General features: G+C 55.1%; 108 protein-coding genes and 1 pseudogene (1 of these 109 only partly in view). 61 read left to right on the top strand and 48 right to left on the bottom strand.

The window, feature by feature from the left end; all coding sequences use genetic code 11:
- A protein-coding gene (locus ACRQ84_RS19535; RefSeq protein ID WP_483818293.1) for a PfkB family carbohydrate kinase crosses the window boundary here: on the top strand, window positions 1-147 show its final stretch. It extends 717 nt beyond the left edge of the window; 147 of the gene's 864 nt are visible here — the last part of the coding sequence; its start codon lies beyond the left edge, outside the window; the stop codon is at window positions 145-147.
- A gap of 222 nt (window positions 148-369) precedes the next feature.
- Here the strand turns inward: ACRQ84_RS19535 and ACRQ84_RS19540 are convergent, their stop codons facing one another.
- From ACRQ84_RS19540 to ACRQ84_RS19550, 3 genes are read right to left on the bottom strand one after another with little or no spacing between them, the layout of a single operon-like run.
- On the bottom strand, window positions 370-1,731 hold the full coding sequence (locus ACRQ84_RS19540; protein ID WP_483818294.1) for a heavy metal sensor histidine kinase: 1,362 nt from the start codon (window positions 1,729-1,731) through the stop codon (window positions 370-372).
- Complete coding sequence (locus tag ACRQ84_RS19545) at window positions 1,728-2,402, bottom strand: heavy metal response regulator transcription factor (RefSeq protein ID WP_483818295.1); 675 nt, start codon at window positions 2,400-2,402, stop codon at window positions 1,728-1,730. The genes ACRQ84_RS19540 and ACRQ84_RS19545 overlap by 4 nt, the downstream gene beginning before the upstream one ends.
- Window positions 2,403-2,425: 23 nt before the next feature.
- Entirely contained in the window at window positions 2,426-3,193 is a 768-nt protein-coding gene (locus ACRQ84_RS19550) for an alpha/beta hydrolase (RefSeq protein ID WP_483818296.1), read from the bottom strand.
- 256 nt (window positions 3,194-3,449) lie between these two features.
- Here ACRQ84_RS19550 and ACRQ84_RS19555 point away from each other — a divergent pair, with 256 nt between their 5' ends.
- On the top strand, window positions 3,450-4,220 hold the full coding sequence (locus ACRQ84_RS19555; protein WP_483818297.1) for an ABC transporter substrate-binding protein: 771 nt from the start codon (window positions 3,450-3,452) through the stop codon (window positions 4,218-4,220).
- 148 nt (window positions 4,221-4,368) lie between these two features.
- A complete protein-coding gene (locus tag ACRQ84_RS19560; protein ID WP_483818499.1) occupies window positions 4,369-5,439 on the top strand; it encodes a DUF2817 domain-containing protein in 1,071 nt (356 codons plus the stop codon).
- On the opposite strand, the gene ACRQ84_RS19565 is transcribed toward ACRQ84_RS19560, so the two are convergent.
- Window positions 5,434-6,204: a 2OG-Fe(II) oxygenase gene (locus ACRQ84_RS19565; RefSeq protein WP_064739884.1), complete on the bottom strand. Its 771-nt coding sequence runs from the start codon at window positions 6,202-6,204 to the stop codon at window positions 5,434-5,436. The two genes, ACRQ84_RS19560 and ACRQ84_RS19565, sit on opposite strands and share 6 nt — an antisense overlap.
- A 99-nt stretch (window positions 6,205-6,303) precedes the next feature.
- On the opposite strand from ACRQ84_RS19565, the gene ACRQ84_RS19570 reads away from it, so the two are divergent.
- The 4 genes from ACRQ84_RS19570 (at window position 6,304) to ACRQ84_RS19585 (ending at window position 10,029) form a co-directional block, all read left to right on the top strand.
- Complete coding sequence (locus tag ACRQ84_RS19570; protein ID WP_483818298.1) at window positions 6,304-7,203, top strand: LysR substrate-binding domain-containing protein; 900 nt, start codon at window positions 6,304-6,306, stop codon at window positions 7,201-7,203.
- A 206-nt stretch (window positions 7,204-7,409) separates the two neighbouring features.
- Window positions 7,410-8,708: an SLC13 family permease gene (locus ACRQ84_RS19575; protein WP_483818299.1), complete on the top strand. Its 1,299-nt coding sequence runs from the start codon at window positions 7,410-7,412 to the stop codon at window positions 8,706-8,708.
- A 21-nt stretch (window positions 8,709-8,729) separates the two neighbouring features.
- Window positions 8,730-9,587 carry a helix-turn-helix transcriptional regulator gene (locus tag ACRQ84_RS19580; RefSeq protein ID WP_483818300.1) on the top strand — a complete coding sequence of 286 codons (858 nt, stop codon included), beginning with the start codon at window positions 8,730-8,732 and terminating at the stop codon, window positions 9,585-9,587.
- Window positions 9,588-9,621: 34 nt separating this feature from the next.
- Window positions 9,622-10,029, top strand: coding sequence for a DUF2000 family protein (locus tag ACRQ84_RS19585; RefSeq protein WP_483818301.1), 408 nt, complete (start codon window positions 9,622-9,624; stop codon window positions 10,027-10,029).
- A 63-nt stretch (window positions 10,030-10,092) separates the two neighbouring features.
- Here ACRQ84_RS19585 and ACRQ84_RS19590 read toward each other — a convergent pair whose 3' ends face one another.
- A complete protein-coding gene (locus tag ACRQ84_RS19590) occupies window positions 10,093-11,421 on the bottom strand; it encodes an amidase (protein WP_483818302.1) in 1,329 nt (442 codons plus the stop codon).
- Between the two features lie 4 nt (window positions 11,422-11,425).
- Window positions 11,426-12,247, bottom strand: a complete 822-nt coding sequence (locus tag ACRQ84_RS19595) for an MBL fold metallo-hydrolase (protein ID WP_483818303.1) — start codon at window positions 12,245-12,247, stop codon at window positions 11,426-11,428.
- 81 nt (window positions 12,248-12,328) lie between these two features.
- On the opposite strand from ACRQ84_RS19595, the gene ACRQ84_RS19600 reads away from it, so the two are divergent.
- Window positions 12,329-13,267, top strand: a complete 939-nt coding sequence (locus tag ACRQ84_RS19600; protein ID WP_483818304.1) for a LysR family transcriptional regulator — start codon at window positions 12,329-12,331, stop codon at window positions 13,265-13,267.
- Between the two features lie 80 nt (window positions 13,268-13,347).
- Here the strand turns inward: ACRQ84_RS19600 and ACRQ84_RS19605 are convergent, their stop codons facing one another.
- The gene (locus ACRQ84_RS19605) at window positions 13,348-14,040 is read right to left on the bottom strand and encodes an SDR family NAD(P)-dependent oxidoreductase (RefSeq protein WP_483818305.1); all 693 of its coding nucleotides are present in this window, start codon (window positions 14,038-14,040) and stop codon (window positions 13,348-13,350) included.
- Window positions 14,041-14,174: 134 nt separating this feature from the next.
- On the opposite strand from ACRQ84_RS19605, the gene ACRQ84_RS19610 reads away from it, so the two are divergent.
- Complete coding sequence (locus ACRQ84_RS19610; protein WP_483818306.1) at window positions 14,175-15,080, top strand: LysR family transcriptional regulator; 906 nt, start codon at window positions 14,175-14,177, stop codon at window positions 15,078-15,080.
- A gap of 85 nt (window positions 15,081-15,165) precedes the next feature.
- Here the strand turns inward: ACRQ84_RS19610 and ACRQ84_RS19615 are convergent, their stop codons facing one another.
- The 4 genes from ACRQ84_RS19615 to ACRQ84_RS19630 are packed head-to-tail and all read right to left on the bottom strand — an operon-like array spanning window position 15,166 to window position 21,526.
- Complete coding sequence (locus tag ACRQ84_RS19615) at window positions 15,166-16,206, bottom strand: ABC transporter ATP-binding protein (protein WP_064739893.1); 1,041 nt, start codon at window positions 16,204-16,206, stop codon at window positions 15,166-15,168.
- 10 nt (window positions 16,207-16,216) lie between these two features.
- The gene (locus ACRQ84_RS19620; protein ID WP_483818307.1) at window positions 16,217-17,977 is read right to left on the bottom strand and encodes an ABC transporter permease subunit; all 1,761 of its coding nucleotides are present in this window, start codon (window positions 17,975-17,977) and stop codon (window positions 16,217-16,219) included.
- Window positions 17,978-18,020: 43 nt separating this feature from the next.
- Window positions 18,021-19,106: an ABC transporter substrate-binding protein gene (locus tag ACRQ84_RS19625; RefSeq protein WP_483818308.1), complete on the bottom strand. Its 1,086-nt coding sequence runs from the start codon at window positions 19,104-19,106 to the stop codon at window positions 18,021-18,023.
- A gap of 53 nt (window positions 19,107-19,159) precedes the next feature.
- Complete coding sequence (locus tag ACRQ84_RS19630) at window positions 19,160-21,526, bottom strand: glycoside hydrolase family 3 C-terminal domain-containing protein (RefSeq protein WP_483818309.1); 2,367 nt, start codon at window positions 21,524-21,526, stop codon at window positions 19,160-19,162.
- Window positions 21,527-21,930: 404 nt separating this feature from the next.
- Between ACRQ84_RS19630 and ACRQ84_RS19635 the strand changes: the two genes are divergently transcribed.
- From ACRQ84_RS19635 to argE, 5 genes are all read left to right on the top strand, one after another.
- Entirely contained in the window at window positions 21,931-22,851 is a 921-nt protein-coding gene (locus tag ACRQ84_RS19635) for a LysR family transcriptional regulator (protein WP_064739897.1), read from the top strand.
- Between the two features lie 217 nt (window positions 22,852-23,068).
- Window positions 23,069-24,328, top strand: coding sequence for a flavin-containing monooxygenase (locus ACRQ84_RS19640; protein ID WP_064739898.1), 1,260 nt, complete (start codon window positions 23,069-23,071; stop codon window positions 24,326-24,328).
- Window positions 24,329-24,343: 15 nt separating this feature from the next.
- Complete coding sequence (locus ACRQ84_RS19645; RefSeq protein WP_064739899.1) at window positions 24,344-24,766, top strand: RidA family protein; 423 nt, start codon at window positions 24,344-24,346, stop codon at window positions 24,764-24,766.
- Window positions 24,767-24,775: 9 nt separating this feature from the next.
- On the top strand, window positions 24,776-25,450 hold the full coding sequence (locus ACRQ84_RS19650) for a DUF1028 domain-containing protein (protein WP_064739900.1): 675 nt from the start codon (window positions 24,776-24,778) through the stop codon (window positions 25,448-25,450).
- The gene (gene argE / locus ACRQ84_RS19655; protein WP_483818310.1) at window positions 25,443-26,603 is read left to right on the top strand and encodes an acetylornithine deacetylase; all 1,161 of its coding nucleotides are present in this window, start codon (window positions 25,443-25,445) and stop codon (window positions 26,601-26,603) included. Before ACRQ84_RS19650 ends, argE begins: the two co-directional genes overlap by 8 nt.
- Here argE and ACRQ84_RS19660 read toward each other — a convergent pair.
- A complete protein-coding gene (locus ACRQ84_RS19660) occupies window positions 26,586-27,620 on the bottom strand; it encodes a LacI family DNA-binding transcriptional regulator (RefSeq protein ID WP_483818311.1) in 1,035 nt (344 codons plus the stop codon). The genes argE and ACRQ84_RS19660 overlap by 18 nt on opposite strands.
- A 216-nt stretch (window positions 27,621-27,836) precedes the next feature.
- Between ACRQ84_RS19660 and ACRQ84_RS19665 the strand changes: the two genes are divergently transcribed.
- The 4 genes from ACRQ84_RS19665 (at window position 27,837) to ACRQ84_RS19680 (ending at window position 33,082) form a co-directional block, all read left to right on the top strand.
- Window positions 27,837-28,865: an ABC transporter substrate-binding protein gene (locus ACRQ84_RS19665; protein ID WP_064739903.1), complete on the top strand. Its 1,029-nt coding sequence runs from the start codon at window positions 27,837-27,839 to the stop codon at window positions 28,863-28,865.
- 121 nt (window positions 28,866-28,986) lie between these two features.
- Window positions 28,987-31,209, top strand: coding sequence for an ABC transporter permease (locus ACRQ84_RS19670; protein ID WP_483818312.1), 2,223 nt, complete (start codon window positions 28,987-28,989; stop codon window positions 31,207-31,209).
- On the top strand, window positions 31,206-32,267 hold the full coding sequence (locus ACRQ84_RS19675) for an ABC transporter ATP-binding protein (RefSeq protein WP_008109395.1): 1,062 nt from the start codon (window positions 31,206-31,208) through the stop codon (window positions 32,265-32,267). The genes ACRQ84_RS19670 and ACRQ84_RS19675 overlap by 4 nt, the downstream gene beginning before the upstream one ends.
- A 14-nt stretch (window positions 32,268-32,281) precedes the next feature.
- A complete protein-coding gene (locus ACRQ84_RS19680) occupies window positions 32,282-33,082 on the top strand; it encodes an inositol monophosphatase family protein (protein WP_483818500.1) in 801 nt (266 codons plus the stop codon).
- A 142-nt stretch (window positions 33,083-33,224) separates the two neighbouring features.
- Here ACRQ84_RS19680 and ACRQ84_RS19685 read toward each other — a convergent pair whose 3' ends face one another.
- Window positions 33,225-33,863, bottom strand: coding sequence for a LysE family translocator (locus tag ACRQ84_RS19685; RefSeq protein WP_483818313.1), 639 nt, complete (start codon window positions 33,861-33,863; stop codon window positions 33,225-33,227).
- Window positions 33,864-34,188: 325 nt separating this feature from the next.
- On the opposite strand from ACRQ84_RS19685, the gene ACRQ84_RS19690 reads away from it, so the two are divergent.
- The 7 genes from ACRQ84_RS19690 (at window position 34,189) to ACRQ84_RS19720 (ending at window position 41,229) form a co-directional block, all read left to right on the top strand.
- Window positions 34,189-35,409: a lactonase family protein gene (locus ACRQ84_RS19690; protein WP_483818314.1), complete on the top strand. Its 1,221-nt coding sequence runs from the start codon at window positions 34,189-34,191 to the stop codon at window positions 35,407-35,409.
- A gap of 326 nt (window positions 35,410-35,735) precedes the next feature.
- Window positions 35,736-36,977: an urea ABC transporter substrate-binding protein gene (locus ACRQ84_RS19695; RefSeq protein ID WP_483818315.1), complete on the top strand. Its 1,242-nt coding sequence runs from the start codon at window positions 35,736-35,738 to the stop codon at window positions 36,975-36,977.
- Between the two features lie 11 nt (window positions 36,978-36,988).
- Window positions 36,989-37,858, top strand: a complete 870-nt coding sequence (locus tag ACRQ84_RS19700) for a branched-chain amino acid ABC transporter permease (protein WP_483818316.1) — start codon at window positions 36,989-36,991, stop codon at window positions 37,856-37,858.
- Entirely contained in the window at window positions 37,858-38,889 is a 1,032-nt protein-coding gene (locus ACRQ84_RS19705) for a branched-chain amino acid ABC transporter permease (RefSeq protein WP_483818317.1), read from the top strand. The genes ACRQ84_RS19700 and ACRQ84_RS19705 overlap by 1 nt, the downstream gene beginning before the upstream one ends.
- Entirely contained in the window at window positions 38,886-39,617 is a 732-nt protein-coding gene (locus ACRQ84_RS19710) for an ATP-binding cassette domain-containing protein (RefSeq protein ID WP_483818318.1), read from the top strand. Before ACRQ84_RS19705 ends, ACRQ84_RS19710 begins: the two co-directional genes overlap by 4 nt.
- Complete coding sequence (locus ACRQ84_RS19715) at window positions 39,610-40,314, top strand: ABC transporter ATP-binding protein (protein WP_064739911.1); 705 nt, start codon at window positions 39,610-39,612, stop codon at window positions 40,312-40,314. The genes ACRQ84_RS19710 and ACRQ84_RS19715 overlap by 8 nt, the downstream gene beginning before the upstream one ends.
- Window positions 40,315-40,647: 333 nt before the next feature.
- Window positions 40,648-41,229: an ANTAR domain-containing response regulator gene (locus ACRQ84_RS19720; protein ID WP_483818319.1), complete on the top strand. Its 582-nt coding sequence runs from the start codon at window positions 40,648-40,650 to the stop codon at window positions 41,227-41,229.
- On the opposite strand, the gene ACRQ84_RS19725 is transcribed toward ACRQ84_RS19720, so the two are convergent.
- Both ACRQ84_RS19725 and ACRQ84_RS19730 read right to left on the bottom strand, forming a co-directional pair.
- Window positions 41,224-42,168, bottom strand: coding sequence for a helix-turn-helix domain-containing protein (locus ACRQ84_RS19725; RefSeq protein WP_483818320.1), 945 nt, complete (start codon window positions 42,166-42,168; stop codon window positions 41,224-41,226). The genes ACRQ84_RS19720 and ACRQ84_RS19725 overlap by 6 nt on opposite strands.
- Window positions 42,169-42,284: 116 nt before the next feature.
- Entirely contained in the window at window positions 42,285-43,679 is a 1,395-nt protein-coding gene (locus tag ACRQ84_RS19730; RefSeq protein WP_483818321.1) for an amidase, read from the bottom strand.
- Window positions 43,680-43,948: 269 nt separating this feature from the next.
- Between ACRQ84_RS19730 and ACRQ84_RS19735 the strand changes: the two genes are divergently transcribed.
- The 7 genes from ACRQ84_RS19735 (at window position 43,949) to ACRQ84_RS19765 (ending at window position 52,108) form a co-directional block, all read left to right on the top strand.
- Window positions 43,949-45,373 (top strand): hypothetical protein, encoded by a 1,425-nt coding sequence (locus ACRQ84_RS19735; protein ID WP_483818322.1) that lies wholly within the window; start codon window positions 43,949-43,951, stop codon window positions 45,371-45,373.
- A 395-nt stretch (window positions 45,374-45,768) separates the two neighbouring features.
- Window positions 45,769-46,974, top strand: a complete 1,206-nt coding sequence (locus ACRQ84_RS19740; RefSeq protein WP_483818323.1) for an SfnB family sulfur acquisition oxidoreductase — start codon at window positions 45,769-45,771, stop codon at window positions 46,972-46,974.
- 9 nt (window positions 46,975-46,983) lie between these two features.
- Window positions 46,984-48,186, top strand: coding sequence for an SfnB family sulfur acquisition oxidoreductase (locus tag ACRQ84_RS19745; protein ID WP_483818324.1), 1,203 nt, complete (start codon window positions 46,984-46,986; stop codon window positions 48,184-48,186).
- Complete coding sequence (locus ACRQ84_RS19750; protein WP_483818325.1) at window positions 48,183-49,544, top strand: LLM class flavin-dependent oxidoreductase; 1,362 nt, start codon at window positions 48,183-48,185, stop codon at window positions 49,542-49,544. The genes ACRQ84_RS19745 and ACRQ84_RS19750 overlap by 4 nt, the downstream gene beginning before the upstream one ends.
- Before the next feature lie 20 nt (window positions 49,545-49,564).
- Window positions 49,565-50,371: a MetQ/NlpA family ABC transporter substrate-binding protein gene (locus ACRQ84_RS19755; RefSeq protein ID WP_064739919.1), complete on the top strand. Its 807-nt coding sequence runs from the start codon at window positions 49,565-49,567 to the stop codon at window positions 50,369-50,371.
- A 2-nt stretch (window positions 50,372-50,373) separates the two neighbouring features.
- Window positions 50,374-51,474: a methionine ABC transporter ATP-binding protein gene (locus ACRQ84_RS19760; RefSeq protein ID WP_483818326.1), complete on the top strand. Its 1,101-nt coding sequence runs from the start codon at window positions 50,374-50,376 to the stop codon at window positions 51,472-51,474.
- Window positions 51,458-52,108, top strand: a complete 651-nt coding sequence (locus ACRQ84_RS19765) for a methionine ABC transporter permease (protein WP_049851713.1) — start codon at window positions 51,458-51,460, stop codon at window positions 52,106-52,108. Before ACRQ84_RS19760 ends, ACRQ84_RS19765 begins: the two co-directional genes overlap by 17 nt.
- 86 nt (window positions 52,109-52,194) lie before the next feature.
- On the opposite strand, the gene ACRQ84_RS19770 is transcribed toward ACRQ84_RS19765, so the two are convergent.
- On the bottom strand, window positions 52,195-53,097 hold the full coding sequence (locus ACRQ84_RS19770; protein ID WP_064739922.1) for a LysR family transcriptional regulator: 903 nt from the start codon (window positions 53,095-53,097) through the stop codon (window positions 52,195-52,197).
- A 100-nt stretch (window positions 53,098-53,197) separates the two neighbouring features.
- Between ACRQ84_RS19770 and ACRQ84_RS19775 the strand changes: the two genes are divergently transcribed.
- Both ACRQ84_RS19775 and ACRQ84_RS19780 read left to right on the top strand, forming a co-directional pair.
- Window positions 53,198-54,265 (top strand): SDR family oxidoreductase, encoded by a 1,068-nt coding sequence (locus ACRQ84_RS19775; protein WP_483818327.1) that lies wholly within the window; start codon window positions 53,198-53,200, stop codon window positions 54,263-54,265.
- 379 nt (window positions 54,266-54,644) lie between these two features.
- Window positions 54,645-55,322 (top strand): MarC family NAAT transporter, encoded by a 678-nt coding sequence (locus tag ACRQ84_RS19780; protein WP_483818328.1) that lies wholly within the window; start codon window positions 54,645-54,647, stop codon window positions 55,320-55,322.
- A gap of 38 nt (window positions 55,323-55,360) precedes the next feature.
- Here ACRQ84_RS19780 and ACRQ84_RS19785 read toward each other — a convergent pair whose 3' ends face one another.
- A complete protein-coding gene (locus ACRQ84_RS19785; protein ID WP_483818329.1) occupies window positions 55,361-56,029 on the bottom strand; it encodes a DUF3313 domain-containing protein in 669 nt (222 codons plus the stop codon).
- A gap of 433 nt (window positions 56,030-56,462) precedes the next feature.
- Here ACRQ84_RS19785 and ACRQ84_RS19790 point away from each other — a divergent pair, with 433 nt between their 5' ends.
- Both ACRQ84_RS19790 and ACRQ84_RS19795 read left to right on the top strand, forming a co-directional pair.
- A complete protein-coding gene (locus tag ACRQ84_RS19790) occupies window positions 56,463-56,777 on the top strand; it encodes a DUF3302 domain-containing protein (protein ID WP_483818330.1) in 315 nt (104 codons plus the stop codon).
- 4 nt (window positions 56,778-56,781) lie between these two features.
- Window positions 56,782-57,918 carry an HlyD family secretion protein gene (locus ACRQ84_RS19795; protein WP_483818331.1) on the top strand — a complete coding sequence of 379 codons (1,137 nt, stop codon included), beginning with the start codon at window positions 56,782-56,784 and terminating at the stop codon, window positions 57,916-57,918.
- 124 nt (window positions 57,919-58,042) lie between these two features.
- Here ACRQ84_RS19795 and yahO read toward each other — a convergent pair whose 3' ends face one another.
- The 8 genes from yahO to ACRQ84_RS19835 all read right to left on the bottom strand — a co-directional run bounded on the left by yahO (window position 58,043) and on the right by ACRQ84_RS19835 (window position 64,306).
- Entirely contained in the window at window positions 58,043-58,312 is a 270-nt protein-coding gene (yahO, locus tag ACRQ84_RS19800; RefSeq protein WP_483818332.1) for a DUF1471 family periplasmic protein YahO, read from the bottom strand.
- A 162-nt stretch (window positions 58,313-58,474) separates the two neighbouring features.
- Window positions 58,475-59,104 (bottom strand): NrsF family protein, encoded by a 630-nt coding sequence (locus tag ACRQ84_RS19805; RefSeq protein ID WP_483818333.1) that lies wholly within the window; start codon window positions 59,102-59,104, stop codon window positions 58,475-58,477.
- Window positions 59,091-59,648 carry a sigma-70 family RNA polymerase sigma factor gene (locus tag ACRQ84_RS19810; protein WP_483818334.1) on the bottom strand — a complete coding sequence of 186 codons (558 nt, stop codon included), beginning with the start codon at window positions 59,646-59,648 and terminating at the stop codon, window positions 59,091-59,093. The genes ACRQ84_RS19805 and ACRQ84_RS19810 overlap by 14 nt, the downstream gene beginning before the upstream one ends.
- Before the next feature lie 17 nt (window positions 59,649-59,665).
- The gene (locus ACRQ84_RS19815) at window positions 59,666-60,898 is read right to left on the bottom strand and encodes a protein-disulfide reductase DsbD family protein (RefSeq protein ID WP_483818335.1); all 1,233 of its coding nucleotides are present in this window, start codon (window positions 60,896-60,898) and stop codon (window positions 59,666-59,668) included.
- A gap of 15 nt (window positions 60,899-60,913) precedes the next feature.
- On the bottom strand, window positions 60,914-61,480 hold the full coding sequence (locus ACRQ84_RS19820; RefSeq protein ID WP_064739928.1) for a peroxiredoxin: 567 nt from the start codon (window positions 61,478-61,480) through the stop codon (window positions 60,914-60,916).
- Window positions 61,481-61,572: 92 nt separating this feature from the next.
- The gene (locus ACRQ84_RS19825; RefSeq protein WP_483818501.1) at window positions 61,573-62,886 is read right to left on the bottom strand and encodes a type II toxin-antitoxin system HipA family toxin; all 1,314 of its coding nucleotides are present in this window, start codon (window positions 62,884-62,886) and stop codon (window positions 61,573-61,575) included.
- Window positions 62,880-63,119 (bottom strand): type II toxin-antitoxin system antitoxin HipB, encoded by a 240-nt coding sequence (hipB, locus tag ACRQ84_RS19830; protein ID WP_483818336.1) that lies wholly within the window; start codon window positions 63,117-63,119, stop codon window positions 62,880-62,882. The genes ACRQ84_RS19825 and hipB overlap by 7 nt, the downstream gene beginning before the upstream one ends.
- A 521-nt stretch (window positions 63,120-63,640) precedes the next feature.
- Window positions 63,641-64,306 carry a TetR/AcrR family transcriptional regulator gene (locus ACRQ84_RS19835; RefSeq protein WP_483818337.1) on the bottom strand — a complete coding sequence of 222 codons (666 nt, stop codon included), beginning with the start codon at window positions 64,304-64,306 and terminating at the stop codon, window positions 63,641-63,643.
- A gap of 79 nt (window positions 64,307-64,385) precedes the next feature.
- On the opposite strand from ACRQ84_RS19835, the gene ACRQ84_RS19840 reads away from it, so the two are divergent.
- Window positions 64,386-65,906: an MDR family MFS transporter gene (locus tag ACRQ84_RS19840; RefSeq protein ID WP_064739931.1), complete on the top strand. Its 1,521-nt coding sequence runs from the start codon at window positions 64,386-64,388 to the stop codon at window positions 65,904-65,906.
- Between the two features lie 5 nt (window positions 65,907-65,911).
- Here ACRQ84_RS19840 and ACRQ84_RS19845 read toward each other — a convergent pair whose 3' ends face one another.
- Both ACRQ84_RS19845 and ACRQ84_RS19850 read right to left on the bottom strand, forming a co-directional pair.
- Window positions 65,912-67,327, bottom strand: coding sequence for an amidohydrolase family protein (locus tag ACRQ84_RS19845; RefSeq protein WP_483818338.1), 1,416 nt, complete (start codon window positions 67,325-67,327; stop codon window positions 65,912-65,914).
- A gap of 7 nt (window positions 67,328-67,334) precedes the next feature.
- Window positions 67,335-68,297 (bottom strand): ABC transporter substrate-binding protein, encoded by a 963-nt coding sequence (locus tag ACRQ84_RS19850; protein ID WP_483818502.1) that lies wholly within the window; start codon window positions 68,295-68,297, stop codon window positions 67,335-67,337.
- A gap of 517 nt (window positions 68,298-68,814) precedes the next feature.
- Here ACRQ84_RS19850 and ACRQ84_RS19855 point away from each other — a divergent pair.
- Entirely contained in the window at window positions 68,815-69,792 is a 978-nt protein-coding gene (locus ACRQ84_RS19855) for an isopenicillin N synthase family dioxygenase (RefSeq protein ID WP_483818339.1), read from the top strand.
- Between the two features lie 239 nt (window positions 69,793-70,031).
- A complete protein-coding gene (locus ACRQ84_RS19860) occupies window positions 70,032-70,583 on the top strand; it encodes a C40 family peptidase (RefSeq protein ID WP_064739935.1) in 552 nt (183 codons plus the stop codon).
- A 36-nt stretch (window positions 70,584-70,619) separates the two neighbouring features.
- Here the strand turns inward: ACRQ84_RS19860 and fhuE are convergent, their stop codons facing one another.
- Window positions 70,620-72,773: a ferric-rhodotorulic acid/ferric-coprogen receptor FhuE gene (gene fhuE / locus ACRQ84_RS19865; RefSeq protein ID WP_483818340.1), complete on the bottom strand. Its 2,154-nt coding sequence runs from the start codon at window positions 72,771-72,773 to the stop codon at window positions 70,620-70,622.
- Between the two features lie 450 nt (window positions 72,774-73,223).
- On the opposite strand from fhuE, the gene ACRQ84_RS19870 reads away from it, so the two are divergent.
- From ACRQ84_RS19870 to ACRQ84_RS19890, 5 genes are all read left to right on the top strand, one after another.
- Complete coding sequence (locus ACRQ84_RS19870; protein ID WP_483818341.1) at window positions 73,224-74,312, top strand: YncE family protein; 1,089 nt, start codon at window positions 73,224-73,226, stop codon at window positions 74,310-74,312.
- 50 nt (window positions 74,313-74,362) lie between these two features.
- A complete protein-coding gene (locus ACRQ84_RS19875; RefSeq protein ID WP_483818342.1) occupies window positions 74,363-74,587 on the top strand; it encodes a hypothetical protein in 225 nt (74 codons plus the stop codon).
- Between the two features lie 153 nt (window positions 74,588-74,740).
- Window positions 74,741-74,956, top strand: a complete 216-nt coding sequence (locus ACRQ84_RS19880; protein ID WP_007890154.1) for a YdgH/BhsA/McbA-like domain containing protein — start codon at window positions 74,741-74,743, stop codon at window positions 74,954-74,956.
- A 195-nt stretch (window positions 74,957-75,151) separates the two neighbouring features.
- Window positions 75,152-75,367 (top strand): YdgH/BhsA/McbA-like domain containing protein, encoded by a 216-nt coding sequence (locus ACRQ84_RS19885; RefSeq protein ID WP_007890153.1) that lies wholly within the window; start codon window positions 75,152-75,154, stop codon window positions 75,365-75,367.
- Window positions 75,368-75,509: 142 nt separating this feature from the next.
- On the top strand, window positions 75,510-75,821 hold the full coding sequence (locus ACRQ84_RS19890) for a cupin domain-containing protein (RefSeq protein ID WP_064739938.1): 312 nt from the start codon (window positions 75,510-75,512) through the stop codon (window positions 75,819-75,821).
- On the opposite strand, the gene ACRQ84_RS19895 is transcribed toward ACRQ84_RS19890, so the two are convergent.
- On the bottom strand, window positions 75,818-76,567 hold the full coding sequence (locus ACRQ84_RS19895) for an IclR family transcriptional regulator (protein ID WP_483818343.1): 750 nt from the start codon (window positions 76,565-76,567) through the stop codon (window positions 75,818-75,820). The two genes, ACRQ84_RS19890 and ACRQ84_RS19895, sit on opposite strands and share 4 nt — an antisense overlap.
- Before the next feature lie 138 nt (window positions 76,568-76,705).
- Here ACRQ84_RS19895 and ACRQ84_RS19900 point away from each other — a divergent pair, with 138 nt between their 5' ends.
- On the top strand, window positions 76,706-77,839 hold the full coding sequence (locus ACRQ84_RS19900; RefSeq protein WP_483818344.1) for an MFS transporter: 1,134 nt from the start codon (window positions 76,706-76,708) through the stop codon (window positions 77,837-77,839).
- Between the two features lie 146 nt (window positions 77,840-77,985).
- On the opposite strand, the gene ACRQ84_RS19905 is transcribed toward ACRQ84_RS19900, so the two are convergent.
- On the bottom strand, window positions 77,986-78,675 hold the full coding sequence (locus tag ACRQ84_RS19905; RefSeq protein ID WP_483818345.1) for an N-acetylmannosamine-6-phosphate 2-epimerase: 690 nt from the start codon (window positions 78,673-78,675) through the stop codon (window positions 77,986-77,988).
- A complete protein-coding gene (locus ACRQ84_RS19910; RefSeq protein WP_483818346.1) occupies window positions 78,672-80,231 on the bottom strand; it encodes a PTS transporter subunit EIIC in 1,560 nt (519 codons plus the stop codon). The genes ACRQ84_RS19905 and ACRQ84_RS19910 overlap by 4 nt, the downstream gene beginning before the upstream one ends.
- 154 nt (window positions 80,232-80,385) lie before the next feature.
- Here ACRQ84_RS19910 and ACRQ84_RS19915 point away from each other — a divergent pair, with 154 nt between their 5' ends.
- A complete protein-coding gene (locus ACRQ84_RS19915; protein ID WP_483818347.1) occupies window positions 80,386-81,213 on the top strand; it encodes a MurR/RpiR family transcriptional regulator in 828 nt (275 codons plus the stop codon).
- Between the two features lie 115 nt (window positions 81,214-81,328).
- Here ACRQ84_RS19915 and ACRQ84_RS19920 read toward each other — a convergent pair whose 3' ends face one another.
- Together ACRQ84_RS19920 and ACRQ84_RS19925 are read right to left on the bottom strand one after the other, a co-directional pair.
- Entirely contained in the window at window positions 81,329-83,266 is a 1,938-nt protein-coding gene (locus ACRQ84_RS19920; RefSeq protein ID WP_483818348.1) for a MacB family efflux pump subunit, read from the bottom strand.
- Window positions 83,263-84,438, bottom strand: a complete 1,176-nt coding sequence (locus ACRQ84_RS19925; protein ID WP_483818349.1) for an efflux RND transporter periplasmic adaptor subunit — start codon at window positions 84,436-84,438, stop codon at window positions 83,263-83,265. Before ACRQ84_RS19925 ends, ACRQ84_RS19920 begins: the two co-directional genes overlap by 4 nt.
- Window positions 84,439-84,621: 183 nt before the next feature.
- Here ACRQ84_RS19925 and ACRQ84_RS19930 point away from each other — a divergent pair.
- Window positions 84,622-84,804, top strand: a pseudogene (locus tag ACRQ84_RS19930) (sigma factor-like helix-turn-helix DNA-binding protein); the annotation flags it as partial.
- Between the two features lie 199 nt (window positions 84,805-85,003).
- On the opposite strand, the gene ACRQ84_RS19935 reads toward ACRQ84_RS19930, so the two are convergent.
- On the bottom strand, window positions 85,004-86,704 hold the full coding sequence (locus tag ACRQ84_RS19935) for an ABC-F family ATP-binding cassette domain-containing protein (RefSeq protein ID WP_483818350.1): 1,701 nt from the start codon (window positions 86,702-86,704) through the stop codon (window positions 85,004-85,006).
- A 311-nt stretch (window positions 86,705-87,015) separates the two neighbouring features.
- A complete protein-coding gene (locus ACRQ84_RS19940) occupies window positions 87,016-87,702 on the bottom strand; it encodes a RipA family octameric membrane protein (RefSeq protein WP_483818503.1) in 687 nt (228 codons plus the stop codon).
- Window positions 87,703-87,880: 178 nt separating this feature from the next.
- Between ACRQ84_RS19940 and ACRQ84_RS19945 the strand changes: the two genes are divergently transcribed.
- The 4 genes from ACRQ84_RS19945 to ACRQ84_RS19960 all read left to right on the top strand — a co-directional run bounded on the left by ACRQ84_RS19945 (window position 87,881) and on the right by ACRQ84_RS19960 (window position 90,394).
- Window positions 87,881-88,234, top strand: a complete 354-nt coding sequence (locus ACRQ84_RS19945) for a DUF1428 domain-containing protein (protein WP_064739948.1) — start codon at window positions 87,881-87,883, stop codon at window positions 88,232-88,234.
- 152 nt (window positions 88,235-88,386) lie between these two features.
- Entirely contained in the window at window positions 88,387-89,031 is a 645-nt protein-coding gene (locus ACRQ84_RS19950; protein WP_483818351.1) for a LysE family translocator, read from the top strand.
- Between the two features lie 119 nt (window positions 89,032-89,150).
- Window positions 89,151-90,014 (top strand): substrate-binding domain-containing protein, encoded by an 864-nt coding sequence (locus ACRQ84_RS19955; RefSeq protein WP_483818352.1) that lies wholly within the window; start codon window positions 89,151-89,153, stop codon window positions 90,012-90,014.
- A 29-nt stretch (window positions 90,015-90,043) separates the two neighbouring features.
- Window positions 90,044-90,394 carry a DUF3147 family protein gene (locus ACRQ84_RS19960; protein ID WP_483818353.1) on the top strand — a complete coding sequence of 117 codons (351 nt, stop codon included), beginning with the start codon at window positions 90,044-90,046 and terminating at the stop codon, window positions 90,392-90,394.
- A gap of 46 nt (window positions 90,395-90,440) precedes the next feature.
- Here the strand turns inward: ACRQ84_RS19960 and ACRQ84_RS19965 are convergent, their stop codons facing one another.
- The 3 genes from ACRQ84_RS19965 to ycgZ form a co-directional block, all read right to left on the bottom strand.
- On the bottom strand, window positions 90,441-90,977 hold the full coding sequence (locus ACRQ84_RS19965; protein WP_483818354.1) for a cysteine hydrolase family protein: 537 nt from the start codon (window positions 90,975-90,977) through the stop codon (window positions 90,441-90,443).
- A 284-nt stretch (window positions 90,978-91,261) separates the two neighbouring features.
- A complete protein-coding gene (locus ACRQ84_RS19970; RefSeq protein WP_064739953.1) occupies window positions 91,262-91,552 on the bottom strand; it encodes a hypothetical protein in 291 nt (96 codons plus the stop codon).
- Between the two features lie 117 nt (window positions 91,553-91,669).
- Window positions 91,670-91,921 carry a regulatory protein YcgZ gene (ycgZ, locus tag ACRQ84_RS19975; RefSeq protein WP_064739954.1) on the bottom strand — a complete coding sequence of 84 codons (252 nt, stop codon included), beginning with the start codon at window positions 91,919-91,921 and terminating at the stop codon, window positions 91,670-91,672.
- A gap of 411 nt (window positions 91,922-92,332) precedes the next feature.
- On the opposite strand from ycgZ, the gene ACRQ84_RS19980 reads away from it, so the two are divergent.
- Window positions 92,333-93,535, top strand: a complete 1,203-nt coding sequence (locus ACRQ84_RS19980) for an FAD-dependent oxidoreductase (protein ID WP_483818355.1) — start codon at window positions 92,333-92,335, stop codon at window positions 93,533-93,535.
- A 158-nt stretch (window positions 93,536-93,693) separates the two neighbouring features.
- Here the strand turns inward: ACRQ84_RS19980 and yddG are convergent, their stop codons facing one another.
- Together yddG and ACRQ84_RS19990 are read right to left on the bottom strand one after the other, a co-directional pair.
- The gene (gene yddG, locus ACRQ84_RS19985; protein WP_483818356.1) at window positions 93,694-94,581 is read right to left on the bottom strand and encodes an aromatic amino acid DMT transporter YddG; all 888 of its coding nucleotides are present in this window, start codon (window positions 94,579-94,581) and stop codon (window positions 93,694-93,696) included.
- Between the two features lie 95 nt (window positions 94,582-94,676).
- Window positions 94,677-95,528, bottom strand: a complete 852-nt coding sequence (locus ACRQ84_RS19990) for a Vmh family MBL fold metallo-hydrolase (RefSeq protein ID WP_483818357.1) — start codon at window positions 95,526-95,528, stop codon at window positions 94,677-94,679.
- A gap of 122 nt (window positions 95,529-95,650) precedes the next feature.
- Between ACRQ84_RS19990 and ACRQ84_RS19995 the strand changes: the two genes are divergently transcribed.
- Window positions 95,651-96,529: a LysR family transcriptional regulator gene (locus ACRQ84_RS19995; protein ID WP_483818358.1), complete on the top strand. Its 879-nt coding sequence runs from the start codon at window positions 95,651-95,653 to the stop codon at window positions 96,527-96,529.
- Between the two features lie 120 nt (window positions 96,530-96,649).
- Here the strand turns inward: ACRQ84_RS19995 and ACRQ84_RS20000 are convergent, their stop codons facing one another.
- Entirely contained in the window at window positions 96,650-97,420 is a 771-nt protein-coding gene (locus ACRQ84_RS20000) for an AraC family transcriptional regulator (protein ID WP_483818359.1), read from the bottom strand.
- 117 nt (window positions 97,421-97,537) lie between these two features.
- Between ACRQ84_RS20000 and ACRQ84_RS20005 the strand changes: the two genes are divergently transcribed.
- Window positions 97,538-98,326 carry a sulfite exporter TauE/SafE family protein gene (locus ACRQ84_RS20005; RefSeq protein WP_483818360.1) on the top strand — a complete coding sequence of 263 codons (789 nt, stop codon included), beginning with the start codon at window positions 97,538-97,540 and terminating at the stop codon, window positions 98,324-98,326.
- Here ACRQ84_RS20005 and ACRQ84_RS20010 read toward each other — a convergent pair.
- From ACRQ84_RS20010 to ACRQ84_RS20020, 3 genes are all read right to left on the bottom strand, one after another.
- Window positions 98,313-99,044, bottom strand: coding sequence for a substrate-binding domain-containing protein (locus ACRQ84_RS20010; RefSeq protein ID WP_483818361.1), 732 nt, complete (start codon window positions 99,042-99,044; stop codon window positions 98,313-98,315). The genes ACRQ84_RS20005 and ACRQ84_RS20010 overlap by 14 nt on opposite strands.
- Complete coding sequence (locus tag ACRQ84_RS20015; protein WP_483818362.1) at window positions 99,013-100,083, bottom strand: ABC transporter substrate-binding protein; 1,071 nt, start codon at window positions 100,081-100,083, stop codon at window positions 99,013-99,015. The genes ACRQ84_RS20010 and ACRQ84_RS20015 overlap by 32 nt, the downstream gene beginning before the upstream one ends.
- 108 nt (window positions 100,084-100,191) lie before the next feature.
- Complete coding sequence (locus tag ACRQ84_RS20020; protein WP_483818363.1) at window positions 100,192-101,244, bottom strand: SDR family oxidoreductase; 1,053 nt, start codon at window positions 101,242-101,244, stop codon at window positions 100,192-100,194.
- A gap of 97 nt (window positions 101,245-101,341) precedes the next feature.
- On the opposite strand from ACRQ84_RS20020, the gene ACRQ84_RS20025 reads away from it, so the two are divergent.
- From ACRQ84_RS20025 to biuH, 4 genes are all read left to right on the top strand, one after another.
- On the top strand, window positions 101,342-102,241 hold the full coding sequence (locus ACRQ84_RS20025) for a LysR family transcriptional regulator (RefSeq protein WP_483818364.1): 900 nt from the start codon (window positions 101,342-101,344) through the stop codon (window positions 102,239-102,241).
- A 202-nt stretch (window positions 102,242-102,443) separates the two neighbouring features.
- Entirely contained in the window at window positions 102,444-103,892 is a 1,449-nt protein-coding gene (locus tag ACRQ84_RS20030) for an amidase (RefSeq protein ID WP_483818365.1), read from the top strand.
- On the top strand, window positions 103,885-105,195 hold the full coding sequence (locus ACRQ84_RS20035; RefSeq protein ID WP_483818366.1) for a purine-cytosine permease family protein: 1,311 nt from the start codon (window positions 103,885-103,887) through the stop codon (window positions 105,193-105,195). The genes ACRQ84_RS20030 and ACRQ84_RS20035 overlap by 8 nt, the downstream gene beginning before the upstream one ends.
- The gene (gene biuH / locus ACRQ84_RS20040) at window positions 105,188-105,895 is read left to right on the top strand and encodes a biuret amidohydrolase (RefSeq protein ID WP_064739967.1); all 708 of its coding nucleotides are present in this window, start codon (window positions 105,188-105,190) and stop codon (window positions 105,893-105,895) included. Before ACRQ84_RS20035 ends, biuH begins: the two co-directional genes overlap by 8 nt.
- Here biuH and ACRQ84_RS20045 read toward each other — a convergent pair.
- Window positions 105,892-106,794: an alpha/beta hydrolase gene (locus tag ACRQ84_RS20045; RefSeq protein ID WP_483818367.1), complete on the bottom strand. Its 903-nt coding sequence runs from the start codon at window positions 106,792-106,794 to the stop codon at window positions 105,892-105,894. The two genes, biuH and ACRQ84_RS20045, sit on opposite strands and share 4 nt — an antisense overlap.
- A gap of 288 nt (window positions 106,795-107,082) precedes the next feature.
- On the opposite strand from ACRQ84_RS20045, the gene vapB reads away from it, so the two are divergent.
- Both vapB and ACRQ84_RS20055 read left to right on the top strand, forming a co-directional pair.
- The gene (gene vapB, locus ACRQ84_RS20050) at window positions 107,083-107,310 is read left to right on the top strand and encodes a type II toxin-antitoxin system VapB family antitoxin (protein ID WP_483818368.1); all 228 of its coding nucleotides are present in this window, start codon (window positions 107,083-107,085) and stop codon (window positions 107,308-107,310) included.
- Window positions 107,310-107,723 carry a type II toxin-antitoxin system VapC family toxin gene (locus ACRQ84_RS20055; RefSeq protein WP_064739969.1) on the top strand — a complete coding sequence of 138 codons (414 nt, stop codon included), beginning with the start codon at window positions 107,310-107,312 and terminating at the stop codon, window positions 107,721-107,723. The genes vapB and ACRQ84_RS20055 overlap by 1 nt, the downstream gene beginning before the upstream one ends.
- A gap of 41 nt (window positions 107,724-107,764) precedes the next feature.
- Here ACRQ84_RS20055 and betA read toward each other — a convergent pair whose 3' ends face one another.
- From betA to betI, 3 genes are read right to left on the bottom strand one after another with little or no spacing between them, the layout of a single operon-like run.
- Complete coding sequence (gene betA, locus ACRQ84_RS20060) at window positions 107,765-109,444, bottom strand: choline dehydrogenase (RefSeq protein WP_064739970.1); 1,680 nt, start codon at window positions 109,442-109,444, stop codon at window positions 107,765-107,767.
- Between the two features lie 28 nt (window positions 109,445-109,472).
- Window positions 109,473-110,945: a betaine-aldehyde dehydrogenase gene (betB, locus tag ACRQ84_RS20065; RefSeq protein WP_483818369.1), complete on the bottom strand. Its 1,473-nt coding sequence runs from the start codon at window positions 110,943-110,945 to the stop codon at window positions 109,473-109,475.
- A gap of 13 nt (window positions 110,946-110,958) precedes the next feature.
- Window positions 110,959-111,552, bottom strand: coding sequence for a transcriptional regulator BetI (betI, locus tag ACRQ84_RS20070; RefSeq protein WP_008106889.1), 594 nt, complete (start codon window positions 111,550-111,552; stop codon window positions 110,959-110,961).
- A 256-nt stretch (window positions 111,553-111,808) separates the two neighbouring features.
- Between betI and ACRQ84_RS20075 the strand changes: the two genes are divergently transcribed.
- Window positions 111,809-113,839, top strand: coding sequence for a choline transporter (locus ACRQ84_RS20075; protein WP_064739972.1), 2,031 nt, complete (start codon window positions 111,809-111,811; stop codon window positions 113,837-113,839).
- Window positions 113,840-113,935 lie beyond the last annotated feature (96 nt).

Here is a 113,935-nt window from a genome sequence, read left to right on the forward strand (position 1 = left end):
GTCAAACTGGTGAGTACACATGGTGCGGGTGATTGCTTCGTGGGTGTGCTGAGCCAGTCGCTGTTGGCGGGCCTCAGTTTGGCGGACGCGGCGGAGAAAGCCAATCAAGCCGCCGCCGAACACGTTTCACGGCCGTTATCTTCTTAAGGTCTTTCTCGGGTATTCAGATTTTTTTCTGCCGGAGATACGATCAATTAATGCATTTGTTCTAATAACGATTTTACCGGAATACCTTAAGGAGCGCATTGTGAAGCACCTTAAGGTATCTGCGGGGCTGGCTGCGTTGTGCAACTGCCTCAGCATTAGGCCAATGCAACACGCTCTGCGCTTAAGTGATCGGCATTAGGCTGTGCATGACAACCGCGTAACCTACGGAAATCGCAGCGTAAAACGGTTCACGCCATTTTCGCTCTGTACCTCACAACATCCCTGATGCAGCCGCATAATGCTGCGCACAATGGACAATCCCAACCCGCTGCTGCCCTGATGACGCGACGCATCGGCGCGCCAGAAGCGATCAAAGATGCGCGCTTGCTGTGCAGCGCTCAGCGCCGGACCGTGGTTCTCCACCACCAATCTGCTGCCGTGATTGAAAATCCGCACGCTGGAGTGCGGTTCGCCGTAGCGCAGCGCGTTGGCGATCAGATTAGCCAGCGCGCGTTGCAGCAGTAGAGGATCGGCACGCAGTTCGCCGTGCAGCGCCATCTCCAGCCGCATCGACTGCTCCTCCGCCATGCCGTCGAAGTAATCCTTGAGTTTCTCACCGAGCTGCGCCAGATCGATGCGCTGGATATCCATTACCTGGCTGGCATCTTCAGCCTTCGCCAGAAACAGCATGTTATCGATCATCTTCGCCAGACGTTCCAGTTCTTCGTAATTGGATCCGAGCAGCGCCTGATATTCGCCCACGCTGCGCGTTTGGCTCAGCGCTACTTCGGTTTGGCCGATCAGGGTGTTAATCGGCGTGCGCAAATCGTGCGCCATATCAGCAGAAACCTGGCTCAACTGCTGATAGCCCATTTCAAGGCGACTCAGCATCTGATTAAAGGCGGCCACCAGCGGCTGCAGTTCGGCTACCGCCTGTTCAGGCATGCGGTCAGATAAATGACGCACATCTATGGCATCTGCCTGCGCGGCCAAATGACGTAGCGGTGTTAAACCGCGCCGCACCAGCCAGATGCTGATCGCCGCCACCAGCAATGCGGCCAGCGCGGTGGCGAGAATAATTTGATCGCGATAGCTGTTGAGGGTTTGCGTCCGGTCGCTCATCAGGCGGCCAGTGATGATCTCAATTTGGCCGTTGCCATCGCGTGTCGGCGTCAGCGCTGCCGCCGCAATAAACGGCGTGCCGTCTGCAGTGGCTTGATGATGCACCGACGACAATGCAAGCGGCTGATCGGCGGCAACCGGCGTAATCGCGGGGATCGGGCGCTGGCCGGGATTGACCACAATCAGCGGCGGCTGGCCGGGAAAACGCAGCACCAGCAGCGATTCGGTATTCCCAAGCATGTTGGCGAACAACCGCGGTTTTTGCTGAATTAGCGTAATCACATCTTCATCGCGCAGCAGCGTGCGGATCTGATCGATGCGTGTAAGCAGCGCCGCGTCATCGCGTACGCCAATCTGCATCGCCAGCGAGTGAAAGAGTGCGAGGCCGCTGAGGGAGAAGATGACGATCACCGTGGCGCTGAGCAGCAGTGACAGGCGCGCGGCGAGAGAACGGATTTTCATGATTCGGCTTCGCAGCGATAACCCACGCCGTGTACGGTATGAATCAGTGGCTGAGCAAATGGGCCATCAATTTTCTGCCGCAGGCGTTTCACCGCCACATCCACCACATTAGTGTCGCTATCGAAATTCATGTCCCAGACGCGTGAGGCAATCACGGTGCGCGTCAGCACTTCGCCGGGATGCAGCAGGAAGAGATGCAGCAGGTTGAACTCTTTGTTGGTGAGATCGATACGCTGACCCGCGCGCTCAACGCGCCGTTTCAGGATATCGAGCTGTAAATCGGCAAGCTGCAACAGGTCCGGCAACTTCTGCTGGCCGCCGCGTCGCAGCTGGGTGCGTACGCGCGCCAGCAATTCGGCGAACGAGAAGGGCTTGACCAGATAATCATCGGCACCCAGTTCCAGCCCTTTAATGCGATCCTCCAACGTGCCTTTAGCGGTGAGGAACATCACCGGCGTGTGGATCTGTTTATCCAGCGCCGCCATCACTTGCCAGCCGTCCATGCCGGGCATCATCACGTCGAGCAGAATCAAATCGTAATGATGCTCTTGCGCATAGAACAAACCATCCTGACCGTTTTCCGCTACATCAACGATGAATCCCGCTTCGGTCAGTCCTTTGCGCATGTAATCGCGCGCTTTGGCTTCATCTTCTATCACCAAAATTTTCATGCGCTTCTCCGCGGGAGTGGGCGTCAGGGCTGAGCGTGTAGCGCGGCTTGTTCGATCAACTTCGCGACATCGTCAGGATGCGATTGATACACCGAATGGCTGGCATCGGCAATTTCCACCGTGTGGCTGTGCGCGCGTTTGGCGTACATGCGTTCCAGATCGGGACTGATGATTTTGTCAGCTTTCGCCACCATGTACCAGCTAGGCTTGGTCTTCCACGCCGGGTCGGGAATGTTGGCGGTGAAGACGGCCGAGTTTGTCGGCATCTGTGCATGCGCTTCAAAATCGGCCTGCGCGGCGGGTAAATCGGCCGCGAAATCGCTGTGGTAATTTTCTGGCGCGATGGTCAGGTAACCGTCGCTGGACTTAGCAAACGGATGCGCGCTATTGGGAAATTTTTTGCCGTTGCTGGCTTCGGTTTCGCCGTTATCCAGCGCATGCGCCGCGATGTAAACCAACCCCGCGACTTTATTGTCGTTACCGGCTTCACTGATGATTGCGCCGCCGTAGCTGTGGCCGACCAGAATCACCGGACCCTGTTGCTGATCGATAATGCGGCGCGTCGCCGTCACATCTTCCGGAAAACCGGTCAGCGGCTCTTGTACCAGCGTCACCTTGTAGCCATCATGGGTTAAACGGTCATATACCGGTCGCCAGCCCGCACCGCCAACAAAAGCGCCATGTACCAGCACAATATTCTTAACCGGCTGCGCCTGAGCCTGGGCTGCGCCGCCTGCCAGTGTCAGCAGCATACCCGCGGCAAGGGTAAGTTTTTTCATTTTCAATTTCATCGTAATACGCCTGAATGAGTGGGTTGGTCTACAGGATATGAAATAGGCGCTGACATCAGCATGAGTGAGTAATGACAAAAGAGTGACAAGGGTGCTGATTAAGTATCTTTTACTTCCGCCGATAAAATCGCTTAACCCCTTCTGTTTAATAAGAATTTCCTCTACACAAAATCCACTATTTCAGTGGTGACAATGTGTTCACCATGTTATTAACTTTGCATGCCGTTGTGAATTTACCTGCCTGCTGGAGTTAACAATGAAGAAGAATCTGTCTTTCGCGATACTGCTTTCACTCACCGCGTTCAGCCATGTGGCGCTTGCCGAGCAAACTTTGCGTTTCGGCGTCGATCCGACGTTCCCGCCGTTTGAATCCAAAGCCAGCGACGGTTCGCTGCAGGGTTTTGATATCGATCTCGGCAATGCGATTTGTGTCCAGGCAAAAGTGAAGTGCCAATGGGTGCAGATCGGCTTTGATGGCAGCATTCCGGCGCTGCAGGCGAAGAAATTTGATGCGATCCTCTCGGCGATGTCGATGACGGAGAAACGGCGCGCGCAGGTAGCGTTCAGCGACATGCTCTACAACACGCCCAGTGCGTTGCTGACCCCGACAAACAGCACGTTAACGGCCGACCTCGCGACGCTGCACGGCAAAACCATTGGTGTGGCGCAGGGCACCATTCAGGAAACTTACGCGAAAACCAAATGGGCATCGCACGGCGTGAATGTGGTGTCGTACGCGAACCAGATGGAGGTTTATCCAGATTTGGCGGCAGGGCGTCTTGATGCCAGCGTAGCGAACGCGGTTTCCGCTGAGCAGGGCTTCCTGCAATCACCGGAAGGCAAAGGTTTCACGATTAAAGCCACATTGGTGGATAAACAGATCTTTGGCGACGGCGTGGGGATTGCCCTGCGTAAAGATGATGCAGCCAATCTAAAGCTGATCAACACCGCGCTAGCTGAACTGCACAGCGACGGCACCTACGATCAACTGGCGAAAAAGTATTTTAAATTTAAGGTCTATCCGTAAGTCTGCGGTGATCTATCCATTGAAGGCACAATCCGTAGCGGCGCGATTCATCGCGCTGTTTTGACGTTGCTCTGACTCACGCGCATGCCCGGAACAATGCGCGATAAATCGCGCCGCTACAAAGGGTGCGATTGAAGGAAATATCATGATTTTACTACCGCACTATACCAGCCAGCGCGCGCTTTTCATCGCCGCCGTGAACCGCCAAAACGGCACATTAACCTCCTATGCCCATCCGTTACCCGGACCGCAGGGTGAAGAACTCTCCACCGACGTAGCGGTGATCGGCGATCCGGCAGCGTCACGCGTGATGCTGGTGATCTCCGGCACGCACGGCGTGGAAGGCTATTACGGCTCCGATTGCCAGATTGCCTGGCTGGATACCTTCAACCTGACGGCGCTGCCTGCTGACACCGCCATTGTGCTGCTGCATCTGCTCAATCCGTGGGGCGCAGCGCATTTACGCCGCGTCAATGAAGACAACATCGATCTCAACCGCAATTTCATTGATTTCACCCAGCCAGCGCCAGCCAATCCCGCTTATGCCGCGTGGCATGGCATTTATCACGGCGATCGTGCCAGTGCCGATAAGCTGTTAGCCGAAACGCTGAACAGCACCGGTTGGCAGGCGGTAAAGCGCGTGGTGGAAGCGGGGCAATATCACGCGCCGGAGGGCTTCTTTTACGGCGGTCAGCAGCCAAGCTGGTCCTATCGCACGCTGGAAACCATCATCAGCCATCATTTGTCGCAGGCCAAAACCATCATCAGTTTCGATCTGCACACTGGCGCAGGCGCATGGGGACATCCGATGCTGCTGTCAATTGCCGAGCAGCGTTTTGCAGCGCATGACTGGGGCCAGGAGATTTACGCTGAGTGGCTGACGCTGTTGTTTACCGGCGCGGGACGCGACAGCGAAACCGGCGTGACCGCCACTGCCACCGGCTATGTGTCGCAATTCCTGTTGACCTCGCTAGCAGATACGCAGATTTTGCCGCTGGTGGTGGAGTGCGGCACTTATCCCGGCGAGGAGATGCATCGCCGCGTGCGCGACGATCACTGGCTGCATCTGCATGGCGATCCAGCCAGTGAATCAGGACAAGTCATTAAGCAGGAACTGGTGGAGGGATTCTGGCCTGCCGACGCTGACTGGCGCGCGCTGGTGGCTTTTCGCACCCAGCAAATCTTTGTGCGTGGCTGGCGAGCGCTGATCGATTTATAACCGCCCGTAAAATGTCATGCGGGCGGTTTCCGACAGCGCAATGCCCGGCTCCGTGTTATACGCCAGCACCGCCAGCATGCGGGTGATATCACCTTCGGTTGGCGTAACGCGATGCAATGAATTACGGCCACGGAACAGCACCAAATCTCCGGCATCGATCGCCAGCGCCTCAACTGATTGACGCTGATCCAGGACCGCGGCAACGCCGTCGAAATTCATCTCGCCGGCATCGGCATCGCGCAGATCTTTCACATACTGGAACACAGCACCCGCGCGCGGTTTCTGCACCAGCAGCGTGATGGCGAACGACGAGTTATCGAAGTGCCAGCCGAGTTCCTGCCCCGCGGGCGCGTAGTGCAGATTGATTGATGAGAGCGGATCGGCATACGGAAAGAGCGCTGCTTCTCCCAGCACATCGCACAGGAAGCTTTTGAACAGTTCATCGTTGTAGAGCTGACGCAGCGGTGAATCGGCGGCAATCACATCATCGGTGATGCAGCCTTTGGTGCTGATGACATCGCGATTGCGCGGATGATCGGCGTTGAAAGCCTCATCTTTTTTCATTAGATAAACGTTGTGTTTGCTGGCGGTGTGATACGCCAGATGGCGCTGCGCCGTACCTTCCGCAATGATGGCTTGCAGCGCAGCAGGCTGCAGGAACTGACGTAAAACCAACGCGCCGTGCTGATTAAGTTGTTCACGGCAGGTGCGGCGCCAGTCGGCATCGGCCAGCGGATGCAGATCGAAACGAATCAAGGCAGACATAGTTTCACTTCTCATGTGTTGCAGGTGTGTAATAACTGTAACGCGCTGATAAGGTACTACGTAACGATAAAAATTTAACACCTTGCTAAGGAAACCTTAATGCCTGCGCCATCACCGCGTTTGCCAAAAATCAGCGTCATCCATTCGTTTAAAGTGGCGGCGGAACTTGGCAGCCTGGCGAAAGCGGCTGCGCAGCTGGCGTTAACCCCCGCTGCGGTGAGTCAGCAAATTCGTCAGCTGGAAGGGCAGTTAGGCAGCACGCTGTTTGTGCGCACGCAAAGCGGCGTGATGCTGACGGAGATCGGCAAAGAGTATCTGCGCTATGTCACCGAAGCGTTCGACATTCTGCACCTCGGCCAGCAAAACCTGCGCCATGCGGCGTCAGCACCGAAGTTAACGCTCTATTCACTGCCGGCGCTGGCCTCAAAATGGCTGCTGCCCCATATTGCGCAGTGGCGTGAGCAGTGCGCAGATATCGATTTATCGCTGCACGGCACCCATACGCCGGTGGATTTCAACGCCACGCCCGCTGATTTTGTCATCTGTTTTGGTGACGATCGCTATCCGCAGCTGGATAAGCAGTTGCTGTTCCTCGATGAGGTGCTGCCGGTGGCCAGCCCGGCACTGCTACAACACTCTGCCGGGCAGAATGTGCTACAGCAAGCACCGCTAATCCACCTCGACTGGGGCAACGAAGGGCGCTTCTTGCCTGACTGGCGCAGCTGGTTTCAGGCGAAAGGGATCGACGAGCCACGGCCACAGCCGTCGTTCAGTTTCAATCTTACCTCGCTGGCGATTGATGCCGCCGTGGCAGGCACCGGTGTGCTGCTTGGTCAGCGTCGTTTGATTGCCAACGAACTGGCGCGCGGTGAGTTGGTGATTGTCGATCCGCTCAGCCTGCCGCTCAGTAAACCTTACTTCCTTGCCTGGCCGCAACGCTCGTTGAGCCAACCCGGTAGCGATGCGCTGATTCGCTGGCTTACGCAGTTGGCGAGTTAAAAAATTGTTAACAACTTCATCTTGCGGCGGAGGATTTTGCCGTAAACTGTTGCGCTTGCCGCTGTCTGCCTGGTGCGCATAAATGCGCACCCTACGAAAACCCAGCGCTGTCAACGTAGGGTCGCCATTCATGGTGACCGATTGACGCTTAACTGACGAGCATTACGCCATTCATGGCGACCAACATAGGGAAAGGGAGTTCATCAATGATCACCGATCACAATTTTTGGCTCACCGCGCTGGTGGTGGGGATCACCATTGTGCTGTGGGCCAGCGCGCGCTTGCCGGAATACGTTACCGCGCTGCTGTTCTTCGCGGCCGCCATGCTATTACAACTGGCACCGGCCGGCAGCGTGTTCAGCGGTTTTGCCTCGTCTGCGTTTTGGCTGGTGCTGAGTGGATTTGTGCTGGGCGCGGCGATCCGCAAAGTCGGCCTGGCACAGCGTTGGGCCAACTATGTGGTGGTGCCGTTAAGCCAAAGCTGGCCGCGCATGGTGGCGGGAACCGTGCTGCTCACCTATTTGCTGGCGTTTGTCATGCCCTCCAATATGGGGCGCATCGCGCTGCTGATGCCGGTGGTGCTGGCGATGGGGGAACGGGCGGGGATCAACGCGGGCAGCCGCGGCAGCATTGGCCTGGCGCTGGCGGTGGGTTTTGGCACCTTTCAGCTCTCCGCCAGCATTTTACCCGCTAACGTGCCGAATCTGGTTTTGAGCGGTGCAGCGGAGAGCGCCTATCAGCTGCATCTGCAATGGTTGCCGTGGTGGTTACTGCATATGCCGGTGGTGGGAATAGGTAAAGGCGTGCTGCTCATCGCTTGCCTGCTATGTTTGTTTCGTGCCCAACCGACGCCGATTCTTCAGCGCGATACCTTGCCAGCCCTCAGCCGCAGCGAATGGCGCTTAATTGGCCTGTTGGCGATCACCTTGCTGCTGTGGATGACCGACAGCGTGCACGGCCTGCCCGCCGCGTGGGTTGGGCTGGCCGCGGCTTGCGTCTGTTTGCTACCGCGCATCGGTTTCATCTCCGGCGAGGATTTTGCCAGCGGGGTAAATTTCCGCACCTGCATCTACATCGCTGGGATATTGGGTGTTGCCACGTTGGTGGTCGATTCTGGCCTGGGACGCGCCATCGCCAACGCGCTGCTCAGTGTGCTGCCGCTACACGATCATCCCTCATTCACTAATTTTGCGGTGTTGAATGGGCTGGTTTCGCTGATGAACTTCGTGCTCACCGCCAACGGCGTGCCGGCGCTGGTCACGCCAATGGCGCAAGAGCTGGCGCAGGCTTCCGGTTTTCCGCTGCTTAGCGTCATTATGTTGCAGGTGTTTGCTTACGCCACGCCGCTGTTGCCGTATCAGGCGTCGCCGGTGGTGGTGGCGATGGGGCTTGGCAATGTCCCGGCGAGAGCCGGTTTGCAGCTCTGTGCAATGATCTTCCTGTTCAGCGTGCTGCTGCTGTTGCCGCTGGATTATCTATGGTTCCGACTGCTAGGCTATGCCTGATACCTTTGTTTGAGAGTGCGTATGCCCGCTAATAACGATTGGGTTGATTTTCGTCGTGATGATGAGACCGGAATAGAAAGCGTCAACGCGCATTTTCGCGGCCACGCTTACGACCCGCACGATCACGACGAACTCTTGGTGGGCGTGACCCAGCAAGGATTACAACGTTTCAACTGCCATCGTTCGCTGCACACCAGCTCGCCGGGCCGGGCGATCCTGATTGAACCTGGCGCGGTTCACGATGGACATGCGCCGGACGCTGACGGTTTCACCTATGTGATGCTGTATCTGCCGCAGCGTTGGGTTGCGGAGATGATGCAGCATCGCGGTTTGGGTGATGTGTCGAATATTGAAGGGGCTTTTCGTCATACGCTCACCGACGATGCGCTGCTGGCCAGCGCCATTCAGCAAGCCTGGTTTGCCATGCATCAGGGCGAAGGACGACTGGCACGCGATCAGAGCCTCGATCATTTGCTCACCCTATTGTCGAGACATCTGGAGACTAAACCCAACCTGCAGCACAGCGAAGCAATGCGTCAGATGCAGCTGCTGCGCGATTATCTGCACGATTTTATGGCGCAGGATATTGGATTAGATGAACTTTCGCGTCTTTCCGGCATCGATCGTTTTCGTCTGACGCGGCAGTTCAAACAGACATTCGGCCAATCGCCGCATGCTTACCTGGTACGTTTGCGCTTACGCAGCGCGCGCACTTTGCTGGCGCAAGGTATTGAGCCGGTGCAGGTGGCGGCGCAGGTAGGATTTGCCGATCAAAGCCATTTGGGCCGCTGGTTTCAGCGCGCCTATCGCATGACGCCCGCGTCTTATCAACGTCAGTGCACAAACGTTCTATACGCTTCCCCGCCTGCTCTTAGATGATGAGGTTTTCGTTGTCATTGGAGAGTTGTTACAGATGTTTGATACCAAAATCGCCCTGATCGTACGTGATGATTTAGCCACCTGGCAGCGCCTGAATGTGGTGGCCTTCCTCGCCACCGGCGTGGCTTCTGCCGCGCCCGAGATGATGGGCGAACCCTATGTCGATGCCAAAGCGCGTCAGTACGGCAACATGGTGGGCCAGCCGATGCTGGTGTTTGCCGGTGACTTAGCCGGCTTGCAGCGTGCGCATCGTCAGGGACTGGAACGCGAGTTAACCATCATCCCATACGTGGAGGCGATGTTTTCTACCGGTCACGACGCGGCGAACCGCGAAGTGTTTATGGCGGAGGATGCCGATAATTTGAATCTGGTCGGCATCGCGCTGCGCGGCCCGAAGAAAGCGGTGGATAAGGCGATCAAGGGATTGGCGTTGCACGGTTAACGTTAGGGTCGCCATGAATGGCGCCCCTACGTTTATCGCGCTGGGTTTTCGTAAGGTGCGCATTTATGCGCACCTGATTTTATCCGCCGCGCTCAGCAATAAATCCTCCCGCCCGCGCAATGCCAGTAGCTCCAGCCCAATCGGCAAACCTTCGGCGCTAAATCCCGCCGGAATGCTGATCGCCGGTGCGCCGGTCACCGCAGAAACCAGCGCGTTGCTGCCTTGCTGCATGTCGCCATGCTTAACCGGCGCGTGACGTACCACCGGATAGGCCAGCACAGTGATCTGCTGCTGGTTGAAGAAGGCTTCCAGTTGCTGATAAAGATCGCGCTGTCGCTGCTGCACCACGCGATACGCATCGCTGTTGGTTCCCGCATGCTGCGCACGCGAGGTGAACACCGTTTCCAGTTGTGGATGATAGCGCTTTGAAGCCACCACCTCCGCCAGCGTGCGGCATTCGGCCTGGGGTTTGTCGGCCAGATACGTTGCCAGCGCTTCGGCAAACTCATAACCGATGATATTGGCGTCAGTTGCCCACGTTTCTAACTGCGGAAAACTAACATCTCGCGGCGCGAAATCCGCCAGCGCTGCGCGCACCGCCTGATTAATCTCGTCTTCATCGGTAGCAAAACCTTCCTGCCAGATGCCGATGAGCAGCGGCTCATCGCTCACAGCAAACTGTTGTCCACTCAAAATTTCAGAGGCTAACCGTAAATCCGCCGCTGACCGCACCAGCGGGCCGGGAATATCCTGAGTTGGCGACAGCGGCACAACGCCATCGGTACTGATTGCCCCGCGCGTCATGCGCAAGCCAAACAGACGATTAAACGCCGCCGGAATACGCACTGAACCGGCGGTATCGCTGCCAATCGCCAGCGGTACATAACCCGCCGCCACCGCCACGGCGGAGCCGCTACTTGATCCGCCCGGCGATCGGCCCTCAACCCACGCATTGTGGGTAAAACCGCTCAACGATGACGCGCCGGTGATGCCTGCGGCCAGCTCATGCATCGCGGTTTTACCGATAAAAATCGCACCTTCATTGCGCAGCTGTGTGACCAGTGGTGCATCTTGTTGGGCAATCACTTCACGCAGCAGCACCGAACCGGCGCTGGTTGGCCAGCCTTTGACTTCGATATTGTCTTTTATTAGCACCGGAATGCCTTCCAGTCGTCCCGCCACTTCGCCGCGCTGGCGACGCAGGTCACTGGCGTCCGCCGCCGCCAGGGCTTCGTCGGCAAACAGCCAGGTAATGGCGTTATAGCGAGGTTGATCGACCTCGGCAATGCGCTGCAGCGCGAAGGCGGCTAACTGGCGCGCGCTCACCGCCTGCTGGGTTAGCGCCTGCTGTAAATCAGTAATCGAAGCGGTGAGATAATCATGATATTGCATTAGGTTAAACCTCCAGCGGAATCCATTGCCCGTCGCGCGAGACGCGTCCACACGAGCTGCCAGTAAAGTGGGTGCTGAACCAGATTGCCTGATGTTGTACGCACCAGTCCATCACACGTTGACGCGACGCGACGGCAAGGACTTTATCTTCGCAAAACAGTGAGTTCCAGTGCGGATAGCGAAATTGAATCGGATTATGCATCACGTCACCGGCAAAGATGGCCGATTCACCGGCACTTTCCAGCACGATCGAAGCATGATCGTGGCTGTGGCCCGGCGAGGAGCGATAGCGCAGTACGCCAGCAAACAGAGGAGAATCCTGCACGTTGATGGCCTCAAGCTGGCCACGCTCAATCAGCGGCAGAATGCTGTCACGATAGAGCTCCTGCGCCGCCGGATTATTCTGGCAGTGCACCAGTTCCCGCGCCGAGCAGATATAGCGCGCATGGGGAAACATCGGCTGCCATTCACCGTCGCGCTGATGCGTGTTCCAGCCGACGTGATCGGTATGAATGTGCGTCATCAGTACCAGCGTCACTTCGGCCGGATCAACGCCTGCCCGCGCCAGATTTTCGGCATAGGGCGAATTCAGCTGATGAAACAGCGGCTTATTATCGCGGTTGCGGCCGTTACCGGTGGCAGTATCGATAATGATGGTGTGTTCGTCGCTGCGCACCACCCAGCTATGAATCGACATCTCTGCGGGCTGCTGAGCCATTTCATCACTCATTTCCGCGCGATGCGGCGTAAACAGTACGCCCATCGGGAAGGCGGCAGTTTGCTCGCTCACTTTGGTTATCAGGCAATCGCCGACACGAATCGTCATAGGATGCTCCTTATTGCTTAATTGCAGCGAAGAAGCCTTACTATACTGGCGCCATGATCATTGTTTAAATCGATTAAAATCATGCAAAGCATCAATGAAAATGATTTCTCCCGTATCGACCTTAATCTGCTGGTGGTGTTGCTGGTGATGTATGAAGTGCGCAGCGTCACCCAGGCGGCGAATCGTCTCTACCTCGGCCAACCGGCGGTAAGCGCGGCGTTAAAACGGCTGCGTGAGATGTTCGACGATCCGCTGTTTGTCCGCGCTTCAAACGGCATGACGCCTACGCCGCGTGCCGAACAGTTGGTGCAACAGTTCGCGCCGCTGATGCAGGATCTGCACCGCGTGATCTTCACCCAGCAACCCTTTAACGCTGCGCAGGATAGCTACAGTTTTCGCCTCGGCATGAGCGACTGGCTGGAACATTGGTTGATGCCGGATTTATTGGCGGAACTCGCCCGCGTGGCGCCAAAGATTGATGTGAAAGTGGTAGCGGCCGATCCCTGGCAGGCGATTCCGTTGATGGAGCAGCAGCAGGCGGACGTGGTGATCACCGTCGGCAATGAAACCAGTCGCGATCTCACGCGGGAGAAAATCCTGCGCGCCGGTTTCAGCACGGTGTGGCATCGCCAGCAAATCGCGCTCGATGCGCCGCTGACGTTGGCGCAGTTTATCCGTTATGAGCATGCGCTGGTGTCGTATCGCGGCGTGAGCGAAAGCGCGCTGGATCGTCAATTACAGCAGCAGGGTTTGACGCGATACGTGCGCTATGTCACGCCAAATTTTTCCTCGTTACCGCTGCTGTTGCAACGTCAGCCGTTGTTTGCCACGGTGCCGCAAGGTTTGATGGAATCCTGGCGTGAGCTGTATGACCTGAGCGCTGCGCCGGTGCCGGTCAGCATGCCGGATTATGAGGTTTCGCTGCTGTGGCACAACGCGCGCAGCGAAGATGCCGCCAACCGCTGGCTGCGGGACACGCTGCGCAGGTTGATGCAGCGTAAAACAACGCACCTACCGTAGCGGCGCAATTTATTGCGCGCCTTTTAAAACAGCGCGATAAATCGCGCCGCTACAAATAGCTGCATTGATGTGATGCGTAATCACCACGGCACCACGCGCCCTAAATAATCCAGATAATGAAGCCCGCGCCGCTCGGTGTAACGTTCCATGGTATTCAGCAGATTGGGAATGCTCTCCTCAATCGTCAGGCGCGCTTCCGGTCCACCCATATCGGTGCGCACCCAGCCTGGCGCCATCAGCAGCAGCGTGCGATCGTCGGCGCTACGCGCGGCGAAGCTGCGCATAAACATATTCAGTGCCGCTTTGCTGCCGCGATACACTTCGTAATGGCCATTAGTATTGTTGGTTAAACTGCCCTGGCCGGATGACATCACCGCAAGGGTGCCGCTGGCGGTGACACGATCTTTAAACGTCTCGAGCACCCGTAGCGGGCTCAGCGCGTTAGTCACCATCACGCGGGTAAACTCTTCGTTAGAAACATCGGCGATGGTTTCGCGATCATCATTTTTCACACCGGCGTTGACGAACAGCATATCGAATTGCCGATCCGCCAGCCGCGCATGCAGCGCCTTCAGCTGGTCAAGTTCAGTGATATCCACGCTCTCCACTGTCAGCTGTTGGGGAAAGCGGCGCGCCAACGGTTGCAGGTTAGCGGTCGAGTTCTCGCGTCCGGTGGCGACCACCTGATAACCGCGCTGCAGCATGGTTTCCGCCAGTGCTAATCCCAGGCCGCGCGACGCGCCAATCAGTAATACTCGCGTTGATTTGATCATTGTTCTCTCCTCGGTGTTAATACGATGAAAACAGTGTAGCGCCGGGTAACAGCAGGCGGAACGCGCAGCATCTGCATTGATAACCTGCAGCAAACGCCTTGTCTCATGACGTCGAATCAGCGAGGATAAACCGCATGAATGATGCCGATCTGAACCTGTTAATTGCCCTGGATGCGCTGCTGATTGAAGGCAGCGTGATTGGCGCTGCGCGTCGTCTGGGCCTGAGTGAATCCGCGATGAGTCGCACGCTCGGACGCTTACGCGCCACCACCGGTGATGCGCTATTAGTGCGTGCCGGACGCCAGATGGTGCTGACACCTTATGCCGACGCGATTCGGGAGCGCACCCATAATACGGTGCGCGAGGCGCGTGCGGTGTTAAGCCCGACTGCGCAATCGCTGGATCTGCACCAGTTAGAGCGTTGCTTCACCTTGCGCACCAATGAGGGATTCGTCGAAGCCTTTGGCAGCGCGTTGATCGCCGCCGTGGCTGAGCAAGCGCCGCATGCCTGGCTCAATTTTATGCCGAAGCCGGAGAAAAGCGCGCGCGAATTACGCGAAGGCTATATCGATCTGGAGATTGGTGTGCTGGGCAATATGGGACCGGAAATTCGCTTGCAGGCGCTTTTTCGCGATGGCTTTGTCGGCGTGGTGCGCGCCGGACATCCGCTATCTCACCAGCTGGATATCGCACAATTCGCGGCCTTTGGTCATATCGTGGCGTCACGTCGCGGTGAACTGGGTGGGCCGATTCATGATGCGCTGGTGCAGGCGGGATTGACCCGCAAGATCGCCGCGGTGGTGCCAGCATTTTCAACCGCCGTAGCGCTGGCACAGGATTCGGATTTCGTCGCGTTAGTGCCGCGTTCGGTGTATCTGCATCATCCGCTGATTAAAAACAGCCAGACGCTAGCGATGTTTGAACTGCCGTTCGCCACGCCAGACATGACAGTGTCACAACTGTGGCATCCCAGATGGGACAATGACGCCGCGCACCTTTGGCTGCGCGGCGTGGTGCGTGATGTGTGTGGTGGGGTTTAAATCGGTAATACAGATCGCGCGCACCGTAGCGGCGCAATTCATTGCGCGATAAATCGCGCCGCTACGGAATGTGCGATACGAGAATTTACGCCGTTAACAAACGCGCATTCGCCACATCCCAGTTCAGCGAAACCGTATCGCCAATCGCCCCCACCGACGCCTGGCTGCTGCGCACAATAAAACGTTCACCCTTATCCAGCGTCACCACCAGGCGCGTTTCCGAACCGGCATAAATGCGTTCGCTGATTTTACCGTGCACCAACGCATCGTCGGCTGCGCATAAACGAACGTGCTCAGGACGGATAACTAACGCACCTAGCCCCGCTAACGCGCTGGCTGCCGGCAGGGCAAAAAGGCCTTGCGGATTGACCAGCGTACCGTTGCGGACTTCCCCGCGCAGAATATTAGAGAGGCCAATAAATTCGGCAACAAAGGTCGATTGTGGCTGCTGGTAAATGTTTTCGGGTGTATCAATCTGCGCGATTTTGCCCTCGTTCATCAGGCAGATACGATCGGAGAGCGCCAGCGCCTCTTCCTGGTCGTGCGTCACGAAGATAATGGTTGCGCCGGATTCGCGGTGAATGCGTTTGATCTCCATCTGCATGCTTTCGCGCAGCTTACGATCCAGCGCACCCAGCGGTTCATCCATCAGAATCACGCTCGGCTGATACACCAGACAGCGCGCCAGCGCCACGCGCTGCTGCTGTCCACCTGACAAGGCGCGCGGAAAGCGTTTTGCCGCGTGCCCTAGTTCCACCATTTCCAGCGCCTCTTTAACTTTCCGTGCAATCTCGGCGGCGGGCAGGCGACGCATGCGCAGCGGGAAACCGACGTTCTCTTCCAGCGTCAGGTGCGGGAACAACGCATAGTTCTGAAACACCACGCCGATATCACGTTGATGTACCGGCGTATGCGTCTCGTCGCGGCCATCGATCAGCAGGCGGCCAGCCGTGGGATCGGTAAGGCCGCTGATGATCTGGAGCAGGGTGGTTTTACCTGAGCCGGAAGGCCCGAGCAGCGTTAACAGTTCCCCGCTATTAACCGCTAAATCCAGGTTTTGCAGCACCGTGGTTTGGCCATAGGTTTTGCCAATCTGCTCAGCCTGCAATTTAATTGTTGATGACATGGTTTTTTCCTTACAAGGCTTCAGCTTTACGGCGCGAACGCTCAGCCACAATAAATAACAGCGTCACGATGGTGAGGATAATCACCGAAGCGGCCGCTAGCGTGGGCGTCACGGACAGCAACACATCGTCCCACATCTGTTTTGGCAGCGTCTGTTTCACCCCGCCGCCGACAAACAGCGCTACCGTCAGCTCTTCAAACGAGTTAAGGAAGCCGAAGATAAAGGCGGCCACCATGCTGCCTTTGATCAGCGGCAGCGTGACGTCCCAAATCACCCGCAACCGGCTGGCACCAAGCGTGCCGGCGGCTTGATCGAGTCGCCAGTCGTAGTTCTTAAAGGTGGTGAGGATAATGATGAACACCACCGGAATCGCCATCACGGTGTGGCCCAGAATGATGCCGAGGTTCGAGCCCACCAATCCCAGCGTGGCAAACAGATAGAACAGCGCCACGGCGGTGACGATGTTGGGCACAATCATTGGCAACAGAAAGGTCATCACCACTACGCTGCCGCTCTTGCCCTGATGGCGTGCCAGACCAAAAGCCGCGGTGGTCGCGATAATTACCGCCAGCACGCCGGTGACCAGAGCAATGCCGAAGGAGCGCGCGGTAGCGCCGGTCCAGATCGGTGATTCCAGATAGGTTTCCATCCAGCGCAGCGAGAAGCCCGGCGGCGGGAATTGCAGGAAGCTGGAACTGCTAAACGCCATGGGAAGGAATGACACCACCGGCAGAATCAGCACGGCGATCACCAGTACGCTAAACAGCGTGAGCAGCCAGCCAAGACGCGGTTTACCAAAGAGACTCAGCAGGGATGCCAGTATGTCGCTAATGCGCGCCATAACCGCCACCAGCGCATAGCCAACGGCGCGGATGCGTGGGCTGCTGGCGTGGCCTTCGCCCCCGGCAATCGAAGACATACCAAATAGCTTGTCATAGCCGATGCACACCAGCAGCGTCACCACCAACAGCAGCATGGCGATGGCACCCGCCAGACGCCAGTTCAGCAGCTGCTGCACCTGGGTAATCAATAGCTGGCCGATCACCGAATCCTGCGGGCTGCCGAGCAGCGCAGGTGTGATAAAGAAGCCAAGCGAGCCAATGAAAATCAGCAAACAGGAGGCGATTAAACCGGGCATCGACAGCGGGAAAAAAATGCGCCAGAACGCCTGCGCACGCGAAGCGCCCAACGTGTGACTGGCGGGCATCAGGCGGCTGTCGATGCTGGTCATGGTCGGTAACATGGTGATGATCGCCAGCGGCAGCATGCTGTGCACCATGGCAAACACCACCACGCCACGGGTATACAGCACGTTGAGCGGTTGATCGGCTCCCAGCCCCATTAACATCTCGGACAAAATCCCGCGTCGTGACAGCAACACCATCCACGCGAAGTTTTTCAACAAGGCGCTGGTCCAGAACGGCAGCAAAATCAACCACATCAGGCGGCGGCGGGTGTTTTCGCTGAGCTGCGCCAGCCAGTAGGCGACGGGATAAGCGATCAGTAAGCAAGCCAGCGTGGTTTGCAGCGCGATAACAAAGGTATTGAGCGTCACTTTGACGTAAATACCGGCACCGAACATCTGGCTCCAGACATCCAGCGAGAAGTGGCCGTCGCTGTCCTGAAAACTCAACAGCATCAGTTTAAGGGTTGGCCAGGCTAGGAATACCGCTAAGAACAGCAGCCCCGGAGCCGTCAACCATAACGGATGCAGACGCCAGGTTTTACGCGCACGCTGTTTGTTGGCAGGCGATGTAGCAAATTCAGTCAAGAAGAAATCCTCCAGCGTAAGAGGGCCGCAGCCCTCTTGCGGATCAACTCATTACCCATTTTTCGAAGCGTTCGGTCAGAGCCAGCTGGTTTTCACCCCAGTAATCTGCGCCGAGCAGCGCCAGTTGCCCGATATGGTCTGGCGCGGTGGGCAGCAGCGTGGCTTTCTTCTTATCAATGAAGTCGTAGGCTTTGATGTTGGTAGGGCCGCAGGCCAGATCTTCGGTAAACAGCGACTGGCGTTTGGCATCCATACAGAACTGGATGAACTTGCGTGCGGCGTCGAGTTTTGGGCTGCCGTGCGGAATGGTCCAGCCGTCGATGTTGTACAGGCCCTGATCCCAGGCGATGGCGGCAGGCGTACCGGCATCAATCGCGGTTTGCGCGCGAGTGCTCCAGATACTCAGCATATCCAACTCGCCGCTTTGCAGCAGCTGCGTCGCCTGCGCGCCGCCGGTCCACCACACATCAATGCTCTTGCGGATTTTGTCGAGGCTGCGGAAGGCACGATCGACATCCAGCGGATAGAGATTTTTCGGGTCAACGCCATCGGCCATCAGCGCCACTTCCAGCGTACAAATGGGGCTGCGCCACAGACCGCGACGGCCTTTGAATTTCTCGGTGTTCCAGAAGTCGACCCAGTTTTTCGGTGCCTTATCGCCCGAGAAGGCATCCAGACGGTAACCGAGCGCCAGCGCGAAGATGCTGACGCCGCCAAACTGTTTGGTAATCGATCCCTTCACGTAGTTTTCCGGGTCCGCCACCTTCACATTGATGTCTTCCAGATACGGCTTGTTCAGCTTGTTAAGGCGCACCAGATGCTCGGGGTTGAGCAACGCCACATCAAACAGATAATTTTTGGTATCCACCATCATCTGGAATTGCGGCACCGGATCGGGGCCGAGCACGGTGTTAATAATCTTGATGCCGGTGGCTTGTTCAAACGGTTTGTAAAACGCTTTGCTGAAACCGGTGCCGTAAGGTCCGCCAACATCGGCGACGGTCAGCGTCGTGACCTCAGCGGCACGCGCCGGGCGTGAGATGATCATTGGCGCGACCGAAGCCACCGCAGCGGCACTGAAGCCCAGTTTCAACGCGTCACGGCGGGAGTAGCCTTTCTTTTTGTCCATTATTACCCTCTGCATAGCTTGTTGTTATTAGATGAATGCCTGGTGTTGGTGCCTTACTCTTTTTCTGCCTGAAGAATGGCGGCGTTCACATTAGTGATTAGCGTATCGATCGCCTGCTGATCGAAGCGTTGGCGAAAACGACGATCAAAGGTGGTGACGAAACCGACGAAGGAGTTGGTGCAGTGTTCCAGCAGGCGATCGGCATCCTGTTCAGAGATGACCAGTTGCTGCTGCAGGAAGGCATTAAAGTGGCTGCGTGCAATCGGGTTTTCCAAAATGAAAATCGGCTGCGTGTCGCGCGCGATCAGGCGATACCGCGCCACCTTATTGAGCGCCTTAACCTTTATTTGCAATGGCAGATCGCGGGAATGACCGCCAATGCACAGCGCAATGTCACCTTCCTCCAGAACCCACTGCTGGCGGCCCGTATCGTAATAGCGCAGGTCGTCCACCGGCAGCGTCAGGCTGATACGACGCTGTTCGCCCGGCTGCAATTCGGTTTTGCTGAAAGCCCGCAGATCCTGCAATGGACGCTTCTGGCGCGAATCGCAATAGCGGCTATACAGCTGGCTCACCTCTTTTCCGGCGCGGTGACCGGTGTTGGTGAGCGTGAAGCTGACGGCCAGCGTTTCGCCGGTTTTGAGGGTGTGGCGATCTACCGTGATATCGCTGTAGGCGAACGTGGTGTAGCTAAGGCCATAACCGAACGGGAACAGGGGCGCGAGCTGGCGCACGTCATACCAACGATAACCAACGAAAACGCCTTCGCTATACCGATGCTGGCCATTTTCGCCCGGATAGCTGTGCCAGCCGGGGATGTCCTGAATCTGCTGCGGGAAGGTGACGGTGAGTTTGCCGCTTGGGTTGACCACGCCAAACAACACATCGGCCAGTCCGCCGCCCATCGCTTGCCCGGCGTAGAAGGTTTCCACCACCGCCGCAACGTTTTCCAGCCACGGCATCACTACCGCGTCCGGGTTAGCCAGCACCACAATAACGTTGGGATTGACCGCCGCCAGCGCGGCAATCAGCGCATCCTGACCCGCCTGTAGATTCAGGGTGCGACGATCGGAACCTTCGCCGTCATAACCGTCTTCACTGTTGGCAAACACCACCACGCGATCGGCTTCACGCGCCGCCGCGCAGGCTTCATCTCGCAGCGTTTGCGCACTTTCAGCTTCGTTGGCATCGCCACGGCACCAGTTCAGCGTGATGCCGTTGGCGAGTTTTGCCATTTCATCCCACGGAATATCCACCTGAGTCGGCAGCGTAGTGGCGCAGCCGGAACCCTGAATCACCGGCGTTTTTGCGCCTTCACCCACCACTAACACGCGCTGGCAGCGCGCCGCATCAAGCGGCAACATTTGGTTGTCGTTCTTGAGCAGCACAATCGATTCGGCGACCATGCGGCGTGCTAATGCGTGATGCTCAGCGTGATCCACCACCGTGGCGCGCTTCTCACCGTGAATGGCGCGGTGCACCATCTCCATCACACGAACGGCGGAAATCTCGGCGTGTTCACGCGACACCTCACCGTGTTCAATCGCTGCCGCCAGCGCGGCTTTACGCGTTTCGCTTTCAGGCATGTCTAGGTCGTTACCGGCCAGCAGCGACTGCGGACGATCTTTGATGCCATGCCAGTCGGCGATCACCACGCCGTCGAATCCCCAGTCGTGGCGCAGAACATCCGTCAGCAGCCAGCTGTGCTCAGCGGTTTGCGTGCCGTTCAGACGGTTATAGGAGCTCATTACCGTCCACGGATTAGATTGCTTAATCGCACGCTCGAAGCCACGCAGGTAGATTTCACGTAGTGCGCGCTCATCAACAATCGAATTCATGCTGGTGCGTTCGATTTCGGAGTTGTTGCAAGCGAAATGCTTCAGCGAAGCGCCGACGTTCTGCTGCTGTAAGCCATTGATCACGCCGCTGGCGATTTCGCCGGAGATCAGCGGATCTTCAGAGTAGTATTCGTAACTGCGGCCACCGAGCGGGGTACGGCGAATGTTGATGCCCGGGCCGAGCAGCATATGCACACCCATTTGCTGGCACTCTCTGCCCAGCGCATCGCCCAGCGTTAGCGCCAGGTCATTGTCCCAGCTGCAGGCAAAGCTTGATCCATTGGGGAAGCAGGTGGCCGGTTTCATCGTGCCCCATGCGACTTCGACATCTTTAGCTCGCTGATTAACCACATTTAAAAAGCCTGCGAAGTCCTGCCCACCTTTTTCATCGCCGTCAATTTGCTGGATAGAGTAGCGCACGCCATAAGTGCCATCGGTCATCACCATCCGGGGAATGCCTAAACGTTCATTTGACTCTGTTTTCCACATGCCATGACCGCTGAGAATATCGCTCAGTTCGGCGGGCGACATGGCTTTTGCCAGAGAGAGAAATTCTCCGTTTTCGAACGGGTTTGCAGACATGAGTGTTATTCCGAAGTTAGAGGAGGGTGACCGCCTGTTATCAAGATGTCAGACACTATGGCGGCAGGATTAGGCGTGAGGCAATTATTAAATTTGTGGCCTTTAAATTAAAAAAAACTATCCAGCCAACACGACTGATTTATTTATTGCGGGTGGGTAATAAATTGCGCAGCGTTATTGTCTGTTGAATGAAAATATCCCGCACTTTTACTGTGCAGCGCCTGCTGCATATTGGCGCGGGGTGGATTATTTTGGTGCGTTAGCTTGGGCGAATAACGGATTAATTGAGGTGTTTATTGCAGCTTGCTTCACTAAAAGCTGGCATGTCGCTTGCTTTATTAAAATTGCTTAGCGTAAAACTCGCTAATCCATCCTTTAGACAATATTCTGTTAATGGCGCAATCATGACTCATTTTACCCTCAAGCAACTCAAATATTTCGTCACCGTCGTGGAAACGGAAAGTATCGCTGAGGCTTCGCGCCAGCTGCATATCGCGCAGCCTTCGATCTCGGTGGCAATCAAAAATCTTGAGGATGCCTTTGAGCAGCAACTGTTTATTCGCCATCACGCGCAGGGCGTTTCACTGACCTCCAGCGGCCGACGTTTTTATGAGAAAGCCAGCGAGTTATTGCGGCTTTCGCATGAGTTTGAGCAGAGCTCGCGGGCTGACAATGAACTGGTGTGCGGCACGGTGGCGGTCGGTTGCTTTGAATCTGCCGCACCGTTGTATATGCCTAAATTGATTGCCGGATTCAAAAAACTTTACCCGGAAATCAACATCCAGCTTTATGACGGAGAGCAGCATGAACTGACGCATGGTCTGCATCGTGGGCGTTTTGATGTGGCCTTTCTCTACGATTTAGAGCTGGATAACGTCATTAAAAAGGAGCCGCTGAATGCGCCGCACAAACCTTATGCGCTGCTACCCGCCGCGCATCCGCTGGCGAAAAAAAGTGCCGTCACCCTGCAAGAGTTGGCGCGTTTGCCCATGATTTTGCTCGATGTGGTGCCAAGCAAAAATTATTTCATCAGTATTTTTAAAGAGAATGGCTATCACCCGGAAGTGGCTTACAGTTCGCCGTCAATTGAAATGGTGCGCTGCATGGTGGGGCAAGGATTAGGTTTTTCGGTGCTGGTGACGCGCCCGTGTTCCGATATTACTTATGACGGTGAGCGGTTAGTGCAGCTGGATATTATTGATGATATGGCCGCATCGACATTAATCATGGCCTATTTGCAAAATAACGAACCTACCCGGCCTACACGATTATTTATGGATTACTGTCGCAGTATGGAATTAACCCCGCCGCGCATCGCTGGCTAAACTTAGTACGCCTTACGTAGCGGCGCGATTTATCGCGCAATAAATTGCGCCGCTACAATGTGTGTGCTCTGTGATATTGGGATCCAACATTTATTGGCTAATTATTTTCTATTCAGACGCTCGATTTATAATATTTTACCGTCTTCGTTGGCTCAAATAGTCTTGGAAACTTCTTAAGTTGCCATACCTCGCGCAAGGCGGGACGAAGGACGTTGAAATGACATCACCAATCACTGAAACAGATACGCTAATTATTGGCGCGGGTCAGGCGGGGATCGCGATGAGCGAACATCTGACTCGCCTCGGTATTCCGCATCTGGTATTAGAAAAGAATCGCATTGCCGAATCCTGGCGCACTCGGCGCTGGGATTCGCTGGTCGCCAACGGTCCGGCCTGGCACGACCGCTTCCCAGGCATGGCTTTCCCGAACTGCTCGCCGGACAGTTTTGTCGCCAAAGAACAGGTGGCGGACTACTTTGTCAGCTACGCCGAACAGTATCAGGCACCGATTCGCACCGGCGTAGAAGTACTCAACGCAGAACGTAACCTGGGCCGCGCCGGTTTCACCGTGCAGACAACTCAGGGCACAATCAATGCGCAGCGCATCGTGGCGGCAACGGGGCCGTTCCATCGTCCGCTGATCCCGGCGATTGCTCCGCAGAACAGCGGGCGGTATCAAATCCACTCAGCCGAGTACAAAAATCCGCAGCAGTTGCCGCAGGGCGGCGTGCTGGTGGTGGGCGCGGGCTCATCGGGCGTGCAGATTGCGGATGAGTTGCAGCGTGCGGGCAAAGAGGTGTGGCTATCGGTAGGCGCGCACGATCGTCCACCGCGCGCCTATCGTGGCCGAGATTTTTGCTGGTGGTTAGGGGTGCTGGGATTATGGGATGCCGCCGCCAATCAGCCGGGTAAAGAGCACGTCACCATTGCTGTGAGCGGCGCGCGCGGCGGTCACACCGTGGATTTCCGTCGTTTAGCGGCTCAGGGCATCAATCTTGTCGGGTTAACCCGTAGTTTCGCCGACGATCGTGTGCAGTTCCAGCCTGATTTAGCGCAAAACATTGCCAATGGCGATGCCAACTATCTCTCATTGCTGGATGCCGCCGATGCCTATATCGAACGTAATGGCCTCGACCTTCCGCCCGAACCGCAGGCGCGTGAATTCCTGCCCGACCCATCATGCATCAGCGATCCCACACTGGATCTGAACCTCAAGGAAGTAGGTATCACCAGCATTATCTGGGCCACCGGCTACGTAGCGGATTACAGCTGGTTGAAGGTGGGTGCGTTTAATCAACAGGGCAAACCACAGCATCATCGCGGCGTTTCCAGCGAACCGGGCGTCTATTTCCTCGGCTTGCCGTGGCTGTCGCGTCGCGGTTCCACCTTTATCTGGGGCGTGTGGCACGACGCGAAATTTATCGCCGATCAGATCGCCATTCAGCGCCAATATCAGCACTACAGCGCCGACATTTAACCTACAGGAACGATTATGCCAACGCATCAACGCATTCGGATGTTTAACACCAAAGAAACCTATCCAAATCAAACGCTGGATAACGATCTCTGTCAGGCGGTTCGCGCGGGGAACACCGTATACGTGCGCGGCCAGGTCGGCACGGACTTTGCCGGCAATTTGGTGGGGCTGGGGGATCCGCAAGCGCAGACCGCGCAGGCGATGAAAAACCTGAAGCAGCTGCTGGAAGAGGCGGGCAGCGATCTCAGCCATATTGTGAAAACCACCACTTATATTATTGATCCCCGCTATCGCGAACCGGTGTATCAGGAAGTGGGCAAATGGCTAAAAGGGGTATTCCCGATTTCAACCGGATTGGTGGTGTCCGCGCTGGGCCAGCCGCAATGGCTGATGGAAATTGACGTCATCGCGGTGATCCCCGACGACTGGAAAAAATAAGGCGGCTTCATGACAGTATCCATTGCAGCACGTTGCCCGGAATCCGGGCAGCTAGGCATTGCCATCAGCTCCTCCAGCATCGCTGTCGGCGCACGTTGTCCGTGGCTGGTGGCGGGGATTGGTGCGGTTTCCAGCCAGAACATCACGTTACCGGCGCTGGGGCAGCAGATTCTGGCACAGCTGGAAGCGGGCCTCACGCCGCAACAGGCACTAAAAAGTGCGCTGGCGGAGGATCGTTTCAGCGAGTATCGCCAGGTGACGGTGATTGATGCCAGCGGCAGCAGCGCCGCCTTCAGCGGGGAACACACGTTAGGCATTTATGCCGTGGTACAGGGCAACGAGTGCGTGGCGGCGGGTAACATGCTGAAGGATAAATCGGTGATTGCCGCAATGGTTACTGCCTTCGAGGCTTCCAGTGGTGAATTGACCAGTCGCCTGATTGGTGCGTTGCAGGCGGGGATTGATGCCGGAGGCGAAGCCGGCCCGGTGCATTCGGCGGCGGTGAAAGTGGTGGATGATTACACCTGGCCGCTGGTGGATCTGCGTATTGACTGGGCGGAAGCCGACCCGGTTGCGGCACTCAATACTTTGTGGCTGGCGTACGAACCGCAAATGCAGGCCTACGTGACGCGCGCGCTCGATCCGCGCGAAGCACCCAGCTATGGCGTACCGGGCGATGAATAGTGCCGTGCGTGAGATCCTCTCGACGTTGCTGGCTTTTGATACCACCAGCCGTGAATCCAACCTGGCGCTGATTGGCTGGGTTGAGGATTTTCTTGCGGCGCGCGGCATGACGGCGCAGCGCATCGTCAATGCCGATGGCAGTAAAGCCAATCTTTATGCGCGCATCGGGCCATCCGGTGAGGGCGGCGTGATGCTCTCTGGCCACACCGATGTGGTACCGGTGGATGGACAAAACTGGTCGCTGCCGCCGTTCGCGCTGACGGAACGTGACGGTCGATATTACGGGCGCGGCAGCGCCGACATGAAAGGTTATCTCGCCTGCGTGCTGGCATCGCTGGATGCTTTTCTCGCCGCGCCGCTGCGGATGCCGCTGCATCTGGCCTTTTCGTATGATGAAGAGGTGGGTTGTTTGGGCGTGCGCAGCATGATCGACTGGCTAAAAGCGTCCCACGAAAAACCCGCCATGTGTATTATTGGCGAGCCGACGCAGATGCAGCCGGTTTATGGTCATAAAGGAAAAATTGGCATGCGCTGCTATGTACAGGGGCGCGCTTGCCACTCCGCTTATGCGCCTGATGGCGTCAACGCCATCGAGTATGCAGCGAAGCTGATTAATCATCTCAGCGCCTCCGCCGTGCAGTTGGCCGCACAGCGGGATGCGCGTTTTGATCCACCTTTTAGCACGCTGCAAACCGGCGTGATTCAGGGCGGCAGCGCGCTGAATATCGTGCCGCAGGATTGCCAGTTTGATTTCGAGATCCGCTACTTACCGAATGCGGATGTGCAAGGCGTTGTTGACGATGCCAAGGCCTACGCTAACCGGCAGCTGTTATCGAGCATGCAAAAAGTGGCGGAGGAAAGCGCAATACGTTTCGAAACCCTTAGCGCCTATCCGGGATTGCTCACCGACCCATATTCGCAGTTTGCCCACTGGCTGGCGCAGTGGAGCGGCAGCGAGAGTTTCTCCACGGTGGCGTTTGGCACGGAAGGGGGATTGTTTGATGAAGCGGGCATCGCCACGCTGGTTTGTGGGCCAGGCAGCATGGAACAGGGTCATAAACCGGATGAGTTTATCGCCATCGATCAACTGGAAAAGTGCTTGCAGATGCTCAGCAATTTGTGCCAGTGGATGCGCTTAGCCGCCGCGCACTGAGCCACGCCACACCACGTCGGCCTGATACAGCAGGCTATCATGCTGCTGCTCAACTTGTGGCGTGAAGCCGGTTTCATCCTGCTCGGTTTGCATCAGCCACTTCACCGCGTCCTGGGCGAACTGTTCCACCGGCTGAGAAAAGGTGGTGAGATTGTAGGATGACCATCCGGCTTGCGCGATGTTGTCGTAGCCGATCAAGCAGAGATCGTCCGGCACGCGCAGCGCAAAACGGTGCCGCGCTTCATCCATAAAGCCGCAGGCGACCAAATCGGTGACACAAAACACGCCGTCCGGTCGCTGATGACGTGTCAATAAGCGATGCGCCAGGATCTGTCCGCTTTCATACGATGTGGTACCAAAGCGTTCAATCGTCACCGTTAATCCCGCGCGTTCTGCTGCCAAAACAAAAGTATCTTCACGCTTTTTTAGGCTCGGCGTGCCCGCCAGCGAATTGGCAAACGCCAGATGCTGACAACCGGCGCGCTGGAACGCCATTACCGCAGTTTGCGCAGCACTTTCGGCATCGAGATTGATGCTGAGCGATCCCGGCAGCGCTTCGTCGCGGTTGATCAAAATGATGCGCTGGCCGTGCTTGTAACACTGGCGTGTGATGGTGCGATCGGGCATGCCGGAGAGAATGATTGAAGCATCGGCACGGAAATTAATCGCCTGCTGTAAGGCCGCTGAAACGCTGTTGTCCGAGCGATCGGTGTTGATCAGCATCGCCACTTTTCCCGCTTCCTGCAAAAATTGCGTCAGCCAGCGCACCAGACTGGCGCGATAGGGCGTGGCGATTTCCGACACGATGAGGCACACAATGCTGCTGCGGTTGCGTACCAGCCCGCGCGCCAGATGATTAACGTGATACCCCAACTCTTCTGCCGCTTTCATCACCCGTTCACGCGTTGCCGGTGACACGCTGGCGCCCGGCGTGAACGCGCGTGACACCGCCGAGCGCGAAACGCCCGCGCGTTCAGCGACATCCTGCGCGCTTACCACCGCTTTCTCATGCTGCATGCTCAACACCTCTTCACATTCTGGCTGAACTGAGTCTGCCTCAGATTGCAAAGGTGTGCAAACTGCTTTAGATCTCATTTGTTGCATTTTTGTGACATCGCCTAACAATTGCGCAGCGTGGTGTTTGACAGGACATTTCTTGTTCATTACTACTTTGCACACACGTGCAAGAAAAGGTGCCAATGAAGCACCAACCCTACAATCCAGGAGAACACTATGCGAGTCACCTCAATGGCCATCGCGCTATCCCTCTGTTGCACTGCACTGCCGTTCGCCGCTTCGGCTGCGGGAAATTTAAATATGGTCTGCTCCGCCGACGTGGTGGTGTGCGAGCACATGACCAACATCTTCAGCAAGGCGCACCCGGATATCAAAGTGAGTATGGTGCGACTCTCTGCGGGAGAAGCCTATGCACGTTTGCGCAGTGAGGCACGCAATCCGCGCACCGATATCTGGTGGGCGGGCACCGGTGATCCGCATATGCAGGCGGCGGAAGAGGGACTGACGCAGCCGTATAAATCGCCGCTGCTCGATCAGCAGCAAGATTGGGCGCAGAAGCAGGCGGAAAACTCCCATTTCCGCACGGTCGGCATTTACGCTGGCGCGCTGGGTTGGGGCTATAACACCAAATTGCTGGCATCTAAAAAGCTGAAAGAACCGAAATGCTGGGCCGATCTGCTGGACCCAAGCTTCAAAGGGGAAATTCAGATTGCCAACCCAAACTCGTCGGGCACCGCGTATAACACGCTGGCGACGCTGGTGCAGATCATGGGTGAAGACCAAGCCTTTGATTACCTGAAAAAGCTCAATGCCAATATTTCGCAATACACCAAATCCGGTTCCGCGCCGGTGAAGTCGGCCGCGCGGGGTGAAACGACCGTCGGCATCGTGTTTATGCATGATGCGGTGGCGATGGAGGTGGATGGTTTCCCGATCAAGACCGTTGCACCGTGCGAAGGCACCGGTTATGAGATTGGTTCGATGTCGATTGTTAAAGGTGCGCGCAACCTCGCCAACGCTAAAGTCTGGTACGACTGGGCGCTGAGCGCTGAAGCGCAGTCGCACATGAAAGAGGCCAAATCCTTCCAGCTGCCGTCAAACCGTAACGCCGAGATTTCTGAATACGCGCCGCGCTTCGAGAACATCAAGCTGATCGATTACGACTTCAAAACCTACGGCGATTCTGCCAAGCGTAAAGCGTTGCTGGGACGTTGGGATAAAGAGATTGGTGCTAGCGCGCAGTGATGATCCGTGCGGACGGTGGGAAGGTCGTCATAAATGACGCCCCTACAAAACCGCACCCGTAGGGTCGCCATTTATGGCGACCTGGTTAAGCACCGCACGAAACCCGAAGTCGAGGTATGTGATGAATGCAAATAATCGCCGTCTGACAGGCGCGCTGCTCATCGGCGCTGTGGCGTTACTGCTGCTGCCGTGGTTCAGCCTGGAAGCCGGTTTCTTTAGCAGCGGCTGGTTAACCAGTCTGTGGAGTGATAGTGCTAATGCGCCGGCGCTGTGGCAAGTGGGCGCACATCCGTGGCTTGCGGTTGCCATCGTGCTGTTTGTGCTGTGCGCCGGTTGCGGCCTGCTGCCCGGCGCAGCGCGCAGCCGTTTGTTGCTGCTGTTCAGCGCGCTTGGCGTGCTATTCCTGGTGATTGAAGGCCACGCGATTGGCTACAGCGGCTGGAGCTGGCTGTGGCTGGAGAACCGCTTCGGTGCGCTGGAATCCGGCCAACCGGCAATGGGCGCGGGTGCGCTGCTAATGCTGACCACCTTCCTGCTGCTGTTTTCCTTCGCGCTAGCCGAACGCGGCGTGATGAAAGGCGACGCCTTTGTGGTGGCCTCTTTGGTGCTGCTCACTGCGCTGGTCAGCATATTCGTACTTTATCCGGTGCTAAGCATGTTTGTGGTGTCGGTACAGGACGTTGACGGCAGCTTCAAGCCGGATGGTTTGATCAGCAACATTCAGGATCCATCGATCTGGAGCTTGTCGTGTTTGTCGGGCGGCACCTGCGGCACCGCATGGCGCACGCTGTGGTTGGCGCTGATGACCGCCGCTGGCTCCACGCTGCTGGGCCTGGCGTTTGCGCTGGCCGCCACACGCACGCCGCTGCCGTTTAAAAAGGCGCTGCGTATGCTGACCATTCTGCCGATCATCACGCCGCCGTTTGTCATTGGCCTGGCGCTGATTCTGCTGTTTGGCCGTTCCGGTGTGGTGACGGAACAACTGGCGGCGCTGTTTGGCATCGAACCGGGGCGCTGGCTATACGGTTTAACCGGTATCTGGATCGCCCAGGTGCTGTCGTTTACGCCGATTGCGTTTCTGGTGCTGATTGGCGTGGTGGAAGGCGTCAGCCCGTCGCTGGAAGAGGCGTCACAAACGCTGCGCGCCAATCGCTGGCGCACCTTTACACGCGTCTCGCTGCCGCTGATGGCGCCGGGTTTAGCCAACGCTTTTCTGATTAGCTTTATCGAAAGCATGGCTGATTTCGGTAACCCGATGGTGCTGGGCGGCAGTCACGGCGTGCTCTCCACTGAGATTTTCTTCTCGGTGGTCGGCGCGCAGAACGACCCGAGCCGCGCGGCGGTGCTGGCGATGATTCTGCTGTGCTTCACGCTGACCGCCTTTGTGCTGCAGCGCTGGTGGCTTGGCGGCAAGAACTTCGCCACCGTCACCGGTAAAGGCGACGGCGGCAAACATGTGCAGTTACCGCGCGTGCTGCGCTTTGGCGTGTACGGCATGGTGATTCCGTGGGGCCTGTTCACGCTGGTGATCTACGTCATGATTGTGGTCGGTGGCTTTGTGCAGTCGTGGGGATTGAATGATGCGCTGACCATCGAGCATTACGTTCGCGCCTTCGGCGTTAGCTTCAGCGACGGGCATCTGCTGTGGAGTGGCGTGGCCTGGAATTCGTTCTGGACCACACTAGAAATCGCGCTGATTGCCGCACCGCTGACGGCGATTGTCGGCCTGCTCACCGCATGGCTGATTGTGCGACAGAAGTTTGCCGGTCGTCAGACCTTCGAGTTCCTGCTGATGCTGAGCTTCGCTATTCCCGGCACGGTTATCGGTGTGAGCTATGTGATGGCGTATAACCTGCCACCGCTGGAGATCACCGGCACCGCGATGATCCTCGTGGCCTGCTTTGTGTTCCGTAACATGCCGGTCGGCGTGCGCGGCGGTATCGCGGCGATGAGCCAGCTGGATAAAAGTCTTGATGAAGCGTCAATGACGCTGGGCGCTAACAGCTTCCGCACGCTGCGTAAAGTGGTGCTGCCGCTGCTGAAACCGGCCATCAGCGCCGCACTGGTTTACGCCTTCGTGCGCGCCATTACCTCGATCAGTGCAGTGATCTTCCTCGTGAGCGCGCAGTACAACATGGCAACGTCTTACATCGTTGGGCTGGTGGAAAACGGCGAATACGGTGTGGCAATTGCTTACTCAACCGTCTTGATTGTAGTAATGCTGCTGATCATCGGCATGTTCCAGTGGCTGGTGGGTGAACGGCGTCTGCGCCGCGTGGCCCGCCCGGTCGATATGGTTGCACCGCCTGCAACAACCTCATTCACTCAGGAGAGAACCGTATGACACGCGTAACCGCTGGATCTGTGGTGTTCGAACACGTCTCGAAACGCTTTGCCGGTTTTGATGCCATTCCCGATCTCTCGCTGACCGTTGAGCCCGGCACGTTGGTAACGCTGCTCGGCCCGTCCGGCTGCGGAAAAACCACCACGCTGCGCCTGCTGGCCGGTCTGGAGCATCCCACCGCTGGGCGCATTTTGATCGGTGGCAAAGATGTCACCAACTTGCCCGCCAACGAGCGCGACGTGGCAATGGTGTTTCAGTCTTACGCGCTGTTTCCGCACATGAGTGCGCTCGACAACATCATGTATGGCTTGCAATCGTCGGGTATGAATAAGCGTGAAGCGCAAGATCGGGCGCGCGAAGGGCTGAAGCTGGTTGGCCTGGAACATCAGGGCCAGCGCTTGCCGTCGGAGCTATCCGGCGGGCAGCAACAGCGTATCGCGGTGGCGCGTGCGCTGGTGCTGGAGCCGCAGGTTCTCTTGCTCGATGAGCCGCTTTCCAATCTTGATGAACGTTTGCGTCGCCGCGTGCGCACCGACATTCGCGATCTGCAGCAGCGGCTTGGCTTCACTGCGGTCTACGTCACGCACGATCAGGAAGAGGCGCTGGCGGTGTCCGATAAGATTATTGTCATGAAAGAGGGGGATATTGCCCAGCAGGGTGCGCCGGAGAGCCTCTACCACGCGCCAAATTCGGTGTTTATTGCCGACTTTATGGGCGAAGCGAATATTCTGCCGTGCGAAGTGGAACAGCTGGATGGCAGCGAAGCGCTGGTGCGGCTTGGCAGCCAGCGCTATCGCGTGCGCGGTAATGGGCTAAAAACCGGCGCGGCGCAGCTTTCGGTGCGACCGCAGTTCATCACGCTGCGCGGCGAAGGTGCGGGCGCACTGCGCGGTGAAGTGACACACAGCACATGGCTCGGCGACCATATTGAATATGAGGTCGCAACGGAACTGGGTTCGCTGTTCATTGTGGATGCGGAGATGGAGCAGCAGTTGCCGCTGGCATCGAACGTCGCCATCGATTTTAAACCTCAGGGTTTGGCCCTGATTGCCGGTTAATTTAAGGATGGATGATGAGTGAATTAGAGAATGACCCGCTGTTATCACGCCTGATTCTGGCGGAGAAAGTGGCACGAGCAGGCGGCGCGAAGGCGCTGGAGTATTTTCATCAGCGCGACACCTTGGTGGTGGAGACCAAATACGATTTGCAGGATGTGGTGTCACGCGCTGACCGCGAAGTGGAACAGATGATCGACCAGCAGATTCGCGCGCAGTTTGCCGACGACGGTTTCCTGGGCGAAGAGTACGGTTTGCAACAGGGGACATCCGGTTATACGTGGGTGGTTGATCCTATTGACGGTACCAGCCCGTTCCTCAACGGCATGCCAAACTGGTGTGTGTCGGTCGCGGTGCTACACGAAGGTGTGCCGGTGATTGGCGTGATTTTCGCACCGTATTATCAGGAGTGCTATGTGGCGGCCATCGGCCAGGGCGCAACGCTCAACGGCAAGCGCTTGCAGGTGGATGCTACACGCACGCTGCAAAACCACGTCACCGGTTTCGGCGCCAACAGCCACGTCAGCCCGGAAGAGGTGGGCAAAATCCTCGCTTCGCTGCTGGCGGCGGGCGGGAACTTTATCCGCATCGGATCGGGCGCTTTGATGCTGGCGTGGGTCGCAGCTGGACGTGTGGTCGGCTATTACGAACCTTATATGCATGCGTGGGATTGTCTGGCCGGCTATTGCCTGGTGAAAGAAGCCGGCGGCTGGTATCACCCGTTTAACACCGAAGGAGAACGCTTGCTGAAGGGGGCGCAGGTGCTGGCTGTTGCGCCTGGCGCGGAAGCGGATTTGAAACGGATTGCCGGTTTGTAATCATGATTGTGGTCGCCATTAATGGCGTAGTGCCAATCAGATAAGCACTACGTTTAATCCTCGTACATCCCGTAGCGGCGCGATTTATCGCGCAATAAATTGCGCCGCTACGATCTGCGTCTTCTGTAATGGCGACCGCCCATCAAACCAGAATAAATTCCCGATAACCCGACCAAATCACGTAGATGGCGAAATAAACAAAAATCAGCGCCGAAGCGAGATAGGAGTACTTGAGTAAGCGCGCGCCCAGTAATTTTCCGCCCATGCTGCCAACCAAACACAACACACAGGTCCACACCACGCCGGCGATAAAAAAGCCGCCAAGGAAAGAGGAGGTTGCTGTCGCGCTGCCGTGTCCCATCCGTGAAATCAAGGCACCGCCCACGCTGGCAAACCACAAGATGGCCGTGGGCGATGACATCGCCAACATTACGCCACGACTGAACTCGCGCAGCAGCGATCGATACGGCTGCTGTTCCGTTTCCGGCAGTTCTGCCTGTTTTTGCAGCGCCGCATACAGCATTTTCCCGGCAAACCACAGCAACAGCACGCCGCCCCCAATCCACAGCACCCAACGCACGGCAGTAAATTGCAGCACCACCGCCATCCCCGCCAGCGCCAGCAGCGCATAGATTAAGTCACCAATGCAGGTGCCAATCCCCAAGCAAAACCCGTGAAAATAGCCGCGTTGCATCGCCAGCGTAATCATGGCGATATTGGCGAGACCGATATCAAGACATAACGACAAACTCAGCAGAAAACCATTTGAAAACTGCAGCATAGCAACGTCAGCATCCCTGGCATGTAAATGGAGTGTTATTAAATCACACTGTGCTTCGCTGCGGCGGAATTTATCATCTTCATGCGCGGATGGGGTCACCATTAATGGCGACCTTACGTTTATAGCGCTGGGTTTTTGTAGGGTGCGCATTCATGCGCACCAGGAAGATGAGCACAGGTTTGTGCCAGTTTGTGAGGCCGGTCACTCTCTACGCCTCCGCTTAAAAATCAATCCCACTATAGTCGTTAGGCGGCCTGCGTCATCGGCCGTAATCACAATAAAAAATCCAACTTTACTAACGCTTTTTATAAAGAACATTCCGATTATGGTGGGTACGACAATGAAAAATCACAATAAATCCGTGTCTGGCGGTTTGGCATCACGTCTAACCGTGGCATTATCACTCGCTGTTTTCACATTAGCGGGAAGTGCAATGGCAACTGCAGCGGAACATCACAACCAAACGGCTTTAGTGGGCACATGGACCAGCATCCCAGACGCGCCGTTAGTGCAAAATCCGGGTCATCCCAGCGAAGGGTTGTACCGTATGAAGGTCAATAGCGACGGCACGCTGACGCCGCTCGATTTCATCAAAATGAAAAGTCCTTCGTGGATTGTGAAATCACACGATGGTCGTTTTGCCTACACCACCAATGAAGAAAATGCCGGTGCCGTCACTGCGCTGGCCATTGATCACAAGGGCAACGTGCGCGTGATTAACGCGGTGGATAGCCACGGCCAGCAGCCGACGCATGCCACCCTCAGCCCGGATGGAAAATTCCTGTTTGTCGCCAACTATTCGGTGGCAAAAGGCGGTGCCAGCGTGGCGGTGTTCCCGATCCATCACGATGGATCACTCGGCGAGCAGGTACAGACTTTCCCGTTTGTCAGCGGAACCGGTGCGGTGAAAGACCGCCAGGATAGCGGGCACGCGCACTCCACCACCTTCACTCCCGATGGCAAATACCTGTACGCGGCGGATCTCGGCGGTGACAAACTGCATGCTTTTGCTTATCACGCCAACAAGTCACAACCGCTGCAGGCAGATCCTGCGCGTGACGTCACTTTCCCTGCGGGATCGGGTCCGCGTCACATGGTGTTTTCACCCGACGGTAAACATGCTTATGTCATCACTGAAATGGCCGGTGAAGTGGTGGTGTTTGCAGTAAAGGACGATCGGCTGGAGCAACAGGCAAAGGTCAAACTCAACAGCGAAAACAGCAGCGCCGACTATAAAAGCGGTGGCGGCATTATCCTCAGCCCAAACGGCAAGTTTGTAATTGCGGCCAATCGTGGTTCAGATAACAGCTTAGTGGTGTTCCGGATTGAACAGGATGGTGCGTTGGGATCGCCGGTGCGCTACAAAGCGGAGGGTATCGAACCACGCGCTTTGGCTTTTGATGCCAGCGGCAAACATTTGTATGTGACGAATGTCTTCACCAACAACATCACCCTGTTTCATTTCGATGCGCAGAGCGGTGCGCTAAAAGCGGCGGGTGAAGTCGCCAGGATAGCGACGCCGACGGATATTAAATTTTTTAATTGAGTGGTTTATTTTGGTCGCCATAAATGGCGACCTTACCGGTTTTATAGGGTCGCCATTTTTGGCGACCGCGCACCTTATTGGTGCCAATTGCTATTTAACAGTGCGCACGTTGTCGTAGCGGCGCAATTTATTGCGCGATTAATCGCGCCGCTACGTGAATGTGCGGTGTTTAATTTATTTGGCCCAGTTATTGCTTAATAAAAATAACGCCCCAACGATGTGGCAACCCTCTTGTAAATGCAGACAGCGCCGTCTGCCGATCGCTTATATTCTCTCCGGCCTCCCGGAACACTCCTATTTTATTCTACTCTTTTCAAGAGGTTGCTATGGCTATTAGTCGTCGTTCATTCATCCAGGGTTCAGCCGTTTCGGCATTAGGCTTGGCCGCGGGCGTTGCACCTAAATTTTCTTTTGCGGCAGACAGAAAAGACGCCATTAAAGTCGCCAGTATTCTCGACTTATCCGGCGGGCTCGATATCTACGGTAAGCCGATGTCGAACGCGATTAATCTGGCGGCGGAAGAGATCAATGCGGCGGGGGGTTTATTAGGTCGCCCGTTGCAGGTGATTAATTACGATGCGCAGTCCAATATGCAGCTTTATGCGCAATACGCGCAGCAGGCGGCGCTGAAAGATAAAGTGGCGGTGGTACACGGCGGCATTACGTCCGCTTCGCGTGAAGTTATTCGTCCGGTATTGGATCGTTTTCGTTCGCTCTATTTTTATCCGGCGCAATATGAAGGCGGCGTGTGCGATCGCAATTACTTCTCTTCCGGTTCTACGCCGGCACAAACCGTGGAAAAGCTGGTGCCTTATGCGGTGAAGAAGTGGGGCAAAAAAGTCTACGTGCTGGCGGCGGATTACAACTACGGGCAAATCGTCTCAGCGTGGGTGAAAAAGTCGGTGCACGATAACGGCGGCGAAGTGATGACGGTTGAGTTCTTCCCGCTGGATGTCACTGATTTCGGTGCGGCGATCTCTAAAATTCAGAGCGCTAAACCCGACATGGTATGGTCAGCGCTGGTCGGTGGCGCGCACATCTCCTTCTATCGCCAGTGGCATGCGGCCGGTATGAGCGGCAAGATCCCGATTGCCTCCACGGTCTTTGGCGGTGGCAACGAACATATCATTCTGTCGCCGGAAGAGAGCAACGGCATTTTGGTGGCCGCTAACTATATGCAGGAAATCCCTTCACCGGAAAACACCGCCTTTGTCGAGCGATTCCATGCGCGCTACGGCGCCAACACGCCTTACATCAGCGACCTCGCGATGGGCGCGTATCAGGGTATGTTGATCTGGGCAGAAGGGGTACGCAAAGCGGGTGATATTGATCGCATGAAGGTGATCGAAGCGCTGGAGTCGGGCGTTACGCTGACCTCGCCGAGCGGCAAGCTGAGCGTTGATCCGGCTACCCATCACTGTTCGCTGGATGTGCACATCGCCGAAGTGGAAAACCATCAGATGAAAATTCTGGAAACTTTCACCGATCAAGCGCCGGTGGATACCGCGATGGTGTGCGATCTGAAGAAAAATCCGCGCGATACCAAACAGTATCAAATTGAGCTGTAACAGGAGCCGCTATGGATCTGTTCATTATCTACGCCATTGAAGTGCTCAATGCCATCGCCGTGCTGGTGATCATGAGTGTCGGGCTCGCGGTCGTGTTCGGCATGATGAAAATCGTCAATATGGCGCACGGCGAATTCATGATGCTGGGCGGCTACAGCGCCATTCTGGCGACCAATCAGTGGGGTGTGCCGATGTGGATCTCGATGTTTGTGATCGCGCCACTTACCGTTGGTGTGTTTGGTGCGGTGATTGAGCGTGTGATTATCCGTCACCTGTACGGGCGGATGATCGACACCATGCTGGCGACATGGGGGCTGAGTCTGGCGCTGATCGGTGCCGCCACCATGCTGTTCGGCAACACCACCTTAGGCATCAGTTCGCCGCTGCCCAGCGTCAATATCGGCAGCTACAGCACAAGCGGCTATTCGCTGTTCATGATTGTGTTTGCGATGGGCCTGCTGGGCGCGCTGTGGCTGCTGCTGCGCTTTACCACCTTAGGGTTGTGCGCGCGCGCCACTATGCAGAATGCGCGCATGGCAGCAGCGCTCGGCAGCAATCCCGGCAAGATCTACAGCCTGACGTTTGGCCTGGGCGCAGCGCTGTCGGGTTTAGGCGGCGCGCTGTTAGCGCCGATAACCGGCGTGATCCCAACGATTGGCGTCAGCTTTATTGCTAAAGCCTTTATCACGGTGATTGGCGGTGGCAGCGCGATCATTGCCGGTACGCTCTCTGCTTCCACACTGTTCGGCACCCTTTCGCAGTTGGTGACTTACTTCTCCACGCCGGTGTTTGGTGCAGTCGCGCTCTTGCTGAGCGCCATTGTGCTGCTGCGCTTGCTGCCGCAGGGCATCACCGGTCGCTTCTTCAGGAGATCGCTGTAATGAAATTGTTATCGGAAAAGATGCAGATTGTCGTCACCTCACTGGCGATGGTGCTGGTGGCGCTGTGGCTCTCAGGTGCAATTGAGCTCTACACCTTGCTGTCACTGACGGTATTTCTGGTGATGGGCTTGTTGTCGCTCAGCCTGGCGTTTATCTGGGGCTACGGCGGCATTCTGTGCTTCGGTCAGGCGGCGTTTTTCGGTTTAGGCGCCTATACCTATGCGATTTGCGCCATCAACTGGGGCGATTCGACCTGGGCGGTGGTGATGGCGGTGCTGCTGCCAACGCTGTTCTCGCTGCTGCTCGGCTATGTGATTTTTTATGGCGGCGTCAGCGATGTCTATCTTGGCGCAATTACCCTGGCGGTCAGTCTGGTGCTGTTTAACTGGGTCAACTCCACCTCCGGGAGCGAATATCACATTGGCGAGGCGCTGCTCGGCGGCTTTAACGGCATTCCCTCGGTGCCGACACTCAACCTGCCGTTCCAGCCGGAGGCCATTTTATCGCCCGAGGCGATCTTTATGGTCACCGCCGGTTGTCTGGCGCTCTGTTACGCCTTGCTGAAATTCGTGCTGCTGAGCCGCTTTGGCAAAACCGTGGTGGCGATTCGTGAGAACGAGCAGCGCGCCGGATTGCTCGGCTACAACGTGCCGGCGCATAAGCTGGCGACCTTTGCCATCGGCGCGGCGATTGCCGGACTGGCGGGCTGTTTGTACGTCAACTGGGGCGCGTTTGTCAGTCCCGGCGTGTTCAGCATTAGCCAGTCAGCGCAGATCATTATCTGGGTGATTGTCGGTGGACGCGGCACGCTGCTAGGGCCGGTGATCAGCTGCGTGCTGTTACAGTGGATGGTGACACGGCTGGGCGCGCAGCAAACCGTGGATGTCAATTTAGTGCTCGGCGTAATACTGGCCGTGTTTGTGTTGCTGATCCCCGGCGGCATTCTGCCGACGTTACAGCGTTTATGGCGGCGCAAGCGTCCCGCCGCCGCGCCCGCCAGCCGTGCGCAGGTCAGTGAGGTGAAACAATGACGACCAACGTGTTACTGGAAACCCGCAAGATGGGCGTCAGTTTCGGCGGCGTGCACGCGGTAAAAGAGGTGGACTTCGCGCTATATGAAGGTGAGTTGCGCTGCCTGATTGGCCCCAACGGCGCAGGCAAAAGTACCTTCTTTAAGATGCTAAGTGGCCAGGTGACGCCCACGCGTGGCGAGTGTCGCTATCGTGAACAGGTGATCTCCGGCAAGCGGCCGTGGGAGATTGCGCGTTTGGGGATTGGCATTAAAACGCAGGTGCCGAGCGTATTTGAAGGCTTAAGCGTGCGAGAAAATCTTTGGCAAGCGGCGGCGAATAAGCTGGCGAAAGCGGCGCTGCCGGCGGCAATTGAACAGGTGCTGGAGGATATCGGCCTCGTTGATCTGCAACATGCGGTGCTCTCCGAACTGGCACATGGCCAGCGGCAGTGGGTGGAACTGGGGATGATCCTGATCTCTAAGCCGCAACTGGTGCTGCTGGATGAACCGGCGGCGGGCATGACGCATCAGGAAGTGCGTAAAACGGCGCAGTTGATCAGAGCGATTAATCAGCAGAGCACGGTGGTGGTGGTGGAACATGACATGGAGTTCATCAGCATGATTGCGCAGCAGGTGACGGTGTTTAACCAGGGCGCGGTGCTGGCCGAAGGCAGCTTCCGCGCGGTGACGCAAAATCCGCTGGTGAAAGAGGCGTATCTCGGCAATCTGGAGATTAAACATGCTTGAAATAAAAGAGATGGTCTCGGGCTACAACAAGATTCCGGTGCTGAATTTATCTGAACTGTTTGTCGGCGCCAAGTCGTTCACCGGCGTACTGGGCCGCAACGGCATGGGTAAAACCACGCTGCTGCGCACCATTATGGGCGAACTGCCGGCATGGCAAGGCAGCATCGCACTGAACGGCATCGATATTACCCGTTATCAGGCGCACCAGCGTGCGGTGGCGGGTATCGGTTTTGTACCTCAAGGGCGGCAGATCTTCCCGCAGCTGACGGTGGAGGAGAATCTGCGCATGGGCTGCGTGAAGCACTTCTCCCGTGCCGGACAGATTATCGAGCAAATGCTGGAGTATTTTCCGCGCCTGAAACGCCTGCTGGCTCAGCCAGGCGGTGCACTATCGGGCGGGGAGCAGCAGCTGCTGGCATTGGCGCGTTGCCTGTGCGGTCAACCGCAGCTGGTGCTGCTGGATGAACCCACGGAAGGAATTCAACCGAATATCTGCGAGGAGATCATCGAGACGTTGCGGCGGCTACGGCATGAGATGGATATTTCGATCATTCTGGTGGAGCAGGATATTGAATTTCTATACGCCCTGTCTGACCAAATTCATGTGATTGAAAAAGGGCAGATAGTGCAGAAGTTCGATCCGAAAACCCAGTCGAGTGCCAGCGTGGCGGAGCAGTTTTTGGGGTTTCATGTGTGAGGTGATAAAAACGGTCGCCATAAATGACGACCCTACACGCAAGGTCACCATTTATGGTGTAAGCCGATCAGTTAAGCCCCGTATTAATTACCGTACATTCCGTAGCGGCGCGATTTATCGCGCAATAAATTGCGCCGCTACAATGTGTGCGCCAGGTCGTTGGGGTTTTCATCTCTTAACTGACAAGCATTACACCATTTATGGTGACCTTACGCATCACCGCACAGGCTCGTTGTCCGCCCTGACACAGCATCCGGCAGCGACAGCAAAGCGTTGATTCACCCGCTCGCTTACTGTGAAGCCTCCTCATTCGGGATGCGCATAGGGTGAACCATGACTGAACAATCATTACTGGCAACGCTTTCTGGTGTCCGGCTGCATATTTTCCATCCTGATTCACAGAGCGTGCGTGCGTTTTGCGCCTCGCTGACACCGTTGGGCTGTCACGCGCAGCACAACTGGCCACCGGCGGCGTCAATACCCGCCGATACGCAACTGCTGCTGGTGGCAATCGATGTGCATCAGCAGCAATTTTTATCCCCTCTGTTTAACCGCGCGCGCGAAATGGATATTCCTGTCATCGCGCTGGCGGATTGCCACAACGCGCGGCTGTTTCCGCTGCTGCTGCAACTCCAGCCGAGTGCCATTGCCGAACGTGAGCTCAACCCTTTTGCTTTGATTGTGCAGATGATGGGCACGTTACACACCGTGCGTCATCATCAGCGAGTGCGTGCGGTGCAGCAGGCGCGAAAAGCGCGCGGAGAAAGGTTGGCGCAGGCCAAAGGCGTGCTGATGCAAACCTTCGGGCTGGATGAATCGGGTGCCTATCGCTTAATGCGGAGTGAAGCGATGAACACGCGCAGCAGCCTGGAATACACCGCCGAACGCGTGATCACCACATTAGAAAAGTCATGATGTTTGGGCGTCTGGCAGCCGTAACAGGCTGCTGGGCGTATAGCCAAAGGCTTTACGAAACGCCAGGCTGAAGTGCGACATATCGCTAAAGCCATGATCCAGCGCCACCTGCGTAATATTGCGCGCTTTACCTTCCGCCAATAAACGGTGACACGCTTGCAAACGCTCCTGCCAGAGGAAGTTCATCGGTGTGGTCCCATGTGCAGCAAACACCCGGCTGATGGTGCGCGGCGAGACATGATGCGCATTGGCAATCTGCGTCACCGATAACTCCGGCTCCTGCAGGTTATGGCGCAGAAAACGTACCACGCGCGAGTAAAGATCCGGCTTCAGCGCCTCTTCGTTATGCTGCAAATTGACGCTCACTGAAATCATATTCAGCAAGGTGTTGGCAAACTGCTCGGCCAAAAACGGGTTCTCGCGATCGGAATTAAAGACGAACGCTTCCTGTAGGAGCAGCTTGAGCGATGCCATGCCAGGTCGCGTAACATCCAGCGTTTTGCCCGCCAGTGTGGTCGTGGCGGGCGCTTCCTTCTCCATGATGTGACGTGGCAGATGCACGATATTGATCGCCACATTTTCCATCGCAAAATCAAACGGCGTGGCAGCATCATAAATCACCACATCACCGGCGCTCACGCGCGATTGATGGCCATTCTGCCGCAGCGTACCGCTGCCGGCGCAAACGTAGCCCAGATAGAAGTCGTGATTGGGATGGCGGCGAATGCACTCCGGCGTGCGTTGCCACATCAGCGCGGTGTGCGATACGTGATGAGCAATATCCATGTGTCCTAGCATCGAATAAGCGAAACTGCCGGAAAAAGTGCCCGTATGCATCTGGCGCGCTTCGGCTTTAATCAGACGCGAGCACACCGCATCCCGCCAGGCATCGAAGCGATGACGATTATCGAGATCATCGGTAGTGAAAAGCTCTTTCATATCAGCATCCCCTAAACATGGCGAAAAAGGGCGGAAGTCGAGGAGATAAAGCAAATTTCAGGCCATGAACGGGGAATTGCCACCTCAGGCCTGCTGAGGCGGCAAAGGTGACGGCGTTATAATGCGGGATGCTGTTTATGCCAGTCGGTGACCTGCTGGAACGCCCACGCGCCCTGAATCATGGTGGCCTCCGCGAAGTGGGCCGCCACCAACTGGAAGCCAATCGGCGAGCCGTTCGCAGTCATGCCGCATGGCAAGGTGATGGTGGGATGCCCGCTGGCGTCGAATGCACTGGTATAGCGCAGTACGCCGTTAAATAGTGCCTGATCGGTACCAAAACGGGTCATGGTGTCCCAGGTCAATCCGGCATAGGCGGTGGCCGGAGCCAGAATCAGATCAACCTGCGTGAACAGGGCGGAGATATCGCCGGACAGCGCCGCCCGGCTGAGCAGCAAACGCTGATACTCCAGCGTGCTGACGCGGTGACCGAGATCCAACAGGCCAGCCAGACCGGGGCCATAGTGATCTTTCTGCGCCGGATAAGTTTCTTCGTGCGCTAGCGCAGTTTCCACGGCGCAGAGTGCGCTCCACTCGGCGGCGGCTTTTTCGGTATCGGGTAAGGTAATGTCCACCAGCGTTGCACCGAGCGAACTCAGGGTGGCGATCGCCGATTGCAGCGCGGCACGCGTCTCCTCGTCGACTTTCTCCAGCGCCCAGCTCTTATCTACGCCGATGCGCATCTTGCTGATGCCGCGCGTCATCAGCGCCAGATAATCCGGCACCGGCTCGCTGCTGGAGGTGGGATCTTTGTCATCGCGACCGGCAATTGCCTGCAACATGGCGGCGGCATCGGCGGCGTTACGTGCCATCGGGCCGATATGATCGAGTGATGCTGCCAGTTCACAGGCACCGTGACGTGTGACGCGGCCCCACGTGGGTTTGATGCCGGTCAGGCCGTTGGCGTTGGAGGGAAAACGAATCGATCCGCCGGTATCGGTGCCAATTGAGCCGAAGCATAAACCTGCGGCAGTGGCGACGCCGGAGCCGCTGGAGGAAACGCCAGTCCATAGCGCGCTGCCCCACGGATTATTTGGACGGGTGATATCAGGATGGTGATCGGCGAAGGCGCTTTCGGTTTGCGTCAGTTTGCCGAGAATCACCGCACCCGCCGCGCGGAAGCGCTCCACCACGGTGGAGTCTTCGGTTGGGTAACGATCTTTGTGGATGATCATGCCGTGGCTGGTGGGCGCGTCTTTGGTCCAAATCAGGTCTTTAAGCGCAATCGGTACGCCGTGCAGCGGCCCGCGCAATTTACCCGCAGCAATTTCAGAATCGGCTTCGGCCGCCTGTTTCAATGCGCTGTCGTGCATCACGTAGAAGTAACTGTGTAAGTCGCGATCAAGCGCATCGATACGCGTTAGCAGCGTTTGCGTGACTTCCACCGAAGAGATTTCGCCCGACTGAATCAAGCGGCCAATTTCCAGCAAGCTTTTGTAATGCAGGTTATTCATCGTGACCTTACCTCGTGAGGGAGAGATGTGTTGATGAATAACGTAAGTCACTCCGTGAAGTGCGGCTGTGTTTAGGCGGACAGATGTTATGTCTGAAATGACATGTTGGGAGGGAAGTTGTGAGAAGGTCGCCATGAATGGCGACCCTACACAACGCACTGAACAGGTAGGGTCGCCATTTATGGCGACCGAATAATGTAAACCTTCCTAAAGCTGCTCATTAATAAGCCGATAACGCTAAGGAATAGTACATAACGAGGATTATTTTCATGCTAAATGGGATTGGCAGCAGCGTACTGAGAAATTTAATCGCGGCGAATGCGGTGGTAACGCCGTCGGTGAATAACACATCCGCGCAGAACGCCCTGATGGCGGAAGCATCCACCAAAGTGACCTTCAGCGAGGCGAGTGATGCCATCGCCGCTATCTACAAAATTGAGCCCGCGCAGGTCAAAAGTTCCGTCGAGGTGACCAGCAGCCTGCAAGCGCAGTTGAACGGTGCCACGCATGCCCGCGGTATCGAAATGAACGGCTTGGGCAGCACGTTGCTGAGTAATCTGGCCAGTCATCGCGGCGACGTGACCTTAAGCGTTCCGGCGACCGAAGCGCTAAACGGCGCGCAGAGCAGCAGCCAAAGTGCGCTGGCACTGACCATCACTACTCAATCCGGCGTGCAGGTGAGTTTGCAAATGACACGTCAACAGGGCGGCATGGTGGTGGAACTGAAAACCAGCGGCGGCCAGCTGAGCAATGTTGAGGCGGCGGCGATGGGCCAGCTGTCAGCGGGCTTGCAGAAAGCGCTGGATGGTCTCGATGGCAGCACCACCAAACTCGATATCAGCGATCTGATGAAGTTTGATAGTTCAGTGTTAAAAAGTATCGATTTGAAGACCGATCTGCGTAATGGCAACAACGTCACACAGTCGCTTAATCTGCATGCCGACGATCAGGAGCGCTGGCTTGGATTCCACAACGGCGATGTCAGCATTAAACTCGACACGGATGTTTCGAAACTGACGCAGGCGGGCAGCGCGGCGCAGCAGGCGGCGGCGCTGGATCAGTGGAGCAGTCAGTTCGATCAGGCAGCTTCGCGCGGTAACGGCGATCGCGATATGCTAATGCTGTTCAAAGACAGCTTCCGCGCGCTCAATACCACCGAAGGCAAAGCGGCTGAAAGTATTAATACGCAGCGCGTGAAGTCGGTTGATGCCAATGCGGCGAAGAACGGCGCAATTAGCGGGCTGGCGGACTTCTCGGCCACGTATCAGCAGACGCCAGTTTCGGGCAATCCGTACAAGCCGGAAGAGAAAGACACGTTCTCACTGAACGTGGCGCAAAAAACCGCGTCGCAGATCCATGGCGATACGCAGGATTTAACCCAGCAAACGCTGTTTAAACTGAAGGCCAGCTTCCATACCGCGCTGGATTCTGCCTCAGCGGCGAAACTGACCGAACAGAAGTCGTCGCAAAACTATAAGTATCATTTGATCGATGATGAAGCGCGCAGCCAGACCTCGGTGACGCAGAATAAGAAAGGGGATTTGACCGCAAATTATGTGCAGCAGCTTACGCAAAATGAGACGGTGAAAAGCTATCAGTTGGCGAAGTTGATTGATAGTGTGCAGATTCCGCATAGCGCGAAAAGCGAATTCACCCGCAGTTTCGCTGCTGCACAGTTTGCTGCACAAATATAATAAAAGGATGTTCGGTCGTATTGTCATCGTACGGTCGCCATTAATGGCGACCGTATAGAATAAGCTCTGGCTTTCGTAAGGTCGCCATTAATGGCGACCCTACAAATGACTATATGCGGTTTTTAATATTCAATAGCGTTATTTGATCTTAAGAATAACTCGCCAATTTTTAATACTCACCAATTGCCCGCAGCGCCGCCTGTAGCCTGTTGTTGTTCCTCTAAAAATCGATAGCTTAATTATGGCAACGCATTGCCGGATATAGCATAACCGCGCTATTTACTTGTTTTAACCCCGCTGATTATCATCTCTTTCAATCCGTTATTCATTCCACGGCCTGCTGGCTTTTACAGTGCAGGCTTACTATTCGCTGTGCAGTAAAAGTGAAATCAGCTATGACGCAAAACAGTGACGAGATTATTAACCGCGCGGCGGTATTAAACAGCGACGCACAAGCCATCGCCGCCGCACGCCATTTGGCCGAGCAGGCGAAAGGCGGCGCTGTTGAGCGCGATCAACAACGTATCTACCCCATCGCGCTGCTCAACCAATTCACCGCATTGGGCCTTGGCAGCATCAGCGTGCCGCGCGAATTTGGCGGTGCAGGTTTGTCTTTCCAGACCATGGCCGAGGTGTTTCGACTGATCTCCGCCAGCGATCCGTCGCTGGGGCAAATCCCACAAAACCACTTTGGCCTGATTCAGTTCATCCTCGGCGAAGGATCTGCGGCGCAACAGCAGCAGCTACTTAGTGCGGTGGTGAAGGGCAAGCGTCTTGGCAACGGCGGGCCGGAAAAAAACACCAAACATACGCGTGATGTGCAGGCTCAACTGGTGACAACGTCACAGGGCGTGCAGCTCACTGGCGAGAAGTTCTACTCTACGGGCGCGCTGTTTGCCGACATTCTGGTCACCACCGCGATGCATGATCAGCAGCCTAAAATGGCGTTTATTCCGCTGCCAGCGACGGGTGTAGAGATTGTTGATGACTGGTCTGGTATCGGTCAGCGCACCACCGCCAGCGGTACGGTAAAACTGCAGCAGGTTGTCGTTGATCCGGCGTTGCTGATGCCGCTGCCCGATGCCGGGAAACCGACGCTACGCGGTGCGGTTTCACAGTTGATTCAGGCGGCGATTGATGCAGGTATTGCGCAAGGCGCGCTGGATGAGGCGCTGGAGTTTGTGCGCAGCAGCTCGCGGCCTTGGGTTGATGCCAATGTCAGCCGCAATGCCGACGATCCTTACATCCTCGCCGATGTGGGCCGCATCAGCACCGAACTCAGCGCCGCCAACGCGCTGCTGACGCGTGCCGCTCGTGTGCTCGACAGCATCGATCAGCAATCGCTGACCGCCGAAAACTGCGCACGCGCATCGATTGCGGTGGCAGAAGCCAAAGTGCTGACCACTGAAGTGGCGCTGCGTGCCAGCGAGAAACTACTGGAATGGGGCGGCAGTCGCGGCACCCTGCTGCGCCACGGACTCGATCGTCACTGGCGCAATGCACGTACCCACACGTTGCACGATCCGGTGCGCTGGAAAACCCACGCCATCGGCAACTATTACCTCAATGATGCGCTGCCTGCGCGTCATGCCTGGATTTAAGGAGCAACCATGACGCAGGTATCGCCTAAACAGCGCGCGACGCGCATTAAAAATGCCCTGCAGGCATTGCAGGTTGCGCAGGAACTGGCGCACCGTTTTCGTGCCGGTTCTGCCCAGCGCGACCGCGAAAGAGAACTGCCGCACGCTGAATTGCAGCAGCTGTTTCAATCCGGACTCGGTGCCATCACCGTGCCGCACGCCTTTGGCGGCATCGAGATTTCCACCGCGGAACTGGCCAAGATTTTCGTGATTTTAAGCGCCGCCGACGGGTCGATTGGTCAGGTGCCGCAGAACCATTTTTATGCGCTGGAAGTGCTGCGCATCAACGGCAGCGAGGCGCAGAAACAGCGGCTCTACGCCGAAGTACTGGAAGGTGTGCATCACGGCAATGCGCTGGCGGAATTCAGTTCGCCTGCCGCGCATCAGCGTTCTACTGCGGTTTCCCAGCAGGCGGAAGGCTTGCGCCTCAACGGCAATAAGTTTTACTGCACCGGCGCGCTGTATGCCGACCGTATTCCGACGCTGGCGATTGCCGATGACGGTAAAGAACAGCTGGTGTTTGTGCCGCGCCAGCAACCGGGCGTCAACGTGATCGATGACTGGAGCGGCTTTGGTCAGCGCACCACTGGCAGCGGCAGCGTGCAGTTCCGCGACGTAGCGATTGCAGCGGAAGACGTGGTGCCGTTCCAGACGGCGTTTGAGCGTCCCACTACCGTTGGGCCGTTTGCGCAGATCATGCATGCGGCTATTGATCAGGGCATCGCGCGAGCGGCGTTTAACGACATGCTCGATTTCCTGCGCCAGCGCGCGCGACCGTGGCCGGACAGCGGCGTGGAACGCGCCAGCGACGATCCGCTCACGCTCGATCGTACCGGTCGCCTGGCCGCGCGTCTGAGCGCGGGCGATGCGCTGCTGGCAATTGCCGGCGACGCGGTTGACGTGGCACAGCGCGATCCCAGTGCTGAAAATGTCGCGCTGGCCTCGGTGGAAGTGGCGAAGGCGCGCGCCTGGACCACCGAAGTGTCGCTGGAAGCCAGCAATCTGCTGTTTGAACTCGGTGGGTCGCGTTCCAGCCTGCGTGAACACAACTTTGATCGCCACTGGCGCAATGCGCGCACCCACACCTTGCACGATCCGGTGCGCTGGAAATATCCGGCAATCGGCAACTACCTGCTGAATGGCGTGTTGCCGCCGCGCCGGGGGACGATATGAGCCAAAAACACATTCTACTTAACGCCTTCAACATGAACTGTGTTGGGCACATTCATCACGGCATGTGGACGCATCCGCAGGATCGTTCGGTGGATTTCAACGCGCTCGATTACTGGCTGGATCTGGCACGTTTGCTGGAGCGCGGGTTATTTGATGGGTTGTTTATCGCCGACATACTCGGCGTGTATGACGTCTATCAGCAAGGGATTGGGCTGACTGCCAAAGAGTCGATTCAGCTGCCGGTTAACGATCCGCTGATGCTGATTTCCGGCATGGCCAGTGTTACGCAGCATCTTGGTTTTGGCGTCACCGCCAACCTGAGTTATGAAGCGCCATATCCCTTCGCGCGCCGCCTTTCCACGCTCGATCACCTGACCAAAGGGCGCATCGGCTGGAACATCGTCACCGGTTATCTTGATAGCGCCGCGCGTGCGATGGGCCAGCAACAGCTGCTGGCGCACGACCGCCGCTACGATCAGGCCGATGAATTCCTGGATGTGACCTATAAGCTGTGGGAAGGCAGCTGGCAGGATGACGCCCTGGTGCAGGATAAGCCGAATCGTCGCTACGCCGACGCCAACAAAATTCATCAGATCAATCATCAGGGCGAATTTTATCAGGTGCAGGGTTATCACCTGAGCAGCCCGTCGCCGCAGCGTACGCCGCTGCTGTTTCAGGCCGGCTCCTCGGCGCGCGGCGTGCAATTCGCCGGACGTCATGCCGAGTGCAGCTTTGTGAATGCCGCATCACCGGCGGCGATGCGCGAGCAATCAACGCGTCTGCGCCAGGCGGCGGTGGAGGCCGGACGCCATCCTGACGATCTGCGCATCTTTATGGGCGTCAGCGTGATTGTCGCGCCTACAGAACGCGAGGCGCAGGAAAAGCATCAAAGCTATCTCGACTATGCCAGCCCGGAAGCGGGCATCGCACACTTCTCCAGCTCGATTGGTCTGGATTTGGCGGCATTCGCACTCGATGAGCCGATTCAGACCGGCGACACGCGGGCCATAGAATCAGTGAGCAAAGCGTTCAGCGGCTGGACGCGCCGTCGTTTGCTGGGGCAGCACGCGATGGGCAGTCGTTATCCGCTGATCGTCGGTAATCCGAGCCAGGTCGCGGATGCGTTAATTAAGTGGATCGATGAAGGCGATATCGACGGCTTTAACCTGACGCGCATCCTCAATCCGCAGAGCTACCGCGATTTCATCGATCTGGTGGTGCCAGAATTACAGCAGCGCGGTCGCTTCAAGACCGCGTATCAGCCCGGTTCGTTACGGCAGAAAATTTTTCAACAACAGGACCGCTTGCCCGATCGCCATCCGGCGGCGCGCTGGCGCGACGGCGTTAACCTTCGTTAATTTAACCTCTGGGATCTGATATGAAAATTGCACGTCATTTTGCGCTGGCTGCCAGCGTCGCACTGCTGGCGTTTAGCGCCGTCGCCGCCGAAAATTACAGCGGACCGTTGAAAGTCGGCACCACTGCGGCCTTTGCGCCGCCGCTGGAAACTGCGGTTGCCGAGGCGAAAAAACAAGGGTTGAATGTTGAGCTGGTGGAGTTCACTGACTGGACCGCGCCGAACGTCAGCGTGGAGAATGGCGATATCGATGTGAACCTATTCCAGCATAAACCGTTCCTTGAGAATGCTAACCAGCAGGGCGGATTCCATTTGGTGCCGTTCGCGCCGGCGATCATCAACAACATCGGACTTTATTCGAAGAAACATACCGCGATTGACCAGATCCCCGACGGCGGCACGGTGGCGATCGCCAACGATCCCATCAACGGTGCGCGCGGCCTGCTGCTGTTGCAAAAAGCCAGACTGATTAGCTTAAAACCGGGCGCGGGCCTTAAATCTACCGTGGACGATATCGTCAGCAATCCGAAGCATCTGAAGATTATCGAAGTGGAAGCGGTGCAGCTGTCGCGTTCGCTGGATGAAGTCGATTTAGCCCAGGGTTATCCGCACTATCTGCGCCTGTCGAAGACCATCGACCCGAACAGCGCGCTGCTGTTTGATGGTCTGGAGCATCCGGAATACGTGATTCAGTTCGTGATCCGCGACGGTCATCAGAACGATCCGCGTCTGGCGAAGTTCGTTGATATCTATCAGCATTCGCCAGTGGTGCGCGCCAAACTCGATGACTTCTACGGCAAGCTGTATCAGCCGGGCTGGAGCCAGTAAGCATGGTTAGCCTGACGCTACCCGGCGAGCGCGATGCGCTGCTCTCGCCGACGACCGAGACGGCAGGGAAAGTGCATGTGCAGATTCGTGGCTTGAGTAAACGCTATCCCGGACAAACCCAGGAAGCGCTAAAAGAGGTCGATCTGCAGGTTAAGCGCGGCGAGATTTTCGGCATCATTGGACGCAGCGGCGCCGGTAAATCAACGCTGATCCGTTGCCTCAATCGGCTGGAAAATCCCACCCGCGGTCAGGTGGTGATTGACGGTGTCGATCTTGGCACGCTGAGCGATCGTCAGCTGGTGGATTGGCGACGCCGTACTGGCATGATTTTCCAGCACTTCAATTTGCTGTCGGCGAAAACGGTGCGTGAAAACATCGAGCTGCCGATGAAAGTGGCGGGCGTGCCTGCGGCTGAGCGGCGGCGTAAAGTGGATGAGTTGCTGGCGCTGGTGGGCCTTGAACAGCGCCAGCACGCGTGGCCCGCGCAATTGTCCGGTGGGCAGAAGCAGCGCGTCGGCATTGCACGCGCGCTGGTGCACGATCCTGAACTGCTGCTGTGTGATGAAGCCACCTCGGCACTCGATCCGGAAACCACGCGCTCAATTCTGGCGCTGCTGAAGAAGATCAATCAGCAGCGTCATATCACTATCGTGTTGATTACGCATGAAATGGATGTGGTGCACGATCTCTGCCATCAGGTGGCGGTGATCGATCAGGGCGTAATCATTGAGCGCGGGCCGGTGTGGCAGGTCTACAGCGATCCGCAGCAAGAGACCACGCGACAACTGCTCAATCCGCTGTTCAGCGCGCTACCGGAAGCCATTCAACCGCTGTTGACGCCGACGCGTCAGCATGCTGATTCACGTCTGCTGGTGCGCCTGCGCTATACCGGACAGGGGGCGCAACCGGATTTGGCGGCGCTCAGTGCGCGCGTTGGCGGGCAACTGACCCTGTTATTCAGCGCGGTGGAGTGGGTGGACAGCAAACCGACCGGGCAAATGTTGCTGCTTCTTGATGCGCGGCATGAATCTGACCCTGCGCGAGCAGTGTTAATCTCACTCGCTGATCAACTGGAGATACCCGGTTATGTCACTGGCTATTGATCGTTTATGGGTTGGGCTACTGGATACGCTGCTGATGGTGGGCGTGTCGTCGCTGCTGGCGCTGGCGCTGGGATTGCCAATGGCCGTGATTTTGGTGGTGACTGGACGCGGCGATCTTTTCCCGAGCCCGCTGTTGAATCGCGTGCTCGGCTGGGTAGTGAACCTGTTCCGCTCGATCCCGTTTTTGATTCTGATGGTGGCGCTAATCCCCTTCACTCGCTGGATAGTCGGGACCACCTACGGCGTATGGGCGGCAGTGGTGCCGCTCACATTGGCAGCGACGCCATTCTTTGCGCGTATCGCCGAAGTGAGCCTGCGTGAAGTGGATAAAGGGCTGACCGAAGCGGCGCAAGCGATGGGATTCCATCGCTGGCATATTATCTGGCATGTGCTGCTGCCCGAAGCGCGGCCCGGCATCGTCAGCGGGTTTACCATTACGCTGGTGACGATGATTAACGCCTCGGCGATGGCGGGTGCCATTGGCGCGGGTGGGTTGGGGGATTTGGCGTATCGCTACGGTTATCAGCGCTTTGATATGCAGGTGATGCTGACGGTGATTGTGGTGCTGGTGGCGCTGGTGACGGTGCTGCAGTTCTTTGGCGACAGGTTGTCGCGTAGGCTAAATCACCGCTGATAAAGTAAGCGCGATGAATCGCGCCGCTACAACCACGTGCACATGCCGTAGCGGCGCGATTCATCGCGCTCTTTTGACCTTTATTCTTATCTGATCTGTAATCCTTCTAACGCTGCCAGTAGCGCATCCACTTTAGGTAGCAGCTGCTTGCGGCGTGGCCATATCAGCGTTAGGGCCAATCCGTCCGGCTGTTGCTCGGGCAGAATGATCTCCAGCTCGCCGCGTGCCAGCGGTTCACGCACCAGCCACGATGGCATCTGTGCCACACCCAATCCGCCACATACAGCCTGTACCTGCGCATCCACATCCCCCAGCGCCATTCGGTGCGGCAGGTTACGCCAGTGCGGATAGCCATCTTCCGTGGTGAACAGCCACGGCTTGGTGCTGCCATCGACGCGTTCGTACATGATCGCCTGATGTTGCAACAATTCGGCTTCGTTATTGGGCCGCCCCACGCGTGCCAGATAATCGGGTGACGCGCAAAACACCATGCGTTCGCGTCCCATCTGGCGACAGCCAAGCGAGGCGGGCAGATCCGGCGATCCACCAATGCGCACCGCAACATCAATCCCTTCATCAAACAGATCGATAAAGCGATCCGAGAAGGTCAGATTGAGCTCCACGTCCGGATGCTGCTGGCAAAACGGAATCAACAGCGGCATAACACCCAAGCGTCCGTAGGTATTGGGCACCGCCAGTCGCAAACGCCCGGAGGGAATGGAGCGCTGTGCCGCCAGCACCGCTTCGGCTTCTGCCAGCTCCTCCATAATGCGCAAACAGGTTTGGTAATAGGCGTTACCGGCATCGGTGAGTTTCAGGCTGCGCGTGGTGCGCTCCAGCAGGCGCGAGCCGAGGCGGGTTTCCAGCCGTGTCACACTTTTACTGACTGCTGAACCGGTGAGATGCAGGCGTTCGGCGGCGGCGGCAAAGCTGCCACCCTCGACGCTGGCAACAAAGGGAACAATATCTTTCAGGCGCTGATCGTGCATGTATTCGTGAACTCAGGTTGTGAATGCTGTGAATTAATGCCACAGATAGGAATTAAATTCTCTAGTAGACTTAGCGTTACTGTAACTGAGGAGAATTAAAATGCAAAAGCAGGCATTGATTGTAGGCATCAGCGGCGTGATTGGTCGTGCGCTGGCGGAAAAATTACAGCGCGAAGGTTGGAAGGTAACGGGTTTATCGCGCGGGCGTGGCGCGGTGCCGGAAGGCTGCCGCAGTCTGACGGCCGATCTTACTGATGCAGACGCGGTACATGCCGCACTGGCGCAGGAGAAACCAGATGCACTGTTCTTTAGCGTTTGGTCTCGCCAGGAAAACGAAAAAGAGAATATCCGCGTCAATGGCGCGATGGTGCGCAACGTCATTGAAGGCTTGGGCGAGCGCCTGAACGGCGCGCATGTGGCGCTGGTGACCGGCTTGAAACACTACCTCGGTCCGTTTGAAGCCTACGGTAAAGGTGCGGTGCCGGTAACACCCTTCCGCGAAGAGCAGGGCCGCCAGCCGGTTGATAACTTCTATTACGCTCAGGAAGATGAAGTATTTGCTGGCGCGGAGAAATATGGCTATCGCTGGAGCGTGCATCGTCCGCACTCTATCGTTGGCTTTGCGCTGGGTAACGCGATGAATATGGGCCAGACACTGGCGGTATACGCCACGCTGTGCCGTGAGCAAGGTTTGCCGTTCATCTTCCCGGGTTCGCCAGAACAGTGGAACGGCGTTTCCGATGTCACCGATGCTGGTTTGCTGGCGGAACAGTTACTGTGGGCCGCGACCTCGGCAGAAGCGGCCAATCAGGACTTCAACGCGGTGAACGGCGATGTCTTCCGCTGGAACTGGTTGTGGCCACGTCTGGCTGCGTACTTCGGTGTGGAAGCGGCAGCGTATCCGGCGCAGATGATGCCGCTGGAAGGACGCATGCAGGATGCACCGGCAGCATGGCGTGAAGTGGCGGAACGTTATCAGCTGCGTGAGGCGGATATCACCAAACTGGCGTCGTGGTGGCATACTGACGCGGATTTGGGCCGTCCAATGGAAGCGTTTACCGACATGAGCAAGAGCCGCAAAGCGGGCTTCACCGGCTATCGTTCCACACTGGATTCATTTACCCAGCTGTTTGATCGCTTGAAAGCGGAGAAGGTAATTCCACAGTAAAGTTCTCGTTTAGAAAAAGGGCGGCGCGCCGAGGCCGCCCTTAAATCCGGCATTAGTAACGAGTCCTGCTTTAATAAGTTAGGGTGGCCATCTAAATAAAAAACGCTGTGCTTTAGCCCTGATGATCCCGCCCTTTTATTAGTCCTTTCTTTCCTCTCACTTTTCGAGCATAACGCGGGCTTGACTTGTATCTATTTTTTAATTCTTTTCAATTATGCTCATCACCACCTATGATTAGAATACTTTCCAGAAGGTCAGTAGCATTCTGCCTATTAACCTATATATTCTTGTCAGTATTCAATTATTTTTTATTCATTAATATGCTCGACCGGCTGACTTTACGCCCATCATGACCTCTGATTATTTTAAGGACCACGCTATGCTTGAGCTAATTAAAGCTATTGGATTGGGATTGGTGGTAATTTTACCCCTTGCCAATCCGCTCACTACCGTAGCGCTGTTTCTTGGTCTTGCGGGCGATATGAATTTTCAGGAACGTAATCGCCAGGCGATGCAGGCCTCAATCTATGTCTTTTTGATCATGATGGTGACGTGGTACGCCGGCAGTGCGGTGCTACACACCTTTGGTATATCGATTCCCGGCCTGCGCATGGCGGGCGGATTGATTGTGGCCTTTATTGGTTTTCGCATGCTTTTTCCGGCGAAACCGGTTGGGCATTCCGTCGAAGCCCGGCATAAGCAGGATGAACAGGGCGCTGCCGATGATAATCTTGATAGCGTGAATATTGCCTTTGTACCGCTGGCGATGCCAAGTACTGCGGGGCCGGGGACCATCGCTATGATTATCAGTTCCGCTTCTACCGTCAGGTCGGGCGTGGATTTTCCAGCGTGGGTGGTAATGGTCGCGCCGACGCTGATATTTTTGTCCGTCTCGGTGATTCTGTGGATTTCCCTACGCAGTTCCGGGGCGATTATGAAATGGGTGGGGAAAGGCGGAATTGAAGCCATTTCACGTTTGATGGGCTTTTTATTGGTGTGTATGGGCGTGCAGTTCATCATAAATGGCGTGCTCGAAGTTATACGCAATTTTCACTGAGTTGCACCGTTTGCTTCATTGGTGCACCATTCGCAGCTTTATTGTTTAGGAAAATTAGCGACGTCCTTAACCAGATCATCAACAGCACTTTTTAAATCTGCAGAGGTTATTGCTGCCGTGCTGTTTGAGATGGTGCCACCGTAGGCTTTTCTCACCACTTTCAGGACCGGTTTATTAGTAGAGACATCTGTCAGCACACCTTCGATAAAGAAGAACGTGTTTTGGGAGCGTTTCCCTGCGACGGTCATAGTTCCAGCAATTACCGCTGTCACCGGCAACAATTCATAAACCCGAATATCTTTGTTTTCTGCTGAAACACCAGAAATAGCGACGCTAAAGATCAGTCCACCTTCATGTGGTTGGTTGCTCAATGGCTTGACCGCGTTCACAGCATTTTTGAGTTTCAGTTCGATTTGCATCCTGAGTTGTTCCAGCGTTGCTGCACTGACCCGACTGTTTGGCACGGGCGGAGGATAGAAAACAACAGGCGTCATATAAATATCTTTGTATTGATTGATGCGAAAGTCAGGTGCGATCCAGCGAAGCACCTGATGTCCAGATGATGTTTCAACCTCCGTTAAATTTGAGTAATCTTTCATGAAGCCTGAATACTGTTGGGTATCCGCAACTTTAGACGAACATCCAGCGAGCATGAGACAGAACGAGATGATACCCAGTTTGATAGATAAGCTTTGTGAGTTGATCATATAATCCCCCAGGGGTTTTTAATGATTTTATTACGCATGTGTGAAAATCAACCGTAAAAACGTCACTTTTAATTTAGCAGTGGAAATAATAAATGGCATGCTGTTGCGCTAATAAATTAGCAATTAAAAACCCTCAAGATACAATCTTATGATTTATATAACGTTAATATGTTGGCAGTATGGCGCACAAACATGCGTTAACTCTCTATTTGGCTGTGAAAGTTGTACAGTATGTTTAATTTTGTACATATTAAATTCATAGCAGGCTATTTATTTCATTCAAAAGTGTTGTTTTTTGTGATGAACCTGAGTGCGTTAAGCCGGGTTTGCTATTTATTGATGGTGCTAAATAAATTATTTCACTAATTAAATGCCCGGGAGAATTAATGCGGTCTATATTGATTTATATGCTTAGCGTAAATCCGAGGCTGTTATGTTTCTTAATTACTTTGCGCTTGGGGTTTTAGTGTTTGTTTTTCTTGTCATCTTTTACGGGATAATTGTGCTCCACGATATCCCTTATCTGATTGCGAAAGCACGTAATCATCCTCACGCGGATGCAATTCACGTTGCGGGCTGGGTAAGCCTGTTTACACTCCACGTCATATGGCCGTTCTTATGGATTTGGGCCACGCTATATCGGCCAGATCGGGGCTGGGGAATGGAGGCGAAGAACGCGTCGCTTGAACAACGTATAACCGCGTTGGAACAAAAAGTGAATGCAGACCGGGGTTCGCCGACGGAGTGACATCATGGACTTGCTGATTATATTGACCTATGTCGCCTTTGCATGGGCCATCTTCAAAATATTCAGAATACCGGTAAATAAATGGTCAATCCCAACGGCAGCCTTGGGCGGCATTGTGCTGGTCAGCAGCCTGATATTGCTGATGAATTATAATCATCCCTATACTTCTTTGGCACAGAAAGCGGTTATCGCCATCCCCATCACGCCTCAGGTAACGGGTATTGTTACTGAGGTCACTGATAAACAAAATATGCGGGTTAGGAAAGGGGATATGCTTTTTCGCCTGGATCAAACCCTATTCCGGGCACGCGTTGATAGGTTGAATGCTGATCTCGTCACCGCCATCCATAATATTCACGTGTTACGTGGGCAATTAGAGGAGGCCCTCGCCAATACGTCACATGTGAGTGCAGAACGAGACCGCTTATTCAAAAATTACCAACGCTATCTGTCCGGCAGTAAAGCGCGTGTCAATCCGTTTTCTGAAAGAGATATTGATGATGCAAGGCAAAACTTTCTCGCCCAGGACGCATTGGTAAAAGGGTCGATTGCAGAACAAACGCAGATAAAAAGTCAGCTGAATAGTATGGTAAGCGGAGAGCAATCACAGATTGTTAGCCTCAGAGCGCAGTTAGCTGAAGCGCAATATAATCTTGAACAAACAATTATTCGTGCGCCGAGCAATGGATACATAACGCAGGTCTTGATCCGTCCAGGCTCTTTTGCATCGTCTTTACCTCTGCGGCCAGTGATGATTTTTATACCCGAACAGAAGCGTCAGGTTATTGCGCAGTTTCGACAAAACTCGTTATTGCGTCTTACGGCCGGTGATGAAGCGGAGGTGGTATTTAATGCGTTACCAGGGCAAGTATTCAACGCAAGACTGGTAAGAATTCTTCCTGTGGTTTCGGGCGGTACTTATCAGGCTCAGGGAACCTTACAATCTCTGACGATTGACCCCGGTTCGGACGGTGTACTGGCAGTGGTTGAATTGGATCCTGATGCGGCAGTCGATGCGTTACCGGATGGTATCTTTGCACAGGTGGCTGTTTATTCTGAACACTTTTCGCATGTTTCAGTTATGCGTAAGGTATTGTTGCGCATGACCAGCTGGGTTCATTATCTGTATCTCGATCATTAGTGAAACAGCGCTAACTGAAGATTGAGCAGGGAATTCGTTAAGTCGGAATTAACGTTGATTAAAGGCGAAAGTACTGCCTTAACATAAGTCTTAGTGAAATACTCATGCAAAGGCAGTTTTGCAATTACTTTTTCTTATAAACGATTGCAGTACCATGTATTTTGTTATTGGTGTTCGCTGAGGTAACGATATAAATATCGCCACCTTTTTCATCGGCTAATTTAGACAGTTCCTCTCTCGCACTCGCGGGATCGGTTTCACCTGAGGTGGAAATGTTTCCTACCTCTACATATTGATCTTTTACCTTTTCAAACTCTACTTTTGTCATCAGGTCTGCAGCGAGTGAACTGAAAGATACAGAGCTTGCTAATAATACGAAAATTAATTTTTTCATACATATCCTTGGATGAGGTAAATGATGGGAATTTAATTGTATTGCTATTATTCTATAGTTTATAAAAGTATCCTTTACAATGTGATTGAGCCGATTTTTATTCTTTTGCGCAGCCTCGTCACCCCCAAGAATTAACTTAGGCAACGCACGCTTTCACGCGGCTCACTTCAACGTCACCCAACGTTTTCCCACCAGCACGGTCATCGCCACAATCGTGACTATCGCCGCCAGATGCATAATGAAATCCAGTGGATGCAGGTGCACCGGATGGCAAAATGCCAATAGCGCAACCGCCATGCAGGAAACACCCAAGCCCGCCATGGCTAAGCTGCGCACCGGATATAGCGCTCGCGTGCGGCGCAGGCTAACGATCATCAGCACCATCATCGGTGTGCTGACCACCAGCAGGAAAGTAAAGCAGCGTGTGCTGTAGTTGTCATGCACCAGCGGCACTTCGCCGGGAATCTGGCTGATGCTCATGCCGAGCCACAGCAAACCGATCGGCAGCAGCGCTTTCCAGCTGATACTGCGGCGTCCGGCGATGCTCATATTAAATGCGCTGCGGATCGCCAGCGTGCCGAGTATAAAGGCCAGCACCAGCTGGAGAATCGCCTGCAGCGCACCGGGCTGCGTCCAGTCGGTGAAACTGCGCTGCACCAGGAAGCTGGCGGCAATGCCGCAGGGTAAAGCCAGCAACAGCCAGGCGCAGACGCGCCAGCGGGTGGATCGCAGCGGTTTTACCGGCCGCATCTCGCGACCGAGTTTTTCAATTAACAGGTTATGATCGGTCATGATTGGCTCCAAAGCGGCGCAGATTAGTTAATGCGCGGTGCAGCAGTGATTTCACCGCTGCGACACTGAGATGGTTATGCTCGGCCGCTTCCGTCAGACTCATTTCGCGCAGATGCACATGTTCGACAATTTCGCGCTGACGCGAAGGCAGCTGGCGCAGATAACCGGCCAGCTCTTCCTGCGTGTCCTGCTGCAGTGCGTCCGACGCACTTGCCGCTTCCGGCACCCATTCGTCGTTGACTTCCCACTGCTGATGGCGACCCCGTCTCCGCAGGGCATCGATAGCGCGCGCCGAGATGATCGCCATCAGCCAGGGTAAAAAAGGGTAGGCAGGATCATAGGTGTGACGCACCCGATGTACCGTCATTAGCACATCCTGAATCACATCTTCTACCAGTGCATCGTCGGCGATCTGTTTGCGCGTTTGCGAACGAATCACCGGCACCAGCGCTTTCAGCAGTCGGGTATAGGCGAGCTGATCGCCAGCCTGTGCCTGTTCCATTAGCGCGGGCCAACTTTCGCGCGCGCTATCGCTTGTGTGCATAATCCGCCTTGTTGTTGTTACGCCTTCTTGCCCGCCGCCTGATTAAGTGCATTCACCACAATGCTCGGTGTTAGCACCTGCGGCAGCACTTTCGGCGGTCCACCATCGGCGGGGTACACCAGATACATCGGTAATCCGCCCTGACCGAATTCACTCATCGTGTCATCGACGTCCGGGTTAAATTTAGTGGAATCTGCCACCATGTACAGCGTACCGGTTTTGGTTATGGCATCTTTCACGGCTTGGGTGGAGAGCGAGGTTTTCTCATTCACCTGGCAGGTGATGCACCACGAGGCGGTGAAATCGACAAAGATCGCTTTACCATGCCCGCGCTGCGCTTCAACCGCCTGTGGCGTCCATTTGGCTTTAGTGACCTCCGCCGTCAGCTGATCGCCCGCCAGGCCTGCGCCGGGTTTGATCAGGCTCGGAAGCGGGGCGATTACCGCCACAATCAGTACCGCCGTGACGGCAAACAGTACCTTATGACTTTTACCCGCAAAGTGGCGATGCTGCGCCATACCGTATAGCCAACCTGCAAAAGCCACAATCACCGATGCCGCCAGCAAGGTGGCCAGCGCCGCGCTTCCCGCTTGCTGAGCAAGCACCCAGACCAGCCAGGCATACGCGCCAAACATCGGGAACGCCAGGCCGCGTTTTAACACATCCATCCATGCGCCGGGACGCGGCAGGAACTTAGCCAGCGCCGGGAACAGCGATACCAGCGTGAATGGCGCGGCGAAGCCGAGCGCCAGCGCGAAGAAGATCACCAACGCAACGGCAGGCGGTTGTACCAATGCATAGCCGATGGCGCTGGCCATAAAGGGTGCCGCACAAGGCGTTGCGACGATGATCGCCAATGCACCGGTTAACGCCGAGCGGGTAAAGGCACCGCGGCCGACATCAACCGAGCCGACGCGTTGTACCGACAAGCCAACTTCAAATACCCCGAGCAAATTGAGCGCGGCGGCGAGGATGACCAGTGACAGCAGCGCGATCACCAGCGGCGATTGCAGTTGGAAGCCCCAGCCCACTGCGGCGCCACCGGCGCGCGCCGCCAGCAAGATGCCCGCCAGCGCCATCATGGTCACCACAACGCCAAGTAAAAAGCCTAACCCTTCACGACGCGCGCTGGCGGCATTATCGGTATGGCGTAACAGCCCGAGCGCTTTCAGCGAGATCACCGGAAATACGCAGGGCATTAAATTCAGAATGATGCCGCCGATGAAGGCGGCCAGCATGGCGGTTAACATCGCTGGCCTCTTTGCTTAGTGAGTTTGTGGGTGAGATGCGTCGTATTGCTTAACGGCGGCCAGCGCTTTATCAATATGCGTTTCTGGGTTTCTGTCAGTGTAACTCAGCAGAATATTGCCATCAGGCGCGATCACGTAGGAGGTACGATCGGACAGGGTTTTGCCTTTCATCTGCATAGTGGTTTGATACTGCGCCGCCACTTTTGCACCTGGATCGGCGGCGACAGTAAATTTATCGCGGCACTCCAGTTTAGAAAAATCGCTGACCTGATCGGTATTGCCTGCGGTCACGCCCACCACCGTGGCACCCATTTTGCTGAAGCTGTCAGTGGCTTCAGCAAAATCGTGCGCTTCAATAGTACAACCTGCGCTAAACGCTGCCGGGAAGAAATAGAGCACCACCGGACCTTTCTGCAACGCTTTTTGCAGCGAGAAGGTCAAGGGCTTACCGGCTAACGCGCCCTGCAGTTCAAAGTTCGGTGCTTTCGCGCCCACCGGCAGTGCGGCACCGGCGTTGAACGCGGAAAGACCCAGTGCTGCTGTCATGGTCAGGGTACAAACGAGGGATTTGATGCGTTTCATTCTCTGCTCCTGCGAAGTATAGAAATGCCGAATTGGATAACTCATTAGTTCAGTTCGCTGGGGCCGGGAGGAAAGTTTCGGTCGGGGAAAAATTATTTTTGCAGACGCGCTAACATCCGCAAGCTGTTGTCAAAAAGGGGGTCAACAATACGCTGCGGGAAATCCGTGGGTAATGTTCGGGTCACTTGCTCCATCGCGACGGCCATTTCAGCAATAAAGAAATCAATTATCTCAATCATCTGATTCTGGTCAAAATTAACCTGCTTAGCGGTGGCTAAAAAATGGCGCGGGAAAATTTTATCGATCTCATTTTTTCTGCCTTTGCTGGCTTTCAAACTCATTGCCAGTTTCAAATCGCGGATATTGAGTCCGTTTCCGCCCATCGATGTGAAGACAGAAATGATGTCGTAGAAAGGCGTGAGACGATAACTTCCGCCGCGCTCGATAAAGACAGAGAAATTTTTGGCATGACCATCCGTTGCGCCGATCAGCCACTGGAATACCTGGAATTTCATAAAGGAATAACGATCTTCTAATGCGTTACTGGATCCCATCAGGAATTGCATGATGTCGGCGATGCCGGGTCCACCGTCAGATTCATATTTCAGCGCTGACGGTAAGCCGAATGCCTGACATATGTCTTCCTGGGGTAAGCGCAGCAATTGTGTCTGCTGGTGGTTCCAGCGCCGATCAAAGCGTTGCACGGCCAACGCCTTCATCTTGCCAGCGTAAATGATGCTGGCGTCAGGTACAGCAAATCCCAATGCTCGCGCCAGTGCCAGGCAAAGGTACTCATTTTCGACGCTTTCACGCATATCCAATGTGGCAAAAGGTTGCTTAATCTCACCGATGGGCAATTTGATGATGTGCGATGTGGGCGTGGCGCCATGTGGAATGGCCCAGCCTTCCCCCATTGCCAACAAGGCTGTTTTTTCCTGAGCACCCGCTACCGAGATGCGGAAATCGTGTTCTTCACTGATCATGCCCAATGGAATATCCGCCTGATAAGCCGATAGGACACGTTCCAGCTTATGTTCATCCAACCGTTCGGCGTCCAGGCTTAAATCTGCGGGTGTACTTTGCGGTGGCAGGAGCATCACGGCACCGACGCTGTCTTTGCCAATTTCGCTTAGCAGATCGAACGGCTGACGTGATTTAGCACGATAACGCGCGACGATGCGATCGCGTACTAAAGGGCTGTCAGGCAGTAAATTATCAAAATAATTGAGTACTGCGGCGGATGAAATCACAGGCAACTGTAACGGCAGTGACAGCGATAGCGGCCTGGCGAGTCGATTGCTCAACCAACCCGGATGATATTGGAAAGTGTGCGACCCATTGGTGTTGCGCGTCAGGATGCCTACGCGTTCGCCGTTCATCCACGCGATCAATTCCTGCTTCACCAGTCATTCTCCTGACCCGTTATGGCGGCGTCTTTTTCCTGGACGTTCATGTTTAGATCAAGCGACTGCAAGATTTTGAACAAAGTCGCGAGCGTGGTGAGGTCGGGATTGTTTTCAAAGTGAGAAATGGTGGATTGTTTCAGGCCAACTTTTTGCGCCAGCTCACCTTGCGTCCAATGATTTTGTTGGCGAATGAGTTTGAGGTGATTAGCCAGTTGGCGCGGACTGTAAATCATGGCGAATCCTCTTGTCACCAGCGCTTTTATGCTGAAATTAACCCACAGGTAGATAATGGGCAACTTATCCCTTAAAGGGGATAATGTCAACTTTATCCCTTGTGGGGGATAATGACAGGATTATCCCCTGTTAAGGATAAATTTGATTTTTAGCGAGACGCACTAGAGGGATAATGCTGCACACTTAGGCCATAAAATGCGTATCTATCCAGGTGCGCATGAATGCGCACCCTACGAAAACCCAGCGAATTAAACGCAGGAGCGCATGAATGCGCACTCTACGAAAACCCAGCGAATTAAACGCAGGTGCGCATGAATGCGCACTCTACGAAAACCCAGCGAATTAAACGCAGGCGCGCCATTCATGGCGTAAAGCCGATCAGTTAAGCCCCGTTTTATTTACCGCACATTCCGTAGCGGCGCGATTTATCGCGCAATAAATTGCGCCGCTACAACATGTTCGCTGGGTAGTTGGGGTTTTCATCTCTTAACTGACAAGCATTACGCCATTCATGGCGACCTTACGAGGCGGGGCGGATGCCCTGGCAGAAAAGACTCAAGGTGTGTTGAACAATAAGCTCACGATTGAATGTGAGATCGTTAGCAAAGCGGGTGAAGGGCACCAGCACGAGGCTAAGGATCGAGGTCATCAGCAGTTGTGGTTCCAGCTCAGCATTGAGTAATCCTTGTTGCTGCCAGCCTTCAATGAGGTTTTTCACCTCATCACGCTCACCGTGACCAAAGCGCTTTTTAATCTGCTGGCCTAACCCGCCTTCACCTTGCATCACTTCCTGCATCCATAGCGGTGCAAACCAGTTGTGAGTGCTGACGATATCCGCCACTTCATGAATAAAGGCGGTGAAAGTAGTGACAGGGTCACGCGGGTCGTCCATAAAGTGCGCCACCAACCGCTGGCGTAACGGCAAAAAACGCTCCTCAACCACGATATCCAGCAAGGATTCACGCGATTGAAAATAGTAATTGAGCATCGCCGGACTCACGCCCGCCTTACGCGCAATGGCGTTGAGCGAGGTTTCACCGATGCCGTTTTCGGCATACAGCGCTAAGGTGATGTCGAGCAGATGTTCGCGCTGCTGCACGTTAATTGCGCCACCCCGTGGGCGGCCCGGGCGGCGAGGTATTGCCGCGTGAGTCATTTCGTCAGCAGGGACTTTTCGTGCGGTCATCTTTACTCACTCACTTGATTCATGTCAGACTGCGTTTAATATTAATTGGGTATTTAATTAATTACAATTGGTGTCTGTTATGCAACCCCAAACACTCGCGCCGCAGTCGGATCACGGCAAGGACAATCCTCCTTCAGTCCGCTTACTGATGGGCGCTTTATTACTGGTCATGCTGTTAGCAGCATTGGATCAGACCATCGTCTCCACCGCGTTACCGACCATTGTCGGCGAGTTGGGCGGACTCGATCGCCTCTCGTGGATCGTCACCGCCTATATGCTGGCTTCGACAATTGTCGTGCCACTGTACGGCAAGTTTGGTGATTTGTTTGGCCGCAAAACGGTACTGCAAATTTCAGTGGTATTGTTCCTGATTGGCTCGGCGCTGTGCGGCCTGGCGCAGAATATGGAACAGTTGATTTTCACCCGCGCACTGCAAGGTTTAGGCGGTGGTGGCTTGATGGTAGTAAGCATGGCGGCGGTCGCCGATGTGATCCCGCCACAAGAACGCGGCAAATATCAGGGCCTGTTTGGCGGCGTATTTGGTCTGGCAACCGTCATCGGGCCGCTTCTGGGCGGTTTTATTGTGCAGCATGCGTCGTGGCGCTGGATTTTCTATATCAATCTGCCGCTGGGTTTGATTGCGCTGGTGATCATCAACGCGGTATTCAAGACCGACAACAAGCGCAAGCCGCATGAGATTGACTATCCTGGCGCGGTGTTTCTCAGCCTGGCGCTGGTGGGCATCACGCTGTTTACCAGCGAAGGCGGCACGCTGCGCGCATGGTCCGATCCACTGTTGTGGTGCATTCTGGCGTTTGGTGTGATTGGGGTGATCGGTTTTATTTATGAGGAGCGCCGCGCCTGGGAACCGATTATTCCGCTGTCGCTGTTCCGTAACCGCAGTTTTTCCCTCGCCAGTTTAATGGCATTTATCGTCGGCATGTCGCTGTTCGGCAGCGTGACATTTTTACCGCTCTATTTGCAGGTGGTAAAAGGTTCCACGCCGACCGAAGCCGGTTTGCAACTGTTGCCGCTGATGGGTGGGTTGCTGATGACCTCTATCGCCAGCGGACGCATTATTAGCCGTACCGGTAAATATCGTCTGTTCCCGATAGGCGGCACCTTGCTGGCGACCCTCGGCATGGCGCTGTTGACCACGCTAACCATTGATGCGCCGCTGTGGCATATCTATCTGTTTGCCTGCGTGTTGGGCATGGGAATGGGCATGGTGATGCAAGTGCTGGTGCTGGCGGTGCAGAATACCGTTACGCCCGATCGCATCGGCGTTGCCACGTCGTCGGTAACGCTGTTCCGCTCAGTTGGCGGTTCGATTGGTGTGGCGTTGTTTGGTGCGGTGTTTAGTCAGGTGCTGAAATCGGGCCTGACCACGCTGGTGGAACAGGGCAAAGCATTACCGCGCGCGCTCGATCCGCAGGCGGTGCATCATCTGCCTTATGACGTGCAACAAGCCTATTTGCAGGTGTTTGGTGATGCGGTGCACTCAGCCTTTCAAATGGCAACTGGCGTCATGTTATTGGCCTTTATCCTGTCGCTGTTTTTACCGGAATCACCGCTGCGTAAGAAAGACGCAGCGGCTTAACCCGTTTACCCTGCCGCGCGCTGCTGCAAGATTTTCACCGCTTGCGCAGCATCGCGGCCCAGTTCAGCCAAATCCAATCCGGCAATGACATCATTCTGCACCAGCAGTTTTCCTTCACAAATCAGCGCGTGCAAATTGGCGCGACCACCGCTGGCCACCGGGCCAATGGCGGGATCGTGCAGGCCATAATAACGCGGATCGTCCAGGCGGTAGACGGCGATATCCGCAGCCATGCCTGCTGCTATCCGGCCGGTATGCAAGCCCAAAATCTTTGCGCCACCTGAGGTGCCCCAGCGCACCACATCTTCAATGCTGGCAGCGTCGCCGCCGCCTTCAAAGGTTCCACCGGCATAGCGCGGCTGCGCCAGCATGCCTTTGCGTGCACGCTGTAACTGCCAGGCGGCGTGGGTTTCGCTTTGCATGTCTGCCGCCTCATTCGACGCCGCGCCATCGACGCCAATCGAGATGTTGACCCCCGCTTGCTCCATCGCCACCAAATCGGCAATGCCGCTACCGAGGCGCGCATTACTCTGCGGACAATGCGCGATGCCACTGCCAGCCGCACCCAACATCGCGATCTCTTCCGGCAGCAGTTTCACCAGATGGGCAAACCACACATCGTCACCAATCCAATCGTGTTCGGCGCAAAACTGCAGCGGCGTCATACCAAACTTCGTGCGCGCAGCATCGAGGTAATCCACGGTTTCCGAAAGATGGCTATGCAGGCGAATACCGAGTTGACGCGCCAGGCGCGCGCTTTCGCGCAGTTCCTGCGGCGTGGTGGAGTGCAGCGTGGTGGTCGGTGCCATCACAATGCGGCGCATTGCGCGATCCTGCGGTTGATGATAGCGCGCCACCAGGCGGTCGACATCGGCCATCATGCTATGAAAGCTCTCCGGGCGCAGCGCGGTGGGCAAGTCGCTTTCTAAGCCGCGACTTTGCGTGGCACCGCCGCGACAGAGCACGAAGCGCACGCCCAGTTTGTCGGCTTCGTCGAACAGGATCGCTGCGCCATCAAACGGCATACCAGGCCAATAGAGATAGTGATGATCGGCAATAGTGGTACAGCCAGAACGCACCAGCTCGACCAGACCGACGCGCGCGGCAATACGAAACGTCTGCTCGTCAAAAGCGCCACGAAAACGATACGGCGTCGCGGCCAGCCAGCCGCTGAGGCTAAGATTTAGACCTTGCGGCTCGCCTTTGAGCAGCGATTGAAACAGATGATGATGCGTGTTGACCCAGCCGGGATAGACCACGCAATCACGGGCGTCGATCACCGTTTCATCGGCGACAGCGCTCAGTTCGCCCATCTCCGCAATCAGACCATCACGGATACGAATATCGCGCGCGCTACTTCGCGGTTGCTGTTTATCGCCGGTAAGAATCGCGGCACAGTTTTTAATTAACAGTTGGCTCATGGCAACTTTACTCCGCTTTCGCGGCGACAAACTGCGTGCTAAACGCGCGCTGCCAGTCGGTTGAGGCTTTAAGCAAACCGGCGTTGACCATAAAGTCGCGCGTTGCCTGCCAGCGTTTATCCGTCATAACGCCTAAACCTTGCTTCGCCGCATCACCACCGTCAATCAGGTGCAGCGCTTTCATTTGCGACACGCCGAAGGCCAGAATTGCGTCGGTCATTTGCGGGTTCTCTTTTTTGATTAGCGCATTGCCTGCGGCCGGATTGGCGAGGTAGGATTTCCAGCCCTCCATCGATGCCGCGACAAAACGCTTCATGACCTCAGGCTCTTTTTGCAGTAAATCGTCGCGTGTCACCAGAATGCCGCCATAGGCCGGATAGCCATAATCGGCAAAAAGATAGAATTTGCTGTCCGGCTGCACCTCTTTGATTTGCTGCACTTCGGATGTGGCGTAGGCCTGCTGCGCGGTATTTTTATCCGCGAGGAACGGTTGCATGTTGAAGGTGTAAGGGCGCGCCTGACCATCCTGCAGCTGATATTTGCCTTTCAGCCACGGCCACCAGCTGGCTTGTCCACTGGCTGACACCAGCACGGTTTTGCCTTTGAGCTGATCCAGCGACGTCACATCGCCATGGGTAACAATGCCTTGCGGATCAAACTGAAACGGCGCGGCGATGGCTTTTAGCGGGAAGTTGCGCTCAATGCCCTGCAGCACTTGCAGGTCGTAGCTGACGATCACATCCGCACGGTTCGCCAGCAGTAGCGTCATGTTATTCAGCTGCGGTCCGCCGGAACGCACTTCAACTTCCAGCCCGTACTTTTTATAGATACCGGTGGCGAGCGCCTGGTAATAGCCGCCTTGCTCTGCCTGCGCGACCCAGGTGGTTTGCAATACCAGTTTGTCGGCGGCGTGCGAAAGTGCAGAGGTGCTCAGCAGAGCAGCGAATAAGGAGAAACGGAAACGCGACATTGTCATAAAACCCCCAATAAACGTTGAGTTTGTTGTCGTCATCAGGGGCGTAGCGGCGCATGGCGTGCTCACGATGCCTGGAAAAAGCATCGTCCCCTGACGAGGTACAGCTAATGCTGTAGAGCAATGTCCTGCGTGAAAGTGGTGTCACGCTGACCGCTTATACTCAGTGTCGATTTAGCAAAGCGCATGCCATTCGTGTAACTATATGAAAATAATCAATTAAATAGTAAAAGTGATCGACTTTTAATTCTGCCTCTGATCATTGATGAGGCAAACCGGCTCTTTTTGCACCGCCGTTGTGCAGTCAGGGCGCGACAGATTAATTAACTTATTGATTTTAATAGGAGCTACGAGCTGGCACAGGCTTTGCTTTGTGAAAAACTGAGTAGAAGCTGTCAACCGTGGTTTTACCCGGTGGGTCATTGCTCGATCGCTTGCAACTTTCAGCAGGCGCGGGGATGACTGCCACGCTGCGGGCGGGTCATCCGTTATCGCTCAATAACGAGGTGCACCAATGGAAAAGACCCCTTATGACATGCATGAACTGACAAAAGAATCGCGCATGGGCGCGCGCGGCGTGGAAGCCGCGCGTGATGTGCGTATCATCGATCTCGCTGATTTTGAACAACGTAAACCGGAAATAGCGGAGCAGCTGTGGCAAGCCGCCACTGAGATCGGCTTTTTCCAGATTTCCGGGCATGGCATTTCCCTGGACGACATCAATGCGGCTTTTGCCAATGCAGAACGCTTTTTTGCGCTGCCGCAAAGTGACAAAGGCCGCCATCCATTGCGCCGCAATGCGGGCTGGGAATACCGCGCGCAGATCCGTCCGTCAACCGGCAAACCGGATCAAAAAGAGTCGTATCAGGTAACGCGCCCGCGTATGGAAGGGTTATGGCCGGATGAAGCCACTTTGCCTGGTTTCCAGCATGATGTACTGAAATTCGAGCGTCAGTGCTGGGAAGTGGGCATGCGCTTGCTCTCCTGTTTTGCCCTGAAGCTGGGATTCCCCGACGATTTCTTTGCCAAGGCGCATGAACCATCGCGTGAAACCTATCAAAGTACGCTGCGTATGCTGCATTACTTCGCTATTAGCGGCGAGCCCGATGGCCCGTGGCGCGCAGGTGCGCATACCGATTTCGATTGCCTGACCTTGCTATTCCAGCGTGATGGGCAGGGTGGGTTACAGGTGTGTCCGGGCAGAGAAATGGAGGAGCAAATCTGGACGCCGATCCCGCCGCTGGAAGGCTTAATTACCTGTAATATCGGCGATATGTTGATGCGCTGGAGTGATGATCAGTTGCCATCGAATTTCCATCGCGTCAGTAATCCGCTGCCGGGTGAATCGGTGCCGGCACGCTACAGCCTGGCGTTTTTTTGCCAGGCTAACGAAGATGTGATGATTGAAGGGCCGGAGAAAAAATATCCGCCTATTTCCGCAAAGGATTATCTGGCGCAGCGAATTTGTGCCAATTTTTCCGGCAAGTATTAAACGTACAGCTGTAAGTCGAAATTGATGCCATTCTGTGCAGGCGCGCAAATATTCTCCTGCACAGAAAAAGCACAGCCGGTAAAATAGATTTTTAACTCAAATACAAGATGTTACCGTTGCGTAAACTTAGGTAAAACCAAGCGGCAATTAAAAGATTTCGCGGCGCGGCTATTTATTTCTGCAACTTCTTTACGGTATAAATCTCTCATCCCAGTTTCCCTCAGCGAAAACACCAACACATGATCAATTCTGCCGCCAGCAAAGTTATCGCCTGCCTGTTTGTTTTTACCCTGGCCGGTTGTTCTTCTAAGTCTTCGCATGCGCCTGCTGAAGAAAGCGTTGATACCTCAGTTGATGGTGGCAAGCAACCGGATTTAATTCCGGTGATTGCGGCGCTGCACGATCAAATGCATTCGTGGGAAGGGACTAAATATCAATGGGGCGGCACGCAATTAACCGGCGTCGATTGCTCTGGATTTGTCTGGCGCACGTTGAAAGATCGCTTCAATATCCCTATGGATCGCGTCACCACTAAAGAGTTAATCGCCATGGGCAAGCCGGTGGATCAGGCACATTTGCAACCCGGTGATTTGGTCTTCTTCCGCATTAAACGCGAGCTGCACGTGGGCTTTTATGATACCGACCATCAATTCCTTCACGCTTCGGTGAGTCAAGGGGTGATGCGTTCCTCGCTCAATAATCCGTACTGGAAATCGGTTTATTTAGAGGCGCGACGTTTGCCGAAAGAACAGAATTCGCAGATCAGTTTCAATTATAAAAACAAGGTTTGATGGGCGGTGCGCATAAATGCGCACCTTCAGGTTTTGTTAAAACTGATATGAAACGCTCATGGAGAAACTGCGCGGCGCACCATAAACGTAGCTGTTCATGTAGCTGTAATATTCGCGATCAAACAGGTTGTCAACGTTCGCCTGTACCGCAACCTGCTTAGTGACCTGATAACGGGCAAACAACGATGCCAGCGGAATGCTTCCCTGGTAGACGCGCACGGTATCGCCGCTGGCGTTGGTTGCATCTTCAAAGACGCGATTCTGCCAGTTGATGCCGCCGCCGACCGCCAGATCCGGCAACATCGGCAACTGATAACGGGTGAACAGTTTAAAGGAGGTTTGCGGCTGATAGCTGTTAAAACGACCCGCTTTATCCCGTGCTACATAGCGTGTGGCACCGAACGTCAGCTGCAGATTATCCGTCAGCGCACCGTTAAGCTCAAACTCCGCACCTTTACTGACCGCACCTTTGGCGGACGCATAAGCCTGTTCACTACCGCTCAGATAGACGCCATCAATCGCCTGACCGACGTTATCCTGTTCAATACGGAATAACGCCACCGTTGCGGTTAATCGACCATCATACCAGGCGGACTTCAGACCCGTTTCATAGCTTTTTCCGGTAACCGGCGACAGATATTTACCGCTGGTATCGCGATAGGTTTGTGGCAGAAAGATTGCGGTATAGCTGCCGTAGGCGGACCAGGACTCATTGATGTCGTAAACCAAACCGGCGTAAGGCGTGGTGTTGTTTTTGGTCATGTCGCCACTGCTACCATTGGTGCTCCACTGCGTGTAACGCGCACCAATAATCAGCGACAGCGGATCGGCCAGCGAGAAGCGCGCGGCGGTGTAAGCGGATTTCTGGCGAATGGTATCATCGGCATTCTGATACCAGCCTTGCCACTGTGGTTCGGCAATGTTGCCATTCCAGCTGTTATTGAAGATACCCATATCGCTTGAGGCGATATTGTAGTTTTCCAGATCGGTAACGCCATCCTGGCTGTAAGTGGCGTTGTGCTGGCGGCTATAGCTCACGCCCGCCATTAACTGATGCTGACGACCTAACAACTCAAATGGGCCGCTGGCGTAGCCGTCGAACGAATCCATCTGGCGTTTACCGCGATCCATACTGCCGTAGCCGGTGGTGCCTTCGCCGCTATCCTGATCGGCATTGCCCATCACATACAGCAGTTTATCGTTGAACGTGTTCTCTGCATGCGTGCCGTTAACGTGCACGTTCCAGCCGTTATCGAAGTTATGGTCGATATCAGCGAACACTTTGCGTGAATTGGTGTTGTAGCGCGCCCAGTTGGCGGCGGAGTTAAGGCTACGATCGTAATGCGTGGTGGCGTTGTTGCTATAGAACATTGGCACGCCGCCCCACGTTGGATTGCCGGTGTTGGCATCTTCGTAGTCATAACCCAGCGACAGCGTAGTGTGCTCGGTGATGTCGGCATCAATCACGCCGTAGAGAAATTTTTTGGTTTTGTGGTAGCGATCCAGCCAGCTGTCTTCATCGCTATAGCCGGTTACCACGCGGCCACGCAGGCTGCCATCCTGGTTTAGCGGCGCTGAGAAATCCGCAACATAACGCTGTTTGTTCCAGCTGCCGTAGCTGGCGCTGACCGTACCGGTGAAGGTCTTACTGTCGGCGTGTTTGCGCACCATGTTGATCGAGGCGGACGGGCTGCCCGCGCCGGTCATCAATCCGGTAGCACCGCGTACGATCTCAATACGCTCGTAAATGGCGGTATCAGATGCAGCGTCGCCATAGTTCCAGTTGTCATTAACCGACGTGGGAATGCCATCGAAAGAGAAGTTAGTGATCTTAAAGCCGCGTGAATAATATTCCGAGCGCTCGCTGTCGATCAGATTGGTCGAGATGCCGGTAGCGTTGGTCAGGACATCGTTCACTGATTGCAGATTTTGATCCTGCATACGCTGCTGCGTAACGACGCTCATTGACTGGGGCACATCGCGTGGCGTCAGCAACAATTTGGTGCCAGCACGCGTGGTTTTTACCGCGTAATCCTGCTGTTCATTATTTTCGCTGTCGTCGGCTGCCGACGCATCGACCACCAAATCCTGCTGCGTAGCATTTGCTGCTTGCGCCATGGTTGGGGTAAGTAGCGCATGAATCGTCATCGCCAGCAGTGAGACGTTAAAGGTTTTCCTGATGCCAGACATAAAATTTCCTGTAGAAACTCACGTTATAGGAAGCTGTTTCGCTTCATTTTTTATCGTTTGCGCCTTTATCCATCAGCCCAAAGGGGCAGACGAGAAGGGACGAAAAACGCCACTGCTTATTTGTTGAGAAAGCCAATGATAATCATTTGCTTTAAAGAATCTCGGAAGGTTTCATTTGTAATTGTAATAATGTGTAAACATATTATTTATCAGATATTTATAATTAAAAATAACCTGTTAATTGCTAACGTTTTCATGTTTTTAAGCCGATATAGGGAACTATTTGGCAGATAAACGTGTAGCGCTCGCACGACACCATTCACGGCAAAGCGGAGAAGACCATCGAGAAAGTTGCTAAGTTCATGCTAATGCGTATGATTCTCATTCTTCTTGTATTTTCCGTACGCGCCCGCGCGCAACGGAGCCGTTCATCCATTGATGGAGTTGAGCATGAAATCGTTATTTAGCCCGCGCAAAGCCGCCGTTGCTGCAGCGATCGTCGCTGCGTTTAGCCTGACCGCTTGCCAGGCTCCGGCAAAAAAAGCCGAAGCGCCAGCCGCTGCTGCTAAGCCAGTGGATACCTCACTGACCCAGCGTACTTTGGGCGATGGCCTGTATGAAATGGCTTACTCGCCTGCGGCGAAAGCGTTATATGTTGCCAGCGCGCAGAGCTTCAAAGACGTTAACGGTGGTGTGATTTATCGTCTCGACCCAACCACACTGGAAACCAAAGGCGTAACCCATACCGATCTGAAAAACTTTGGTACGGCGATAGATGAACAGGGCAGCGTGTTCTACACCACCAACTCGCTGGATGGCGCCATCTCTAAAGTGGATGCGCAGAGCGGCAAAGTGCTGGAACGTTTAGTCTTCCCCGGCAAAAAAGATAAAGAAGGTTATCCGGCTGGTGCGCGTGAAGTGCTGTGGCATGGCAACGAGTTATATGTGGGGCGCGTCGCCGATCCGGGTTACATCTCGGTGGTTGACGTGAAAACCTTCAAGTTGAAGGCGACGATTAAGAACGCAGGCAAATGGGTCACCGGGATCATCTATTCCCCGCTGACTGAGCGCATTTACGCGACCAACGGCGCGGGCGAGATTCTGGTAATCAATCCACGTACGCACAAAATTGAGAAACGCTGGACCGCGGGCGACGGTAAAGAGTATCTGTTCCTGAACATGGCGGAAGATCCGGCTACCGGTCGCTTGTTTGTCACTGACGATTCTAAAGGCAAAGCGACGCTGGTCTTTGATGAGCGCAGCGGCAAAGTGATCAAACGCATTGAAGGCGATGCGCTGGGTATCAAATTCAACGCTAAACGTAATGAGATTTACATCAGCCAGCGCGAATCGAAGAAAGTGCTGCAGCTGGATGCCACCACTTATGCGGTGAAAAACAGCTGGTCGTTTGACAACAATCCAAACAGCCTACTGATTGGACCGGACAACAATACGCTGTATGTCACGTTGAAAGCGGAGTTCAACAAAGACTCCTCAACCAAAGGCGAGGATCAGATTGCGCGTATCGCACTGAAATAGTCCCTTAACTCTCCAATAATTAATGCCCTCGTTAGAGGGCATTTTTGTTTGTGATGGCTTATAACCTGGTGTTATCGATTGATCAGGCGCTGGCGGGTGATTTCGCGGCGGTGGCTGCAAAGTCTCAGCGTCAGGAACCGCTTTGGGCGCTGTTTAACCAACACGGCGCCAGTATTCGCGTCATCGCTGTAGCGGCCAGCGCGCCAGGCGGGCAGAGAATGATTGCCTGCCACGCCCACTGCGTGCGTTGTCGGCGGCGGATGAGGCAGAAGTGAAAAAGGTCATTAATGAACTTGAGTTGGTGTAGTGATAATGAGTTGATTAACTGTGATCGCACTAATAGTTAATCTAATAATAGTTTCAGTGGTTATTATTGTTTCCATCGAAGGCGCACAGCCTTCACATCAAACAACCAAAGGAATACGACCATGAAAACGATTAAAACACTGACTATCGCCGCCGCTGCCGCTCTTTCACTGATGTCTGCTGCAAGTTTTGCACAGACCGTTTCAGCCACGTCGCTGACTCTGGATGGTGCTGAAGCCAAAATTGCCGCACAAGCGAAACAGAATGGCGAGCAGTACAAAATTTTGGAAGCCAGCAACGGTAATGTCGTGCACATGACGGCTGAACTTTACAAATAACGGATGGTTGCATACGGATGTGCCAGAACAGGTCGCCTACGGGCGGCCTTTTTTGTCTATAAAGCTCACCAAAGCGTATAGTTTCGTAAGTTATCGTGATCGCACTAATCGTTAATAATGTAACGATAACGTGAGTTATTATTGTTTCCATCGAAGGCACACAGCCTTCTTAATAAACCACTAAGGATTATGACCATGAAAACCATCAAAACACTGTCTATCGCCGCTGTTGCTGCTCTTTCAATGATGTCTGCTGCAAGCTTTGCACAGAGCGTCTCAGTTGAGTCTTCAACACTGGATGGCGCAGAAGCTAAAATCGCCGCTCAGGCACAAGAGCAGGGCGCACAGTATAAAATTACTGAAGCTAATACCAACAACCGCGTACACATGACTGCAGAGCTGTATAAATAAGTTCGCTGCACAAGCTGTTGTGTTAAGGCCGCCTTCGGGCGGCTTTGCTGTATCTGAATGTCCGTAAATGGTCTGCGCATGTCCCGTATTACGCAGGCGCTGTGTGTATCATCAACACAGTTCTCTTCCATACGGATATCGCATGAAAACCTACGTCAGCAAAAACTTCTCTCCTGCTAAAGCCTGGGATGCGTTAGACATCGCCAACTTCGCCGGCACCAGCGTGCGTTTGCACTGGACCAATCAACCTTACAAATGGCACATCAATGATGGTGAGGAAGTGTTTGCGGTGCTGGATGGCGCGGTAGAGATGCATTACCGCGAAGCGGGTGAAGTAAAGAAAGTGCTGCTCAATAGCGGTGACATTTTTTACGCCAGCATCGGTACCGAGCACGTGGCGCACCCACAAGGTGAAGCGCGCGTGTTGGTCATTGAAAAAGAAGATTCAGTTTAGCGCGCCACTAACGCTTCAATCTCCGCTTTTGCCTGTAGCAGCGACGCCAGTAAATGTGCGAAATGCTCATCAAAACGCAACGCCGGTACAGCAATCGCTAACGCATAACGTTCACCCGTACCGGTTTGCAGCGCCACGCTGATGCCGCAAACCCCGCGCGCATGCTCTTCACGATCCACCGCATAACCTTGCTGACGCGTAACGGCGATCTCTTGCAGCAATGCCTGACGATCCTGGATTGTCTTCTCGGTACGCACATCCTTAAGTTGTGGCAACCATGTTGCCACAGCCTCGTCGGTCTGTTCCGCCAGTAGCGCTTTACCGTGTGCCGCGCAGTGCGAGGGAAACGCGGTACTCACTGGCGACGCGACGCGCAGCTCCTGATCGGAAACAAACTGGCTCACCAACACGGTATGACTGCCGCGCCAGGCGCAGAGATCAACCGTTTCACGCGTGCGTCGGCCTAGGGTTGCCATCGCCGGTTGCGCCAGCGCAATGATATCGGTATGCGCCGAGGCCGCGAGGCGAGCCAGCGCCGGACCCAGTTTGATGCCATCACTATCCTGCAACAACAGTTGTTGGGCGATCAGCGAGCTCACCAGCCGATGCACTGTGGTGCGCGGCAGTTCAGTGATTTTTGCCAAAGCAGACATGGTTAATCCTGCCGGACGATCTTCCAGCGCGCGCAAAATTGTCGCGGCCCGCGCGATCACCTGTGATCCGTTAGTTTCTGTTTCCACACTCATTTTTTAAGGATTCCGTGCGTTTACGCTGTCAACACTATAGCACGATGGCGTGCAGCGATTGACAGCATAGCGGATTCGCACAACACTAGCGTCCAACATTCGGTTTTAATGTCCATTATACGGATAAAAGGAGGGGTTGTGTCATCCCTTAAACCTACCGGCGCATTTACGTTATTAGCGGTCAGTTGCCTGACCATTATGGTGGGTTGCGTGATTGTGCCCGGACTCAGCGAAATCGCAGCGCAACTTGGCGTTTCGCATTTGGCGAGCTGGCTGGTCACGTTACCTTCGCTCGGCGTGGTGCTGGCGGGTCCGTTAGCGGGACGTGCTATCGATCGGTGGGGCGCTTATTCACTTTTGCTCATCGGACTATTTTGCTACGGCCTTTTCGGCGTCGCAGGCGCGTGGCTGCCTGGCGCGCTGCCGCAGATTATCGATCGTCTGCTGTTGGGCTGCGCCACCGCGGTGGTGATGGCGGCGGGCACCAGCATGATCGCCAGTTTTTATAGCGGAGAAGCGCGATTGGCGATGATGGCGCGGCAAGGTATGTCTATCGAAATAGGTGGCGTACTGTTTCTTTTTATTGGCGGCATTCTGGCCTCCATCAGCTGGCGCTGGCCTTACTTCCTTTATCTTTTCGCCTGGCTTATGTTGCTGCTGGTGATGCTCACTGTGCCACGTCAGCCGCTGCAAGCCGCGACGTTGTCTGTGGATGAGCAGGCGGGTAACAGCGATCGCCCGCTGCGTCCGGTATTATGCGCCGCACTTTGTTCGATGGTGTGCTTTTTCACCGCAGTGATTATGCTGCCGCAACGCTTTGCGGCGATGGGCATTGATGCTGCGCACATTGGCTACTTTCTCTCATTTGTTTCGCTGGTGGCAGTGCTGGCAGCCGCCATCATGCCGGACGTGTCGCAGCGCTTCGGCAGTTACCCAACCTTAGTAATGGCATTTGTCTGCTATCTGCTGGCACATCTGGAGTTTGCCGCTGCGCCAAATATGGTGCTGTTTATTCCGGGCGGTATTTTATTGGGCATGGGATTTGGGCTGTCGATTCCGCTGGTTAATCACATGACGGTTGAAATTAGCCAGCCGCAGGAAAGAGGCCGCCAGCTGGCGCGTTTATCAATGGCGATTTTTTCCGGCCAGTTTCTTGCGGCCTTTATGGCGTATCTGCCCGGCGGTTTCGTGATGGCCTTTGCTGCCGCCGCATTGTTAGCGGCAGTCAACGTTTTTGCCATGGGAAAAGTGGGTCGCTCAGCCACCACGTGATTTTTACAATCGTGCGAAAAGTAACCGCATGCGTGCATCGGGCGCTGGGTGGCGCGAGGCGCGTTTTATCCACAGGATAACGGGGAATCTACGCACGGGGATTGTGGATAACCTTAAGCAAGGTGCCCAATAAAGGCACCTTGTATCTAACTTATGGCATTCACAAAGCGGCGTGTTATCTGTTGCGGGCGGGTAATCGCGCCGCCAACCACCACGGCATGCGCACCCAGCGCCAGACAATCCGCCGCCATTGCCGGCGTTTCCACATTCCCTTCAGCGATCACCGGCACGTTTACAGCAGCCAAAACGTCGCGCAGAAAGCGGCAGTCATCGGTGGCTAAAGAGCAGCCCTGGGTTTCTGCGGTGTAACCGTGCAGCGTAGTACCGACGCAATCAAAACCTAACGCGGAGGCCTGACGCGCTTCTTCCACCGTGGCAATGTCAGCCATCAGCAGCAGGTGCGGATAGCGCTGACGAATCGCCGCCACCAGTGCAGGAAGCTGCAAATCGCCGGGACGCATATGCCGCGTGGCATCCAGCGCAACCATCGCCGGATTCGCCACCATCAACTCATCTACTTCCCGCAACGTCGCGGTGATGTAGACATCGCTGCCAGGATAGTCGCGCTTGATAATAGCGATAATCGGCAGCGCCACGGTTTGCATAATCTGCTGCACGTCGATCAGGCTGTTGGCGCGAATCGCGGCTGCGCCGCCTTCCATGGCCGCCAACGCCATGCGTGACATGATAAACGGACTGTGTAACGGCTCATCTTCCAGAGCCTGACACGAGACCACCAGTTTTCCCTTAATCTGGGCCAGCATCGGTGCTTTCATAGCGCAAGTAACTCCTCAACTTCGTTTTTGATAATGGTGACGTGCGGGCCATAAATCACCTGCACGCCTTTGCCACGCTGGATCACCGCGCGTGCGCCAGTGGCTTTTAATGCGTTTTCATCGAGCTTGCTGCTATCGTTCAGCGTGATGCGCAAGCGGGTGGCGCAGCAATCCAGTTCGGCGATGTTCTCTTTGCCACCCAGCGCAGCTATCACTTGCACAGGGCGCTCTCCGGCGATCATCGGCGTGGTTTCGTTGCTGGCGTCTTCACGGCCCGGCGTTTTGAAATTGAAGCGGGTGATCAGCAGACGGAACGTGAAGTAATAGAGCAGGAACCACGGCACGCCAACCAGCGGGACATACCACCAATGGGTTTTCGCTTCGCCTTGTAATACGCCGAACAAGATGAAATCGATCAGGCCCCCGGAGAAGGTTTGGCCAATGGTGATGTGCAGAATGTGGGCGATCATAAACGCCAGCCCATCAAACAGCGCATGGATGACATACAGCACCGGCGCGATAAACAGGAACGAGAACTCAATAGGTTCGGTGATACCGGTGAGGAACGAGGTCAGCGCGGCTGAAAGCAGCAAACCGGCGACGCGCTGGCGGTTTTCCGGCTTAGCGGTGTGATACATCGCCAGACACGCGCCGATCAAACCAAACATCATGGTGATGAAGCGACCTGACATAAAGCGTGAGGTGCCAAGGTAGAATTGTTGCGTATTGGGATCGGCAAGTTGGGCGAAGAAGATGCGCTGCGTGCCTTCCACTAACTGTCCGTTAATCACTTCACTGCCACCGAGCGCGGTGGTCCAGAACGGCAGATAGAAAATGTGATGCAGGCCGAATGGGCCAAGCATGCGCAGCACGAAGCCGTAAATAAAGGTGCCAAAGTAACCCGTGGCGTCCACCAAACCACCCAGGCCAAAAATCAACTTCTGGAAGTGCGGCCAGACAATGGTCATCGCCGCGCCTACCAGAATAGCGACGAAGGAGCTGATGATCGGCACGAAGCGCGAGCCACCGAAAAAGCCGAGAAACTGCGGCAGGGCAATCTTGTTGTAGCGGTTATGCAGCATTGCCGTCACCAGTCCGATCACCACGCCACCAAATACGCCGGTTTCCAGCGTCTGAATGCCAAGCGCCATGCCTTGTCCCACAGCGCTAAGATTGCCCTGCGCCAGCACGCCGGTGAGCGTCAGCAGCGCATTGATGGTGGCGTTCATCACCAGATAAGCCAGCAACGAGGCCAACCCAGCGGTGCCTTTGTCACTTTTCGCTAATCCCACCGCTACGCCCACCGCAAATAAAACCGCGAGGTTGGCAAATACCACCGAACCGGCGCTGGCCATGATGGTGAATACACCTTGCAGCCAGGCGACATCCAGGAACGGATAGGCTTTGATGGTGTTGGGATTGGACAATGCGCCACCAATGCCCAGCAGCATACCGGCAGCTGGAAGCACGGCAATCGGTAACATAAACGACTTGCCAAAACGCTGGGCTTTTTCGAACCAACCTCCCGAAGAGGCACCGCTGAACAATGATGACATAAATTTTTATCCCTGAAGTAATGTTGTGGTAAAAATTATTACCACAATCTAATTCATTAGTTGAAAATTTCCATCATTATTGTGATAGCTTTCACTTATGCCCTGATCTGCTGCACACTGTGCGCCATCAATGTCGTGAAGAAGGAAGGCCGCCATGACGGACAATGAAAACATCTTGCTGCACCTGCGCCAGGGCTTGCCGGGCTACAGTCCCACGCTGCAAAAGCTGGGCGATTTCATCCTCACCGACCCGCAAAAAGTGCTGTATCTCACCATCACCGAACTGGCGCGCGAAACCGACACCAGTGAAGCGAGCGTGACGCGCCTGTGCCGCCATTTAAGCTGTAAGGGCTACACCGAATTTAAAATGGCGCTGGCGCTCGATGTGCAACACAATCAGCCCGCCGCCATCGCCAGCGGTGACAGCATCGACATGCTGGTCGAAGAAACGGTGCAGGCGCTGCGTGATACCGGAAAATTTATCAATCGCGAGGTGCTTCAGCACGCGGTTGAAGCGCTGCATCAGGCTAAATCCATCCAGATTTACGGCGTGGCAGCCAGCGCGATTACCGGTGAGTATCTGCATTATCGCCTGCTGCGCTTGGGTAAATCGGCGCAGCTATTTGGTGATATGCACCGCGCGGCGATGAATGCCTCGACGTTGAAAGAGGGCGATTTGGTCATCGCCATCTCCGCTTCCGGTTCGACCAAAGATGTGATGCATGTGGTGAAGGTGGCGAAGAAGCAAAACGCGCGCGTACTGATGCTCAGTAACACGCTGCGCAGCCCGATGGGCAGCTTAGCCGATATGTTGCTGGTGGCCGCGCGGCCCGAAGGCCCGTTCAACGCTGGCGCGCTGAGCGGCAAAGTGGGGGCCATGTTGCTAGTGGAGGTGCTGATTAGCGAATTGATGACGCATGATGCCAGCTATCTGGCGGCCAGCCAGCAAACGGCAACCGCGACATTGCCGATGCTAATTTAAGGCCGAAGAACGGCACATACTTTAGCGGCGCAATCTACTGCGCGTTTTTACCGGCGCGAACAGGTCAAAAGCGCGCGATAAATCGCGCCGCGACTAAAGCGTGCCGATAGGCTATTTATTCGCTCGCCAATGCCGCCACCGGATCCATACGTGCCGCTTTGCGCGCGGGCAGATAACCAAAAATCATACCGATGAGCGTGGAGCAGGCAAAGGCTGCGCCCGCTGACTGCCACGAGAAAATCGCCGTAATCATGCCGCCCGCCAGCAGGCTGATAATCGGTCCAATCACCAGCGCCAACGCCACGCCAAGCGATCCGCCCACCAGACAGACTAAAACCGCTTCGATCATAAACTGCTGCATGATGTCGCCGCGCCGCGCGCCCACCGCCATACGCACGCCGATTTCATGCGTACGTTCCGTCACCGACACCAGCATGATATTCATCACGCCAATGCTGCCAATCATCAGCGCAATCGAGGCCACCAGCAAAATCAACAAGGTTAACGTTGCCGCAGCATCTTCAATCGCTTTACGGTATTTATCGCGGTTGAACACCAGGAAATCTTTGGTGCCATGACGCGCAGTCAGCAACTGCGTCAATGATTCTACCGCTGGGCCGCTCACCACATCGTCCTTCAGCTTAATGCTGATGCTGGTTAGCGCGGTTTGTCCGCTGATGCGATACATCACGGTGCTCCACGGCAGCCACACGCTGAGGCGATTGGGCGACATGCCATCGTTATTATCCGCCACACCGATCACGCGCACCGGCACGGAACCCAGCACGATCATCTTACCAATCGGGCTTTCACCGTGTTCACCGAACAGTTTATTGCGGGTGTTGGTATCAATGATGATCTCCTGACGTGCGTGACGTTCATCGCTGAAGTTACTTCCTTCCCGCAGCTTGATCCCCTGAATCTGGAAATACCCGTTGCCTACGCCGTATACCGAGGTTTTAGAGGCATTGGAGAGATAGCGAATCGGCTGATTGACAATCATCTCCGGGCTGGCCGCCGCAACAAACTGCTGGCGTGCAATCACTTCCGCATCCGCCATCACCAGCGTTAGCACCGGATTCGCTTCATCTTCAACAAAATCTCCACCGGCATAGATCGACACCACATTAGTACCGAGACCGGAAATACTCTCCAGCGTCTTTTGCCGCGCGCCCTGGCCGAGTGCCACCACCGTGACCACCGCCGCGATGCCAAAAATTATCCCGGTCATGGTCAGCGCGGTACGCAACCGATGCGCGTTCATCGCATTCAGCGCCATACGTAGTGATTCACGCAGTCGGTCAAGGAAGCCGCGCAGTTTACTTTGACTTTTACGCGCAGCGGGCACGTATTGCGCGCGGGTGGCATCGTGTTTGCAGCCGCTATCGGCAAAAATTTCGCCGTCCTTAATCTCAATAATGCGATCGGCGTGCTGCGCCACTTTCATGTCGTGCGTCACGATGATCACCGTGTGACCTTCGCGATTGAGATCGTGCAGGATGCGCAGCACCTCTTCGCCGGACTGCGAATCCAGCGCGCCGGTTGGTTCATCGGCAAGAATGATTTCGGCGCCATTAATCAGTGCGCGGGCAATACTGACGCGCTGCTGCTGGCCGCCGGACAGCTCGCCCGGCTTATGATGCTCGCGCCCTTGCAGACCCAAACGCGCCAGCAGATCCGCTGCGCGCGCCAGCCGCGCTTTGCCCTGAAAATTGGCATAGATCGATGGGATTTCGACGTTGCTCAACGCGCTAAGATCCGGCATCAGATGATAGCGCTGGAAGATAAAGCCGATATGCTCGCGCCGCACTTGCGCCAGCGCATCCGGTGACAGCGTGGCGGTGTTCTGGCCGCCAATCAAATAGTCACCGCTGTCAGGTGCATCAAGGCAGCCGAGAATATTCAGCAGCGTCGATTTACCTGATCCGGACGGCCCGATAATCGCCACCCGTTCGCCGCTGGCAATAGTCAGGTTGATGTCTTTCAGCACATGCAGGGAGTGCGAACCGTTAACATAGCTGCGTTGAATGTTTTTCAGTTCGATGATATTCACATCATCACCTTGTCACTGCCCGCCGTCTGGGTGGCCAGGATCACGTTCTCGCCCGCTTTCAAACCGCTCAGCACCTGAATATCCACGCTGTCAGTGATGCCGGTAGTGATGATGCGTTTTATCGGCTGGTTATTCTGGTCTGGAACGTCTACGTAAGTGTTGCCGTCCGCATCTTTCCTGGTCGCCTGCACCGGCACCAGCAAGGCGTCTTTGACGGAATCCCGCAGCAGGTTGACCTGCGCCGTCATGGAGATACGCAGCGCATTATCCGGATTAGGCACATCGAGCAGGGCGTTGTAATAGACCGCGGCGTTGGTGCTGCTGCTCGGCGTGCTTTCGCTGTTGCCCATCAGCGCATCATCTTTCATCACTGATTCAGGGGCTAATTCGAGGCTGCGCAGCGTGGCGTTATAACGTTTGTCGGGATTGGAAAAAGTGGTGAACCACGCCTGCTGACCGGGTTGCACATTATTAATGTCCGCTTCGGAAATCTGCACTTTAATCGTCATAGTGCCGAGCTGCGCCAGTTTGGCAATGGTCGGCGCAGTTTGCACCGCATTCACCGTTTGGCCTTGCTTAGTGACGATGGCGATGACCGTACCATCCATCGGTGCCATGATGCGGGTATAGCCAAGATCGAGTTGTTTCTTATCTACTTCAATTTGCGCCTGAATCACGCGCGCTTTTTGCGCCGTCAGCTCCGCGCGCGCCATGCTCCAGGCTTCTGCCGTTTCATCAAAATCCTGGCGCGACACCGCATTGGTTTTGATCATCTGCTGCAGACGTTTGAATTGCGCATCCTGCCGCAGCAGCGTCGCTTCACGGGTTTCCAAATCTGCCTGCGCGACGCTGAGCGCGGCTTGCGCATTACGCAAATCGCTGCGCTGGGGCTGATCGTCAATTTCGGCAATCAGCTGACCTTTGCTGACGCTATCGCCCGCTTTGATATAGAGTTTTTTAACCTGACCGGAGACCTGCGCACCGACGTTAACGCGCTCGACCGCATCCATTTTGCCCGTGGCGGCAATCACGTTTTCGATATTGCCCACGCGCACCTCGGCGGTCACCACCGCGTTGGGTTTGCTGCGCGAACCGGCGTAATGCCAGATCAGCAGCAGAAGAATGACAGCGGCGAGTGTGGCGAGCAGCCACCTTTTTGAGATATTCAGCATAAGCGTCCCTTTTATGAAGCGAGAATCATAATCACTAAACCGCACAAACAGGAGAAAATTCGGCAGAAAAGGCTGAGCAACGCGCGTTCGTAGAAAAAAGATTGAATTATTTTCCGAATAAAAACGCGGGCTGAGTTGTTTACCGTTTATCTGAGTCACTTTTTGTCTCAGCGCTGACACGCCATGATGCTGCGCGTGAGTCAGCTGCCCGAAGCGCAACGCAACGCTTACGTGGAAGGCTTCACCTATCAGGAAGCCGCCGATACGCTGGCGGTACCAATGGGCACCATCATGAGCCGCCTCGCGGCGGCACGCATCACCTTAGCCAGCGCAATCACAGCGCGGCCGACAGCACAGGAGAAACGGCAGGGAATGAATGTGGTTTGGTGGCATAAGGCAGGATATCAATTTGTGCTGATTGGCCGAAATCCTGCGCAGCAGCTGAAAAAGACCGCGCAGGCGTTAATACAGGCGATGCTGGCGTAAGGTTTACTGCACATTTTGTCGCGGCGCGATTTATCGCGTAATACATGGCGCCGCAACAATGCGTGCTTTCCGTTGCGCCTTACAGGCCGAGTTGGGTTTGTAGTAACGCAATCTCCTCACGCCACTGCGCCTGCAACGCCGGTTTCTGATGCTTCGGCTTTCGCGCGAGATCTTCATCCAGCTTGCTTTCCACCTCCAGTAACGCCAGTAGCAGAGCGTCCTCATCCAGCGCTATGGCGGTTGCAGGCGGTGCAGCTGAGCCAGACGTTGCTAGCGGTTGCTCAGCACGCATGCGCGCGGTGACTGCATCAAAATCATGCCACTCGCCAAGCTGCTGACCTTCAATCAGCCAAAAGCGGGTGCAGCAGTTGGCGATTAACTGACGATCATGCGACACCAACAACACCGCGCCCTCGAACTGATTCAGCGCGTCCGCCAGCTCCTCTTTACCCACCATATCCAGATGGTTGGTGGGTTCATCGAGCAACAACAACGAATGGCGCGCCAGCGTTAACCCCACAAACAGCAAGCGCGAACGTTCGCCGCCGCTGAGTGAACCAATCCGTTGTTGATGACGCAGATAAGGAAAACCGGCCCCGATAAGCGCCATTTTGCGCTGTTCATCACTGAGCGGCGCAAAATGTGCCAGCGCATCGCTCAGCGTTTCCGCATCGTGTAATTGATGCAGGCTTTGATCGTAATAACCGAGGCGCGCACGAGGATGAAACAGCGCGCTATCTGTTTGTTGATATTCACGCCACAAATGCCGCAGCAACGACGATTTACCGCAACCGTTGCGGCCAACAATCGCCACGCGATCGCCACTTTTCACCTGCAGCATCGGCAATGAAAACAACGCAGGCGCGTCATCGGCCGGTCGAATCGACAGTTCGGGCAATGCCAACACGCGATCGGCATCTAATGCTTCACCGTGCAGCTGCAGCCGCCATAGCGATCCTTCGCTTAGCGTGGTTTGAGCCTCTTTCAGCCAGCTGGCGCGCTTCTCCATCTGCTGCGCCTTACGCGATAAACCTTCGTTATCGTAGGTGCGGCCCCACATCGCCAGACGTTTGGCGCTTTGCTCGACGCGACCGATCTCCTTCTGCTCGGCCTGATAACGCTGCGCATCGGCTTGATCCTGCTCGATCAGCGCCTGACGCGCGGCGCTGCACGGTAAGCGGAAGCATTGCAGGCCACGATCGCGCAGAATCCAGCTGCAGTTGGTCACCCGATCGAGCAAGGTGCTGTCATGCGAGACCAAAACGAAGCTGCCGTTCCAACCGTTGAGGAAATTCTCCAGCCATATTAGCGTCGGCAGATCGAGGTGGTTGCTGGGTTCATCGAGCAGCAGCAGATCCGGCTGCAGAATCAACGCACGCGCCAGCAGCAGCCGCATATGTTGACCGCCGCTCAGGGTTGACGCAGTGTGTGCTTGCTGCTCGGCGGTGAAACCCAGGCTGCCCAGCAGCGCTTCGGCCCGCCAGCGATCGGCCTGCACTGGCACATGCGCCATCACCCCCTCCAGCAGCGACGCATTGTGCAGTTCTGCTGGCAGATGCTGCTCAATGCGCGCCAGCAAACAGTGATTAGCCGGCGTAACGCTGCCGTGACTCGCTTCCAGTTCGCCACTGAGAATTTTCAATAAAGTGCTTTTGCCCGTGCCGTTATCACCCAGCAAGCCGATGCGATCGCCTTTTTTTAGGCTGAAATGAATATCGTGAAACAGGGTACCAAAGGCGTTATCAAAGCCGACAGCGTGTGCGGATAGTAAAGTGCTCATGTGCTTACTCATAAGTTGCAGGCGCAAAAAAGCCTGACGTCAGAAATCGCTGACGACAACCCGGTAAGCCGGAGGGAAGAGATTAGATTTTCTGTGAACTTCGCTCAGGACGGATTATCGCAGCACGAGTGCGGAAATGCCTGAACGCGGCCAATTACTATAAAAGTGTGAGTAAATAAACAATTCACACGCGGGCATAGTAATCCTCCTTAGTTATCAGTAGTGGAATGAATTGGATGATGATAATGCGAGCGGAAATGTTATGCCAGTGTTAAATGCGCAGCGTCGGGTGACGCTGCGTGGGGCAACCATCAAGGCTGCTCTTTCTCGTCTTCAGCCGGAATCAGCGGTTCATCAATAGCGATGGAGGAATTCGATTTCAGCAATTGAATATCCAGAATGACGTAAGTCATGGTGGTGATAAATAACGAAATAACGCTGCCAATCACGCCGCTGGTGGTAAAGGTAAAATAGTTGTACATCACCACCCAGGTCACACAAATAAACAGTGCTAGCGCAACATTAATAGCCGACTGCGAATAATGGGTGGTGCGTGATCCCATATCATTAATTTGCCGGCTGAGATTGGTGCCGCTGTATTTCTCCAGCACAAAAATGCCGTGTTCCCAATTACGCAAGCGACGTGCGCCGCTGCGGGTCAAAAATACATACAGCAACGAGATAAATAATCCAGAAAAAGCGATCAGTACCGGCACGGCTTCCAGAGCGTAAGCGAGGCTTTTATGGCTGGAAACCTGCGGTGTGAGATCCAGCGTTAATGACGCGCCGAGCGCGGCATATAAAAACACAAACAACAACAGAAACAGCGCGTTGCGCCTCCAGTCGAGATCGGCTTCGTGATTCTTCTGCTGACGAGCCCAGTGCAGCGCCTGCTGTAACGGCGTGGCCTCGGTGGCGGTGGTGTCAATACTCTCAATCTCTTCACCCAACAAGCGGTGAATAAAGGGCTGGTCGGCCGGTTCAATGGTGATGCGCATAGATTTCTCGGTGACATAACGATCAAAGGCGTCAGTGTAACGTAAATCGCCTGGCGCGCGCAGATTCTGCGAGTAAGCGCGCAATTATTCATCTGTACATCGGCGGGTATTGCACATCATTCATACAATTATCTGGCGGTTATTACTGACCGCGTAGATGACGACGAGGTAAATAGCTATGTCGTACGTTGATGGTTTTGTCGTAGCGGTGCCGGAAGCCAATAAGGAGGATTATCGTGCCATGGCGGCCAAAGCGGCGCCGCTGTTTAAAGAGTTTGGCGCGACGCGAATCGTTGAGTGCTGGGCCGACGATGTTCCCGCCGGCACACAGACTGATTTCTATCGTGCGGTTAACGCTGAAGAGGGCGAGACGGTGGTGTTCAGCTGGATCGAATATCCCTCGCGGGAAGTTCGCGATGCCGCCAATGCCAAAATGATGTCCGATCCGCGGATGAAGGAGATGGGTGAAAATATGCCTTTCGATGGCAAACGCATGATCTATGGGGGATTTGCGATATTGCTGGAGGAATAGCTGGTCGATGACGGCTTGCAGTGAACCGTAGCGGCGCGATTTATCGCGCTGTTTAATTTTTAAAGATCGCATGCACCTGGCTGCTGTTGTGCACAATTAATTGCGCCGCTACGATACGTGCAGGCATTATTTATCACCTACAAGGAGCCACAATGCTGGATATCACCCACTTTCCGCTTTTCCTCGCATCCGTATTTCTGTTGTGTATTACACCGGGACCGGATTTGGCTTATGTCGTTGGACAAAGCGTAGCGAATGGGCGACGTAGCGGCGTGATATCAGCGAGTGGCGTGGCGCTGGGAAGTTGCACACATGCGTTGGCTAGCGCCGTTGGTTTGACGGCATTAATTACGGCCTCACCGCTGTTATTTACAGTGATTAAATATATTGGTGCGGCATATTTGATCTATCTGGGCAGTAAAATGGTATGGGGCACCTTTTTCAGTCGTGAAGAAGTGAACACACAGCCAGACGATATTCCACGCTCCAATACACGCAATTTATTAGTCCGCGGTTTTATCACTTCCATTACCAATCCAAAAGTACTGCTATTTTTTATTTCCTTTTTCCCGCAGTTCGTGGTGGTCGATGGTAATCATCATGCCAGTTCATTTCTGTTACTCGGCCTGACGTACGCTGTCGTCGGTTTAATCACTGATGTCAGCTTTGCAGTAGTGGCTGGCAGCGCGGCCAGCGCGGTGTCGCGCAATGTGATGCTGCAAAAATGGCTCGACCGTGTGGTGGGCAGCACCTTTATTGGTTTAGGCGTTCGATTAGCGCTAACGCGTCGCTCATAAAATCAGAAAAGGAACTACGGCCAGCAATTGGCGCTAACGGAATATTCGGGTAACGTGGCATGCAGACTTTTGTTACCTACCAATATTTACCGCACGCTAAGTTGCAGGAGTGTCAGTCCATGGCCGTAAATTCCAATATCGTCGGCATTGTCAGCAATGAATTTATCAATCCTAATACCGTCAAGCTACTCGATGAGGTCACGCGGCAGCTGAATGAACGTGGCTTTATTACGCTGCTGCTTAATGCTCATTCCCGCGAAAGCTATCACAGTGCGCTTCGTCACGCGGCACAACTTCCAATCGGCGGTTTAGTCTTTCTAACCTCGCAGTTTAGCGATGAACTGCGCGTGGCAGCAGATATTCTGCCGCAGGCCGCGACGGTACATCTCAGCCACAGCGCCAGCGCGGAAGCCAACGTCGTGATGGCGGATGGTTATACCGCGGGCGAAGAGATAGGCTTATTGCTGCTGTCGCAAGGTCATCAACGTTTCGGCTTTATGCACAGCCTGCAACATCGTGCGGCTGTGCGCCAGATGGAGGGCTTTGTCGCCAGTCTGCAAGCCAAACATAAAGAACTTACCCTCCAACTCTCTGCCGGTGGCAACGATCGTGAACTGGCCTATCAGGCAATGATGGCGTACTTGAAAAAAACCCGTGCTGCCGAGCGCGTTAATGCGCTGTTCTGCGAAAGCGATGTATTGGCATTCGGCGCCTTACAAGCGGTGCGCGATTTTGCGCAAGGTGCACATGTCGCGGTGGTGGGCTTTGGTGATGTTGATGAAGCGCGTGCGTCGACCTGGCATCTGACCAGCTGGTCGCAGCGCCGTGATCTGCTGGTGAGTGAAGCGCTGAATCGTTTGCTGGAAAACCGTGCTGACGCCAGCAATGCCTGGCAGCAGGGGGAATTGCAGGTGCGCCATTCCCATCACGGCAAATATGTGCCGGGTGAAATGTCGCAGTGCGGATGCGCAATACGTCATTGATAGTTAACTATTAACGGAAGGATAACCGCATGCTGTGGCTTATTGCCAAATATGCCATTACCGCTGGCATGGTGGTGCTGATATCGGAAGTGGCTAAACGGAGCGATCGCCTTGGCGGACTGATTGCCGCGTTGCCTTTGGTTACGGTGCTGGTGCTGATCTGGATGAAGCTGGAAGGGCAAAGCCAGGCCAAAATTGCCAGTCACGCATGGTACACCTTCTGGTATGTGGTACCGACCTTGCCGATGTTTATCGCCTTTCCGTTTATCTATCAACGCCTCGGATTCTGGCCGACGCTGGTGGCGAGTTGTGTACTCACCATCCTGCTATTTCTGCTTTGGGCCACGCTACTTAAACGCTTTGGCGTTGCGCTGATGTAATAGCATGCAAGCGAAAAGAGGGCTTTCGCCCTCATTGATTAACTTCTCAGAATATATATGCCGCGCTTGCTACCCGCTGCACAAAGGGGCCGGCCAGCGTTTGATTATGGTGTGCAATAATTTGTCGGGCGCTTAACACGCTGTTATCCACAGAAGTATGCCCATCCTCAATCAGTGCAACGCGATAGCCTAAGTCAGCGGCGGCACGGCAAGTGGTATCCACGCAATATTCCGTCTTCATCCCAACTATGGCCAGTTCTTTAATATCGGCATTTTTCAGCGCGGCCAGTAATTCAGTGTCACGAAAGCAGTTGGGATATTTCTTCACAAATACCCGATCGCGGGCGGCATCAATTTGCAGTTCCGGAATCAACTGCGTCAGCGGACTACTTTCGGCCAACGGCGAACCCTCCGGCCCAGTGTGGCGTGCGAAGAAAACGGGCGCATGCGCTTGATGGGCTAACCCGATTAGCTGATTGATGTTGGCTAACACCGATTGTGCAGCAAAGGGTGCTGGCGAAGCGTGAAATAACCCGTTCTGCATATCAATGACTAACAAGGCTTTATGTTGCGATGGCTGCATGGTGTGTCTCCTTTCTACATGCTATGAACGGAGACCATTCCCCGTCCAGTGATTAACGGGGCTGAGGATGCTGGAGCTTATGTCTTCGCTACAGATGCACACACGCCGCCGCCAAATGCGGTGGTGGTGGTCTCTGTGGTTAACGCGTTGAGGTAAGACATATAAGCTCGCAAAAATTCGTTGTAAAAGATGAATTTAACAGAGTGCCAGGAGAAAACAAGACAGAAGGGTCTACATCTTTGCAAGAAAGAGCGAACGTTGATTAATCAGCGTTCGCCCGAAGCTCAATGCTTAGTGCCATTACCTGAACCGTCACGATTGCGGAAAATATGCGTCACGTTGTCGGTATTCTTGATCGCCACGCCGCTCGACTGTGGCGTTTCAATATGACTCATTACTTCAGACATCGCTCGGCTCAGCGCTTGCTGCCGCGGTGGATCGCGTTCAACTGATGCCATCACGCGCAGCTTTTCAAGCAGCGTGCGGGTAGAAACCGGGCCGGATTTTTTTAGCAACTGTAAAATCGCATCGCCCATGATGATGTCGGTGAGCCGTTCTTCATCACTTCTATACATAGATTCTCTCTGGTTACCGCGGAAGACCTGCGGCAAATAACAAAGTGGATTCAGTCTTACTAGCAGGTGAATGAGGCGGAAGCCACTTGGTTAATTCTCAGGCCAACAGCGCCTGTTTTAGGATTCTCGTTCAACGGAAAACATCAGGCCAATTAATTGCTGATAATGAATTTCCTCTTCAGTCCCGCGTGCTTGTTCCATGCGGCACAGCAGCTTGGTGCACAACGCTTTACGGCTCAACGTCCGCCCTGAACGCAAAATCTCAACCACAATTTGCCCCAGCGTTTCCTGCTGTGAAGGCAAAGAGGCTTCTTTGAAGTAGCGCGCAATAGCATCCGACGCTGCGGAAAAGTTACGATCCTGACGCATGGTTCCATCCTCGAGGTTAACGTATAACTTTAGCGGACAAACTTATACAAATTTATTTAATATGTACAGGAATATGGCGAATCAGTGGCGCAATGCTTTGGCCAAAAGTGCTAATTTATTGTTAACAATAACTTAAGGAAAATGCAGGCATGGACGTTAAGTCGATGCATTTATCAGGGACGCTTTTAGCGTCCGCACGTTACCTCTGCCGTCCATCGATGGCGTTAGCGCTGCCCAGCGATCAATCTCTGCGCTAAACGACTCAACGTTGAGGTGTTGTTAATGATGTGCCCGCGTGCAGCGTAACGTTGCCGTGCCGCCTGTGCAGTGGGCATTAATGTTGGCTTCATCGCATTAGCATCAACCTATGCTATAAATGATAACCATTATCATATTGATATGAGGCAGATAATGCAGGCAACACAGGAAAAATCGTCAAGCGCGGATTGTTGTATTGTCGGCGGCGGTCCCGCGGGGTTAATGCTGGGGTATTTACTGGCGCGTGCTGGATTGCGCGTTGTGGTTATCGAGAAACATCCCGATTTCCTGCGCGATTTTCGCGGCGATACCATTCACCCTTCAACGCTGGAGATCATGCGCCAGCTCGGTCTGCTCGATGAATTACTGGCGTTGCCGCATCAGCGTGCCGAGAAGCTGCAGGCGGAAGTGGGCGGCGAGGAGATCACCATGGCGGATTTCTCGCGTTTGCCGGTGCAGTGCCGCTTCATCGCCTTTATGCCGCAGTGGGATTTCCTCAATTTCCTGGCGAAAAAAGCGGCCCAGTTTCCCGGTTTCACCCTGCTGCAATCCACTGCGTTTGACGACTTCATTTATGAGAATGGCGCAATAAGCGGTGTGCAAACGTTACAGGGTAACGAACGTCATATTATTCGCACTTCTTTAGTGATTGGCGCTGATGGCCGGCAATCACAGGTCAAAGCCAAAGCGGGGCTCAGCGGAAAAAGCTTCGGCTCTCCGCGCGATGTGTTGTGGTTCCGGCTGGAGAAACATCCTGACGATCCGCAGTTGGGCATGGGCCACAAAGGACCGAAACAGAATTTCATCGTAATCGATCGCGGTGATTACTGGCAGTGCGGCTACACCATACAGAAAAACCAGTTCGACGAGTTAAAGCGAGCGGGATTAGATGCGCTAAAAAGTTCCATGGCGCAGGTTGCGCCGTTCAGTGCAGCACGCATGGCGGAAGTCGATGAATGGGAAAAGCTCAAGCTGTTGTCGATTCGCATCGATCGTCTTGATCAGTGGATGAAGCCCGGCGTGCTCTGTATTGGCGACGCCGCACATGCGATGTCACCAATTGGCGGCGTTGGCGTTAATCTGGCGATTCAGGATGCGGTGGCCGCTGCCAATATCCTGACCAAACCGCTGCAGCAGGGCAGCGTGACAGTGCGCGATCTGCAAAAGGTGCAGCAGCGCCGCCAGTTCCCGACGGTCGCGACCCAATTTCTGCAAATCAAAATGAGCAGTAATAAGCGTAAACGCAGCACGCCGAGCAAAGTGCCACAGTTGATTAGTCGCTTTCCGTTCCTGCGCCATCTGTTTGGTCGCTTAATTGGCCTTGGATTCCGCAGCGAAAAGCCGCGTTATTTATAACCGGCAAAAAAAAGCCCGCTAAACGCGGGCCAGGTAAACGTTACCAATCTTAAATTCTCGTAGCAACGCATTGCTGTGTGTTGCGTCGCTATAGTAGCAACAGATCGTTGGCTGTGCAGGAAATGATCAACGAGTTAATTTTGTTCTAAGGATAAGTATTATGTGTTCTGTCCTCGGGTAGACCACCAGCACAACAACGAGCCAAGACTAACCATTGCAGTACCTTGCCAAAAGGCAACGGTCAGATGCGAGCGCAGAATAAAGGCCGCGAGAATCGAGGAAACGATCGGAATAAAGTAGGATGCGGCGGCCAAAATTGTCACGTTGCCATGCAAAATGCCGACATTCCATGCGGCATAGCCAAAGCCCATCGCCATCGCGGCTAATGCCAGACTGATCCAAACCTCGGCGGATAATATAAATGAGGGCTGCGGAGAGAGCGCAAATTTCAACCATAGCGTCAGCGCGGTTAAGATAAAGAACAGCGTAATGCCATTACTGCCGTTAGCAATTTTCCTGGTGACCACACAATACACCGCCCAAATACCCGCGCCGCTCAATGCCAGACCGTAGCTCAGCGGATTATCCATCACGTTACGGGCCATTTCGCTGAATGAGAAGCCGTGATCGCCGCCCAACACGCGGCAAATACCCGCAACAGCCAGCAAAACGCCTGGAATAATCAGTGGATTGGTTTTTTGCCGATTCACAATCACGGCAAGAACGATGGTCAAACTTGGCCACAGGTAATTGACCATGCCGACTTCAATCGCCTGACGACCGCTGTGAGTAAACCCCAGCGAGAGTGACAAGCAGAGTTCGTAGCAGACGAAAAGCACGCTGCCGATAATCAAATAGCTGCGTGGAAAAGTGCGCAGTTTTGGCAGGCCCACAGTGAAGGTTAGCAGTATCGCGCTGGCGCTGTAGATCAGCGCCGCACCGCCCACCGGACCGAATCCTTCACTGACATTTTTAATCAGTCCGACAATCGCGCTCCACAATAAAATGGCCATCAAACCAATCAGCGTCGCTCTTTTTTGGGGCATGACCCGCCACCTTATATTGCTTATTCGGGCCAAAATCCTAGCAAATCACACTCTCTTTGTATTGTTCGTCAAAGTTTGTACACGCAAAATATTCATTACCATTTCATTTCGCCGGTATTTACCTTGGCGCTGAGATCCAGCGAGCTCTCATCCGGCAAATTCGGATAGGCGGCTTTCATGGTTTCGATCACCTGCGCAGCGCCTTTGTGCTGCTGCAGCGCTTTCTCAAAGGTCTGCAGATAGTTCAAAGTAAACGTAATCGCCGCATCGCCCGTCGGGCGTTCACCCAAATAATGCCCCGGGATCACCTGTTTAGGCTGCAGTTTTTGCATCTCACTCAACACATTGCGCCACTGCTGTCGAACTGCTGGCGTTTGCGTATCGGCAGTCCAGACGTGAATACCTGAAGCCACGCCGGTGCCGCCGAGAATCGCTTTGTTCGCCGGAATCCACACGTAGGCGGCGTAATCATTGGCATGATGCAGCTCCAGGGTTTCGCCATCGACTTTAAACGTCGTCGCCTGCGTAACCTGCGGTACATAGAGCTGTTTTGGCGCACCGTCCTTCATTTGCGGGCCCCAATAAGCCAGCTTGGCGGCGTTTGTGGCTTGGATGTGTTTCACCACATCGGCCGTCGCCACAATCTTCACCTGTGGGAACGCTTTTACAATTGGTTCAAGCCCAAAGTAAAAATCAGGATCGCCAGAGGTGATGACAATCTGCGTCAGCTTTTTGCCGCTGGCTTTGATCATTTGCACCAGCTTCTCACCGTCTTTCGTGCTGAACTGCGCATCAAACAGTATCGCTTCATGCGGACCGGAAACCAGCGTAGAGGAGACAGGGAAAATGCCCTTTTCCTGTGGGTTATACACCTCCAAATGCAGCGGCGCAGCGAAAGCAGGCAGGGTGGAAAAGGCCAGTACCAGCGACAGTGTTTTCATTTTCATCAAATTTTCCTTTATCCGGCACCTCGCCGTGATTGAAGTCGCTATTGTAGGGAAATTACGGACTGTTAGAATTCCTGTAACTGGATATGATCAGTTTCATAAAACGATCAGATGGAGCCCATATGGACAGAGTGACGGCGGCAACGGTATTTAACCGCATTTGCGAGCTGGGCAGCCTAAGCGCCGCGGCGCGCGCGCTGGATATTTCGCGGCCGATGGTCAGCCGCTATCTGGATGAGATGGAGAAGTGGGCGGGTGCGCGCTTACTGCATCGATCGTCGCGCAAGCTCACCATCACGCCTGCCGGTGAAAAGATCCTCGAAAAATCGCGCACGCTGGCAAGATTGGCTGAAGAGATTGCCGATCAGGGCGCTCATAGCGAACCGCATGGCACGTTGCGCGTCGCCTGTGCGCACTCCACCGCCACACATATTCTTAGCCCGATGATCCCAGCATTCCTGGCGCGTTTTCCGGCAGTGCGGATTGAGCTGGAGATCAACAATCAGCCAGTGAGTTTGATTGGTGAGCGTATAGATGTGGCGGTGCGCATTACCGACGATCCTGAACCCGGTGCCATTGCCCGGCGTTTAGGCGAATGTGTTTCAGTGGTGTGCGCGTCGCCGGACTATCTGCAGGTGCACGGTGCGCCGCAAACGCCCGCTGATTTGGCGCAGCATAATTGCCTGCATTACAGTCGTTTTGCCGGGCAGAGCTGGCAGTTTTGCGATACGCAGGGTGAAACGATAGCTGCGACGGTGAACGGCAATTTCAGCGCTGGCATCTCCTCGGTGCTGTGTGACGCGGCGATCGCCGGTTGTGGTCTGGCGATGGTGCCGGAGATGGAAGCACGTCACGCCCTCGATAACGGCCAGCTGCAAACCGTGCTGCCGACCTATCAGGCGAAAACGCTGGCGATCTACGGCCTCTATATGTCGCGCGAACGTCAACCGGCGGCGCTACGTGCGTTTTTGGATGCGGTGCAGCATCAGCTAACCGTCTGAACCTTCGACACGCTGTTGTTAAAAAGTAATTGATTAATAATCAGCGGGTTATACAAGTTGATTATGCGATATACCGTCGGTTTTCAGGCTGAAATCGCCAATTAAGTGGTGAAGGTTTGCTCAATTTTGCACGGCGTAGAATGAGGGAACCTGACCCGTGACGCGGCGAAACATGGTCGAGAAGGCTGAACTGCTGTCGTAGCCGAGCGATAGCGCTACTTCGTTAACGGATTTGCCCGCTACCAGCATCGCCAGCGCCGTTACTACACAGGCACGCTGCCGCCAGGCGGAAAAGGACAAACCTGTTTGCTGTAAAAAATGCCGACGGAAGGTGCTGGAGCTCATAAAGAGCGCTCCGGCCCAGCGATCGGCCGCATCATGAATGGTGGGTGCCTGTAAGAAGTTCTGGCATTGCGCTAATAGCGCCGGATGCTGGGGCAGCGGAATATCAAATTCCCGTGCAGGCATCGCCGCTAACTCCAGCAGCAGCAACTGCACCAGCGATCGATCGCGATCGGATGCGTATAGTAGTGGTAAATCAACAGCTTCTATCAACAACTGGCGCAGTAGCGGCGAGATGCTAATGACGCAACAGCGTGTGTTATCGCGCAATGCTGCCGCGCAAAGCGGCTCAATATACATACTGCGCGTCGAGACGCCGACAAACTTAACCCTGTGCGCGGTGTTTGGCGGAATCCACACCGCGTGCTGCGGCGGTACCACCCATTCGCCAGCCTGAGTCGAAACGTGCATTAATCCAGTTGCGCCATACAGCAACTGCGCGCGGCGATGCTGGTGTTCCGGCAGCACGCATCCTTGCGCGTAGTCATTTCCTAGCGCCACGACGTCACGATCAATTTTGTCGTATTCATCAATGTGACTATTTCGCATAGCAGACATCCACCGCAAATTGACTGATTTGCAAGGGTAATTGAGCGCTGCACAAATGGGAAGCGTGCAGGTTGCTGCGTAAGCTGCATCACTCTTTTGATGATGCAGAGAAAAGCGATGAACGAGCTGTTAATGATTGGTCTGGCGGGTTTTGCCACCGGCATCACCACGGTGCTGTTTGGCTTTGGCGGCGGTTTTGTGGTGGTGCCATTTGTTTATCAACTGATGGTGCAGCAGCCGTTGCTGGCGGAACATGCGATGCACATCGCGGTGGCGACCTCGACCGCCGTGATGATTTTCAATGCCGGTTGGGCCAGCTACCAAAACTGGCGGGCTGGCAAACTGCATAAAGCCACACTGCTGCCGCTCATCGGATTTATCGCGCTCGGTGCGGTGATCGGTTCATGGCTGGCTGGCGCAATGAGTGATAGGTGGGTGCGGGGACTTTTTATGGTTTACATGCTGGTGACCATCGCCGATTGCCTGCTGCGCAAAGGCTTTCTTACACGCGCTGCACCGCGAGTTTTGTCGCGGCTGACCTCCAGCGCCGGCGGCACCTTGATCGGCATGATTGCCGCCATGCTGGGCGTCGGCGGCAGCGTGATGACTGTACCGCTGCTGCGTCGTCATGGCTATGCCATGCGTGATTGCGTCAGCGCGGCCAATCCGCTGTCGCTGCCGGTCGCCATATTGGGCGCGACGACTTACGCCATCAGTGGCGGGCAGCAAATACCCGCTAGCGGTTATCTGGGATTTATCAGCCTGACCATTTTACTGCTGCTGGTGGTTGCCGGTTTTGTGGGGATGCTGTTTGCCCGCCGATGTATTCCGGCGGTGTCCGATCGCTGGCATGCGCGGATTTACGTTCTACTGTTGTGCCTGGTGCTGGTTGCTATCGCGGTGTAGCGGAGAGTTGGAAGCCATGCTGTTGCAAAATAGTCTGCGCCGCGGCTGAAGAGAGAAAAGCCGCGAGGGGAAGCGCGGGGGCAGAGCAGCACGCCCAACCATATTCGGCCACCACGTTATAAGGCGCGGGGATATTCAACACGTGCAGCTTAGGGCAGAGCTGCAAACGCGGCGCATAGCTGGCGTAGCCGATAAACATATCCGTGTGCTTTTGCTCAATGAGCCACTGCGCCGCCAGCTCACCCTTAGGCACCATCAAACCGTCTGTGCCGCCCACCATCGGACGCGCTTTGGCTTTGAGCCTGCTCCCGGAGCCGGGATGAAGACGCTCAATGTTATCAAACAGTTCCCATGTGTAATCGCCAGAAGGATCGCTGAGCGGCGTTGAGGTCGCTACACGCAAATCATCCCGACATAGCAGCGATAACCAGTCATCTGCGCGTGTGACAATGTCACGCCTGGCGGTCAGGCACAGCGTGTTGGCAGCAAATAATCCTAGCTTTACTGCGCGTCCTTGCTGCAACAGCGCTTCAGGGTGCAGCCGATTAGCGGAGGCGAAAAAATCGCACGCTTCACCGGCCTCAATTCGCTGACGTAACCTGCCCGCCGGGCCAAAATCGGTAGTGATCCTTAGACCGCTAAGCGAGGTGAATGATGCCATTAAATCTGGCCAGACCGCGCGCAGGCTACCGGCTGCCAGAATGTTTAACGTTGTCATGATAGTGCGTCCGATAGAAGCGTTGGTACCAGCTTTCAGCCTGTTGTTGCATGTCGATGTCGCGGAATTTTTCCGGATAGAGCTTTTTCGCCATCCACAGTTCGCCCAAGCCAATCGCTTCTGGCATCGGATAGCCCCAGGCTTTGGCATAGTCCGGCATCAGCCACACCTGATGATTTTTTACCGCGTCAATGGTTTGCCAGCGTGGATCCTGTTGGATCTCTTGCACCACGTTTGGATAGCGATCCTGCACAAAAATCACCTGCGGATTCCACGCCACAACCTGTTCCATGCTGACCTGTTTAAAACCCTGAACGGTCGCGGCAGCCACATTAAATGCACCCGCATGTGCCATCATCAAGCCAGTGTATTTCCCTGAACCGTAAGTGGTGAGATCGGGATTCGCCATATAAGCGCGCACACGCTGCGGCTCGGGCAGATTTTTTAAGCGGTTGCTGACGATTTTGCGTCCTGCAAACGCAGCATCAATCAGTTCCTGCGCCTGTGTTGGCTTGTTGACCACATTGCCGATCAACGTGATGCCTTCCTTGATGCCGAGATCGTAAGCCTGATCTTCATTCTGCATCATGGGATTGATTTTGCCTTGCTGACCGGCATCATCATGACGCAGTGAGATGGCCAGCACCGGGATGCCTAATGCTGAAATCTGATCGATCATCTCTTTTGGCGCATAGTTGGTGACAAAAACCACCTGCGGGTGCAGTGCCACCAGCTGTTCCATATCAACATGGGTTAAATCGCCCAGCAGCGCTTTATGCGTTAACTCAGGCACCAGCTGCGCGTAACCGTCACCCAGCTGCTGTTTCCAGTTCGCCAGGATACCCACGATTTTATCGGTAGCGTTGAGCTGCACCAGCAGGTTAAGCGTTTGGTGTTGCAGCACGACTACACGATCGACGTGATCGGGAATCGTCACCTTACGGCCAATCTGATCGGTCACCACGCGGCTGGCATAACTGTGTAGAGAGGTAAAAGTGAGCAGGCCGGCGAGAATAATCCGTTTAAAAGAGAGGTGCATAGACACTCCTGAATTCGATATGCACCGAAGTATATAGCGATAATGGGGAGTGCGATATGACCTTTTAATGATGAGTTATGAGGGAAGCCTGGACTTCCCTGACGCGGGTTAAGGAATAATTCGTGCGCTGCGTAACTGCGCAAAGAGAGCGCAGAACATCGCATCCGTTGCCTGGTAACCATTAAAACCCGCGCGCCGTAATTTGCTGCCGTCACCAAACATGTCGTAATCCCAGCCAAAGACAAAATCGGCAAATCGCCCATCATTCAGCTGCAAGATATCCGGCTCAATCAGCTGATGGTCTTTAGCGATTATCTGCCACTGCGCGCGATAATCCTGGAAAAGTTGATGAAACGATAGATTCACTGCCGGCGCGCTTTCCAGTTCGAACCAGCGAGCAATCGCGGGCCATAGCTCACTCCAGCGCCATAAATCGCCGTTGTTAACGTTAAATGCTTGATTGTCGGCACCGGGGGCATTAGCCGCCCACAGCGTGGCCTGCGCGAGTAAGTCGGCATCGGTATGATCCACTATGCTGTGCCAGGCTTGGGCTGATCCTGGAAATCGCAGCGGCAAGCCTTGAAATTTGCACAGTGATGCGTAGAGCGCGATGCTCAGTGCCAGATTCATGGCGTTACCCGTGGCTGCGCTGCCCACTACGCCGGGGCGCAATGCGTGCCAGTGCCAGCTTTTACCGCGCTGATAATCACTTAGCCAATGCTGCTGTTCCGCATTGAATTCGGTTCCCGCCACGCCGGGATCGCTCTCGCGCGCGGGCGTTTTAAACGGCCCCAAATGCGCGCCATACACTTTGTATCCCTGCATTAAACTGACGCAGCGCAGCGGTGCAATATTATCGATGTTAACCACCAGATTGCGCAGCATCGTCACGTTGGGTTCGACCATTTCACGCCAGCTGGCGGCATTCAGCCACGCGCTGTAGAAGATATGCGTGACATGATTGAGCGGGGCCAATGCCTGTGCGCTCTGCTGCGCATCCAACAGATCAACGTGGATGAAAGGGATATCCTGGGGTGATGTTGCAGGCTTGCGCGTCAGGCCAATCACCTGCCAATCCTGCTGACGCAATGCGTTAACCAGCTGTCTGCCAACAATGCCGGTTGCGCCCGCTACCAGTGCGACGTTATGACTCTGCGACATGATTATTCTCCTGTGAATATGACAGCCACAGTGTTATCTATAATTTTTACTGCTGATATCCCACTATTTAGATGTCACTTATTAGAAAAATCATTAAATGAATAACAAACTCAACGCCATCAACACCTTCATTCGTGTGGCGCAGGCCGGATCGTTTTCGGCAGCGGCACGCTTGTGTGATATGAAACAATCCGCCGTGAGCCAGCAAATCGCTGCGCTGGAGGATGAACTCGGTATCGTGTTGCTGCACCGCACCACGCGCGCCATGAGATTGACCGAGCAGGGCGAGCGTTATTTACAGCAGATGCAGCCGCTGCTTGCCGCGATGCAGGACGTGGAGAGCCAGTTACGTCCGACGCTGCGAGCGCTGCAAGGGCGCGTGCATATCCAGTTACCCAGCGGATTAGGCCAGCGCTTTCTGCCACATTTGCTGGAGCTGCAGCGAATGAACCCTGAACTGCATCTGACCATCGCGCTCGACGATCGGGTGGCCGAACTGGTGAGTGAGGGCGTGGATATCGCGCTGCGTCTGAGTGAAACACCGCCGGAGATGTTTCCCGCGCGATTATTGGCGCGTATTGAATCGCCGCTGTTCGCTGCACCTGAGCGGGTACGCGCGACGCCGATTACCACCCTGGCAGAGCTGGCCGCGCAACCGCATGTCCGTTTTAGCGGCATTGGTAAACAGGCACCGCTGCGCCTGATATCCGAGCACGAAACGGTGGCGCTGGCTGTGAACACCGTATTCTGTGCCAACAGCAGCGAAGGATTGTTGCAGGCGCTGCAGGCGAACATCGGCGTTGGCGGTATGCAATTACCGCTGGTACATGAAGCGTTGAAATCTGGATCGCTGATGAGAATCTTGCCTGCATACCGTCTGCCGGATCGTTTTCTCTACGCGGTGTTTCCTGATGCGCGCTTTATCCCGCTGCGCGTCAGACGTGTGGTAGAAGTGATCGAAAAGGTTCTGGCAGATGTGATCCCCACAGCTGAGTGAGATAGCGCTCGCCATCATGGCGCATCGCTGCGCCATTTTCGTGCTTCTCACCGCCTAACCTGCATTGTAAAGAAACATAAGTATTCGATCTTGTATCCAAGAGCGTATCCCATCTGGCCTGGCCGCAGGCCACACCGTTTTCGGAAATTTTTGGCACGCAAACTGCAATGTTCCCGTTAAGTTAGCAATCGGGAGTATTCACATGTTTGATGCACTGTTGGATGAAGATGCCACCACGCTGGCGGCGTTGATCCGTAGCGGGGAGGTTTCAGCGCAGGAAGTGACGCAAGCCGCGCTCGAACGCATGGAACAGCGTGAGCCACAGATCCAGGCATTTTGTACCGCCACGCCGCAACGGGCACTGCAACAGGCGGCCACCATTGATGCGAAACGTGCGCGCGGCGAAACGCTGGGCGCGCTGGCTGGCGTCCCGCTGGCGGTGAAAGATCTGATTTGCACGGCGGGGGTAAAAACAACGTCTGGATCGCATGCCTATGCCGATTTTGTCCCGGATGAAGATGACATCACCGTTGAACGCCTGTTGGCCGCCGATGCCGTGCTGCTGGGGAAAACCACCGCGCCGGAGTTTGGTTACAGTGGCGTCGGGCATAATCCGCTGTTTCCTTCACCGCGCAATCCGTGGGATCTCACTAAAACGCCAGGCGGTTCGAGTGCCGGTTCCGGTGCGGCATTGGCTGCGCGGTTGTGTCCGATTGCATTGGGCAGCGACGGCGGCGGTTCAGTGCGCATTCCTGCCGCACACTGCGGCGTGTTTGGCCTGAAAGCCTCGATGGGGCGCGTGCCGTTATGGCCGGGCTGTCGCGACGAGCGTTATCCCGGCGTTTCCAGCTGGGAATCGCTGGAGCATATCGGCCCAATGACACGTTCGGTGCGCGACAGCGCGCTGATGATGTCCGTGATGGCTGGGCCCGATATGCGCGATCGCCACTCGATTCCCTGCAATGATGTTGATTGGCTCGGCTCGCTGAATAAACCCCTAAGCGGCCTGCGTATCGCGTTCAGCGCTGATTTTGGCTACATCGCTGTCGATCCTGAAGTGCGTGACGTTGTCACACGGGCCGCGCGCCGTTTTGCTCATGAACTCGGTGCTGAACTGGATGAAGTCGATCCCGGCATCGCCGATGAGGCGGCCACGTTCGCCGCGCTGGTGGCCTTTGAGAGCGATCTTAGCGGCATGCGCCACATGCAGGCTGAACTCGGTGCGCGCATGTCACCGCATCTCAGCGCCATGCTGCAACGTGACTGGCGCGCTGAAACCTTCACCGACGCCAACACCACGCGCAAAAAGCTGTGCAACCAGATGTGGCGCTTTATGCAGCATTACGATCTGCTGTTGTCGCCAACGCTGGCGGTGCCGCCATTCCCGCTCAATATGCAGGGACCCGAGATAATCGATGGGCGCATGGTGCGCAGCGATCACTGGCTCTCATTCTGCTTCCCGTTCAACTTTACCGGCCAACCGGCGGCGTCTGTTCCTGCGGGCTTTACCGCCAGCGGATTGCCGATTGGCATGCAAATCGTAGGTCGTCATCTGGACGATGGCCTGGTGCTGGCGGCCAGTGCCGCATTCGAGCGCATTCAATCGTGGAATCACATCACACCTGTTTCAATCGGAGTTGCCCATGACTAACAAAAATTCACCGGCTTTAGAGCAGGAGTTCGAGCACGAACCGGTGCCGCTCAGCCATCGCCATTCGACCGGTTCGGTTTCGGCGGTGTGGTTTGGTTTCCCGATGATCCTGACGAATGCGCTGTTTGGCGGCATCATTACCTGGCACCTTGGATTCTGGCCAGCGTTGATTGCCATCCTGCTGGGGAATCTGGTGCTGTTTGCCTATGTCGGCGCGCTGAGTTGGTTCGCCGGAAATACCGGTATGAACTTCGCGCTGCAGGCGAAACGGACCTTCGGCACCAAAGGCTACATTTTAGTTTCTGGTTTTCTCTCGACCGTGGTGATTGGCTGGTACGCCTTCCAGACCGGCTTAACCGGCACGGTGATCAACCAAACCTTTGGCTGGAATGCGCTGGCGGTCACGGCGGTTGCTATGGTGCTTTACACCGCAATCACCTTCCTCGGCGTGCGCGCCTTGTCGGTGCTGGGCATGATTGCCGCGCCGCTGTTCGTGATCCTGGGTTTGGTGGCGTTGTGGTTGATCGGTCAGGATCATGATTTCAGCACCGTCACGCAGTTTACCGGCAGCAGCAGCGCGGTGGGCGCAATGAGCATGGGCACCGCCGTGACGATGGTGGTGGCCGGTTTCGCGGATTCCGGCACCATGACGGCTGACTTTACCCGCTGGTCGAAAGACGGCAAATCGGCGGTGATTGCCGCGTTCTCCGCGTTCCCGGTGGCGAACGTCATCTCTTATCTGTTTGGCGTGGTGATTGTGGCGGTCGGCGCGGCCGTCGATCCGGCAAGCAACGGCGGCAACTTCCTGCCGATGCTGATGGGGCACGGCATGCTGCTCTCCGTGATTGCCTTCCTGTTTGTGTTTATCAATCTCGGTTCGGTGTGTACGCACTGCTTGTATAACGGCGCGGTTGGCTTTAGCCATCTGTTCAGCAGCAAAATGCGCGTGTGGACAGTGATCCTTGGTGTGATTGGCGGGGCGCTGGCGCTGGCCGGCGTGTGGTCCTATTTCCTGGAGTGGCTGAGTTTGCTCGGCATCGTGGTGCCGCCGTTTGGTGCGGTGATGATTGTCGATTTGATCTTTATGGCCAAAATCAGCGAGCAGCGCACCCTGCGCCGCATGCGCGGCAGTGCCTTTGCGGCTTGGGCTATCGGCAGCTTATGTGCGGTGATTGCGCATATCGCCTTCCCACAGTTCGGTGAAGCGGTGATTGGTTTAGTAACTGCCGCCGCCAGCTACACGCTGATTGTGAAACTGAAACGTGAAAATGCGGTAAATGTGATGGAGGAAAAAAATGCCTGATTACGCGATTGATTCAACCCCGTACGTGTGGCCATATGACGGTCGTTGCAGCCCGCAGGATACCGCGCTGGTGGTTATCGATATGCAAACCGATTTCTGCGGCAAGGGCGGTTATGTCGATAGCATGGGCTACGATATCGCCTTAACGCGCGCGCCAATCAAGCCGCTACAGCAGGTGCTGGCAAAGATGCGCGAGCTGGGCTTCCCGATCATCCATACGCGCGAAGGGCATCGTTCGGATTTAAGTGATTTGCCCGCCAACAAGCGCTGGCGCTCGAAGCGTATGCAGGCGGAAATCGGCGCGCCGGGACCGTGCGGACGCATTCTGGTGCGGGGTGAACCAGGCTGGGAAATCATCCCTGAACTGGCGCCGCTGGCGGGCGAAATTATTATTGATAAACCGGGAAAAGGGTCGTTTTATGCCACCGATCTGGAACTGATTCTGCGCAGCCGCGGCATCCGCAACCTGATCATCAGCGGCATTACCACCGATGTCTGCGTCCACACCACGCTGCGCGAAGCCAACGATCGCGGCTTTGAGTGTTTAGTGCTGTCAGATTGCTGCGCAGCGACCGAGTTGCAACACCACGAAGCCGCGCTCAGCATGATCCATATGCAGGGCGGGATTTTTGGTGCGGTCGCCAGTTCGCAAACCTTGCTGGCGGGATTAGCCAGCAAGCAAACGGTAGACGTGAGCTAGATCTTCAACCACCTTTCATAGTGCTCTGGCCACGCCACCGTGGGTGTGCCAGGCCTGCCCATAGCAAAACCATGACCGCCACGACTGTAGCGATGCATCTCAACTGGCACCTGATGGGATTTACAGGCGTTCGCCATGATCAGCGTGTTATGGGGATTGGCGATGGTATCGTCCTCTGCCTGCACCAGAAAGAAGGGCGGCGAGTGCGGATTCACAAATTCTTGTACCGACCATGCCGCGTCTTCACTTGCTGACGCATTTTTGCCGACCAGAATCTTGTGCGTTGAGGTGTGCGTGTAAGGCTGCTCAAGTGTGATGATGGGGTAAATCAGCGCAGCGCGATCGGCCGTGGCGGGCAGGTTATCCAAGGCATCGCTTGCCCTATAAGATTGGAAATCCGCTCGCGTGACCGCCATACCGAGCAGATGCCCTCCGGCGGAAAACCCCAGCACGCTGACATGCTTTTCACGCTGCCGCACCAGGCGCAGCGCACGCTGGGCATCCTGCAGTGAAACCATTGCGCCATCTCGCCAGCCTTCATGGGGCAAGCGATAACTCAGCACATAAGCAGTATATCCGCGCGCCGTCAGCCAGGCGGCGGCGGGCCACGCTTCTTTACCCATTTCAATGCGCGTGTAGCCGCCACCGGCGGCAATTAATACCGCGCGGCCATTGGGCGAGGGCGGCGTTGATACTGTAAGGGTGGGCTGCACGATATTGCGCTGTGCGCCCTTTTCTGAAATTACCATTTCGCCTGCAGGGCCGCCTCCGCCTGGCGGGATACCCGGCCACAATGGGAGGATGTGCGTGGTTGCCTGTGATGATGCAGCCCAGTTTAGCCCGCTGCGCATGGCCAACGTGGAAAGGGTGAGATAAGACAAAAAATGGCGGCGGTTCATGGCAGATCCTCATGAAATCGGAGGCTTATTGCAGCAGAATTATCGGCAGAGAAGATGAAGAGGGCGTTGCTGTGTATTACCAAATGCAACGGGATGAGAGTTAAACGTTATAGTTACAACATACATTTGACTAAGGCTAAAATCCCGAGCCTGCCAGCACTGCGGTTGTCGTTGTTACAGGAAATATATTTTTCTTTAGAATGCAGTACAAAATTCCAGCAAAAGTGCGTAGGCATATGCCATGCATATTCGTATAATATGCTTATATTTTTCGGGAGGAGGAAGTTCATGCGAACAGTATCAGTATTTAAAAATGGCAATAACCGTGCTATCCGCTTGCCGCGTGATCTGGATTTCGATGGGGTAAACGAGCTCGAAATCATCCGTGAAGGGGATACGTTGATTTTGCGACCGGTAAAACCAAGCTGGAGCTCTTTTATGCAAGAAGAGAAGGCAGATGCAGATTTCCTGGAGGATAGAGACGATGTAATTGAAGACGGGCGGTTTGAACTTTAATGAAAACCTACATGCTTGATACCAATATCTGCTCGTTTATCATGCGAGAGCAGCCGGAAGCCGTTATTGAGAAGTTAACCCAATGCGTTATGCGACGTGATCGCATTGTGGTCTCGGCCATAACTTATGCCGAAATGCGATTTGGGGCGATTGGCAAAAAAGCCTCGCCGAAACATCTCTCGCTGGTGGAGGCGTTCGTGAGCCGTCTTGATGCTGTTTTGCCTTGGGATCGCGCGGCGGTAGATGCGACCACGAAAGTGAAAATGGCCTTGGCTGTGTCTGGTACGCCTATTGGTGCGAATGATGCGGCAATCGCCGGACATGCGATTTCGGCAGGCACAATTTTAGTCACCAACAATACGCGGGAATTCGCTCGGGTAGTTGATCTGAATCTTCAGGATTGGGCTAGCTAGACACCAGCAAAAGGGCGACTCACGTCGCCCTAAAATCACACTTACCCACGCATTGGTTCAGCGCGTACCGGTTTATCACCGGCAACAAAGTAGTCCGCTTCGCTGCGCGGCAGCGGCTGGCGACCACGAATGTTATCCGCGATTTTTTCACCGATCATGATGGTGGTCGCGTTCAGGTTACCGGTGATGATCAGCGGCATGATCGAGGCATCCACCACGCGGAGCGCTTCGATACCATGCACGCGGCCTTCGCCATCAACTACCGACATCTCGTCGTTACCCATTTTACAGGTGCCGCACGGATGATAGGCCGTTTCACCGTGATTGCGCACAAACTCATCCAGCTGCTCGTCGGTCTGGCAATCCAACCCAGGACTGATCTCTTTGCCGCGATACTTATCCAGCGCCGGCTGATTGATGATCTGGCGCGTGATACGAATCGCATCGCGGAATTCATGCCAATCCTGCTCGTGCGACATGTAGTTGAACAAAATGGCCGGATGACGACGCGGATCGCGTGATTTCAGACGCACATGGCCGCGGCTCGGTGAGCGCATAGAACCAACGTGGCACTGGAAACCGTGCGCTTCCACAGCATTCGAGCCGTTGTAGTTAATCGCGACCGGCAGGAAGTGATACTGAATATTCGGCCAGGTGAACTCTTCACGGCTGCGGATAAAGCCACCGCCTTCGAAGTGGTTGCTGGCGCCGACGCCCGTGCCATTAAACAGCCACTCTGCACCGATTTTCGGCTGGTTCCACCACTTCAAGGCCGGATAAAGCGAAACAGGCTCTTTGCACTCATACTGCAGATACATTTCGAGGTGATCCTGCAGGTTTTCGCCTACGCCCGGAAGGTCATGCACCAGCGGAATATCGAACTGCTTCAGCAATTCAGCAGAACCCACACCGGAACGCTGCAGAATCTGCGGCGACGCAATTGCACCCGCGCACAGCAGCACTTCACGGCGCGCATGCGCATGATGTGAGGTGTTGCTGGAACCCAGCAGATACTGCACGCCGACCGCGCGTTTGCCTTCAAACAGAATGCGGTCAGTGGTGGCATGTGTGACGATTTTTAGGTTCGGACGTGCTTTCGCGGTATCCAGATAACCGCGCGCGGTGCTGGAGCGGCGGCCTTTCGGCGTCACAAAACGGTCCATCGGACCAAAGCCTTCCTGCTGATAACCGTTCAGATCGTCAGTACGCGGATATCCTGCCTGCACGCCGGCTTCAATCATCGCCGCAAACAGCGGATTATTATCCGGCTTACAGGTGGTGATGCTTACTGGACCTTCGCCGCCATGATAATCGTTGGCGCCGATATCGCGGGTTTCAGACTTGCGATAATAGGGCAGACAGTTCAGATAGCTCCAGCTTTCAAGGCCGGGCTCTTTTGCCCAGTTGTCCAGATCCATGGCGTTACCACGGATGTAGCACATACCGTTGATCAGCGAAGAACCGCCCAGGCCTTTACCGCGTCCGCACTCCATGCGGCGGTTATTCATGTACGGCTCAGGTTCGGTTTCATACGCCCAGTTGTAGCGTTTTCCCTGCAGCGGGAAAGCCAACGCCGCAGGCATCTGCGTGCGGAAGTCGAAGCGGTAATCTGGGCCGCCCGCTTCTAAAAGCAGCACATTCACGCTGCTATCTTCGGTCAGTCTTGTTGCCAAAACGTTCCCTGCGGATCCGGCTCCGATAATGATGTAATCAAATTCCATTAGTCGTTCCTCAGGTTAAAAGCCAAAATTAAAATACGGACTGAAAACGGGTCATTTCGAGCTGCACAGATTTCACCTGAGTGTAATTCTGCAGCGTCATCAGGCCGTTTTCGCGGCCTACACCCGAATGCTTGTAACCGCCGACGGGCATTTCAGCGGCGGATTCGCCCCAGGTGTTGATCCAGCAAATACCCGCTTCGATTTGATGAATCACGCGGTGCGCGCGGTTGAGATCTTGTGTTACCACGCCCGCGGCCAGACCAAATTCGGTGGCGTTCGCGCGGCGAATCACTTCTTCTTCGCTCTCGTAGCTCAGAATTGACATCACCGGGCCGAAGATCTCTTCACGCACAATGGTCATCTCATCGCGGCAATCGCTGAATACGGTTGGTTCCACCCACGCGCCGTTATCGAAGGCTGCGCCACTCAGGCGTTTACCGCCGCAGAGCAGACGCGCACCTTCGCTAATGCCGGATTCGATAAAACGCATCACGTTGTCGCGATGTGCGAAGCTCACCAGCGGGCCGAAGTTGGTCTCAGGGTCGTTAAGATCGCCCGCTTTAATACGTGCCACGCGCTCGGCGATTTTCGCTTCAAAGGTGGATTGCAATGCCGCCGGGATAAACACGCGCGTGCCGTTGGTGCAAACCTGTCCCGAGCTGTAGAAGTTCGCCATCATGGCGATGTCAGCGGCGAGATCGAGATCGGCATCATCGAAGATAATCAGCGGGGATTTGCCGCCTAACTCCATGGTGACGTCTTTCAGCGTTGAACCGGCGGCATTAGCCATGACTTTCTTACCGCTTGCTACGCCACCGGTGAAGGAGACTTTGTCGATGCCCGGATGATCGGTGAGAAGCTGGCCAGTGACCGCGCCGCGACCGTTCACCACGTTGAACACGCCGTTTGGTACGCCCGCTTCGGTATAGATTTCTGCCAGTTTCAGCGCGGTCAGCGGCGTCACTTCGCTGGGTTTGAAGATCATCGCGTTACCGGCGGCCAGCGCGGGCGCAGATTTCCACAGGGCGATTTGAATCGGATAGTTCCACGCGCCGATGCCCGCCACCACGCCCAGTGGTTCGCGGCGAGTGTAGACAAAGGAGGTATCGCGCAGCGGGATCTGCTGGCCTTCCAGAGAAGGAATCAAGCCCGCGTAATACTCCAGCACGTCGGCACCGGTCACGATATCGACGTATTGCGTTTCACTCAGTGGCTTGCCGGTGTCAAGGGTTTCAAGCGCGGCCAGTTCATCATTGCGCTCACGCAGAATATCGACCGCACGACGCAGAATGCGCGAACGTTCCATCGCCGTCATCGCCGCCCAGATTTTCTGGCCTTTCTTCGCTGCGGCAACCGCGCGATCAACGTCCGCGCGTTCCGCTTCGTGTACCTCGGCCAGCACTTCGCCGTTTGCCGGGTTGATGGTCTGGAATGTGTTGCCTGCCGCAGCGGGAACCAATGCGCCATCAATGTAAAGGTGCTGCTCGGTGAATCGGGACATGATTTCTCCTTCCTCAGTGATTCTGGTCAGCCAATTGCTGACGAATGAATTGGGTGGTGAGCTGTCTGGCGATAGCCAAATCGAACGGTTTGCCACTTAACGCCGCGCGCAGCCACAGGCCATCAATCAGTGAGGCAAGGCCATGTGCCGCCAGTCGCGCTTTTTCGCGCGGAATCACACGACGAAACTCGGCTGCCAGCGTGGAAAACAGTCGACGGCTGCTTACACGTTCTAAACGACCCAGCTGTGGCTGATGCATGCTGCTGGCCCAAAAATCCAGCCAGGCTTTCATCGCGGCGCTGTGCACCTGCGAGTCATCAAAGTTGCCTTCCACAATCGCCAGCAGGCGCGCTTCAGTACTGGCGTCTGCCAGTGGTTTTAACCTTGCTGCCACCGCATCGCGTAACTGACGTGTCACGTCACGCATCGTGGCTTCCAGCAGACCGTTCTTGTCTTTGAAGTAGTGGCTGATGATGCCTGTCGATACGCCAGCACGTCGCGCAATCTGCGCAATGGTGGCGTCGTTGATCCCGACTTCGTTAATGGTGCTCAGGGTCGCATCAATCAGTTGCCGACGACGTATCGGCTGCATTCCCACCTTTGGCATAACACTCCAGCTCCACCGCAATGTAAGGACACTATTAAAACTTTTTTTGATTGCACGTTCAATATAAAAAAGAAATTTGTTAGGATGCTGTGCTTCGATTGTTACAAAAACGCAGCGGTTAGAGGGATGGAACCTTGCAGGTGCGCATTAACGCGTGCCCTACGAAAACCGCATGTTCTCGCGTAGGCTTGTCATTTATGAAGACCCACTCACGCTTAAATGGCACGTACTACAGGAAATTAACCAGAGGTAATCGATGATTAATCCACCTGCCAGTGAAAAAGACAGAATCAATCCTGTGGTGTTTTACACCTCAGCCGGACTGATTCTGACATTTTCACTTGTCACGATTTTTTACAGCGAACTCGCTGCCAGCTGGCTTCTGACCGCCGTTAATTGGGTCACTTCCACGTTTGGCTGGTACTACATGCTCGCTGCTACGCTGTACATCGTTTTCGTCATCTATATGGCGTGTTCGCGCTATGGCGCCATCAAGCTCGGGCCGGAGCAATCCAAACCCGAGTTCAGTTTACTGAGCTGGTCGGCGATGTTATTTGCCGCCGGTATCGGTATTGACCTGATGTTCTTCTCGGTTGCCGAACCGGTAACGCAATACATGCAGCCGCCAGAAGGTGCAGGGCAGACCATGGAAGCCGCGCGTCAGGCGATGGTGTGGACGCTGTTCCACTACGGCGTCACCGGTTGGTCAATGTACGCGTTGATGGGCATCGCGCTTGGCTACTTCAGCTATCGCTACAACCTGCCGCTCACCATCCGCTCAGCGCTTTATCCGATTTTCGGCAAACGCATTAATGGCCCAATTGGTCATACCGTCGATATCGCCGCGGTGATCGGTACCATCTTTGGTATCGCCACCACGTTAGGGATTGGTGTGGTGCAATTGAACTACGGTCTCAACGTCCTGTTCGATATTCCGGAAGGTTTCACTGCGCAGGCGGCGCTGATTGTGCTGTCGGTGATCATCGCCACCATCTCAGTGACATCCGGCGTGGATAAAGGCATCCGTATTCTCTCTGAGCTGAATGTTGCGCTGGCGCTGGGCTTGATTCTGTTCGTGCTGTTTATGGGCAAAACCGATTTCCTGCTTAACGCGTTAGTGCTGAACGTGGGGGATTACGTCAATCGCTTTATGGGCATGACGCTCAACACCTTCGCGTTTGATCAGCCACGCGAGTGGATGAATAGCTGGACGCTGTTCTTCTGGGCGTGGTGGGTTGCCTGGTCGCCGTTTGTCGGTCTGTTCCTCGCACGTATCTCACGCGGTCGTACCATTCGTGAGTTCGTATTAGGTACGCTGATTATCCCGTTCACCTTTACGCTGCTGTGGCTATCGGTATTTGGTAACGCGGCGCTGTATGAAATCATTCATGGTGACGCAGGCTTTGCGCAGGAAGTGATGGCGCATGCCGAACGCGGCTTCTACAGCCTGCTGGCGCAGTATCCGGCGTTTAAATTGAGTGCTTCGGTTGCCACCATCACCGGCATGCTGTTCTACGTGACATCGGCGGATTCCGGTTCTCTGGTGCTGGGTAACTTCACCTCCAAGCTGAAAGACATCAACAGCGATGCACCGAACTGGCTGCGTATCTTCTGGTCGATTGCCATTGGTGTGCTGACCATGGGGATGCTGATGACCAACGGGATTTCTGCCCTGCAGAACGCCACGGTGATCATGGGCTTGCCCTTTAGCTTCGTGATTTTCTTTGTGATGGCCGGCCTGTATAAATCGCTGAAAGTGGAAGATCATCGCCGCGCCAGTGCCAGCCGTGATACTGCGCCGTACATTCCGGCCAGTAACGATCGCCTGAGCTGGAAGAAACGCCTGTCGCGCCTGATGAACTATCCGGGTACGCGCTATACCCAGAAAATGATGGAAGAGGTGCTGTTCCCGGCCATGCAAGAAGTGGCGAAAGAGCTCGAGCTGCGTGGCGGACGCGTATCGCTGGAACGCGCGGAGCCAGAAGAGGGGCAGCCGCTGGGCCACCTTGATCTGCGCGTGCTGCTGGGTGAGGAGCAGGATTTTGTTTATCAAATCTGGCCGCAGCAATATTCGGTACCGGGCTTTACCTATCGCGCACGCAGCGGTAAATCGACCTATTACCGTCTGGAAACCTTCCTGCTGGAAGGGAGCCAGGGCAACGATTTAATGGACTACAACAAGGAGCAGGTGATCATCGATATTCTTGATCAATACGAACGTCACCTGAACTTTATCCATCTACATCGTGAAGCACCGGGTAGCAGCATGACCTTCCCGGACGTGTAATTTCCGCAGAACACACGGTCCGTAGCGGCGCAATAAATCGCGCCGCTACGGACCGTGCAGTAATTAGAATGCGTAACGAACCGCGCAGATTCGCCA

It is taken from the genome of Pantoea sp. E2023-21, assembly GCF_051302795.1.
Taxonomy (GTDB): domain Bacteria; phylum Pseudomonadota; class Gammaproteobacteria; order Enterobacterales; family Enterobacteriaceae; genus Pantoea; species Pantoea ludwigii_A.

Coding starts and splice junctions, on each gene's coding strand:
- ACRQ84_RS19885 (WP_007890153.1), top strand. CDS start 75,152: ATGAAAACCATCAAAACACTGTCTATCGCCGCTGTTGCTGCTCTTTCA.
- ycgZ (WP_064739954.1), bottom strand. CDS start 91,921: ATGCGTCAGGATCGTAACTTTTCCGCAGCGTCGGATGCTATTGCGCGC.
- yddG (WP_483818356.1), bottom strand. CDS start 94,581: ATGCCCCAAAAAAGAGCGACGCTGATTGGTTTGATGGCCATTTTATTG.
- ACRQ84_RS20010 (WP_483818361.1), bottom strand. CDS start 99,044: ATGACAACGTTAAACATTCTGGCAGCCGGTAGCCTGCGCGCGGTCTGG.
- ACRQ84_RS20000 (WP_483818359.1), bottom strand. CDS start 97,420: ATGCGAAATAGTCACATTGATGAATACGACAAAATTGATCGTGACGTC.
- ACRQ84_RS19965 (WP_483818354.1), bottom strand. CDS start 90,977: ATGCAGCCATCGCAACATAAAGCCTTGTTAGTCATTGATATGCAGAAC.
- ACRQ84_RS19650 (WP_064739900.1), top strand. CDS start 24,776: ATGACAGTATCCATTGCAGCACGTTGCCCGGAATCCGGGCAGCTAGGC.
- ACRQ84_RS19720 (WP_483818319.1), top strand. CDS start 40,648: ATGACTGAACAATCATTACTGGCAACGCTTTCTGGTGTCCGGCTGCAT.
- ACRQ84_RS20020 (WP_483818363.1), bottom strand. CDS start 101,244: ATGTCGCAGAGTCATAACGTCGCACTGGTAGCGGGCGCAACCGGCATT.
- ACRQ84_RS19945 (WP_064739948.1), top strand. CDS start 87,881: ATGTCGTACGTTGATGGTTTTGTCGTAGCGGTGCCGGAAGCCAATAAG.
- ACRQ84_RS19990 (WP_483818357.1), bottom strand. CDS start 95,528: ATGAAAATGAAAACACTGTCGCTGGTACTGGCCTTTTCCACCCTGCCT.
- ACRQ84_RS19610 (WP_483818306.1), top strand. CDS start 14,175: ATGAATGATGCCGATCTGAACCTGTTAATTGCCCTGGATGCGCTGCTG.
- vapB (WP_483818368.1), top strand. CDS start 107,083: ATGCGAACAGTATCAGTATTTAAAAATGGCAATAACCGTGCTATCCGC.
- ACRQ84_RS19570 (WP_483818298.1), top strand. CDS start 6,304: ATGCCTGCGCCATCACCGCGTTTGCCAAAAATCAGCGTCATCCATTCG.
- betA (WP_064739970.1), bottom strand. CDS start 109,444: ATGGAATTTGATTACATCATTATCGGAGCCGGATCCGCAGGGAACGTT.
- ACRQ84_RS19970 (WP_064739953.1), bottom strand. CDS start 91,552: ATGTATAGAAGTGATGAAGAACGGCTCACCGACATCATCATGGGCGAT.
- ACRQ84_RS19555 (WP_483818297.1), top strand. CDS start 3,450: ATGAAGAAGAATCTGTCTTTCGCGATACTGCTTTCACTCACCGCGTTC.
- ACRQ84_RS20030 (WP_483818365.1), top strand. CDS start 102,444: ATGTTTGATGCACTGTTGGATGAAGATGCCACCACGCTGGCGGCGTTG.
- ACRQ84_RS19980 (WP_483818355.1), top strand. CDS start 92,333: ATGCAGGCAACACAGGAAAAATCGTCAAGCGCGGATTGTTGTATTGTC.
- ACRQ84_RS19770 (WP_064739922.1), bottom strand. CDS start 53,097: ATGCACGATCAGCGCCTGAAAGATATTGTTCCCTTTGTTGCCAGCGTC.
- ACRQ84_RS19540 (WP_483818294.1), bottom strand. CDS start 1,731: ATGAAAATCCGTTCTCTCGCCGCGCGCCTGTCACTGCTGCTCAGCGCC.
- ACRQ84_RS19880 (WP_007890154.1), top strand. CDS start 74,741: ATGAAAACGATTAAAACACTGACTATCGCCGCCGCTGCCGCTCTTTCA.
- ACRQ84_RS19580 (WP_483818300.1), top strand. CDS start 8,730: ATGCCCGCTAATAACGATTGGGTTGATTTTCGTCGTGATGATGAGACC.
- argE (WP_483818310.1), top strand. CDS start 25,443: ATGAATAGTGCCGTGCGTGAGATCCTCTCGACGTTGCTGGCTTTTGAT.
- ACRQ84_RS19895 (WP_483818343.1), bottom strand. CDS start 76,567: ATGAGTGTGGAAACAGAAACTAACGGATCACAGGTGATCGCGCGGGCC.
- ACRQ84_RS19680 (WP_483818500.1), top strand. CDS start 32,282: ATGAGTGAATTAGAGAATGACCCGCTGTTATCACGCCTGATTCTGGCG.
- ACRQ84_RS19550 (WP_483818296.1), bottom strand. CDS start 3,193: ATGAAATTGAAAATGAAAAAACTTACCCTTGCCGCGGGTATGCTGCTG.
- ACRQ84_RS19635 (WP_064739897.1), top strand. CDS start 21,931: ATGACTCATTTTACCCTCAAGCAACTCAAATATTTCGTCACCGTCGTG.
- ACRQ84_RS19860 (WP_064739935.1), top strand. CDS start 70,032: ATGATCAATTCTGCCGCCAGCAAAGTTATCGCCTGCCTGTTTGTTTTT.
- biuH (WP_064739967.1), top strand. CDS start 105,188: ATGCCTGATTACGCGATTGATTCAACCCCGTACGTGTGGCCATATGAC.
- ACRQ84_RS19760 (WP_483818326.1), top strand. CDS start 50,374: ATGGTTAGCCTGACGCTACCCGGCGAGCGCGATGCGCTGCTCTCGCCG.
- ACRQ84_RS19960 (WP_483818353.1), top strand. CDS start 90,044: ATGCTGTGGCTTATTGCCAAATATGCCATTACCGCTGGCATGGTGGTG.
- ACRQ84_RS19775 (WP_483818327.1), top strand. CDS start 53,198: ATGCAAAAGCAGGCATTGATTGTAGGCATCAGCGGCGTGATTGGTCGT.
- ACRQ84_RS19935 (WP_483818350.1), bottom strand. CDS start 86,704: ATGAGCACTTTACTATCCGCACACGCTGTCGGCTTTGATAACGCCTTT.
- ACRQ84_RS20055 (WP_064739969.1), top strand. CDS start 107,310: ATGAAAACCTACATGCTTGATACCAATATCTGCTCGTTTATCATGCGA.
- ACRQ84_RS19740 (WP_483818323.1), top strand. CDS start 45,769: ATGACGCAAAACAGTGACGAGATTATTAACCGCGCGGCGGTATTAAAC.
- ACRQ84_RS19950 (WP_483818351.1), top strand. CDS start 88,387: ATGCTGGATATCACCCACTTTCCGCTTTTCCTCGCATCCGTATTTCTG.
- ACRQ84_RS19750 (WP_483818325.1), top strand. CDS start 48,183: ATGAGCCAAAAACACATTCTACTTAACGCCTTCAACATGAACTGTGTT.
- ACRQ84_RS19850 (WP_483818502.1), bottom strand. CDS start 68,297: ATGTCGCGTTTCCGTTTCTCCTTATTCGCTGCTCTGCTGAGCACCTCT.
- ACRQ84_RS19820 (WP_064739928.1), bottom strand. CDS start 61,480: ATGAAACGCATCAAATCCCTCGTTTGTACCCTGACCATGACAGCAGCA.
- ACRQ84_RS20005 (WP_483818360.1), top strand. CDS start 97,538: ATGAACGAGCTGTTAATGATTGGTCTGGCGGGTTTTGCCACCGGCATC.
- ACRQ84_RS19585 (WP_483818301.1), top strand. CDS start 9,622: ATGTTTGATACCAAAATCGCCCTGATCGTACGTGATGATTTAGCCACC.
- ACRQ84_RS19840 (WP_064739931.1), top strand. CDS start 64,386: ATGCAACCCCAAACACTCGCGCCGCAGTCGGATCACGGCAAGGACAAT.
- ACRQ84_RS19590 (WP_483818302.1), bottom strand. CDS start 11,421: ATGCAATATCATGATTATCTCACCGCTTCGATTACTGATTTACAGCAG.
- ACRQ84_RS19925 (WP_483818349.1), bottom strand. CDS start 84,438: ATGCTGAATATCTCAAAAAGGTGGCTGCTCGCCACACTCGCCGCTGTC.
- ACRQ84_RS19855 (WP_483818339.1), top strand. CDS start 68,815: ATGGAAAAGACCCCTTATGACATGCATGAACTGACAAAAGAATCGCGC.
- ACRQ84_RS19605 (WP_483818305.1), bottom strand. CDS start 14,040: ATGATCAAATCAACGCGAGTATTACTGATTGGCGCGTCGCGCGGCCTG.
- ACRQ84_RS19810 (WP_483818334.1), bottom strand. CDS start 59,648: ATGCACACAAGCGATAGCGCGCGCGAAAGTTGGCCCGCGCTAATGGAA.
- ACRQ84_RS19745 (WP_483818324.1), top strand. CDS start 46,984: ATGACGCAGGTATCGCCTAAACAGCGCGCGACGCGCATTAAAAATGCC.
- ACRQ84_RS19665 (WP_064739903.1), top strand. CDS start 27,837: ATGCGAGTCACCTCAATGGCCATCGCGCTATCCCTCTGTTGCACTGCA.
- ACRQ84_RS19690 (WP_483818314.1), top strand. CDS start 34,189: ATGGTGGGTACGACAATGAAAAATCACAATAAATCCGTGTCTGGCGGT.
- ACRQ84_RS19645 (WP_064739899.1), top strand. CDS start 24,344: ATGCCAACGCATCAACGCATTCGGATGTTTAACACCAAAGAAACCTAT.
- ACRQ84_RS19705 (WP_483818317.1), top strand. CDS start 37,858: ATGAAATTGTTATCGGAAAAGATGCAGATTGTCGTCACCTCACTGGCG.
- ACRQ84_RS19670 (WP_483818312.1), top strand. CDS start 28,987: ATGAATGCAAATAATCGCCGTCTGACAGGCGCGCTGCTCATCGGCGCT.
- ACRQ84_RS19700 (WP_483818316.1), top strand. CDS start 36,989: ATGGATCTGTTCATTATCTACGCCATTGAAGTGCTCAATGCCATCGCC.
- ACRQ84_RS19780 (WP_483818328.1), top strand. CDS start 54,645: ATGCTTGAGCTAATTAAAGCTATTGGATTGGGATTGGTGGTAATTTTA.
- ACRQ84_RS19545 (WP_483818295.1), bottom strand. CDS start 2,402: ATGAAAATTTTGGTGATAGAAGATGAAGCCAAAGCGCGCGATTACATG.
- ACRQ84_RS19915 (WP_483818347.1), top strand. CDS start 80,386: ATGACGGACAATGAAAACATCTTGCTGCACCTGCGCCAGGGCTTGCCG.
- ACRQ84_RS19725 (WP_483818320.1), bottom strand. CDS start 42,168: ATGAAAGAGCTTTTCACTACCGATGATCTCGATAATCGTCATCGCTTC.
- betB (WP_483818369.1), bottom strand. CDS start 110,945: ATGTCCCGATTCACCGAGCAGCACCTTTACATTGATGGCGCATTGGTT.
- ACRQ84_RS19790 (WP_483818330.1), top strand. CDS start 56,463: ATGTTTCTTAATTACTTTGCGCTTGGGGTTTTAGTGTTTGTTTTTCTT.
- ACRQ84_RS19595 (WP_483818303.1), bottom strand. CDS start 12,247: ATGACGATTCGTGTCGGCGATTGCCTGATAACCAAAGTGAGCGAGCAA.
- ACRQ84_RS19575 (WP_483818299.1), top strand. CDS start 7,410: ATGATCACCGATCACAATTTTTGGCTCACCGCGCTGGTGGTGGGGATC.
- ACRQ84_RS19870 (WP_483818341.1), top strand. CDS start 73,224: ATGAAATCGTTATTTAGCCCGCGCAAAGCCGCCGTTGCTGCAGCGATC.
- ACRQ84_RS19730 (WP_483818321.1), bottom strand. CDS start 43,679: ATGAATAACCTGCATTACAAAAGCTTGCTGGAAATTGGCCGCTTGATT.
- hipB (WP_483818336.1), bottom strand. CDS start 63,119: ATGATTTACAGTCCGCGCCAACTGGCTAATCACCTCAAACTCATTCGC.
- ACRQ84_RS19765 (WP_049851713.1), top strand. CDS start 51,458: ATGTCACTGGCTATTGATCGTTTATGGGTTGGGCTACTGGATACGCTG.
- ACRQ84_RS19640 (WP_064739898.1), top strand. CDS start 23,069: ATGACATCACCAATCACTGAAACAGATACGCTAATTATTGGCGCGGGT.
- ACRQ84_RS20075 (WP_064739972.1), top strand. CDS start 111,809: ATGATTAATCCACCTGCCAGTGAAAAAGACAGAATCAATCCTGTGGTG.
- ACRQ84_RS19685 (WP_483818313.1), bottom strand. CDS start 33,863: ATGCTGCAGTTTTCAAATGGTTTTCTGCTGAGTTTGTCGTTATGTCTT.
- ACRQ84_RS19910 (WP_483818346.1), bottom strand. CDS start 80,231: ATGTCATCATTGTTCAGCGGTGCCTCTTCGGGAGGTTGGTTCGAAAAA.
- ACRQ84_RS19785 (WP_483818329.1), bottom strand. CDS start 56,029: ATGATCAACTCACAAAGCTTATCTATCAAACTGGGTATCATCTCGTTC.
- ACRQ84_RS19955 (WP_483818352.1), top strand. CDS start 89,151: ATGGCCGTAAATTCCAATATCGTCGGCATTGTCAGCAATGAATTTATC.
- ACRQ84_RS20045 (WP_483818367.1), bottom strand. CDS start 106,794: ATGAACCGCCGCCATTTTTTGTCTTATCTCACCCTTTCCACGTTGGCC.
- ACRQ84_RS19995 (WP_483818358.1), top strand. CDS start 95,651: ATGGACAGAGTGACGGCGGCAACGGTATTTAACCGCATTTGCGAGCTG.
- ACRQ84_RS19795 (WP_483818331.1), top strand. CDS start 56,782: ATGGACTTGCTGATTATATTGACCTATGTCGCCTTTGCATGGGCCATC.
- ACRQ84_RS19805 (WP_483818333.1), bottom strand. CDS start 59,104: ATGACCGATCATAACCTGTTAATTGAAAAACTCGGTCGCGAGATGCGG.
- ACRQ84_RS19845 (WP_483818338.1), bottom strand. CDS start 67,327: ATGAGCCAACTGTTAATTAAAAACTGTGCCGCGATTCTTACCGGCGAT.
- ACRQ84_RS19625 (WP_483818308.1), bottom strand. CDS start 19,106: ATGGACAAAAAGAAAGGCTACTCCCGCCGTGACGCGTTGAAACTGGGC.
- ACRQ84_RS19890 (WP_064739938.1), top strand. CDS start 75,510: ATGAAAACCTACGTCAGCAAAAACTTCTCTCCTGCTAAAGCCTGGGAT.
- ACRQ84_RS19755 (WP_064739919.1), top strand. CDS start 49,565: ATGAAAATTGCACGTCATTTTGCGCTGGCTGCCAGCGTCGCACTGCTG.
- ACRQ84_RS19660 (WP_483818311.1), bottom strand. CDS start 27,620: ATGCAGCATGAGAAAGCGGTGGTAAGCGCGCAGGATGTCGCTGAACGC.
- ACRQ84_RS19630 (WP_483818309.1), bottom strand. CDS start 21,526: ATGTCTGCAAACCCGTTCGAAAACGGAGAATTTCTCTCTCTGGCAAAA.
- ACRQ84_RS19940 (WP_483818503.1), bottom strand. CDS start 87,702: ATGCGCATCACCATTGAACCGGCCGACCAGCCCTTTATTCACCGCTTG.
- betI (WP_008106889.1), bottom strand. CDS start 111,552: ATGCCAAAGGTGGGAATGCAGCCGATACGTCGTCGGCAACTGATTGAT.
- ACRQ84_RS19615 (WP_064739893.1), bottom strand. CDS start 16,206: ATGTCATCAACAATTAAATTGCAGGCTGAGCAGATTGGCAAAACCTAT.
- ACRQ84_RS19565 (WP_064739884.1), bottom strand. CDS start 6,204: ATGTCTGCCTTGATTCGTTTCGATCTGCATCCGCTGGCCGATGCCGAC.
- ACRQ84_RS20025 (WP_483818364.1), top strand. CDS start 101,342: ATGAATAACAAACTCAACGCCATCAACACCTTCATTCGTGTGGCGCAG.
- ACRQ84_RS19735 (WP_483818322.1), top strand. CDS start 43,949: ATGCTAAATGGGATTGGCAGCAGCGTACTGAGAAATTTAATCGCGGCG.
- ACRQ84_RS19675 (WP_008109395.1), top strand. CDS start 31,206: ATGACACGCGTAACCGCTGGATCTGTGGTGTTCGAACACGTCTCGAAA.
- ACRQ84_RS20035 (WP_483818366.1), top strand. CDS start 103,885: ATGACTAACAAAAATTCACCGGCTTTAGAGCAGGAGTTCGAGCACGAA.
- ACRQ84_RS20015 (WP_483818362.1), bottom strand. CDS start 100,083: ATGCACCTCTCTTTTAAACGGATTATTCTCGCCGGCCTGCTCACTTTT.
- ACRQ84_RS19695 (WP_483818315.1), top strand. CDS start 35,736: ATGGCTATTAGTCGTCGTTCATTCATCCAGGGTTCAGCCGTTTCGGCA.
- ACRQ84_RS19835 (WP_483818337.1), bottom strand. CDS start 64,306: ATGACCGCACGAAAAGTCCCTGCTGACGAAATGACTCACGCGGCAATA.
- yahO (WP_483818332.1), bottom strand. CDS start 58,312: ATGAAAAAATTAATTTTCGTATTATTAGCAAGCTCTGTATCTTTCAGT.
- ACRQ84_RS19715 (WP_064739911.1), top strand. CDS start 39,610: ATGCTTGAAATAAAAGAGATGGTCTCGGGCTACAACAAGATTCCGGTG.
- ACRQ84_RS19710 (WP_483818318.1), top strand. CDS start 38,886: ATGACGACCAACGTGTTACTGGAAACCCGCAAGATGGGCGTCAGTTTC.
- ACRQ84_RS19905 (WP_483818345.1), bottom strand. CDS start 78,675: ATGAAAGCACCGATGCTGGCCCAGATTAAGGGAAAACTGGTGGTCTCG.
- fhuE (WP_483818340.1), bottom strand. CDS start 72,773: ATGTCTGGCATCAGGAAAACCTTTAACGTCTCACTGCTGGCGATGACG.
- ACRQ84_RS19600 (WP_483818304.1), top strand. CDS start 12,329: ATGCAAAGCATCAATGAAAATGATTTCTCCCGTATCGACCTTAATCTG.
- ACRQ84_RS19815 (WP_483818335.1), bottom strand. CDS start 60,898: ATGTTAACCGCCATGCTGGCCGCCTTCATCGGCGGCATCATTCTGAAT.